Genomic DNA, 84,527 nt, shown 5'->3' with positions numbered 1-84,527 from the left:
GGCGGCCGCTGGGCCCCGCGGCCGCCGGCCGCCCGCGCTGCGCACCGCCGCCCGCGACACGTTGGTGCCCGGTCGCGAGCGAGCCGGAGCCCAGTGCCGTGCTGTCGCCACCGCTGGCGTCTGCCCCGTAGCCGACGGCCGTGTCGAAGCTGCCCGAGGCATTCGCGAACCCGCCGACCGCCACCGTGGCAATGCCGGTCGCCGTGCTGGTGTGGCCTGCCGCCAGCGACTGGGTGCCCGTCGCCGTGGACGCACTGCCGAAGGCGCCGGCGTATGCGCCGGTCGCGCTGCTTCCCGTGCCCACCGCACTCGCGCCTGCGCCGGTCGCGTTGGCCTGCGTGCCCACGGCCGTGGCGTTCGCTCCCGTGGCGGTGCTCTGGCTGCCCAGTGCCGTCGCGCCCTGCGCGGTCGCGCTGCTGTCGTAGCCCACGGCGGTCGCATTCACGCCCTTGGCTTCCGCGTAACCGCCGACGGCGGTGGCGCCGGCCTTGCTGGCGATGCTCTTGTAGCCCACCGCCACCGCATGCCGGCCGGAGGCATCGACATCATCGCCGCAGGCCACCGCGTTCTCGCCCGGCCGACCGTCCTTGATCGGATTGCCGCGCGCATCCACACAGTAGGCAGGTCCCGTTCCGATCTGCGGCTTGTCGTTCTGCGGCGGGCCCTTCTGCTTGTCGTGCGCGAATGCCGCGCCGAAGGGAATGCCCGCGAGCAGGGCCGAGGCCAGCAGCGTCACGCCCAGGCGTGCACGCACGCGCGCACCGGACGACATCACGCCGTGCGCGCGTCGCGCGAGCTCCGAGGCCACCACCAGCATGCCAAGGGAAGGGTTCCACACCTTGCTGTAAATCCTGTTCATGGATCACGTCCTTCTTTCTGTGTTTTCGGGGGAATACGACAGCCTCCGGGCCTGGCGGCACGGAGATGCGAGGCGGACTGCGTCAGCGAAACGGACTGCGCGGCATGCGACAGGGGAGGCGCATGGCCGGCGCGCACGGAGCAATGGAATCGGGAAATCGGAGCAGGGAGCGTGGCGCGGAATGCGACGCAGGGGCGCGCAGCAGTGCATGCGAAAGACGCAGCATCACGATGCTGCAGAAAAGACGTGCAAGCGGAACCGCAATGCGCGATACCGCGAAGGAAAACACTTCCCGCATTCCCCATCCCCTTGGCCCGAGATGATGCAAAAACCACTCCGTGTCATCGAACACTACCCGTGCGTTGTGCAATTTGCGAGAGATTTGCTACGTTCGATGCAACGCGACGAAAAACGCTGAAAACAAGGCGTTAATGGCGTGTGTTCATCGCGTGAAGAGTGTCGTGGCAGGTAAACAGGGGTACCTGCACGATCCGCTTGAAAGGGAAGTCGCAAGTCGTTGAGTAAGCAGTTGGTAAACGGGTTACCCAGTTCGTTCATCCTTGTAGACATGGAGCAGGTCAAGTGAATCCCTATTCTTCTTTCCGCAATTCGCGTCGCCGTCCGTTGGTTGCTGCACTCGCCGCAATGTTCGCGCTGGGCGCCGTCGCAGGCTCCGCCTCGGCGGGCGATGTCAGTACCGCCGGTCTGCGCGACGGCGAGACCTACGACCGTTTCATCGTGAAGTACCGCGACGGCAGCACGGCGCGCACCAGCAGTGCAACGCTGCAGCGTTCGTTGGTAGGCGCTGTCTCGCGTGCCGCGCTGGGTCCGGCGAACGGCAAGCCGGTGAGCGCCGCGAAGCTGCGCCGCCTCGGCATCGGCGCGGATTTGGTGAAGACCTCGCGCAAGCTGGATCGCGTGGAGGCCGAAAGCCTGCTGCGCCAGCTGGCAACGGATCCCGATGTCGAATTCGTCGAAGTGGACGCGCGCCGTTACGCGCGCCTGGTGCCCAACGACACCTACTACAACCAGTATCAATGGCACTTCAAGGATCCGGTCGGTGGCATCAACCTGCCGACGGCCTGGGACAGTGCGACCGGCGCGGGCGTCGTGGTCGCGGTGCTGGACACGGGCATCACCGCGCACAGCGACCTGGATGCGAACATCCTGCCCGGCTACGACTTCATCAGCGACACCTTCGTGTCCCGCGATGGCGACCTGCGCGATGCCGATCCGCGCGACGAGGGCGACTGGAATCCGGTGGCGGGCGAATGCTACGCGGGCTCGCCGGTGCAGGACAGCAGCTGGCATGGCACCCATGTGGCGGGCACCGTGGCGGAAGTGACCAACAACGCCAAGGGCATGGCCGGAGGCGCGTTCGATGCGAAGGTCGTGCCGGCGCGCGTACTGGGTCGTTGTGGCGGCTACACGTCCGACATCTCCGATGCCGTGATCTGGGCCTCGGGCGGTACGGTCGCGGGCGTTCCGGCCAACGCCAACCCTGCGGAAGTCATCAACCTCAGCCTGGGCGGTTCCGGCGCGTGCAGCGCGGTGGAGCAGAACGCCTTCAACATCGCCATCGCCAACGGCAGCACCGTCGTGGTGGCGGCGGGCAACGACGCCGGCAACGTCAGCGGCTATTCGCCGGGCAACTGCGCCGGCGTCATCACCGTGGGCGCGACGCGCATCACCGGCGGCATCGCCTCGTATTCGAACTACGGCACGCGCGTCGACATCTCCGCGCCGGGCGGTGGCGGCAGCGTGGACGGCAACCCGGGCGGCTACGTGTGGTCCACGGGCAATGCGGGCACCACCGTTCCCACCACCGAGACCTACTTCGGCATGGGCGGTACGTCGATGTCGGCCCCGCACGTCGCGGCGGTGGTCGCGTTGATGCAGAGCGTGGCGGAGACGCCGCTCACGCCGGCGCAGGTACTGGCCACGCTGAAGTCCACCGCGCGTCCGTTTCCGGTAGCGCCGCCGGCGAACCGTCCCATCGGCGCGGGCATCGTCAATGCGGCCGCGGCGGTCCAGGCCGTCATCGGCGGCGGCGAGCCGCCTGCGGCGACCGTCCTGACCAACAATGTCGCGGTGGGCGGCAACACCGGTGCCAAGGACGCGGTGGTGCAGTACGCGCTGGTCGTCCCGGCCGGGGCCACCCAACTCTCGTTCATCAGCTACGGCGGCAGCGGCAATGCCGATGTGTACGTGAAGTTCGGAAGTCCGGCCACCGCGTCGAACTACGATCTGCGTTCGGCGCGTCCCGGCAACAACGAGATGGTCAACATCGCCAGTCCGCAGGCGGGCACGTACTACGTGTCGCTGGTCGGCAAGACGAAGTTCGCCAACGTCAGCGTGCGCGGCAGCTACACCGCGCCCTGAGCGGGCGTGCGGCTCCTCGGTCCCGGAATGCCCGGGCCGAGGCGCCTGCAGGGTCCGCGCATGACGATGCCCCGGTGAATGCGGTAAGTTGGCGCATTCTCCCCGTTCCCATCGGCATGCCGCTCTATCGTTACAAGGCCCTCAACGCGCATGGCGAGATGCTGGAAGGCCAGATGGAGGCCGCCAGCGACGCCGATGTCGTGACGCGGCTGCAGGAGCAGGGACACCTGCCGGTGGAAGCGGTGCCTGCGGTGGCCGGTGCCGGTCGCAGCTGGACGCAGTTGTGGCGTCCCCATGCGTTCGGCGGTGACCGCCTGGTGCAGTTCCCCCAGCAGCTGGCCACGCTGCTGGGCGCGGGCCAGCCGCTGGACCGCGCGCTGGGCATCCTGCTGGACCTGCCCGAGGACGAGAAGGCGCGGCGCGTGATCGCCGACATCCGCGATGCCGGGCGCGGCGGCGCGCCGCTGTCGGCGGCGCTCGACCGCCAGCATGGCCTGTTCTCGCGGCTGTACATCAACATGGTGCGTGCGGGCGAAGCCGGTGGCAGCCTGCACGACACGCTGCAGCGGCTGGGCGACTACCTGGAGCGCAGCCGCGCGCTGAAGGGACGCGTGGTGAATGCCCTGGTCTATCCGGCGATCCTGCTGGTGGTGGTGGGGCTGGCGCTGCTGTTCCTGCTGGGATACGTGGTACCGCAGTTCGCGGTGATGTACGAAAGCCTGGACGTCACGCTGCCGTGGTTCACGCGCGGGGTGTTGTGGCTGGGCGCCTTCGTCCGCGATTTCTGGTTCGTGCTGATCGCCGTGCCCGCGCTGGCGGTGCTGTGGTTCGACCGGCGCCGCCGCGACCCGGCTTTCCGCGCGCGACTGGACGCCTGGCTGCTGGAACGGCCGCTGGCCGGCCCGCTGCTGGCGCGGCTGGAGACCGCCCGCCTCGCGCGCACCCTGGGCACGCTGCTGAAGAACGGCGTGCCGCTGCTGACCGCGCTGGGCATCGCCCGCAACGTGCTGGGCAACCGCGCACTGGCCGCCGATGTCGATGCCGCCGCCGACGACGTCAAGAACGGCCACGGCCTGTCGGCGTCGCTGGGCAAGGGCAAGCGTTTCCCGCGGCTGGCCCTGCAGATGATCCAGGTGGGCGAGGAGTCGGGCGCGCTGGACGGCATGCTGCTGAAGACGGCCGAGACCTTCGAGCAGGAAACCGCTCAGGTGCTGGACCGTATGCTGGCCGCCCTGGTCCCCGCCATCACGCTGGTCCTGGCGGCGGTGGTGGGCGTGGTCATCATCGCCGTGCTGGTCCCGCTGTACGATCTGACCGGCGCCATCAACTGAATTCCGGAGAATCCGCACCATGTCCCATCCGCGCCCGCAGACCGCATTCCGCTCGCCGCGCTCGCAGCAGGGTTTCAGCCTGCTGGAGATCATCATCGTGCTGGTGCTGATCGGCGGCATCCTGGTGCTGGTGGGCAGCCGCGTGATGGGCGGTGCGGACAGCGGCAAGGTGAAGCTGGCGCAGTCGCAGCTGCAGACGCTGTCCGGCAAGATCGAGACCTACCAGCTGGACACCGGCAGCTATCCCGCGCAGCTGTCCGACCTGGTGACGCAGCCCGGCAACGTGGCCGGCTGGCTGGGGCCGTATGCGAAGGAAAGCGAACTGCTGGACCCCTGGAAGAATCCTATCGAGTACCGCATCCCCGGTGAATCGCAGCGGTTCGACCTGATCAGCCTGGGCGCGGACGGCAAGGCCGGCGGCGACAGCGTCGACGCGGACCTGCGGAACGAGTAAGCGCCGGCGCCCACCGTCGTGGCCTGCCGCAGCGCCCCCTCGCATGCCCACGCGCCCGGCGGGCGGCCTGCCGGTGCCCGGCAGGACGGATTCACCCTGCTCGAAACCCTGCTGGTGGTGGCCCTGATGGCCGCCGCCGCGGTGCTGGCGGCGATGGTCTTTACCGGCGGCATGGAAGGCATGCGCCTGCGCTCCGAATCCAAGGAGATCGCCGCGCAGCTGCGCTATACGCGGGCGCGTGCCATCGCCACCGGGCAGGCGCAGCGCTTCCGCATCGATCCGCGCGCGCACCAGTGGGAAGCCGCCGGCGACCGCCGCGGTGCCATCGACGCATCGCTGGCGGTGCGCTTCACCGGCGCGCGGGAAGCGCAGGCGCGTGCGGGCGAGGGGGCCATCCTGTTCTTCCCGGACGGCGGCTCGACCGGAGGCCGGGTCTCGCTGGCGAGCGGGCGCGCGGCATGGAGCGTGGACGTCGGCTGGCTGACCGGCGAGGTGCGCCTGCTGCGCGACGAGGTGCGTGCGCCATGAATACGCCGTCGTCCGTGCGGCAGCAGGGGTTCACCCTGCTGGAGGTCATCGTGGCGTTCGCGCTGCTGGCGCTGGCCCTGACCCTGCTGCTGGGCTCGCTGTCGGGGGCGACGCGGCAGGTGCGCGAGTCCGCCGATGCCAGCCGCGCCACCCTGCATGCGCAGTCGCTGCTGGCGCAGCTGGGTGCGGGCGAAGCCTTGCAGCCGGGATGGCAGGAGGGCGGTTTCGAACGCGACCGCTACCGCTGGCAACTGGACGTGGCGCCGTTCGCCGATCCGCTGGCGGCGCGTGCGCAGCGCGATCCGGGCGCCCCGCAGCTGCTCGACGTGCGCCTGCAGGTGCGCTGGGGCGAGGGCCGCGGACAGGCGCTGCAGTGGCGCACGCTGCGCCTGGCGCCGCGCGACATCAACCAGGCGGTATCGCCATGACATCGCGCCGCGCCCAGGGCTTCACCCTGATCGAAGTGCTGCTGGCGCTGGTCCTGCTGGCGGCCGGGCTGGCGCTGGCCTTCGCCACGCTGCGCTCGTCCACCGCGGTGGTCACCCGCGGCGAGGACATGGCGCAGGCCAGCGAGCGCATGCGCGCCGTGCACGGCTATCTGCGCGCACGGCTGGCCTCGGCGCAGCCGATCGTGTTCGCGACCGACCGCGGCACGCTGCGGCAGGCGCGCTTCCTGGGGTCGCCACAGCGCATGCGTTTCGTGGCCGACCTGCCCGACTATCTGGGTTACGGCGGCCCCTACCTGCATGACGTGGTCGCCGACGAGACGGGACAGCTGCGGGTCGCCTTCGCGGTGGCGCAGCCGGAGGCGTCGCTGGAGGACGTGGACCTGGCGGCGCGCGGCCTGCGCGCCGAGCGGCTGGCCGATGGCCTGCGCGTGGTGCGCTTCCACTACCGCGGATTGGATGCGGACAACCGCCTGGGGCCGTGGCAGGACCGGTGGGAGACCTCGGAGATGCTGCCATTGCAGGTCAAGATGGAAGTGGAAGCCGTCCGGGGTGGGCGCTGGCCCGACCTGGTGGTGACGCTGGCACGCAGTGAGGGCGGCGCCGGCGGCGGCGCGCTGTCCGGCGGGAACGCCCCGGTGCTGCCATGACCGGCATGCGCGGTGCCGCGCTGTTGCTGGTGCTGTGGCTGGTGGCCCTGCTCACCGCGCTGGTGGGCGCGTACGCGCTGACGGCACGTATCGAGGCCCTGCAGGGCCGGGTGGGAAGCCGCGGTGCGATGGTGCAGGAGATCGCGCGGGCTGGCATGGAGTACGCGCTGGTGCGCGTGGCGGACCGCAATCCGGAAACGCACTGGCAACCGAACGGCCGCGCTTACGCGTGGCGGTTCGATGGGCACGACGTGCAGGTCCGCATCATCGACGAGACCGGCAAGGTCGACCTGAACCAGGCCGACGTGCCGCTGCTGTCCCGCCTGATGCAGGCATTGGGCGAGCCGCCCGATGCCTGCGACGCGCTGGCGGCGGCCATCGTGGACTGGCGCGATGCCGACGACCTCAGCCAGCCGGTCGGCGGCGCGGAAGACGGCGACTATGCGGCGGCCGGGCGCCCTTACGGCGCCAAGGACGCGCCTTTCGAGACCATCGCCGAGCTGGAACAGGTGCTGGGCATGACGCCCGATCTGTACGCGCGGCTGGAACCGTTCCTCACCCTGTACTCGGGACGCGGGCAACCCGATGCCACCTATGCGCAGGGGCCGGTGCTGGTGGCGATGGGCATGGATGCCACGGCGTGGCTGGCGCAGCGCGAAGCGGCCGGCGCCGCGGGCGCCCTGCAACTCGTCGGCACCGGCAGCGGCACGTATAGTATCGAGAGCCGTGCGCGGCTGGCCGATGGCCGCGAGACGTCGTTGCGGACGGTGGTGCGCGCGGGGGCCAGCCCGGTACCGGGTTCGGCCTACACCTTGTTGCGCTGGGAGGAGGGCGCGTCACCACAATGAGCGGCGTACGCGACACCTTGCAGCGGTTCCGCGCCCGACTTGGCACGGGGCCCGGCGGCTTCCTGGTCTGGTGGGGACAGGCACTGGCGACCTGGCTGCCGGCACGCTGGCGCGTGCTGCTGGGCCTGACCGGCGACCGCCTGCTCTTCCAGCGCCACGAAGACGAGGTGGCCATGGCCTGGCAGCAGGCCGCGCACCGGCATGCACTGGCGCGGTTGCCTGCCACGGTGACGCCGGGCGAACTGCGCGCACTGCTGGGCACCCGCCTGGCGGATCTGCCCCGCTGGTGGCTGATGCCCGCCGACAAAGTGCTGCGGCGCAGGCTGCTGCTGCCGTCCGCCGCGGCTGATCGGCTGCGCGATGTCGTCCGTTTCGAGATCGACCGGCAGACCCCGTTCGCCGCCCATGAGGCGTGCTTCGATGCGCGGGGGCTGGGTGTGCGCGGGGACGGGCAGCTGGAGGGGGAACTGGTCGCCGTGCCGAAGGCGACCTTTGCCGCCGGCCTGTCCGGACTGGGTGCGCTGGCCAGCGACCTGGCCGGCGCCGATGTCGAGGATGCCGCCGGCCTGCCGCTGGGGGTCAACCTGCTGCCGGAAGAGGCGCGCGCGACGCGCCAGGCCCCCCAGCGTCGCCTGCACCTGGTGTTCGCGGGCATCGCCCTGTGCGCGCTGGTGTTCGCAGCGTGGCGGGTGCTCGACAACCGGCAGGCCGGGGCCGAGGCATTCGCCGCGCAGGTCGAGGCCAACGCCGACGCCGCGCGCCGGGTGGCCGCGCAACGCCAGCAACTGGTCGACCTGGTCGCCGGCACCACCACCCTGAACCAGACCAGCGCCCGGCGCCCGACGGCGCTGGAAGTGATGGATGAGATCACCCGCCGGCTGCCCGATACCACGTATCTCGAGAAGCTGGCGATCGAAGGCGATCGCCTGACGCTGATCGGCTTCAGCCCCGAGGCCTCGGGGCTGGTCGCACGCCTGCAGGGGTCTCCACTGTGGCGCAACCCCGCGCTGAGCGGTGCCCTGCAGCCGGATCCGCGTACGCGCATGGACCGCTTCACCCTGACCGCCGAACTGCTGGGCAAGCAGGATCCGTCCGCCGCCACATCTGCGGGAGGCGCCGATGCCGCCGGCCATCACTGACCGCGACCGCTGGCTGGCGCTGGCCCTGCTGCTGGGCGCCCTGTTGCTGGGATACCTGCTTTTGGTGCACCCGTGGTGGACCGTGCCCATGCAGGAGACCGGCCGTCGCGTGGCGGAACTGCGCGAACGCGAACTGCGCATCCGCACCCAGCTGCAGCAGGCGCCGCAGGTGCAGCGCGAACTGGCCGCGGCGCTGGAACAGCAGGCGCAGCGTCCCGGTTTCCTTCCGGAAGCGACGGTCGAGCTGGCCACCGCCGGCCTGGTCCAGCGGCTGGAAGCCATCGTCAAGCAGGCCAGTCCGGGCAACCGCAGCTGCGCCATCGCCAACCAGTCGCCGCTGGCCCTCACCGGCCGCGAGGTCTATCCGCGCGTGGTGGTGCAGGTGCGCCTGCGGTGCGGAGCGCCGGAACTGGCCTCGGTGCTGCACCAGATCGAATCCGGCAGTCCGCGCCTGTTCGTGGAGAACCTCAACATCCTGGCGCAGCGCTACGCCTTCCAGGCCAGCGAAACCGGGGCCGGTGGCCTGGACGTGAACTTCGACCTGTACGGATACCTCAAGCCGTCGCCGGCCGCGCCACGGGAGCCTGCACGTGCGCCGTGACGCCTGGAACGCCCGCACCTGGATCCTCGCAGTGGTCGCGGGGTGGTCGTTGCTGGTCGCCGTGCTGGCGATGTTCGGGCTGGGCGGGTGGATCACGCCGCTGCCCGCCGACCCGGACCTGGTGCAGCCCCTGCCGCGACTGCCCGCGGCGCCGCCGGAACGGCTGGGTCCGTTGCCGCAGTACGCGATGGTGGGCGAACGGCCTTTGTTCTCGGAAGACCGGCGTCCCAAGCCGTTCTTCCTGTCGGGTGAGGAAGCGGCCGCGCCGGCCTTCGACCTGGTGCTGAGCAGCGTCCTGATCACGCCACGCCTGGAGCTGGCCATCGTGCAGCCGGCGCAGGGCGGCGAGGGCCTGCGGGTGAAGCTGGGCGAATCGCCGGCCGGCTTCCCGGGCTGGCGACTGACCGAACTGGCGCCGCGCCGGGCCGTGTTCGACGGGCCGGAAGGGCGTCGCGAAATCGAACTGCGGGTGTTCGACGGGGCCGGCGGACAGCCGCCCACCGTGATCACCGGGACCGGAACCGTGCCGCCGGCCGCCGCCCCCATGCCGGGTGCACGCCCGACCGGCGGCAACAGTGCGCCGGTTGCGATCCCCGCAGGACCGGCCCCGGTCCCGGTACCGCCTCCGGCCGCCACGGCGGACGCGGTGGCGCCCGCCTCCGCGACGGAGGCGCCTGCCGCTCCTGCGACCACCACCGACCAGCAGATGGAAGCCATCCGCCAGCGCATCGAGCAGCGCCGCGCGCAGCTGCGACAGCAGCAGGCGCAACCCACCCCGCCGCCGGCAACGCCCGGCAAGACACAGTAGAGTGCCGGCATGACGTTACGCGTGATCCTGTTTTCCCTCTGCCTGGGCCTGCTGGCCGGCTGCGCCAGCACCCCCGTGCCCGACGTGCGCCGGACCGCGCCCGCGGCGACGGGCGAGGTCGTGCCGGGCGCGGCGCAGACCACGGCCATGAAGGAGGATGAGGCGCCCGTCACCGGTCCGCAGGCGCAGATCCGCCGCGGCAACGGGCAGATGATCAACCGCAGTGCGGCCAGCGCGCCGCTGCCCTCGCTGGGCGGGGCCAGCAGCGGTTCGGCCACCTTCAATTTCGAAGGCGAGTCCGTGCACGCCGTGGTCAAGGCCATCCTCGGCGACATGCTGGGGCAGAACTACGTGATCGCGCCGGGCGTGCAGGGCACGGTGAGGCTGGGCACGCCCAAGCCGGTGTCGCCTGCTGAGGCGTACAACCTGCTGGAGATGGTGCTGGGCTGGAACAACGCGCGCCTGGTCTACAGCGGTGGCCGCTACAACATCATCCCTGCCGACCAGGCCCTGGCCGGCAGCGTGGCGCCGCGCACGGGCCCGGCCTCGAATGCGCGCGGCTACGAAGTGCGCGTGGTGCCGCTGCGCTTCATTTCGGCCAGCGAGATGAAGAAGGTGCTGGAGCCGTACGCGCGGCCGAACGCCATCGTCAACGTCGACGGCACGCGCAACGTGATCACCCTGGCCGGGACGCGCAGCGAGCTGGAAAACTACCTGCGCACCGTCGAGATCTTCGACGTGGACTGGCTGTCGGGCATGTCGGTGGGCGTGTTCCCGCTGCAGTCCGGGCGCGCCACCCGCGTGGTGGCCGACCTGGAAAAGGTGTTCGGCAACGACAGCAAGACGCCCAGCGCCGGCATGTTCCGTTTCATGCCGCTGGAAGGCGCCAACGCGGTGCTGGTGATCACCCCGCAGCCGGCCTACCTGGACCAGATCCAGCAATGGTTGGAGCGCATCGACGGCGCGGGCGAGGGTAGCCGCCTTTTCTCCTACGAGCTGAAATACATCAAGGCGCGCGAACTCGCCCAGCGCCTGGCCGAAGTCTTCGGCGCCTCGGGTGGCGGCGCCTCCGGCGATGCCCGTTCCACCGGCGGCGCGGGCAACGTGTCGCTGATGCCGGGCACCGAGCCCGTGCAGATCAACGATGGTGGCATGAACGGCACCGGGGGTTCGGTCGATTTCGGTGGCAGCGGCAGCGGCGGTTCGGGCGGAGGACTGGGCGGCGGCTCGCTCTCGCTCAACCAGCGCGACAGCGGCAACGGCGCGGTGACGCTGGAGGTCGACGGCGCACGCGTGGGCGTGGCGGCGGTCGAGGAAACCAACACGCTGCTGGTGCGCGCCAGCGCCAGCGCTTGGCAATCGATCCGCGAAGTGGTCGAGAAGCTGGACGTGATGCCGCTGCAGGTCCACATCGAAGCGCAGATCGCGGAAGTGTCGCTGACCGGCGACCTGAGCTACGGCGTGAACTGGTACCTGGAACGCGCGATGACCGACAACGGCCTGGGCCCCTTCGCCGCGCCCGGCGCGGGCGGGCCCAGCAAGTGGAGCACCCTCGCCGGCAGCATCGGCGGCGTGAGCGGTGCGGGCGCGGTCTGGACCCTGGTGAAGAACGACGCGGCGGCCGTCATCACCGCGCTGGATGAGGTGTCCGACGTGCGCCTGCTGCAGACGCCGTCCATCTTCGTGCGCAACAACGCCGAAGCCACGCTCAACGTGGGCAGCCGCATCCCGATCTCGTCGGTCACCGTCAACCCCGGACTGGGCACCGACAACACCTACAGCCAGGTGCAGTACCTGGACACGGGCGTGATCCTGAAGGTGCGCCCGCGCGTGACCAAGGACGGCATGGTGTTCCTGGACATCGTGCAGGAAGTCAGTTCACCGGGCAGCGAGCCGGACGCCAACGGCAACGTGCGCATCAACACGCGCCGCTTCAAGACCGAAGGCGCCGGGCAGGCCGGCAACACGGTGATGCTGGCTGGGCTGATCAGCGATACGGCGACCCAGGGCTCCTCCGGCATCCCGGGCCTGAGCCGCCTGCCGATCATCGGCGGCCTGTTCGGCAAGAAGACCACCGGCACCGAGCGCAGCGAGGTCATCGTGCTGCTGACGCCGACCATCGTCAGCAACCCGCAGGAAGCCAACGACCTGACCGACGAGTACGGCAAGCGCTTCCGTGCGCTTGAGCCGCTGAACACGCCGCGTTCCAAGTGACGCCGCCGCCCGCATCGTCCCTGCCCATCGTCCTGCTGCCGATCGGCACCGACGACGATGCGCTCGATGCCTGCCTGGGGGCGCTGGATGCCGGCACGCCCGCAGGCACGCGGCTGTGGCTGGCCGACGATGCGCAGGCCGGTCCGCGCGCGCTGGCCATCATCGAGCGCTGGCTGACACGTACCTCCCTGCAGGCCGACTACACGCGGCGCCCGCGCATGCTGGGCGAAGTGGCGCACATGGACCAGATGCTGGCGGCCTGCGGCGATGTCGACGTGGTCGTGCTGTCGCCCGATGCGCAGCCTCTGCCCGGCTGGCTGCAGCAGCTGGCCGCCTGCCTGGCCCGCGATGCCGCCATCGCCACCGCCACGCCCTGGTGCAACGCCGGCGAGACCGCGGCCTGGCCGCGGCTGGGGGAGGTGAGTCCGCCGCCGGACGACGTCGAACGCACCGCGCAGGCCTGCGTGGCGATGCCGCCCCTGCACCCGGAACTGCCCGCTGCGGTCGCGCATGCCGTCGCGTTGCGTGGCAGTGCCCGCAAGCGCGTCGGTGGGCTGGACTCGGCCAGCTACGCCTCGTGGTACGCGGCCCTGGTGGATCTGTCCCTGCGGCTGTCCGGCCTGGGCTGGCGCAACGTGCTGTGCGAGACCGCGTTCGTCGCGCGCGGGGGCGAGGGTGGGCCGGCCGATGGCGACATGGATGCCTTGAACGCGCGCTGGCCGACCTTCACGCCGCGGTTGGCGACCTTCCTGATGGACGACCCGCTGCGCGGACCGCGCGAGCGTCTCGCCGCCCTGTATGCCGACATCGGATCGCCGGAGCGCCAGCGTGACCTCTTCGGTTGAGGTGGATGCCATCGCCGTGGTGGTGGTGACCCACGAGAGCGCGGACACCATCGACGATTGCCTGATGCGCCTGCGCCTGGCGCACGGCGTCGAGCAGATCCGCGTGGTCGACAATGCCTCCACCGATGCCACCCTGGCCATCGTGCAGCGGCATGCACTGCACGACGGCCGCGTACGTTTCATCGCCAATCCCGACAATCCGGGTTTCGCGGTCGGGTGCAACCAGGGCGCGCGCGATTCACATGCGCCGTGGCTGGCCTTCGTCAATCCTGACCTGATGGTGGAAGCCGACACGCTGTCGCGGCTGCGCGCGCATGCGTCGGGTTCCGCCGGCGAGGTCCTGCTGGGCGTCGACCTGGTCGACGAAGCGGGCGTGCGCGACACCGCCGCACGTCGTCGCGACCCGGTCTTCGCCCAGATGCTGCGCGCACCCGGTCGCGCGTCGAAACTCGGCGTGCCGCCGGACGATACGCAGGTGCTGCAGCCGGTGGACGCCGTATCCGGCGCGCTGATGCTGTTGTCCCGCCCGCTGTTCGATCGCCTGGACGGTCTGGACGAAGGTTATCGGCTGCACGCCGAGGACATGGACCTGTGCCGGCGCGCCCGCCAGGCCGGGGCGGTGGTCGCGGTCGCCAACGACATCCGCGTGCTGCACATCCGCGGTGTGTCCAGCCGCGCGCGTCCCGTGTTCGTGGAATGGCACAAGCACCGCGGGTTGTGGCGCTATTTCCGCAAGTTCGAAGCGGCGCAGTGCGGGCTTCCCACGCAGCTAGGCGTGTTCGCGGCGATATGGCTGCATTTCGGTGCGGTGCTGACGCGGGTCGCCTTGCGGCGTCGCTAGGGCGTCAATCGCTCTGGTCGGCGCCCGCACGGGGCGTCGAGCGAGCCATTAGTTGCAAGAGCGATTCGATCATCATCTGCACCTTCGTGGCACCCAGCACCAAGGCGACACCTCCTGCCACGATCATGGCCGCGGATACCGATGCGATGCCGGGCGGGAGTGGCAGGAAGAATCCGCCAATGACCAAGCTGAGTCCCGCAAGCAACCATGCGGCCGGGCGCCAAGCGCCGGACATCAGCTCGCTTCCCGCATCACGTGTCCGTCTCCGCGCAACGCGCTCAGTGCCGCGTCCAGCTGATACGCCTGCACGAGGACGTAGTCCGTATCGAACGTGGAGATGGCGAAGATCCCGACATCCGCTGCTACCAGCGGATCCAGCACCGCTTTCAGGATGCCGGTCAGCGCGAAATCGAAGGGGCCTTGCAGCTTGAACATGCGCCAGCCGCGCTGGCAGCGTACGTCCTCGGGAACATGCTGCTCTTCGCAGACGAGCGAGAGTTCGTCGTCGGTCCAGCTCGCGTGGCGCATGCCGCCGGTGGGCCACCAGGCGGGCAGGGCGGCGCCGGCCGGCAGCTGCGCGACGGCGTAGCGCCCCGGCAGCAACGTGAGTGCCAGCGATGGGGTCGTCATCCGGCGCGACCGTTCCACCAGAACAGCACATTGACCGCGAGCACGACGACCATCGTGTAGATCAGCGACAGCGGCCCGCCCACGCGCCACAGCTGGCGCGAGGTGTAGTTGGCCGGGCCGACCACCATGGAGATCACGGGATTCGAGGCCGTCATCAGGTTGTTGGACGCCGACAGCGCCACGATCAGCGCGAAGGCAGTGGGGTTGCCGCCCGCGGCCAGCGCCAGGTTGATCGCCATCGGCACCATCACGATGGTCGCGCCCACGTGGCTGATGACCAGCGAGAACGCGGTAGTCAGCAGTGCGACCGCGATTTCCAGCGCCCACACCGGAATGCCCTCCGGCAAGCGCTCCACCGTGTGTCCGGCCACCCACGCCGCCGCACCGCTGCTGTCCATTGCCCAGCCCAGCGGGATCAGGCCGGCCATCAGGAACACGGTCTTCCAGTTGATCGCGCCGTAGGCCTCGTCCATGCGCAGCACGCCGGTCAGCAGCATGCCGGCCACGCCGGTCATCAGGGTCAGGGCCACCGGCAGCTTGGAGGTCAGCGCGATGACGATGGTGATGGCGAAGATGGCCATGGCGATCTTGAACTTGTGCGGTCGCTGCTCGCCCTTCGGGTAGTCGGTCACCACCACGAAGTCGCGGCTCTCCGCGGCCTGGCCCAGGTCCTGCCAGATGCTGTGGAATACCAGCATGTCGCCGGCGCGCAGCTTCTCTTCCCGCACGTTGTCGCGGATGACCTTCTTGTCGCGGTTGATCGCCAGCAGGCTGATGCCGTTCTGCTTGCGCAGGCGCAGCTCGCGCGCGGTCTTGCCGATGAACTTCGACGTCGGCGGCACCACCGCCTCGGAAATGCCGGCGCGGCTGGGGTTGAACAGGTCGCCGAAGTGGCGCAGCCGCGAGGACATGCGCAGGAAGTGGTTCTGCGCGAAATCGCCCACCTCCTGACGCGCGCCCATCACGCCCAGCACGCTGCCCACCCAGATGCGCATGTCGGCCGGCGGGGCCAGGCGCGTGTCGTTGCCGGTCTGCAGCGCCAGCATCAGCGGCGCGTCGTGCAGTGCTTCGGCCTCGCCCAGCGACATTCCCACCAGCGGGCTTTCCGCGGTGACGATCAGCTCGAACACGTCGCCTTCGATGCCGTAGGTGTTGGCGAAGTAGCTTTCGGTGCGTGCGGGCGTCACGCTGGTTTCGGTTTCGTCCTTGAGCTTCCTGTCGCCGTAGTAGCGGAAGTACAGCAGCGAGGCGGCGACCAGCAGCACGCCGATGGGCGCGGGCGCGAACATGCGTAGCGGTTCCAGCGTGGCCATGCCGGAGGGCAGGTTGTTGTTGGCCGAAACCAGCAGGTCGTTGAGCAGGATCAGCGGCGAGTTGCCGACCATGGTGAAGGCGCCACCCATGACGATGGCGGCGGCGATGGGCAGCAGCAGCCGCTGCAGCGACAGCCCGGTGCGCGAGGACAGGCGCGAGGCCACCGGCATGAACAGCGCCATCACCGACGGGTTCTGCATGAAGGACGAATTGAGGCTGGCGATGGCCGTGGTCATCAGCAGCAGCCGCTGCTCGATGCCGTGGCCGCGCCGCAGCAGCCACGACGCCAGGCGGTTCAGTGCGCCGGTGCGGTCCAGCCCCGCGCCCAGGATCATCGTGGCGATGATGCTCATCACCGCGTTGCCGGAGAAGCCGCCGAAGATCTCCTCCGGCGCGATCAGGCCGGTGATGCCCAGCACCACCAGCACCACCAGCGCGACCAGGTCGGCGCGGATGCGTTCGAACAGGAACATCGCCATCGTGAAGCCGACCAGCCCGAGGACGAGCTTCATGTCGTTGGTCAGCGTCAGCGCGTTGTCCATTACGGCAGGCGGGAATCGGGAATGGGGAATCGGGAATCGGCGGGGGGGCCCCGGCTCAGGGGCCCATTACAAGCAGGAGGACGTGGACGGGTCATCGCATCCATTCCCTATTCCCCGGTCCCCATTTCCGTCTTGTCGTAGACAAGATCCCACACCCCGTGTCCAAGCTTCTGGCCGCGGGTCTCGAAATGCGTCTGCGGGCGCCAGGCGGGGCGCGGCACGCTGCCGCGCGGGCCGGCGCGGTTGACCAGCCCCGGGGTGGCATCCAGCACGTCCCACATGTGCTCGGCATAGGCCTCCCAGTCGGTGGCGCAGTGCAGGCGCCCGCCCGGGCGCAGCTTGCGCGCGACGAGCGCGGCGAATTCCGGCTGCACCAGGCGGCGCTTGTTGTGGCGCTTCTTGTGCCAGGGATCGGGGAAGTAGATGCGCACCTCGTCCAGCGACCCATCGGCGACTTCGTGCTGCAGCACCTCCACCGCGTCGTGGTGGTAGACGCGCACATGGTCGCTGCCGTCTTCGGCCAGTGCGTTCAGCAGGCGGCCCACGCCCGGGGCGTGCACTTCCAGGCCGATGTAGTCGCGGTCCTTGTCGTGGCGGGCCGCAAAGCGCAGGGCTTCGCCGTTGCCGAAGCCTATTTCCAGCACGCGGGGCGCGCTGCGGCCGAAGACCGCGTCGTAATCGCGCGGTTCGCCCGTGTAGTCCAGCCCGAAGCGCGGCCACTGGGTATCGAAGGCACGCTGCTGCGCCTCCGTGAAACGGCCCTGGCGCAGTACGAAGCTGCGCACCTCGCGTCGCCCCTCGGTCAGGGTGAAGGGCTTGGGCGGTGTTTTCGCGCCGGGGCTGGAGAACGGATCGGTCATCAGCCGATCAGTCCGTCGATGGGGCTCGATGCGGAGGCGTTGCGCTTGCGCGGGATGCGGCCTGCGAGGAAGGCTTCGCGACCGGCCTCCACGGCCTTCTTCATGGCGCTGGCCATCAGCACGGGATGCTTCGCACCGGCGATGGCGGTATTCATCAGCACGCCGTCGCAGCCCAGTTCCATGGCGATGGCGGCATCGGAGGCGGTGCCGACGCCGGCGTCGACCAGCACCGGGACCTTCGCGTTCTCGATGATCTCCAGCAGGTTGTACTTATTCGGCCCGCCCAGGCCAGAGCCGATCGGCGCGGCCAGCGGCATCACCGCCACGCAGCCGATCTCCTCCAGGCGGCGGGCCAGGATGGGGTCGTCGCTGGTGTAGACCATCACGTCGAAGCCGTCGGCCACCAGCTTCTCGGCGGCGGCCAGGGTCTGCACCACATCGGGGTACAGCGTCTTCTGGTCGCCCAGCACTTCCAGTTTCACCAGCGTGTGGCCGTCGAGCAGTTCGCGGGCCAGCCGACAGGTACGCACGGCGTCGTCGGCGGTGTAGCAGCCGGCGGTGTTGGGGAGGATGGTGTAGCGGTCCGGCGGCAGCACGTCGAGCAGGTTGGGCTCGTTGGGCGACTGGCCCAGGTTGGTGCGGCGGATGGCGACGGTGACGATTTCGGCGCCCGCGGCTTCGGTGGCCAGGCGGGTTTCCTCGAAATCCTTGAACTTGCCGGTGCCGGTCAGCAGGCGGGAACGGTAGGTCTTGCCCGCGATCACCAGCGGGTCATGGGGGGCGGTGTTGGACATGCGGCGATTATCGCCGATGTTGGACGCAGGGTGGCAGCGCGCGGGCCGGCGCGGCCGGTGGGCTCAGCCGCCGCCCAGCGCGTGCACGATCTCGACCCGATCGCCGTCCTTCAGCGTGGTCTGCGCATGGCGGCTGCGCGGGATGATTTCGCCGTTGAGCTCGACCGCGACGCGGCGCTCGGCCAGGCCCTGTTGCTGGAGCAGGGCGAGAAGGGTGCCGGGGTGGGGCAGGGCATGGGGCTGCCCGTTCAACTGGATGTCCATGGCGGCATTGTCGCCCATGGCGGATGTCATTGCCGCATTGCAGCGTGTGCGCCGGCCGCGTTTGGTGGAACGATGCGCGCCATGCGCAGCCGTACGGCAGAGCCGGCGCGCAGTCCATCATCCATTGCCCCGGGAGATTCCATGAAGCGTTCCATCTCGCCCGTCCGTTCGTTGCTGGCCGTCGCGCTGGCGATGGCGGCAGCCCCCGCCCTGGCCCAGGACGGCCCGTATACGCAGACCGTGTTCTTCGGCGACAGCCTGACCGACGCCGGTTACTTCCGCCCGCTGCTGCCGGCATCCGTCCGACCGGTGACCGGCCAGTTCACCACCAATCCCGGCTTCGTCTGGTCCCAGTATCTGGCCGAGTACTACGGCACCAGCGCCTACGCCAACGGCAATGGCCAGGTGGGCACCAACTACGCGGCGGGCGGCGCGCGCGTGGGTACCAACACCACCGGCGCGCTGGGCCCGATTCCTTCGCTCGCCACCCAGGTCAACACCTACCTGGCCTCGACGGGCGGCCGTGCGGACCCCAACGCGCTCTACACGGTCTGGGGCGGCGCGAACGACCTGTTCGCCATCACCAGCGGTGGCGCGGATCCCACCACGACGATCGGCGGCGCGGTGACCGCGCAGGTGGGCATCATCGGCACGCTGCAGAACGCAGGCGCGCGCTACATCCTGGTGCCCACCATCCCCGATCTGGGCGTGACGCCGGGTTTCCGCGCGCAGGGTGCGGCCGCGGCCGCGGCGGGCACGCAACTCTCCGCCACCTACAACACCGCGCTGTTCAACGCGATCGATACGGCCGGCCTGCGGGTCATTCCGCTTGACACGTTCTCCCTGCTGCGCGAAATCGTCGCCAGCCCGGCCGAGTACGGCTTCGCCAATGTCACGGGTACGGCCTGCCAGCCGCAGATCACCGCCAACTCGCTGACCTGCAACCCGACCTCGTACGTCAGCCCGAATGCGCCGGATACCTACGCCTTCGCCGACGGCGTGCACCCCACCTCGAAGGCGCACAGCATCCTGTCGCAGTACGCCGTGGCGATGCTGGAAGGCCCGCGCCAGATCGCGCTGCTGCCGAACACCGCGTCCGTGCATGGGCGTGCGCGCGCCGACCGCGTGGCCGCGCACGTGGCCGGCAAGCCCGAGGCCGACGGCATGCGCTGGTGGGGCGACCTGCGCGGGGACTTCCTGCGCTATGACGACGGCGACCTGTACGACGGTGCCGGTCCGATGGGCACGTTCGGCGTGGACTGGTCGCGGGGTTCGATGGTCTATGGTGCGTTCGCCGGCTATGGCCGGGCGAAGTACGACTTCGGCAAGCGCAGTGGCAGTTTCGACGAAGCCGACGCCACGCTGGGCGGTTTCGCCGGCTGGTACGGCGACCGCCTGTGGGCCAACGCGCAGGTGAGCTACAGCTGGATCTCCTACGACGTGGACCGCGAAGTCCAGCTGGGCAACGTGACCCGCCGCCACAGCGGCTCGCCGGACGGCACCAACCTGAGCCTGGGCCTGAGCGCCGGCTACCAGTGGGGCGAGGGCGCGTTCCGTCATGGCCCGGTGATCAGCGTGCTGTCGCAGACCATCGAGATGGACGGCTACAGCGAGAGCAACGTCAACTCCAGCGCGCTGGCGTATCCGGACCAGGATTTCGATTCGCTGATCGGCAGCGCGGGCTATGAGTTCAGCTACGCGATCAACGACCACCTGCAGCCTTACGCCCGCCTGACCGTGGACAAGGAGTTCGAGGATCCGGCCGAGGAGGTGTTCGCGCAGGCGCTGTCGCTGCCGGGCACCAGCGCCTACGCCGTTCCGGGACTGGATACGGACGACGGCTACGGCACCCTGCTGATGGGCGCACGCACCAAGCTGTTCGGCTTCGATGCCAACTTGGGCGTCACCACGACGGTCAACCAGGGAGGCGGCACCAATACCACCGCCTTCATGACGCTGGGCGGAAGCTTCTGAAGTGACTGAACGATGCGGCGCCGGTCGCCGGCGCCGCATTGCCTTGTCCCCCGGCCCGGCATAGACTTCGGTCGTCCGCGCGGGTGTAGTTCAATGGTAGAACTGCAGCTTCCCAAGCTGCTAGCGTGGGTTCGATTCCCATCACCCGCTCCATCCCCCGTCTCGCTTCCGTCGTCATCGCCCGGCCTTCCGGGCGTGCGATGCTGTACGCGGCCCAGGTGATCCCGCGTCCATGAAGCTCGCCATCCTGTCGCGCAACAGCAAGCTGTACTCGACCCGCCGGCTGGTGGAAGCCGCACGCCAGCGCGGCCACACGGTCCGGGTGCTGGACCCGCTGCGCTGCTACATGCGCATCGCCTCGTCCGGCTTCCAGCTGCATTACAAGGGCCGCTCGCTGGCCGGCTACGACGCCGTCATTCCCCGTATCGGCGCGTCCATCACCCGCTATGGCCCGGCGGTGCTGCGGCAGTTCGGACTGATGGGCGCCCACAGCCCGAATCCGTCGGGCGCCATCCTGCGCGCCCGCGACAAGCTGCGCGCGCACCAGCTGCTCGCCGCGCAAGGCATCGACCTGCCGGTGACCGTGTTCGGCGACAACCCCGACGACACCTCCGACCTGCTGTCCATGCTCGGCCCGCCCCCCCATGTGATCAAGTTGAACGAAGGCGCCCAAGGGGCGGGCGTGATGCTCACCGAGAAGCCCTCGGCATCGCGCAGCGTGGTGGAGGCCCTGCGTGGCCTGTATGCCAGCTTCGTGGTCCAGGAGTTCATCGGTGAGGCGGACGGGGCCGACCTGCGCTGCTTCGTCGTGGGCGATGATGTGGTGGCGTCCATGCGCCGGCAGGCGCCGGAAGGGGACTTCCGCTCGAACCTGCACCGGGGCGGCACGGCCCTGCACGGGGCGGCCACCGACGAGGGGCGGGCGGTGGCCATCCGCGCCGCTCGCGTGCTGGGGCTGGGGGTCGCGGGCGTGGACCTGATCCGGGCCAAGCGCGGCCCGCTGGGGCTGGAGGCCAATTCCACGCCCGGCCTGGAGGGCATCGAGGCGGTATGTGGCGTGGACGTGGCCGGCAGGATCGTGGAGCACCTGGCGATGCATGCTGAACAGGGTGGCTGATCAATTTTCACATGGACTTAACGCCCCTTTTAACGGGTGTTTAATCGAGTCCCGCGTAGCCTCTCCCGGACCGCAGCTCTGCGTTCCTCCCGGTGGATTCATCTGGAAAGCACAGGATTACGGTAATCGGGGCATTACTTTTGGCCCAAGCGGGCGTCCACCCGCTTGGGCCTTGTTTTTTGCATGCCGCCATCGCTGCGTGCTATGACAAATACCGCGTATTCTAACGGTCGTTCAGCAATGAACGGCTGCGTCCTATTCCGACAAATTGAGGTGATGCATGTACAAGGTGGTACTGGGCTCCGTGATGATGGTCGTGGCTGTCGCCGCAAATGCCAAAATCGATTCTGAAGCCAACGCTGGGAAGGCAACCAACATCAGCTTGAATGGTTCATTCGAAGAGCAGCGTGCGACCATCCTCAAGGATCTGGATGGAGGCAAGGTCTATTCGGAAATCTCTTCGAAGGAGCGTGGGCAGGTCAAAGATGCGCTGAACCGTCTTTCCGGAGCACTCCAATCGCCAATGGGTGTGCAGGGCTTGAGCGAGGAAGAAAAGGCGCGCGTCTTCAATGACCAAGAGCTCGTCAATACCATCCTTACGCGTGCCGGGGAGGATAGTCGGGTCGTATGCACTCGGGAAAAGACCGTAGGATCGCATCGCCCGACGACGCGGTGCCTTACGGTCGCCGAGCGGCGCCGCATGACTGAAAACGGCCAGAATGCATTGCGCCAACATCAGAAAGTGCCCCTGCGGGGCAACAACTAAGGCTTCCGGATGCGCATCCTCGTCATCGAAGACAACAGCGATATCGCCGCCAACCTCGGCGACTATCTGGAAGAGCGTGGTCACACCGTCGACTTCGCGGCCGACGGTGTGACCGGGCTGCACTTGGCGGTCGTGCACGAGTTCGACGCGATCGTGCTCGACCTCAACCTGCCGGGAATGGACGGGCTGGAGGTCTGTCGCAAGCTGCGCAACGAGGCGCGCAAGCAGACGCCGGTGCTGATGCTGACCGCGCGCGATTCGCTGGACAACAAGTTGGCCGGCTTCGATTCCGGTGCTGACGACTATCTGATCAAGCCGTTTGCGCTGCAGGAAGTGGAAGTGCGCCTCAACGCGCTGTCCCGTCGTGGCAAAGGTGTGCAGACGCGCGTGCTGGAAGTGGGCGAACTGGAGTACAACCTGGATACGCTGGAAGTCCGCCGCCAGGGCAAGCTGTTGCAACTCAATCCCACCGCGCTGAAGATCCTGCAGGCGCTGATGGAGGCCTCGCCCGCGGTGGTGACGCGCCAGGAACTGGAGACCCGCGTCTGGGGCGAGGAACTGCCCGATTCGGATTCCCTGCGCGTGCACATCCACGGTCTGCGTGCCGTGGTGGACAAACCGTTCGACTCGCCGTACATCCAGACCCGCCATGGCATCGGATACCGCATCGCCGCACCCGATGCCAGCAGCTGAATCGTCGAAACCCCGCCGCCACCGCCGCTTCCGGCGGCGGCTGCGCACCCGCATCATCTTGTCGTTCGTCCTGCTGGGGTCCCTGCTGTCCGCGTTCATCGCGGCGGCCACGTTCTATATCCAGAACCGCGTAGAAAATCGGGTCATCTCCGATACACTGGTCAAGAACAACAACATCTATGCCGATGGCTTCTATCGCGACCCGAATGCCGTCGGGGTTGCGTTCGAAAAGATTCAAGGTCGGATGTTCAGCGCCGACAAGCTCGACCGCGTTCCCGATGAGTGGAGGGACCTGGCCAACGGAGTCCACGAGCTCAAGCTGAAAGAAGGGGAAGAGGAACGGGTTTACAAGCTGGCGGTCCGCAAGGACCCGCAGTACTGGTTCTTCCTCGCCTACGACATTGCAGAAGAGCGTGAGAGCCAGAACCGTTTGAAGACCGCGCTCGTGGTGCTGGTGATGATCCTCAGCGGCCTGTCATTGTTTGTCGGATGGTGGTCCGCATCCAAAGTCATGAGCCCGGTGTCCGAACTGGCGACCAGGCTGCGCGCTTATCGCGGCAGCAGCAATCCGCGCCCGCTGGCGCCCCATTTCCCGCAGGACGAGGTGGGTGAGCTCGCCAAGGCGCTCGACGACTACTCCGAGCGCCTCACCGAAGTCGTCCAGCGCGACCGCGAGTTCAACGCCGACGTCAGCCATGAGCTGCGCACGCCGCTGGCCATCATCCGAGGCTCGGTGGAACTGATGCTGTCGCGGCCGGACATGGACGAGAAGACGCGCACCCGCATCCAGCGCATCCAGCGTGCCGAACAGCAGTGCACCGACCTGATCAGCGCGCTGCTGCTGCTGTCGCGCAACGAGCGCGGTCACGGCAACACCGACGTGGCGCGCGTGGTAGACCAGTTGCTGGACGCCCATCGCGCCACGCTGGGCGGCAAGCCGCTCACGCTGCGTGTGGAGGGCGAGGAAGGCGCACGCGTCGATTCTCCCGAAGCTGCGCTGTCCGTCGCATTGGGCAACCTGATCGGCAATGCGGTGAAGTACACCAAGGAGGGCGAGGTCGTCGTCCGCCTGCTGCCGGATGCGGTGGAAGTCGTCGACTCCGGGCCTGGCCTCAGCAAGGAGGACGCCGCGCGCCTGTTCGAGCGCGGCTATCGCGGCACGCATGCCGGCCACTCGCAGGGCGGTGGCATTGGACTGTCTATCGTCAGCCGGCTGTGTGCGCTGTACGGCTGGGAGGTCGGTGTACGGCCGGGCGAATCGAAAGGCGTTGTGGCGACGCTTCGTTTCTCGCCGACGCGCGAGGCGTCGGCAGCCAATCCGGCGCGTGCCTGAAGCGCCCACGGCGACGCGGTTACAGCGTGATCCAGAAGCAGTTGTAGGCGCGTCGCAGTCCGAACGTGGTGTTCGAGGGCGTGGTGCCGTTCTTCAGCGTCTGCACGATGCGCAGGCCCACGGGTCGTGAGCGCTGCGCGGTGGCGGGATAGTAGCCATCCTGGTTCGGATCGACGATGGCACCTTCGGCATCGAGGATCGGCGCGGGGGCGGGGCGCACCGGCACGATGTCCACGAGTGGGCGCTGCACGACCGCATCCAACTGGTCGAGGATCCGCAAGGCGGAGGCATCGGACACGCCGCTCCAGTGGTAGACGCCCGCCAGCCGGTTGACGTCGCCCGCCGTGATCGCCATCGACACCTGCGCCACCAGATCACTCAGCGTGCGGGAACAGCCACCGCGATAGAGCGCGCCCGTCGCCGAGGGCCCGGTGGTACCGGCTGGCAGCCGATCCATTGCGCCGATGTCTTCGCAGTTCTTGTCGGTGTAGACGGTGTCGCCGTCCATCGTCGTACAGCGCTGTACGCCCTGCTGCTGCGCCTCGGCGGGTGCTGCAGGGAATCCGGCCCACAGGCACAGGCTGGCGAGAAGGAGAAGCGGGAGGCGCATGCCTGCAGCGTAATCCGGGCATGGCATCCGGTCACCGAGCGCATGCCCGGAGGGCGACGGCCGTTCACCTGCGGGTGGGGCGCATGGCGCGCCCCGGCGTTCAGGCCGCCCAGCCCAGACGGGACAGGACGGTCTGGGTCGGCTTGGCGAGGTTCAGGGTGTAGAAGTGCAGCGACGGCGCGCCACCGGCGATCAGCCGCTCGCAGAGGCTGGCCACCACGTCGGCGCCGAAGTCGCGGATCGCATCGGCATCGTCGCCCAGTGCCTGCATGCGCTTGCCGATCCAGCGCGGGATCTCCGCGCCGCAGGCCTCGGAGAAGCGGCGTAGCTGGGTGAAGTTGGAGATCGGCATGATGCCCGGGATGATCGGGATGTCTACGCCCAGCCTGCGCACCGCGTCGACGAAGTGGAAATACGCATCCGGGTTGTAGAAATACTGGGTGATCGCGCCGTTGGCGCCGGCTTCGACCTTGGCCTTGAAGTGGCGCAGGTCGGTGAGGGCATCCTCGGCCTGCGGGTGCGTTTCGGGGTAGGCGCCGACTTCGATGTGGAAGGTGTCGCCATGTTCGGCACGGATGAACTCGATCAGCTCCGACGCATAGCGCAGGTCTCCCGGGTGGCCCATGCCGGAAGGCAGGTCGCCGCGCAGCGCGACGATGCGCTTGCACCCAAGCGCCCGGTACAGCCGCAGCAGTTCGCGGATTTCCTCGCGGCTCCCGCCCACGCAGGACAGGTGCGGCGCGGCATCGAATCCATGGTGCTGGTTGAGATGGCGCACCGTCTCGGACGTGTAGCTCAACGTGGAACCGCCGGCGCCAAACGTACACGACACATATTCGGGCGCGTGCGCCTTCAGCTTGTGCGCAGTGCGGTCGAGCTGCGCGCGCTGCTCATCGGTCTTGGGCGGATAGAACTCGAACGAAACCGGGATCGGCATGGAGAGGCCCCGAGGGGCAGGCGCATACCCGCGCCTGCCGTGGATCGAGAGGGCAGCGCGGACGCTGCCCCGTGCACTGCGTCGATCAGTAGCGGTAGTGGTCCGGCTTGTACGGGCCTTCGACCGCCACGCCCAGGTAGTCGGCCTGGTCCTGGGTGAGCGTGGTCAGCTTCACGCCGATCTTCTCCAGGTGCAGGCGCGCGACCTCCTCGTCCAGGTGCTTCGGCAGGCGGTAGACGGTCTTCTCGTACACGTCCTTGTTCGCCCACAGGTCGATCTGCGCCAGCGTCTGGTTGGCGAAGGAGTTCGACATGACGAAGCTCGGGTGGCCGGTGGCGCAGCCCAGATTCACCAGGCGGCCTTCGGCCAGCAGGAAGATCGCGTTGCCGTTCGGGAAAACGAACTTGTCGACCTGCGGCTTGATGTTGATGCGCTTGGCGTCCGAAGCGTATAGCGCGTCCACCTGGATCTCGTTGTCGAAGTGGCCGATGTTGCAGACGATGGCCTGGTCCTTCATCGCCCGCATGTGCTCGAGGGTGATGATGTCCTTGTTGCCGGTCGTGGTGACGTAGATGTCGGCCTGGCCCAGGCTGGCCTCGACGGTGTTCACCTCGAAGCCTTCCATCGCCGCCTGCAGGGCGCAGATCGGGTCGATCTCGGTGACGATGACCCGGGCGCCGTACGCGCGCAGCGAATGCGCCGAGCCCTTGCCCACGTCGCCGTAGCCGCAGACCACGGCCACCTTGCCGGCCAGCATCACGTCCATCGCGCGCTTCAGGCCGTCGGCCAGCGACTCGCGGCAGCCGTACAGGTTGTCGAACTTGGACTTGGTGACCGAGTCGTTGACGTTGATCGCCGGCACCAGCAGCTTGCCCTGTTCGGCGATCTGGTAGAGGCGGTGCACGCCGGTGGTGGTCTCTTCGGACACGCCCTTCCAGTCCTTGACCACGCGGGTCCAGTAGCCGGGGCGTTCCTTGGCGACGCGCTTCAGCAGGTCCTTGATCACCTGCTCTTCGTGGTTGCCCGAGGCGGTATTGACCCAGTCGCTGCCGTTCTCGAGCTCATAGCCCTTGTGGATCAGCAGGGTGACGTCGCCGCCGTCGTCCACCACCAGCTCGGGGCCGGTCAGGGGGCCGTCGACCAGGGTGAAGGTCAGGGCGTCCAGCGTGCAGTCCCAATACTCTTCCAGCGTCTCGCCCTTCCAGGCGAACACCGGCGTGCCGCTGGCGGCGATCGCGGCGGCGGCGTGGTCCTGCGTGGAGAAGATGTTGCACGACGCCCAGCGCACGTCGGCGCCGATGTCCTTCAGCGTCTCGATCAGCACGGCGGTCTGGATGGTCATGTGCAGCGAGCCGGTCACGCGCACGCCCTTCAGCGGCTTGGTGGCGGCGTGCTTGCGGCGGATGGACATCAGGCCGGGCATCTCGTGCTCGGCGATGTCGAGTTCCTTGCGGCCCCAATCGGCCAGGGAAATGTCGGCGACCTTGTAGTCGCCCTCGGTGGAAAACTTGCGTACGGCGTTCATCGTGTTGGCTCCGGGAAGGTGGCGAGCAGGGCTCGCATGCTTGACCGGGCGCCGTTGCGGTTTCCTGCCGAGCCTGGCCGTGCTTGCCTGTCGAACAGACATCACGGTCGCAGCGCCCCTCGGCGGACACATTATATCGCTTGTTCCGGATGAAACGATGACGCACGGCCTGGCCTGATCGGGTAGGCTTCGGATGCTGCCCTGCAGCAGACCACTTGTCCTCAGGGACAATACCAATCCTGGCCCAAGACGACCCACGCCGCACATGAACAGCCCCCGCAGCCTCGAATTCGCTCCGCCCGACGTCCCGCTGCGCGAGGACGTGCGCCGCCTGGGGACACTGGTGGGGGAAATGCTGGCCGAACAGGTCTCGCCGGAGTTCCTGGCCCATGTCGAACGGGTACGCACCACCGCGATCGCGCGCCGCCAGTCGGGCGAGCCGCCGCAGTCGCTGGCCGGCTTGCTGGACGGGCAGTCGCCCGCGCAGGCGGAGTCGCTGATCCGCGCCTTCAGCACCTACTTCCAGGTGGTGAACATCGCCGAACGCGTCCATCGCATCCGTCGCCGGCGGGATTACCAGCGGGCCGGCAGCGCGCGGCCGCAGCCGGATGGGCTGCACGACGCGCTGGCCCGCCTCAAGGCGCAGGGCGTCTCCCTTGAGGAATTGGCCGGCTGGCTGCCGCGCATCGACGTAGAGCCGGTCTTCACCGCGCACCCAACCGAGGCGGTGCGCCGTGCGCTGCTGGAGAAGGAGCAGCTGATGGTGGCCAGCCTGATCAACGGACTGGACGGCACGCGCACGCCCGGCGAACTGGCCACCGACACCGCCCGCTTCCGCATGGCCCTGACCTCGGCCTGGCAGACGGCCGACTCCTCGCCGGTGCGCCCGGGCGTGGAAGACGAGCGCGAGCATGTCGGGTTCTACCTGATCGAAGTGCTGTACCGGGTCATCCCGGTGCTGTACGAAACGCTGGAAAGCGCCATCACCGAGGTCTACGGCGCCGTGCCCGAGGTCACCGCGCGGCTGCCGCGCGTGTTGCGCTTCGGCACCTGGGTCGGCGGCGACATGGACGGCAATCCGAATGTCGATGCACGCACCGTCACGGCCACACTGGACGCGCAGCGACGCGCCATCCTCACGCGCTACCTGAAGGAGCTGCGTCAGCTCACCACGCTGCTCAGCCAGTCGAGCTCGATCATCGGCGTCTCGAGCGAGGTGTCGGCGCGGGTGGAGCAGTACCGCGCGCTGCTGCCCGATGCGGCGAAGAAGTCGCGTCCGCGCCACGGCGACATGCCCTATCGCCTGCTCAACGACCTCATGCGCGCGCGCCTGCATGCCACGCTGGAAGACCGGCCCGAGGGCTACGCCTCGCCGGAGGAACTGGCGCACGACATCGAACTGATCCTGCGCAGCCTGGAAGCCAACCGCGGCATCCACGCAGGGTGGTTTGCGGTGCGCAGGCTGGCCTGGCGCGTGCGTACATTCGGCTTCCATCTCGCCCGGCTGGACGTGCGGCAGGAATCCAGCGTGCATGCGCGCGCGGTGGCCGCCGCACTGGGCGATGCCGACTGGGAGCAGCGCGGGGCGGTCGAGCGCGCGGCATTGCTGGGGCCGTATGCCAGCGGCGATGCGGTCCTGCCGGCGTCGGCCGAGGAAGGCAACGAACGGCTGGATGCGGTGTTCAAGGCCCTGGCCGATGCGCGCGCGCGGCACGGTACCGATGCGCTGGGCACCTACATCATCAGCATGGCGCACAGCCGCGCCGACGTGCTGACCGTGCTGGCGCTGGCGCGCCGGGGCGGCCTGATCGACGACGCGGGGCAGGTGCCGCTCGACATCGCGCCGCTGTTCGAGACCATCGACGACCTGGGACATGGCACCGACGTGCTGCGCGACCTGCTCGCCGATCCGGTCTATCGGACCCATCTGGCCGCACGCGGCAACGTGCAGATGGTGATGCTGGGGGATTCCGACAGCGGCAGGGACGGCGGCATCGCCGCCTCGCGCTGGGGCCTGCAGCGGGCACAGGTGGACCTGGTCGAGGCGGCCCAGGAACTGGGCATCAGGCTGACGTTCTTCCATGGGCGCGGCGGTTCGATCATCCGCGGTGGCGGCAAGACCACACGCGCGCTGGAAGCGGCGCCGCGCGGCAGCGTGGACGGGCGCCTGCGCGTGACCGAGCAGGGCGAGGTGATCCACCGCAAGTACGGCATCCGCGCGCTGGCGCTGCGTTCGCTGGAGCAGTCGGTCGGGGCGGTGCTGCTGTCCAGCCTGCGTCCGCGTCCACCGGAGCCGCGCGAGGCGCGCTGGCGCGAGATCATGGCGCTCGTGGCGGAGGAAAGTACGCAGGCCTACCGCGCGTTCGTGCAGTCGCCGCGCTTCATGGATTATTTCCGCAGCGCCACGCCGATCGACGTGATCGAGCGGATGACGCTGGGCTCGCGGCCCTCGCGCCGGCTGGGCCAGGATGCGGCACTGGGCAACCTGCGTGCGATCCCGTGGGTATTCGCCTGGAGCCAGGCGCGCGCGGTGATCCCCGGCTGGTACGGCGTGGGCACAGGCCTGCAGGCCGCGGTGGATGCCCATGGCGAAGACGCGCTGCGCGAGATGGCGCGCGACTGGCCGTTCTTCAAGACCTTCCTCGACGATGTTTCCATGGTGCTGGCCAAGGGCGACCTGAGCATCGCCGAGATGTATTCGAAGATGGCGGGCGAGCTGCACGGGGCGTTCTTCCCGAAGGTGCAGCAGGAGCATGCGGCCGCGGTGCGCTGGGTGCTGGCGCTCAATGGCAACGACTGGCTGCTGCAGCACGACCAGCGCCTCGCGCTGTCGATCCGGTTGCGCAATCCCTACATCGATCCGATCAGCGTGATGCAGGCGGACCTGCTGAAGCGCTGGCGCGACAGCGACCGCCAGGACGACGCGTTGCTGCATGCGCTGGTCGCCAGCATCAACGGCGTGTCGCAAGGCGTGCAGAACACCGGGTGAGGCGAGCCTGCTTTTGTAGGAGCGCCCTCGGGCGCGATGCCTTTCATTCCGATCATTCCCCGCGCAGGAGCATCGCGCCCGAGGGCGCTCCTACACGGGGTCGAGGATTTCAACCATCCAGTTCCGACCAGCGCTGGTAGGCGTGGTCCAGTTCCGCCTGCTTCGCGGCGAGCTCTTCGTTCGCGCGCTGCAGGTCGGCAGGCGACTGCTGGTAGTAGGCCGGGTCGTTCATCGCTTCGGTGCGCCTTGCGACCTCGGCTTCCAGCGCTTCGATGCGTGCCGGCAGCTGTTCCAGTTCGCGCGCTTCCTTGAAGCCCAGCTTGCGCTTGGCGGCGACGGGTTCGGGTTGCTTCGACAGCGCGGGCTTGGCGGGCGAAGAGGAGGGCGGCGCAGCGGGCGCGCGACGTTGCCGCAGCCAGTCCGTGGAGCCGCCCACATAGGCGCCCAGCCGTCCTTCGCCTTCCAGCACCAAGGTGCTGGTGACCACGTTGTCCAGGAAGTCGCGGTCGTGGCTGACCAGCAGCAGCGTGCCCTTGTAGTCCAGCAGCAGTTCTTCCAGCAGCTCCAGCGTCTCGACGTCCAGGTCGTTGGTCGGTTCGTCCATCACCAGCAGGTTCGAGGGCTGGGCGAACAGCTTGGCCAGCAGCAGGCGGTTGCGCCCGCCGCCGGACAAGCGGGTGATCGGCGCGCGGGCGCGCTCGGGCGAGAACAGGAAGTCCTGCAGGTAGCCGATGATGTGCTTGCGGCTGCCGTTGATCTCGACGAAATCGCTGCCTTCGGCAACGTTCTCCAGTGCGGTGCGCGACTCGTCCAGCTGGCTGCGGTGCTGGTCGAAGTAGGCGATCTGCAGGCCGGTGCCCAGCTTCACTTCGCCTTGCTGGGGTGCCAGCTCGCCCAGGAGGATCTTCAGCAGCGTGGACTTGCCGGCGCCGTTGGGGCCGACGATGCCGACCCGGTCGCCGCGCATGATCGTCGCCGACACGTCGTCCAGCAGCACGCGGCCGTCGTAGGCCTGGGTGATGTGGGTGGCCTCGATGACCTTCTTGCCCGAGGACTGCGCGGCGGCGGCCTCCATCCTGACGTTTCCGGACAGCTCGCGACGCTGCGCACGCTCGCGACGCATCGCCTTCAGCGCGGTGACGCGACCTTCGTTGCGGGTGCGTCGGGCCTTGATGCCCTGGCGGATCCAGACTTCTTCCTGCGCCAGCAGCTTGTCGAAGCGGGCGTTCTCCTGCGCTTCGGCATGCAGGCGCTCCTCGCGGCGGCGCAGGTAATTGTCGTAGTCGCCGGGCCAGCTGGTTAGCTGGCCGCGGTCGATCTCGAGGATGCGCGTGGCCAGCGAGCGCAGGAAGCTGCGGTCGTGGGTGACGAAGACGATGCTGCCGGAAAACGACTTCAGGAAACCTTCCAGCCAGGCGATCGCTTCGATGTCGAGATGGTTGGTGGGCTCGTCCAGCAGCAGGATGTCGGGGTTCCGGACCAGCGCCTGCGCCAGCAGCACGCGCCGCTTCATGCCGCCGGACAGCGCGGCGAAATCGGTCTCTTCCGGCAGTTCGAGCCGCTCGAGCACCTGCTGTACGCGGCGGTCCAGGTCCCAGCCGTGCTGGGCTTCGATCTGCGCCTGCGCTTCGCCCATCGCGTCCATGTCGCCGTCGTGCACGGCATGGTGGTAGCGCGCGAGCAGCTGGCCCAGGTCGCCCAGGCCTTCGGCGACCACATCGAACACCGTGCCCTGCGTGTCCTGAGGCACCTCCTGCGCCATGCGCGCGACGACCACGCCGTTCTGCACGCGGATCTCGCCGTCGTCGGGCCTGAGTTCGCCGGCCATCAGCCGCATCAGCGTGGACTTGCCCATGCCGTTGCGGCCGACGATGCAGACGCGTTCGCCGGGTTCGATGGACAGGTCGACGTGTTCGAGGAGAAGCGGACCGCCGACACTGAAGTCGACCCGCTGGAATTGCATCAGGGACATGCGCGTATTGTAGCCGGCGCGCCCTGCCGGCGGCCGCTGATCAGGCGTTTTCGATGGCCCGGCTGCCCAGTTCGGCATGCCGCCGTTCCATCTCCTCGCGCAGCTGGCGGCGCAGGCGCGCGGCGGCGCAGCGGCGGATCTCGTCGGGCGTGGACGGTTGCAGCGGCGGGACCGGGGTGGTCCGGCCGTCCTCGTCCACCGCCACCATGGTGAAGAAGCAGCTGTTGGCGTGGCGCACGCTCTGCTTGCGGATGTCCTCGGCCACCACCTTGATGCCGATCTCCATCGACGACGTGCCGGTGTAGTTGACGGACGCCAGGAAGGTCACCAGTTCGCCAACGTTGATGGCCTGGCGGAACATCACCTGGTCCACCGACAGGGTGACGACGTACTTGCCGGCATAGCGGCTGCCGCAGGCGTAGGCCACCTGGTCGAGCAGCTTGAGGATCGCGCCGCCGTGGACCTTGCCGGAGAAGTTGGCCATGTCCGGCGTCATCAGCACCGTCATGGTGAGCTGGTGGCTCTTCAGCGATTCCATGGCATGCCTCCGCAAGGTGAGGCGCGCAGGCTAACCGATCCCGGTGCGGCGCGCGCAGTGCCGCTTTCCAAAAGAAAACGGGCCGCTGGTGCGGCCCGTTCCCGTCGTCGCGGAGTTCGCGGCGATTACTTCAGCTTGGCGTCCTTGCGCAGCGCCTCGGCGCGGTCGGTCTTCTCCCAGGAGAAGGCGGTCGCGGTGTGCTTCTTGCCGGCGCCGTCCACGTAGCTGATGTCCTTCGGCTTGCGGCCGAAGTGGCCGTAGCTGGCGGTCGGCTGGTAGATCGGGTGCTCCAGGTCCAGCATCCGGGTGATGCCGTACGGGCGCAGGTCGAAGTGCTTGCGGATCAGCTTCTCGATCACGTCGTCGCCCACCTTGCCGGTGCCGAACGTGGTCACCGAGATCGAGGTCGGTTCGGCCACGCCGATCGCGTAGGAGACCTGCACTTCGCACTTGTCGGCCAGGCCGGCGGCCACGATGTTCTTGGCCACGTAGCGCGCGGCGTAGGCGGCCGAACGGTCCACCTTCGACGGATCCTTGCCCGAGAACGCGCCGCCGCCATGGCGGGCCATGCCGCCGTAGCTGTCGACGATGATCTTGCGGCCGGTCAGGCCGCAGTCGCCCACCGGGCCGCCGATGACGAACTTGCCGGTCGGGTTGATGTGCACCTTGTTCTTCGGCAGCGCGTCCAGCCACTTCTTCGGCAGCACGGGCACCAGGATCTCGGCACGCACGGCTTCGATCAGGTCCTTCTGCTTGATGTCCGGATCGTGCTGGGTCGACAGCACCACGGCGTCGAGGCCGAGGATGCTGTTGCCATCGTAGCGCAGGGTGACCTGCGACTTGGCGTCCGGGCGCAGCCACTTCAGCTTGCCCTTCTTGCGCACCTTGGCCTGCTGTTCCACCAGGCGGTGGCTGTAGTACAGCGGGGCGGGCATGAATTCCGGCGCCTCGTTGCAGGCGTAGCCGAACATCAGGCCCTGGTCGCCCGCGCCCTGTTCTTCCGGCTTCTTGCGGTCCACGCCCTGGTTGATGTCGGGCGACTGCTTGCCGAGCATGTTGATGATGGCGCAGGTGTGGCCGTCGAAGCCGACGTCCGAATTGTCGTAGCCGATGTCGTTGATGACCTTGCGCGCCAGCGCCTCGATGTCGACCCACGCGGTGGTGGTGACTTCGCCGGCCACGATGGCCGCGCCCGTCTTCACCAGCGTCTCGCAGGCCACGCGCGCGCGCTTGTCCTGGGCCAGGATCGCGTCCAGCACGGCATCGGAAATCTGGTCGGCGATCTTGTCCGGATGGCCTTCGGAGACCGATTCGGAGGTGAACAGGTAGCTGGACATCAGGCTTATATCCTTTGATTCGGATGAAAAGATGGGCGCGCATGATACACGCCGGCGGCAGCGCGTGCATTCTGCCCCGTTCAGGGTTGCCCGGGGTTAAGCGGGAATCAAGCGCCCTGCTGTCACCGGACTGCCAGAAAACGGAAACCGTGCTGTCGCCGGCCAGGCGCAGGCTGCGCGGCGAAACCCCGCCGCCAGCCCCTGCCATGCACCCGCTGGAACGCCAGATCGCAGAACGTTACCCCCACTGGTTCCGTGGCCACCGCGCGCGGCTGACCGGTCCGCTGCTGCGTACCCTGGGCCGCTGGTCCCGACTGGACCAGGCCTACGCTTTCCTGGCCGACCACGGCCACCTGCAGGGCCTGGACTTCATCGACGCGGCCATCGACCACCTCAACCTGCGGCCGGCCGTCGATGAGGATGACGCACGCCGGATCCCGGCGCAGGGACGGTTGCTGATCGTGGCCAATCATCCGTCCGGCGCGCTGGATGCACTGGCGCTGCTGCAGATGGTGGGCCGCGTGCGCCGCGACGTCCGCATCGTCGCCAACGACATGCTGGCCGGCATCGCGCCGATCGCCCCGCTGTTGCTGCCCGTGCGCATCCTGGGCGGCAAGCCGAGCGCGGACAGCGTGCGGGCGGTCGAGCAGGCGCTGGAAGCCGAGCAGTGCGTGATCGTGTTCCCCGCCGGCGAAGTGTCGCGTCTGGGGCCACGCGGCGTGCGCGATACGCGCTGGCGCCGCGGCTTCCTGCGCTTCGCCCGGGCCACCGGCGCGCCGGTGCTGCCGGTGCGCGTGGTGGCGCGCAACTCGGCGTTCTTCTATGGGGCGTCCGCGCTGTTCAAGCCGGCGGGCACGGCACTGCTGGCGCGCGAGATGTTCCGCCGCAGCCAGCGTCGCCTGCAGCTGCACGTGGGCCAGCCGCTGCGGCTGGATCCGGCCATCGCTCCCGCCACGCTGATCCGCCAGGTGCGCGAGGCGCTGTACGCACTCGGTCGCCGTGAGCCCAGGCGCGTCGAGCCGCCGGCCGACGTGCAGGAGCCGCTGGTCGATGCGCTGACGCCGGACGCGCTCGCGGCCTGCATCGATGCGCTGGATGTGCTGGGGGAGACCACCGACGGCAAGCGGATCTGCGTGGGGCGGCTGGCCGGCGGTTCGCCGCTGCTGCGCGAAATCGGCCGCCTGCGCGAGCTGACCTTCCGCGCGGGGGGCGAGGGAACGGGCAAGCGCATGGACGTGGACGCGTTCGACACCTGGTACGAACACATCGTGCTGTGGGATGCGGCGCAGAAGAAGATCGCCGGTGCCTACCGGCTGGCGCGCGGCGCCCCGGTGCTCGCGGCGCAGGGCCTGAAAGGCCTCTATACCGCTTCGCTGTTCGACTACGCGGACGACGCGCTGCCGCGCCTGGCCGCAGGCATGGAGCTGGGCCGCAGTTTCGTGGTGCCCGACTACTGGGGCAGCCGCAGCATCGACTACCTGTGGCAAGGCATCGGCGCCTACCTGCGCCGGCATCCGCGGGTTCGCTATCTGTTCGGTGCGGTGTCGATGAGCGCGGCGCTGCCGCTGCACGCGCGCGAACAGATCGTGGCGTACTACGCCCACTACTACGGCGATCCGAACGGCGAGGCGCGCTCTCGCCATCCGTTCCGCTACACCGCCACACCTCCGTGCTTCGATGCGCTCGAGGCCGATACCGCCTTCCGCGTGCTGAAGACCAACCTGGACACGCTGGGCGCCACCGTGCCCATGCTCTACAAGCAGTACACCGAGCTCTGCGAGCCGGGCGGGGCGCGCTTCCTCGCGTTCGGCGTGGACCCGGATTTCAGCGATTCCATCGATGGGCTGATCGAAGTGGACCTGCACCGCATCCGGCCGAAGAAGCGCGAACGCTACCTGGGCGAGGCATGGCGCCCGACGGAGGCGGTGGCATGAGTCCGCCGGCCGTGCCACGCTCGATGCGGCGCGCGGTCTTCGTTTCCGACGTCCATCTGGGTTCCAAGCACTGCCATGCGGCTGAGTTCGCCGATTTCCTCGCCGGGCTGCAGTGCCGGCGGCTGTACCTGGTCGGCGACATCGTCGACCTATGGTGGATGGCACAGCGCCGGGCGTCGTGGGATGCTGCCCACAACCGGGTGGTGGAGGCGCTGCACGCGCTGGCACGCAACGGCACGGAACTCATTTACGTACCGGGCAACCACGACAGGCCGATCCGTCGCTTCTGCGGCCTGATGCTGCCCGCCATGCAGGTGCGCCGCCGTGCGATCCACACCACGCTGGACGGGCGTCGGCTGCTGGTCACCCACGGCGACGACTACGACGGCGTCACCCACTTCGGCGGCCTGCAGGAAAAGTTCGGCGACTGGCTCTACTACCGCATCCTCACCGGCAACCGGCTGACCAACCGGCTGCGTCGCCGCCTGGGCCTGCGCTACTGGTCGCTGGCGGAATACCTGAAGCGCCAGAGCGATGCGGCCGAGCGCTACATCGCGCGTTTCGTCCATGCGGGCCTGGAGGATGCGCGGCGGCGCGGCCTGGATGGCATCGTCTGCGGGCACATCCATCGCGCCGCGCTGCTCCAGCACGAGGGCCTGCTGTATGCGAACGACGGCGACTGGGTGGAAAGCCTGACCGCGCTGAGCGAAGAGGCGGACGGGACGCTGTGCCTGCTGTCCCACACCGGCCAGATCCTGGCCGACGTCGCGCCGCGGCTGCGCCTGGTTCCGCAGGACGTGCCGTGCGCGGCGTGAGGACGGCCGGCGGCTGCTAGGATCGCCGCATGGATTCCCTCAGCCAGATCGTCCTCGGCGGCGCCGTCGCCGCCGCCATCGCCCCCGCCGCCCATCGTCGTGCCGCGCTGCTCGCGGGCGCGGCCCTCGGTACGCTGCCTGACCTGGACAGCCTCCCCATCGCGCTGTTCTCCGACAATCCGGTCACCCTGATGACCGTGCACCGCAGCTTCAGCCATTCGCTGTTCGTGCTGCCGCTGGTGGGCTGGCTGGTGTGGTGGCTGTTCAAGCGGTTCGGCCAGGGGCGTGTCGCGTCCGCGCCAGCGCGCTGGTTCTGGGCCATCCAGCTGGCACTGGTGACGCATCCCCTGCTGGATGCCTTTACCGTCTACGGCACGCAGCTGTGGTGGCCACTGTCTCCGCCACCGACGATGTGGTCCAGCGTGTTCATCATCGATCCCCTGTACACCGTCTGGCTGCTGGTCGCCTGCGTGGCCGCGTGGTTCCTGCGCGAACGCGCCGCCGCCCGGCGTGCACTGACGGTGGGCCTGGTGCTCAGCAGCGCCTACCTGGGCTGGTCGTTAGTGGCCAAGGCGATGGTGGACCGCGAAGCCGAACGCACGCTGGCCTCGATGGGCCTGGGCGATGCGCCGTACTTCTCGGTGCCCATGCCGTTCAACACGCTGCTGTGGCGTGTAGTGGCAATGACGCCGTCGGGCTATGTGGAAGCCGAACGTTCGGTGCTGGTCGATGAGGGCCCGCTGAGGTTCCGAGGCTACCCGTCGAACGTGCAAGCGCTGCGCGAAGCGGCGGACGTGCCTGCGGTGCAACGGTTGTCGTGGTTCAACCATGGCTTCATGCGCGCGCAGGTCCGGCAGGGTCGCCTGGTCCTGTCCGACCTGCGCATGGGCGTGGAGCCGGACTACAACTTCCGTTTCCAGGTGGCGGAATGGCGCGACGGACGCTGGCAGGCCATGGCGCCCGTGCAGGAGCCATGGTCCATCCCGGTCAGGGGTGGCGACGGTCTGGGCCGTCTGTTGGCGGCCATGTGGCATCGCACGTGGCATCCCTCACCGATTCCTGTGCGCGCCAGGCTTGACGACGCGCACGCGCCTCCAGCGCCGCAGGCGGGCGGGGATCATGCGCAATAGGCCGGTCGGTCAATAGACCGTTGCGCGCGCCTGCACGAAGGCATAGAAGAACACCGCGTCCGGATCGTTCTGCACGTCGTGCATCTCGCGGCGCATGCCATCGACCACGTCCTGGGTGACCCGGCCCGCCTCGACCATCGAGTCCGCGGCGGACAGCAGCAGTTCCTCCCAGAACGCGATCATGTCCTTCCGCCTTGCCGGCTCGCGGTTGTCGAAGTGCACGGTCTTGATTTCCGTGACCACGTCGCGGTAACCGCCGGCCAGCAGCAGGTTGCCCAGCTTGGCGCCGATGAACGGGTCGCCGCCACTGTCGTACTGGAAGTCGTTGAACGCCATCCAGTAGCGCCAGGTGTTGGGTGAGTACGGATGCAGCAGGAACGAGGAATTCATCACCTCGGTGACGTAGATCGGCGAACCCGGCGCCAGCACGCGCCGTACTTCGCTGAGCACGCGCGCCGGGTTGGGTACGTGCTCCAGGATCCAGCAAAGAAACGCCGCATCGAAGTCGCGTGCGCCGAAGGGCAGGCGGCTGGCGTCGGCCTGCTGCAGGGTGTAGCGGTCGCGGCACCAGGGCATCTTCGCCAGGTTGTCCCGCGCGGCGTCCAGCTGCACCTGGTTGAGGTCCACGCAGGTGGCGTGCAGGTCGGGAAAACGGCGCAGCAGGATCTCGGTCTGCGCGCCCACGCCGCTGCCCACTTCCAGCAGGCGGCGCACCCCGGTGTAGTCGACATGGTTGAACAGCGTGCTTTCCAGCAGGCGGGCCTGCTTGATCAGGCGGGCCTGCTCCACCGGCGAGAAGCCATGCAGGTAGGGAGAACTGGATTCGGTCACGAAAGCCTCCGTCAGAGAATCAGGCCGCCGTCGGCAGCGCATCGCCGGCGATCAGGGCATCGAAGTAGTCGCGCGTGCGCCGCAGCTGTTCCCCGGCAGTCTCCGCGCGATTCACCACGGCGCGGAAGGCGGCCTGTTCCGGCCGGTCCTTCGCGTACCAGCCCAGGTGCTTGCGGGCGATGCGCACGCCCTGCGGTTCGCCGTAGAAGGCGTGCAATGCCTGCAGGTGGCCCAGCAGGATGTCCCGCACTTCATGTAGCGTCGGTGGGGGAAGGTGGTCGCCGGGGGAGAGGAAGTGCGCGATCTCGCGGAAGATCCACGGACGCCCCTGCGCGGCGCGGCCGACCATCACCGCGTCGGCGCCGGTCTTCGCCAGCACCTGCGCGGCCTTGGCCGGCGAATCGATGTCGCCATTGGCGACCACGGGAATACGCAGCGCGGCCTTGATCGCGGCGATGGTCTCGTACTCGGCCACGCCGGTGTAGTGCTGGTCGCGCGTGCGGCCGTGCACGGCCAGCGAGGCGATGCCGCTCTCCTGCGCGATGCGCGCGATGATCGGCCCGTTGCGGTGGTCGCAGTCCCAGCCCGTGCGGATCTTCAGCGTGACCGGCACGTCCACGGCTTTCACTACGGCCTCCAGGATGCGGCCCCCCAGCGCCTCGTCGCGCATCAGCGCCGAGCCTGCCCAGGCGTTGCAGACCTTCTTGGCCGGGCAACCCATGTTGATGTCGATGATCTGCGCGCCGTGGTCGGCGTTGTAGCGCGCGGCATGGGCCAGTTGTTGCGGCTCGGTGCCGGCGATCTGGACGCTGACGGGGCTGGGTTCGCCGTCATGGTCCATCCGGCGCAGCGCCTTGTTCGTGCTCCCGAAGCGCGGGTCGCTGATGGTCATTTCCGACACCGCCAGGCCCGCCCCCAGCCGTTTGCACAGCAGCCGGAACGGCTTGTCGGTGACGCCGGCCATGGGGGCCAGCATCACCGGCGGGTCGATGCGGTAAGGGCCGATCTGCATGGCGGCATTGTACCGCCGGCCCCGGAGGGTCAGCGCCTGCGGCGTCGCGCGCGCCAGAACAGGAAGCCGGTCGCCAGAAGGAAGGCGGGCAACAATCCTGCAGCGGCGACGGCCCATTGCCAGGCGCGTCCGCCCACGAAGCCGCCATGCAGCGGATACATCGTCTCGCTGATGCGGGCGCCGGTACCCTGCGCGGTCGCGTCGTGCACCTGCACCGCGCGTGCGCGGTAAGGGTCCAGCCAGATCACGCTGCGGCCGTTGGGGTGCCACTCGCCGGGCGCGCGGAAACGGATCGACACCAGGGCGTTGTCGCCCTCCGGCATGCTGACGCGGCGGAGTTCGCTGCCCCGCGGAGCCGCGTCTGCCGCGGCCAGCAGCACGGCCGGCCAATCGATGGCGATGGTCCTCCGTTCGATCGGCAAGGGCGGTACGACCTCGGGGCCATCGGCGAAGGTCCAGCGGAGCGCGCTCCGGAACGGCTGGCTGTACACCATCGCCACGCCGGTGGAGGTCACCACCAGCAACAAGGGCAGCAGGAGAACCCCCAGGCTGCGATGCCAGCTGAGCCAGCGCCGGGCGGGAGGCGCCGCATGCCAGCGCAGGCTCGCCGCCAACGCGGCCAGGCGCGGCCACCACAGGTAAAGTCCGGACAACAGCAGGAACAGTGAGACGATGCCGGATGCGCCCAGCACCTGTTCGCCCGCCTCGCCGGCGAGCAGGTGCGTATGCAGGTCGCGCATCCACATCACCGCGTCGTTGCCCGTATTCCGCACCAGCAGAAGCTCGCCATTGGCGGGATCGAAGTAGTGGCGTTCACCCTTGGCGGCGAACGCCTGCCAGGCAGGCAGCCGCGGCGAGGGCAGATCGACGGAACGGATGCCGCTGTCCTCCGCCCCTGCCACGATCCGCGCCAACGCGTGACCCTGAAGCGCGAGCGGCGGGAGCCGTTCGCGCTCCAGTTCGGGGTGCGCAGCCAGCAGCAGCTCGGGTTGGAACGCCAGCACCGTGCCGGTCAACGACACCACGGCGAACACCAGGCCCACGGACAGTCCCAGCCACAGGTGCAACCACTTCAGCACGGGGCGGAAGCGCCATGCGGAGGAGGTGGACATGGCCTGGCGGCGGAGCATGCGGTGCGTTGGCGAGGCGCGTCAGAAGCGGTGGGACCAGCCCACCGTGAGCACGCGCCCGCGTCCGGCGGTGTAGGTGTCGTTGCGTGGCGTGCTCTGCGAGTAGTAGGTGACGTACTGCTCCGAGAAGAGGTTCTCCACGCCCACGCTCAGCGTGCCGACGGGCAGCTTGACGCGGGTGAGCAGATCCACCGTGGTGTAACCGTCGAAGTCGGCCACCGGGGTGCCGCGCAGGTCGAATTCGCGATCCAGCGCCTTGCTCGCCTGCAGGCGCACGTCCACCGAGGGCGTGAACGACGCCTCCCAGAACGCGGTGACCCGGTCCGGACTGATATTGATGCCGGGCAGATCGCTGTCGACGCGGCCATCGGCATTGCTGTCGTAGCGCCCTTCGCTGCGCGCGTAGGCCAGGCCCGCGCGCATGCCGTCGCTGAAGCGGTACGACAGGCTGCCATCGAAGCCCTTGATCTCGGTCCGCTCACGGACCACGGCATAGGTCTGTGTCGCGGTATCGAAGGCCAGGCGCGAGCCCAGGTCCGAGTCGGAGCGGTACAGGGCCAGATGCACCAGCCAGCGGCCGTCGTCGTAATCCAGGCCGATCTCCTGGTTGTCGGCGATGACCGGCTGCAGGTCGACCAGGTTGTCCACCCGCTGGCCGACCGCGGTGATGCCGCGCAGCACGCGACCGATGTCGGCCACGGTGTAGCCTTCGGCGTAGGACGCGTACAGCTTGAGCGCGTCGGTGGCTTCCCACACCATGCCCAGGTTCGGCAGGGTCTCGGTGGTTTTGGTGGTGCCGCCGGTGACCAGGTAGCGCGTGCCCTTCACACCGGCCGGCACGGTGCGCTGGTCGGGGATGGTCAGGTAGTCGTCCACCTGCAGTTCGCCGCGCTCATGCCGAAGGCCGCCCGTCAGCAGCCAGGCGTCGGCGAACCGCCATTCCGCCTGCACGAAGGGCGAAACCGATTCGTAGGTCGTTTCCGGCACCCAGTCGATCTGCGCGTAGACCAGCTCCTGGTAGGTGCTGTCGCGGGCCAGGTCGAGCCCGAACGTGGCCCGCAGGTCCATTCCGAACAGGTCGCCGCGCGACCAGCTGAACTTGCCGCCGAGTTTCTCCGACGCATTCTGCGACTGGTCGTACCAGTCCGGGTCGCGCCCGTCGCCCCAGAAGTCGCCCCAGTAGCTGCCGCCGTAGAGGGCCTTGAAATCCACCCAGTACAGCTGCGTCTGCAGGAAGCCGCCGGCCAGGTCATGATCGGTGTAATCCAGCACCACCGATGTCGAGCGGTTGCGGGCGCCTTCGCCTTCGCTGCCGCCCGGCGCGGACGTGGCCAGCTGGCCGGTGGCGATGTTGCCCGGCACGGTGCGGTAGTCGTTGTTGCCCTGCAGTTCGTAGTGGTTGGCGCTGACCTGCAGCCGGCGCTGGTCGTCGAGGTTCCAGCCGACCTTGGCGAAGAGGTTGTGGCTGCGCGCGTCCATCAGGTCGCCCTGGACGTCGTTGACGGCGATCGCCCGGCCATCGCCGTCGTAATAGAGTCCTTCGCTGGCCAGGGATGCGCCGCCGACGAAGTCCACGTCGCCGCGTCGCGTGCCGAAAACGTAGGACGCCTTGTAGCCCGCGCTGTCGTCTTCGCGGGGGACCGCCACGCTTGCGCTGACGCTGACATCGTGGAACGTCTCGCCGTCCTTGCGGGGCGCGCGCTTGGTGATGATGTTGATGATGCCGCCGGAGGCGCCCAGGCCCTGCAACGCATTGGCGCCGTGGATCACTTCGATCCGCTCGATCATCGCCGGGTCGATGGTGTGGCCGTCGCGTCCGCCTTCGCGCAATGGCGTCGACTGCGGTACGCCGTCGACCAGATACAGCGGCTTGCGGCCGCGCAGGTTCTCACCGGCGTTGGTCAGCTTCTGGCGGGAAGGCGTGAAGGCGGGAATCAGGTTGGCCAGGACCTGGGACAGGTCCTGTGTCAGCGCCAGCTGCTGATCCAGCTGCTGGCGATCGATGATGGTGATGGTGTTCGGCAGGGCCGCGGCCGAATCCGGAATGCGGCTGGTACTGGCCGAGACCGTCACGCGGTCGAGCTGGACGGCATCGTTGGACTGCGCAATCGCAGCCGGGCTCAGAATGGATGAGAGGGCGAGCGAAAGCAGGCTCAGGCGGAGCGGAGAGGTCATGGAGAAGGATCGGGCGTGTCGGACCCGATCATTCTAAATGAGAATGGTTATCAGTAGCTAGAGGTGTCCGCTGGCATGTGCCTGCGGGTCCTCGACCGGAAGCCTTGTTCAGCCCGCCACGGTGTCGAAGCGCGCCCGCAGTTCGCTCAGCAGCGGCATGGCCAGCGCGGCTCCGGCCCGTTCGGTGGACAGCGCGGCGTAACGGTTGGCGAAGCGCACATGGTCGGCGAATGACGCCTGCGAAGCTTCCGCCAGCGATGCGGCCAGCGCACCGTTGAAGGCGTCGCCCGCGCCCGTCGTATCGACGACCGTCGCCGCTTCGGCAGCCATGCGGTAGTGCGGCCGCGCATCGCCGCGCAACGCCTCCTCGGGGTGGGAGACGTACACGCCGGTGGCGCCCAGCGTCACCACCACCGTGCCGTGCGGGAACAGCTGCCGGCAGTGCTGGTGCAGGGTGACGCCATCGAGGGTGGCGACATCGTCGGCGGTGATGCGTTCGCCCAGATGGCGGGCGAGCAGGGCGGCGAACTCGGTTTCGTTGGGCGTGATGACGTCGGCATGCGCCAGCAGTTCGGTGGTCGTCGCGGCGTTCGCCGGCGCGGGGTTCAGCAGGGTGGTGGCGCCCTTCTGCCGTGCGGCCTGCAGCGCGGCCAGCACCGCGTCGGCAGGCGATTCCAGCTGGACCAGCACCACGCCGGCTGTCGTCAGCACGTCCGTCTGGCTGGCGACGAAATCGGCCGACAGCATCGCGTTGGCGCCGGCACCGATGACGATGGTGTTGCGCCCGTGCGCGTCCACGTAGATGCCGGCGGTGCCGGGGGGCTCGTCGCTCGCCTGCACGCGCAGGGCCAGGCCGTCGGCGGCCGCCAGATCGCGTGCCAGCCGGCCACCGGCGTCATCGCCCAGCGCGCACACGAACGTCGTGTCCGCGCCCGCCCGCACCGCCGCGATGGCCTGGTTGAAGCCCTTGCCGCCCGGGCCGTTCGCGTAGCGGCCGGCGATGGTCGCGCCGGCGACCGGCAGGGCGTCGCAGCGCCACACGTGGTCGACGTTGAAGGAGCCCACGACGACGACGTGGGACGGAGTGGGGGATGGCGTGTTCATGCGGGGATACCTGGAGTCCGGACCACGGCAATGCCGTGGTCACGGGAGGTAAACGTAAGCAGGAGGAAGGAAGCGGCCGGCGGCCGCTCCCTCCGGATCAGCCGAAGTGCGACAGCACCCCGGCGATGGTGGCCGTCATCAGCGTGGCGATGGTGCCGCCCAGCACGGCGCGCAGGCCGAAGCGCGCCAGGTCCGAGCGCCGTTCCGGCGCCAGACCGCCGATGCCGCCGATCTGGATGGCGATCGAGCTGAAGTTGGCGAAGCCGCACAGGGCGTATGTGGCGATCAGCCGGCCTTCGTCGGTCAGGGTCACGCCGGGCGTCTGCCCGTTCACGATGCCGGCCAGCTGCAGGTAGGCGACGAATTCGTTGATGACCACCTTCTGGCCGATCAGCGAGCCCACGGTGGTGGCGTCCTGCCACGGCACGCCGATGACCCAGGCGATCGGGGCCAGCAGTAGCCGAAGATCGTGGCCAGGTCGGTCGGCTTGCCGATGGCGGCCGCCAGGCCGGTGACGTCGCCGAACCAGGTCAGCGGCGCATTGATCAGCGCGATCAGGGCAATGAAGGCCAACAGCATCGCGCCGATGTTCAGCGCCAGCTTCAGGCCGTCGCCGGCGCCGGCCGCCGCGGCGTCGATGATGTTGCTGGAGGTTTTCTCCACTTCCATCTTCACCGTGCCGCGGGTCAGCGGCGTGCCGGTTTCCGGGATAAGCAGCTTCGCCACCACCAGCGTGGCGGGAGCGGCCATGATCGACGCGGCCAGCAGGTGCTTGGCATAGAAGGCCTGCTGCTCCGGATCGCCGCCGCCCAGCATGCCCACGTAGGCCGCCAGCACGCCGCCGGCGATATGGGCCATGCCGCCGATCATCATGGTGATCAGCTCGGACTCGGTCATCTTCGGAATGTACGGGCGCACCGTCAGCGGCGCTTCGGTCTGGCCGATGAATACGCTGGCGCAGACGCTGGTGGTCTCGGCGCCGGACACGCGCATCACCTTGGTGATGGCCAGCGCCATCATCCGCACGATGAACTGCATCACGCCCAGGTGGTACATCACGCCCATCAGTGCGGCGAAGAAGATGATGGTGGGCAGCACCTGGAAGGCGAAGATGAAGCCGAACTTCTCGGTGTCCATCAGGCTGCCGAAAATGAAGCCGGAGCCCGCCTTCACGAACTCCAGGATCTTCACGAAGCCGTGGCCCAGCCAGTCGAACACCTCGCGCCCGCCCGGTACCAGCAGCACCAGGGCGGCGAAGGCGATCTGCAGCGTGATGCCCGTGGCGACCAGCTTCCAGTCGATGGCCCGTCGGTTGTTGGAAAACAGCCAGACGATGCCGATCAGCACCGCCAGACCGAACAGGCCGAAGCCGATCCGCCCCAAGACTTCCAGCATGTATTCCCCCAGACCTTGCGTGTTGTTCTGACCCGGCAGTCTAGCAGCGCACCGGCTCCATCAGTCCGTTCAGCCAACCCCGCGCCAGGCAACCCAGAGGGCCAGGGCGAAGAACACCAGCGCGGCCAGGCTGCGGGCCAGCTTCAACGGCAGCCTGTCGGCGAAACGGTGGCCCAGCCAGACCACCGGCAGGTTGGCCAGCAGCATGCCGATCGTGGTGCCTGCGATCACCTGCCACAGCGGCTCGTACCGGGTCGCCAGCAGCACGGTCGCCACCTGGGTCTTGTCGCCGATCTCGGCCAGGAAGAACGCCACCGTGGTCGCCAGGAAGGCGCCATGGGCCGGCAGCTTCTCGTTCTCGTCCAGCGTGTCCGGCTTCAGCGTCCAAAGCGCCACCGCCAGGAAACTGGCCGCCACGACCCAGCGCAGCACCTCGGGCGACAGCCAATCGGTCAATTCCGCGCCCAGCCAGGCCGAGATCGCATGGTTGACCAGCGTGGCGGCGAGTATGCCCAGCGCGATCGGCCACGGTTTGCGGTAACGCGCGGCCAGCAGCAGGGCTAGCAGCTGGGTCTTGTCGCCGATCTCGGCCAGGGTGACTGTGCCGGTGGACACCAGCAGGGCTTGCAGGGACAACATCTACGACTCCGGGGCCAGGCATTCGCGTGTGGACGCGAAGGCAAACGACGCACTGCCCGGCCCGGGTTAGCGCGACGCCTGCCTTCGGTCTTGCCCGGCGAAGCGGATCGCTTCGTCCCGCGCACCATGGTCGGTCGACCAAGTGTGTTGACGCGCGGACCCCGTGTGGACGGGTGGGCTACTCCCCGGAGGAGGAAAGTGCGCGCATTGTAGGAGGTGTGCGGCGTGCGGGGCGGAGCCATTCTCATTTGGCCGCGTGCCGGGCGTCCGGACGGGCGCTACGATGGACACGGTCGTTACCGGAGCCTGCCATGCAATATCGCCGCCTGGGCACGTCGGGCCTCCAGGTCTCAGCCCTGTCCTTCGGTGCCTGGCTGACGTTCGGGCAGCAGGTGGGCCCGCGCGAGGCGGGCGAACTGATCGCGCTGGCCTGGGACCACGGGATCAACTTCTTCGACAACGCCGAGGTCTATGGCCATGGCGAAGCCGAGCGCGTGATGGGTGAAGCGCTGCGCGCGCTGGGGTTGCCGCGGGATGGTTTCTGCGTGTCCAGCAAGGTGTGTTTCGGGTCGGTGGAGAACCCGCGCCCCACCCAGCGCGGCCTGTCGCGCAAGCACGTGTTCGATGCCTGTCACGCGGCCCTGCGCCGGCTGCAGGTGGACTACGTGGATCTCTACTACTGTCACAGGCCGGATCCGGATACGCCGGTCGAGGAGACCGTCTGGGCGATGGACAGCCTGATCCGGCAGGGAAAGGTGCTGTACTGGGGCACGTCGGAGTGGCCGGCCGCCCGCATCCGCGAAGCCGCCGCGATCGCGCGCAAGCATCATCTGCACGGGCCCACCATGGAGCAGCCGCAGTACAACCTGCTGCATCGCCAGCGGGTGGAGCTGGAGTACGCGCCGCTCTACGCCGAGCTGGGCCTGGGCACCACCACCTGGTCGCCGCTCGCCTCCGGACTGCTGACCGGCAAGTACGGGAAGGACATCGCCGGCGACACCCGGCTGGGCCGGGCCGGGCACGAGGAACTGCGCCGTATGGTGTTGGGTGCGGAGGGCGCCCGGCGGCCGGAGCGCGCAGCCCGCTATGCCGCCGCGGCGGCCGAACTGGGCGAGAAGCCTGCGCCGCTCGCCATCGCCTGGTGCCTGCAGAACCCGCATGTCTCCAGCGTCATCCTGGGCGCCAGCCGCCCCGGGCAACTGCGCGAGAACCTCACGGCGCTGGAGCTTGCGGGGCGATACGACGAGCCGGTCTGGGCCCGGCTGACCGCCGCCGCGGACTGAGGCGGGAGCCCCATCCGGGGTGTTGACTCGCAAATAAGAATCATTATCATCATTGGCGTTCCGTCCTGGAGCTTCCCGATGATCTCGAACGTCACCGCATTGCCCACGTCCGATTCGCTGGCGCTGCGCGAGCGCCTTTCCCTGTCGCACGCCCGGCCGCAGGCCGAGGACGCCCTGGACAGCACCGCCCTGCTGAAAGGGCAGCGCGAAGTCCTCATCCGCCACGGCGACCGCGTGTTTCGCCTGCGCCACACCAGCAACGACAAGCTGATCCTCACCAAGTAGGCCGAACCCTCGTCGCGACGGTGCATCGTCGCGCCGCGCCGCTGCATAACACCTTCTCTCTCCACCGGGCGCCAGCCAAGGATTCTCCGGCCGCCAGCCTTCCGGGTCTTCATCCCCCACAGGAATGCTGTACGCCATGAAGCGCCCCACGCTGCTCACCGCGGCCGTGTGGCTGGCCCTTGCCGGCCATGCCCGTGCCGAAACATCCGCCGACACCGCCACGCGGGAGTTCGAGCGCATCCAGGTCACCGCCACGCGCAGCGAGCGCGCCGTCGCCGACGTACCCAATACAGTCAGTGTCATCGATCGCGAGGAACTGGACGACCGCCTGGTGCGCGACATCAAGGGCCTGGTGCGCTACGAGCCCGGCGTCACGGTGACCTCGAGCTTCGGCCGCTTCGGTCTGGGCGGTTTCCGCATCCGCGGCCTGGAGGGCAACCGCGTGCGCATCCAGACCGATGGCATCCCGGTGCCGGATGCGTTCTCGATCGGCAGCTTCTCGAATGCGAACCGCAACTTCGTTGACCTCGATACGCTGAAGCAGGTCGAGATCGTGCGTGGACCGTCCAGTTCGCTGTACGGCTCGGACGCGCTCGGCGGCGTGGTCTCCTTCATCACCAGGGACCCGTCGGACTATCTCGACGACGAGAAGGATGCGTACTTCGGCTTCCGCCTTGGCTATGACGGCAGCTGGAATGGCCTGTTCGGCAACGCCACCGCGGCGTTCGGCGGCGAGCGCTGGAGCGGCCTGGTCAGCGTGGGCCATCGACAGGGTCAGGAAACCGAAAATCAGGGCGATGTCGCCGGCGTCGGCGGCGCGCGCACGCTGCCCAATCCGCAGGAGCGGGACGGCCGTAGCCTGCTGACGAAGCTGGTCTTCTCGCCGACTGAAGGGCAGCGCTTCCGCCTGACGGTGGAGGGCAACGAAGACAGTGCCGACACCGATCTGTTGACCCAGCAGGGCTACCAGTCGCTGACGCGCGCCAACAATGATCGCGTGATCGCGCGCGACCACCAGTCGCGTGCGCGCGTCGCCTTCGCGCACGAATGGGACGACCTGTCGGCCGGTTTCGCCGACAGCCTGGACTGGCAGGTTTACCGCCAGGACAGCGAGACCACCCAGTACACGCGCGAGGAACGGACGCTGCCGGCGGCGACGCTGCGCGACATCCGCGAGCGCGCGTTCAATTTCGACCAGCGGACCTACGGTCTGCAGGCGAATTTCCGCAAGGCGTTCGGTGCATCGGTCCGGCATGACCTGATCTACGGCCTGGACATCGCGGGCACCGAGACGCGGCAGAAGCGCGATGGTCTGCGCACGTTCCCGCTGACCGGCGTGAGCACGCCGGTGATGTCGCCTGATACGTTCCCCGTGCGCGACTTCCCCATCAGCAGGACCACGACCGCCGCACTGTATGTGCAGGACGAGATCGGTTTCGCCGACGGCACGTTCCGGCTGGTGCCGGGCCTGCGCGTGGATCACTACCGGCTCGATCCCCGGCACGATGCCATCTTCGACACCGACAACCCGGGCCTGGCGCTGGCGGACATCCGCGAGACCGCCGTGTCGCCCAAGCTGGGCGTGGTGTGGAGGTTCGCACCCGCATGGTCGCTGTTCGGCGGCTATGCGCACGGCTTCCGCTCGCCGCCGTACAACGACGTCAACATCGGCTTCACCAACGTGCAGTTCGGCTACACGGCGATCGCCAACCCGAACCTGAAGCCGGAAACCAGCGATGGCGTGGAACTGGGCGTCCGCTACGCCGGGAAGGCGGCGTACGCCAGCCTGTCGGGCTACTACAACCGCTACGACGACTTCATCGAGTCGATGCGCTTCATCGGCTACAACGATGACGGGTTGATGGTCTACCAGTCGCAGAACATTTCCGAAGCGCAGATCCATGGCGTGGAGTTCAAGGCGGGCTTGGACATCGGTGCGCTGTCCGATGCGTGGGACGGCTGGTCGCTGCGCGGCGCGGCCGCGTGGTCGCGCGGCGAGGATCGCAGCGCCGATACACCGCTGGCCAGCGTGGACCCGCTGACCGCGACGCTGGGTCTGGCGTACGACGCGCCGTCATGGGGTGCGGAGCTGGCGGGTCGGTTTGTCGACCGCAAGCGCCGCGTCTCCGATCCGGCCTACTACCGCCAGCCAGGCTATGGCGTGCTCGACCTGTATGCGCACTGGAACTTCGCGCCCGGGGCCCGGTTCAACGTCGGTGTGTTCAACCTGGGGGACCGCACCTATATCGAGGCCGGCGACATCGCGCTGGTGCTGGACACCAGTACGACGCTGGCCCGCTATACCGCGCCGGGTCGCAGCCTGTCGGCCAGCCTTGCCGTGAGCTGGTAACCGCCATGGCGACGCTGCGCGTGATGCCAGGTCCCGTGTTCGGCGACGTGAGCGATGCGTTCCCCACCGCCACGCAGCTGGCGGCGCTGGGTCCGGTGCTGTGCCTGTACCGCACGCAGCAGGGCAGCGAGCTCGCCGGTTGGCAGCAGGCCGTGCGGGTGGAAGTCCACACTGGCGTGGGCAGCGACGGACTCGACGAACGCTTGCTGTTCTTCGATGCACAGGGCCGCTGCTGCTGGCGCCTGTGCCTGTTGCCGGACAGCGACTTCGTCGCGTGGGATCGGTTGGCGGCGTCGTTGCCGACCGGCCGGGATGCCGACGCGGGCGGGCTGGCGGACCGCCTGTGGCGTCGCCTTGCCGGCCGCCTGCTCGGCGGGCAATGGCGGGCCTGCGTACTGCACCTGCACGCGTTACCGCAGCCCGGGGCGCTGCCGGTGCTGGCCGCCAGCCTGCCATTGATGTCGATGCTGAGCGCCACCACCGCGCAGCGCCTCGCGCAGGCGGAAGGGGCCGATCTGGAGGGCGGGCCCCGCACCGACATCGGCCTGCCGTTTTCATCCCATCAGCCTTCCGATGCCTCCCCTGCGGAGGAAGCCCGTGAGGCGGGCGACAACGTCATTCCGCTGGTCAGAAGAACATGAGAGGAAACCCCATGAAAAAACCGGTCGCCACCGTGGTGTGCACCACGCTGCTGCTGTCCGTCGGCCAGGCCTGGGCCGCCGATCCCGTCCGCGACCGCCAGGCCATCCTGGCGATGCAGGGCGACTACGCCGTCGACTTCGCCTTCGACGAAACCGTCCTGCTGCAGCCGGGCTACGAGCGCCAGCCCGCCATGCGCAGTGGCGGCGATGAGACCGTCATCGTCGTCGAGGACACGCCCACCCGGATCGTCCTGCAACACCTCCTGGTCGATCCCAAGAGCGGCCACGTCACCAAGCACTGGCGCCAGGACTGGACCTACGAGGCGCCGACGCGCTTCGAGTTCAGCGACGACCAGACATGGCGCGTGCGCGCGATGGCGCCCGACGCGACACGGGGCGCCTGGACGCAGTGCGTGTACGAGGTCAGCGATGCGCCGCGCTACTGCGGGACGGGGCGCTGGGACTACCGAAACGGCGTGGCCACCTGGACCAGCGACCTGAGCTGGCGCCCGCTGCCGCGCCGCGAGTACACCCGGCGCAGCGATTACAACGCGCTCTCCGTGGTCAACCGCCACACCCTGACGCCGAACGGCTGGACCCATGAGCAGTTCAACACCAAGGTGCTGCGCAGGCCAGACGGAACGCAGGTGGAACTGGCGCGCGAATTCGGCTTCAACGATTACCTGAAGACTACCGAGGTCGACTTCACGCCCGCGCGCGACTACTGGCAGGCGACCGCCGGCTACTGGGCCAGGGTGCGCGCGCGCTGGGACCGCTTCCTGTCCGTCGCCCCGGGCGTCCACCTGAAGACCAAGGTGGACGGCATGGCAATGATCATTCCGTTGTTCACGCAGGCGGGTGAGATCCAGGCAGGCAAAACGGGGGCGGACGCGGACATCGCCCGGGTGTTCGCCGACTGGGTGGAGCCGGCGCCGGTGGAACGCGCTGCCGCGGCGTCGCGCTGAAGCTTCTCTCCGGCACAGGGACGGGCCGGTCTTTGCAAAAAAGACCCCCGCGGTCGCGGGGGTAGGGGATTCACGCGCTTCTCTTCTAATGATGCGTATCAGATGAGGGTGCCGCCGCCCTTGCCGGCGGGCGGCGCCTGAGGTGCGGGCGGCGGAGAGGGCAGGGGCGTGTCCTCGCCGTCGTCTTCGAAGGTCTGCACCTTGCCGTCCTGATCGACGATCATCACGCGACGGCGCTCTACCACGGCCGGTGTCTTGCCGACGGTCGCGGCCACCCGCGGCTTGACGACGATGCGCGATGTCGCGGGCAAGCGGAGCGTGGCGGCCTTCGGTACGGTCACCGTGCCGGTCCGTACCTGCCGGTCACGCAGGTATTCGATCGCGACCTTGGCCTCTTCCGGCTTGCCGCGCAGTGCCTGGGTGACGTCGCGGGGCGACGTCACCGGTGCGCCGTCCACCTTGCGGATCACGTCGCCCGGCTGCAGGCCTTCGAGTTCCTCGCCGACGGACAGGACGAGCACGCCGGCATCGGTGCCGAAGTAGCGGCCCAGCGAGGCATCGACCGTCGCCAGGTTGAGATTGCTCCAGCGGAAGGCCGGCGCCAGCGCCGGAAGATGGCAATCCTCGCGCTTGCAGTCGCCCAGCCTGCCGAGTTGGCGGAGTTCGCGCTGGACCTCAGGCGAGATGACGTTCGTGATCTGATCCATCGGCACCGGCACGCCTTCGATCCAGGGCATGCCGTCTTCGCCGCCGAGGAAGAAGGCACGGCCCGGTCCCTGCCCGTCGAAGGCGAAGCGCGGCGATACCGGCGTGGGCGTGATGCTGGCCTCGTGCGTCCCGCCATCGCGCTGGTAGGTGATCCGAACGGGCGTATCGACGCGGAGGTCGGCCAGCAGTGCGCGCGCATGCGCCACGCGCGCGTCGGCGCCGTCGCCCGTGATGGCGGCGTCGCCCACGCGCACCAGGCGATCGCCGGCCTTGAGTCCGGCCCTGGCCGCGCCGCTGTCCGGCGTGACGCCGGCGATGCGCACGCCTTCGTCGTCGCCCGCCAACAGCACGCCCAGTCGCGGCCGGCCCGCGACGACGCGGTCGATCCGTATCGGGGCCTGGAGCGTGTCGGCTCCTCGCGAGAGTTCGGCCACGCGTTGTGCGGCGCGTCGCAGCTCGGTGCGCGCGGCTTCCAGTTCCTTCTGTCGGGCCGCATCGTCCTGCTGCGCCTGGACCGTCAGCGGCGACAGCAGCGCAAGGGCCAGCAGTGTGCGGGAAAAGGGCTTGAGCATGGTGGGACTCCTCGTTGCGTGTTCGGGTCAGTAGATGGCGGTATCGGCGGAGGTGTCGTTGAGGGCGACCTGCCAGCGTTGGGTGGCTTCCACGCCGGTGAGCTGGCGCAGCGTGTCGACGCGCTGCTGCCACAGCGCGGCACGCGCGGATTCCTGCAGGGCCGGCTGCGAGAGGGCGAGATCGATGTGCGCGACCTGATCCTGCAGATCGGCGCTGACGGCGAGCATCGCCACGTTGCCGACCGTGGTGTCGGGCAATTGGGCCAGCACGGCCTCCAGGCGTGCGGATTCGGTGTAGAGCGCGTCCAGTCGGGCGGGATCGTGCTGTCGCGCCTGCAGGGCGCGCGCAGGTGTCTGCCGTGCGCGGGAAGCGGGGGCGGACCATGCCGACGTGGACGCGTCCTGCGCTTCCGCGACGGTCGAAGTCCGGGCGAGCGGCTCCGGCGTCGCCACGAGGGGCGCGCTCGTTGCGATCTCGGGCAGGGGGGCGGGCTGCGATGGCAGCGGTGAGTGCACCGTGGTCCGCCAGTGCAGCAGCGGGACCACCGCGGCGAAGAAGGCTGTCGCCGCCAGCGCCAGCGCGGGACGACGCCATCGCGTGCGATGGGGCGCGGGCGGCAGGGCGATGGCGACACGCTGCCAGGCGCCCTCCGGCGGGGTTTCCAGCGGCAGGCCGCCGAAGGCATCGCCCCAGTCGCGCGGCAGGGGTTCGCGGGCGCGGGAATCAGGCATGGACGGTGTCCTCGATGTTCAACAGTGCCCGCAGGCGACGCGTGCCGCGGGAGACCTGCGATTTGGAGAAGCTGGGCGTGCGCTGCATCAGCTCGGCGATCTCGTCGTGGGTGTAGCCCTCGGCGTGGTAAAGCCACAGCACGCTGCGCGTTGCCGCGGGCAGCGCTTCGAGCGCGCGTTGCAGCAGCGCAGCATCCGCTGCCGCCGCAGGCGGCAGACCCTGGTCCTGCGGCAGGTCGTCTTCCTCCACTGTGATTTCGGCGACCAAGCGCTTCTGCCGTCGCAGCCGCAGCAGCGCCTCGTTGACCGCGATCTGCCGTAGCCAGCCCCAGAAGGGGCAGTCGCCCCGGTAATCGGACAGATGGTGGAAGAGCTTCAGCATGGTGTCCTGCAATACATCGCCCGCGGCCTCCCGGTCTCCGCAGATCCGCAGCGCCAGGGTGAAGACCGGGCGCTCGAAGCGCCGGTAGATCTGCTCGAACGCCTCCCGGCAGCCGGTACGCGCACGCGCGACCAGGTTGTCGGGGACATCGATGGCGAACTGCGATCGGCTCAAGCGGAGGGATTCCCGGGCTGTCGGACATAGGGATGCCGCAGCGGGCAATACCGTCGCAGGGTCGCCGAAGTTCCCGCGCACGGCGCCGGGACCGCCCAGGCCTATAATCGGACCATCGTCACAGGAAGGGGGTCAGCAATGGAGTTCGGTCTTTCCACACTGGTGGTTGCGGCGGTGGTGCTGTTCATCGTGGTCACCTTCTTCAAGGGTGTCCGCGTGGTGCCGCAGGGGTACGAGTTCACGGTGGAGCATTTCGGCAGGTACACCCACACGATGTCCCCCGGCCTGCACTTCCTGATCCCGTACATGCAGAGCATCGGCCGCAAGGTCAACATGATGGAGCAGGTGTTCGAAGTGCCTTCGCAGGACGTCATCACCAAGGACAACGCGGTGGTGAAGGTGGACGGCGTGGTCTTCTTCCAGGTGCTGGATGCGGCCAAGGCCGCGTATGAGGTGTCCAGCCTGGACCAGGCGATGATCGCGCTGGTGCAGACCAATATCCGCACCGTGATCGGCTCGATGGACCTGGACGAGTCGCTCAGCCAGCGCGAGACCATCAATGCCAAGCTGCTGGGCGTGGTGGACCATGCGACCAGCCCGTGGGGCGTGAAGGTCAACCGCATCGAGATCAAGGACATCCAGCCGCCGCGCGACCTGGTGGATGCGATGGCCCGGCAGATGAAGGCCGAGCGCGACAAGCGCGCTTCCATCCTCGAGGCCGAGGGCGCGCGGGCGTCGGAAATCCTGCGCGCGGAAGGCGAAAAGCAGGGTGCGATCCTGGAAGCCGAAGGCAAGCGCGAGGCTGCCTACCGCGAGGCCGAGGCGCGCGAGCGCCTGGCCGAGGCGGAGGCCAAGGCGACGGAGCTGGTGTCCAATGCCATCGCCCAGGGCGACGGGCAGGCGATCAACTACTTCATCGCGCAGAAGTACGTGGAGGCCTTCAAGGAACTGGCCATGGCGCCGAACCAGAAGTTCGTGCTGATGCCGATGGAGGCCAGCGGCGTGATCGGCTCCATCGCCGGCATCGCCGAACTGGCCAAGGAGGCGCTGAACAAGCAGCAGGTGGCGGCGCCATCGCGTCCGCCCCGCGTTCCGGGAGCCTGACATGAGCTTCAAGTTCGCGTTCTGGGCGATCGGAGCGCTGGTGCTGTTCGCCGCCGAGGCGATGGCGCCGGGCGCGTTCATGCTGTGGTTCGGCTTCGCCGCGGTGGCGATGGCGCTCGTGGTGCTGGTGGCGCCCGGGCTCGGCTGGCTGGCGCAGGCGGTGCTGTTCTCGGTGCTGGCGCTGATCTCGGTGGCGGTCTATCGCCGGTGGTTCCGCGGCAAGGGTCGGCAGAGCGACAAGCCGCTGTTGAACCGACGCGCGGAACAGCTGGTGGGCAGCGTCGCCGTGCTCGACCAGGCCATCGAAGGGGGGCGCGGCCGGGTGAAGATCGACGATGCGTTCTGGACGGGGGAAGGCCCGGACTTGCCGGTGGGCATGCGGGTCCGCGTGGTCGCCGTGAACGGCATGACATTGAAGGTGCAGGAGGCCTGAGGTGGGATCAAGCACGCTGGCGTGGTCGATGTCGGTGCTGGCGCCACTGTCGGTGACGGCGGCCGACCTGGTCGGCCGTGTCATGCCGCCGTATCCCGCCGGCCTGGACGAACTGGGCGGGAGCTGTGTCTCCGATTCGGTCGAGCCTGCCCGCGTCTGCGATTACTCGGTGGGCGTGCTGGCCTCGCCCGCCGCCGCGGACGGCGGCGAACCCGTCCCGCGTTTCGTCATTGCCGGCCAACTGGCCGGCCGCGACGGCGCCCGGGCGCAGTGGCGCATCACCGACGCGCTGCCCTATCCCACCGGTCGTCCCGGCTATTACCTGCAGTTCGGCACCTGCCGGGTGAACGGCCGCGACGATGCGCGGGTGGCGGCCATCGTGCGGCAGCACGACACGTCGACCGAATGGTTGAAGGACATCGCCTGGGCCGGACGCCTGCGCCTGCCCGATGCGCGCTTCGACGTGCTGGATGCGCGCACGGTCGACTGCATCAATGAGGCCTATTACGGCCTGTGATGGCGGCGCACCGCCCTGGTGCGTTCTGGGATAATGCGCTTCTTTGCCCGCCCCGGAAGCCGCCATGACCCAGAAGACCCTCCTCAACGACACCCATCGTGCGCTCGGCGCCAAGATGGTCGACTTCGGCGGCTGGGACATGCCGATCCACTACGGTTCGCAGATCGAAGAACACCACCAGGTGCGTCGCGATGCCGGCATGTTCGACGTCAGCCACATGACCGTGGTCGACCTGCGCGGGCCGCGCACCCGTGAGTTCCTGCGCCAGCTGGTGGCCAACTCGGTGGACAAGCTGCAGAAGCCGGGCAAGGCGCTGTACACGACCATGCTCAACGAGGAAGGCGGGGTGATCGACGACCTGATCATCTACTTCATGGACGACGCCTTCTTCCGCCTAGTCGTCAACGCCGCCACCCGTGAGAAGGACCTGGCGTGGATCGGTGCCCGTGCCGCGGCGTTCGATGTGGAGGTCAGCGAGCGTCCCGACTTCGCCATGATCGCCGTGCAGGGCCCCGCCGCGCGCGAACGCGTGCACGGCCTGCTGCGCGAAGAGGACCGGGCCAAGGTCGGCAAGCTGACCCGCTTCTCCGCCGCCGATGCTTCCACTGCGGACGGCGTGCCGCTGTTCGTCGCCCGCACCGGCTACACCGGCGAGGATGGCTACGAGATCGTGTTGCCCGGAAGCGAGGCGGTCGCGTTCTGGAACGCCCTGCTCGCAGCGGGGGTGAAACCGGCCGGTCTGGGCGCACGCGACACGCTGCGCCTGGAGGCGGGGATGAACCTCTACGGACAGGACATGGACGAATCCGTCTCGCCCTACGAAGCGGCGCTGGCCTGGACGGTGGCGCTGGACGAAGGACGTCCCTTCATCGGCCGCGCGAAGCTGGAGGCGCAGAAAGCCGCCGGTGCGCCGCGGCAGATGATCGGCCTGGTGATGGACGAGAAGGGCGTGCTGCGCCATGGGCAGAAGGTGCTCACCGCGCATGGCGAGGGCGAGATCCTGTCGGGCACCTTCTCGCCGACGCTGGGCAAGGCCATCGCGTTCGCGCGGGTGCCTGCGGGCGACATCGCGCTGGGTGCGGTCGGCGGCGTGCGTGTGGACATCCGGGGCAGGGAAGTGCCGGTGCGCGTGGTCAGGTTCCCGTTCGTGCGCGACGGCCAGGCCCAGCCCGGCGTGCTGGAATGAATCGCAGGCCGCCACCTACACGTGCGGCGTACTCCGCTAAACTATCGTCTCCATCCCGACCTACCGCACCGATCCGGAGTACCCCATGAGTGAGATTCCTGGCGATCTGAAGTTCCTCAAGTCCCACGAATGGGCCCGCCTGGAGAGCGACGGTCGCGTCACCGTCGGCATCTCCGACCATGCGCAGGGCCTGTTGGGCGACCTGGTCTACGTCGAACTGCCGAACGTCGGCGACCGCATCGAAGCCGGCAACGCCAGCGCGGTGGTCGAGTCGGTCAAGGCCGCCTCCGACGTGTACAGCCCGGTCACCGGCAAGGTCGTGGAAGTCAACGCGGCGCTGTCGGACAAGCCGGAAACCATCAACGAGGACGCCTACGGCGAAGGCTGGATCTTCGTGATCGAAGCCGAGGAGCCGGACCAGCTCAACGAGCTGCTGTCGCCCGACGACTACGCCGAGCTGATCGAAGACGAAGACCACTGAGGCAGCCCACAGGCTGTCCCCTGACGGGGAACCGGCGGCGAAGGAGCATGGCTCCCTCGTCGTCGGTTCCCCGCTTCGTTTCCGCCGTCGTGGGCGCCGGCGCCACGGTGGATCCGCGCGTGGCGCAGGAAGCATCCGGCGCGCATGCAACACCCGGGCCAGCGCGGACGACGGACGCATGCGGCCGGTGGACGGCAAGGCGGAATCGCCGGTACGCACGGACGGCGGACGTGCGATGTCGCCACCCATCCGCTGCCGCGCGATCGCACTTCAGCCGCGATGCGGAGGCGTCGAACGCGGCGACGCATCGGTCGCGGGAGGGAAAAAAGTTTGCGCAGTTCGGCGCATTCGGGCTTGTGCGACGCGAAATCGGATGCCTTTCCGGAAAAATTTTTTAGCTCGCGTTCAAGCCGCCGGAGCGGTCGTGGCCGAGGTCGCAAGGCGCTCGTGTCAACCTCGCAATATCATCGGCGCGCCTAACCCCGATGAAGAAAAAGCGCGTTTTCCCGATGTTTTTTTTCTTGCGTGCGTCGAAGCGCCGCAAACCTCGCCTGACAGGGAGCAGCGGTGCGGGTGCGCCAAGTGTTCGCCGTCGCGATCAGGTCCGGACGGGAGAACGAAAAAAGTTGCGGACAGGTGTTGACACCTTGAAAAACCGTGATTAGGTTTCGCCCCAAGCAGAGCATGCTGCGGAAGCGAGTGAGTCGAATCAACACGACAGCGCGAGAGACAACACAGTCCATCGTCACCCGGATCGGGGTGGACGCAGGCCTCGCTTCCCCCGCAGAAACGCAACGCCTCCATTCCATGACACCCGCGTCGCCTGGCGACGCGGGTGTTTTCTTATTTGTAGGGAGCCGGGTTTCGCACGCCTGGCACCCTGGGGAATCCGCATCGCCGCGCGTGTCGCGGCAGCGGCTGCCGACGGGTCCGACTCCCGCGGCGTTTCTTGCAGCTGGGCCTGCCTTCGGGCAGATGTGCTGTAGCCAGACGTAAAACACCATAGTTCACTGACGAGGAGCCATCACATGGCAATGAAGAAAGCTGCGAAGAAGAAACCGGCCGCCAAGAAGGCCGCCAAGAAGGCCACCAAGAAGTCGGCTGCCAAGAAGACCGTGAAGAAGGCCGCCAAGAAGGTCGCCAAGAAGGTCGCCAAGGCCAAGAAGGCGGTGAAGAAGGTCGCCAAGAAGGCCGCCAAGAAGGTCGCCAAGAAGCCGGCGAAGAAGGCCGCCAAGAAGACCACCAAGAAGGCTGCCAAGAAGGTCGCCAAGAAGCCGGCGAAGAAGGTTGCCAAGAAGGCTGCCAAGAAGCCCGCCAAGAAGGCTGCCAAGAAGCCGGCCAAGAAGGCCGCCAAGAAGGCTGCGAAGAAGGCTGCCAAGAAGTCCAAGAAGAAAGCGGCCCCGGTCGCGCTGCCGGCCACCCCGGCTCCGCTGATCTAAGCCAACCCCGATTAGCCGTAACACCATGGACTCTCTCCCTGTGCCCAGCGGGGGGAGAGTTTTTTTATGGGCGAGCGGCTAGGCTACCGCCTTGGATCCACGCGGGAGCATGGTCATGAAGTTGTTCAGATGGACGCTGGCGACGATCGTCGCGGTGGGGCTGGTCTTCGTTGCCGGTGGATTGCTGCTGCCGTCCACGACGTACGTCGAGCGCAGCGTCGTGATCGAGCGCAGTCCGGAGCAGGTCTTCGCCACCCTGGATTCGTTCGAACGTTTCAACGCCTGGTCGCCATGGGCCGAGTACGACCCGCAGGCCAGGTACACCTTCGAAGGCCCGGTGCGGGGCGTAGGCGCGCGCATGCGCTGGGTGGGGAACCGGGCCGTGGGCAGCGGCAGCCAGGAGATCATCGCCAGCGAACCGCACAGCAGGATCGTGGTGGCGCTGGATTTCGACGGAAGCCAGGCGCAGGCGACGTATCTGCTGGTGCCGGAAGCCGGCGGAACACGGGTGACCTGGGCATTCGACAGCACGCATGGCCTGAATCCTTTCAGGCGTTGGCTCGGTCTGCTGTTCGACCGGATGATTGGTGCGGACTACGAGAAGGGATTGGCCCGACTCAAGGCGCTGATGGAAGCCTCGGACGCATAGCCCGCCGGCGCGCTGCGCGGTGATGCAGCGCGCACGTGCGCTCAGCGGGGCGACGCGGTGCTGCGTTGCGAGGAGGTGCCCGCGTCGTTGCGCTCCCGTGCCGGAGCGCCCTCGGGCGACTCGGCCAGCAGCAGGTCGTAGTCGGCGGGCGTCTCGACCCACGGCTCGCCCGGCAGGCCCATGGCCCGGTCGAGGATGGTGGGCAGGAGACCCGAGGGCAGCGAGCTGTCGCTGTTCCAGACCATGGCCACGCCCAGGTCCTGTCCCGGCACCAGTGCCATCAGGCCGCGATAGCCCTGCACCGCACCGGCATGGAAGATCACCTGCTGGCCGGCGTAGTCGAACACGCGCCAGCCCAGGGCATAGCTCGCCGAGTGGATGCGCTCGCGACGCCAGCCACCGCGCATTTCGCCCGGTGTGGTCACCACCGGGGCGTGCAGGGTGGCCAGCAGCGGCGCCGGCAGTACGTCGGGACGATGACCCGTCTGCGCGATCAGCCACTGCGCCAGGTCGCTGGCGCTGGCGTTGACGCCGGCGGCGGGCGGCAGGCGGTAGTAGGTCGGCTTGGGGATCAGTGAAACCCAGCCGTTGCGGCTGCGCACGTGCGGTCGCGCCCAGCGCGTACTGCCCTGGATGCCGGACAGGCCCAGGCTGGCGTCGTTCATTCCCAGAGGCTTGAAGATGCGGCGATCCACCGCCTGGTCGTAGAACGTGCCGGACGCCGCGAACACCACGTCGCCGATCAGGCTGAAGGCCACGTTCTGGTAGGCATAGCACTCGCCGGGCGCGCACTTCAGCGGCGCGTAGGCGAGCTTGCGCGCAACATCGTAGTACTCGGCATTGGCTTCGATGTCGCGGTCGAAGGCATTGTGGGCCTGCAGGCCCACGCTGTGGCTCAGCACGTCCGCCACGGTGACACGCGAGGTCGCGACGGGATCGATCAGCTGGAAGCCGGGCACGTACTGGTTGACCTTGCTGTCCCAGCGCAGCGAGCCGTCCTGCACCATCAGGCCGGCCAGGGTGCTGGCGAAGGACTTGGACAGCGACGCCAGGCGGAACACGGTGTGCGCGTCGACCTGCTGCGGGTTGACCACATCGGTCACGCCATAACCGCGCGCGCTCAGCACGCGCCCGTTGTGGACGATGGCCATGGCCAGACCCGGTACGCGCTGGCCCACCGTCAGGTGCTCGGCCATTGTCTCGAAGGCGCGCACATCGAAGCCGGCAGCCAGCGGGCGGATGTCCTGGCCTGTCAGCGCGGACCGGTAGGGACGCGGCTGGGTGGGGGAGACATGCGGTGCGGTGCTGGCGGTGGCCGCGCCGGAAACCCCGGCATCGGATGCGGCGCCGGACGATGTCCAGCGCAGCGGTGTCTGCGCCGTGGACGACAACGTCAGCGGAAGCATCATGCCGACCAGGGCGATCCGCAGGGAATGCGGCGACCGCCGGCTCTTCTTCGGTTTCATGGTGCGAGACGCCCTGCGAAAGCTGGTGCTGTCCGGGATCATAACGCCGCTGTTTTCCATTGCACAAACCGCGGGAACTTCGATGGCCATGTCGTTCATCCTGCTGAAGATTGCAGATGTGCCGAGCGTCCCATTTCTCCGTTCGGTGCGCGCCGCCTGAATACGTACAGGCGCTTGGCTGCATGCCGGACGCTTCGTGCGTCGACATGCAAATTCCGGGCCATCGGTGCGAACGCGCGCCACGCGTTCAGCTCTTCGGCATCAAGAACGGCCGAGCCGGGCCGGAGTGCGGCGGTCCTTGGCGGGTACCGCGATCAGCCGGCGGTGGCCAGCGGAATCGCCTCAGGCACGGGTCTCGCCGACGGGAGGGGTGCGGCGGTCAGTACCGGCCGGTTGCGGATCAGGTCCGACGCCCGCTCCGCGATCATGATGGTCGGCGCATTGGTGTTCCCGCCGATCAGCGTGGGCATCACGGACGCATCGATCACGCGCAGGCCGTCCAGACCCCGGACGCGCAGCGCGGGATCCACCACGGCATCGTCATCGAACCCCATCCGGCAGCTGCCGACCGGGTGGTAGACGGTCTCGGCCTTGGCGCGGATGAAGGCGACCAGCTCCGCATCGGTCAGGTCGTCGCGGGGCGGATGGATGGGCGCGCCGCGGTAGGCGTCGAACGCGGGCTGGGCGAACAGTTCGCGCGCGAGCTTCGCGCACTCGACCATCATCTTCAGGTCGAAGCCGTCGGGGTCGCCGAGGTAGTTCGCCTCGATGCGCGCGTCCGCGCGCGGGTCCGCACTGGCCAGCAGGATGCGGCCGCGGCTGCGCGGGCGCAGGAAGCAGGCATGGGCCGTGTAGCCGTCGCCGGAAAGGCGGAGGCGGCCGTGATCGGCCAGCATCGCGGGCACGAAATGCATCTGGATGGCCGGGCGGTCGTCCGGCGCCAGCGGCGAACGCACGAACGCGCCCGCCTCGGCGATGTTGCTGCTGCCCGGGCCGCGATGCCCGCGCAGGAAGTAGTCGAAGGCGGTCTTGAGCTCGCTGGTGCGGTCGTAGGTGACGCGCTGCGTACTGTGCTGCAGCGTGCAGATGTCCAGGTGGTCCTGCAGGTTCCTGCCCACCCCGGGCAGAACATGCCGGGGTGTGATGCCGTGCGATGCCAGATGTTCGGCGGGGCCGATGCCCGACAGCATCAGCAGCTGCGGCGAGTTGATCGCACCGCCGCTGAGCAGGACCTCGCCCTCGCAGCGCACGACGACCTCGTGGCCGCCACGAGCGTAGGCCACGCCGATCGCGCGGTTCTTTTCCAGCAGGATGCGCCGTACCAGTGCGCCGGTGACGATGTCCAGGTTCTGGCGATCGCGTGCCGGGTCCAGGTACGCCACCGCGGAGGAACACCGGGCCCCCTCCTTCTGGGTGACCTGGTAGAGGCCGAAGCCTTCCTGGGTCCTGCCGTTGAAGTCGGGATTGCGGGCGTAGCCGGCCTGCACGCCGGCCTCGATGAAGGCGGCCGACAGTTCGTTGGTGTAGCGCAGGTCGGAGACGTGCAGCGGGCCGTCGGCGCCGTGGAGGGCGTCGGCGCCGCGGCTGTTCCGCTCCGAACGGCGGAAGTAGGGCAGCACGCTGTTCCAGTCCCAGCCCTCCGCGCCGGCATCGGCCCAGTCGTCGTAATCCTGCGGTACGCCGCGGATGTAGCACATCGCGTTGATCGAACTGGAGCCGCCGAGCACCTTGCCGCGCGGCCACCACAGGCGCCGGTTGTCCAGGTGCGGCTCGGGCGCGGTGTCGTAGTTCCAGTTCACGCCTTTCTGTCCGACCAGCTTGGCCAGGCCGGCCGGCATGTGGATGAAGGGGTGCCAGTCGCGCGGACCGGCTTCCAGCAGCAGCACGCGACAGGCCGGGTCTTCGCTCAGGCGGTGAGCGAGCACGCAGCCGGCCGAGCCGGCGCCCACGATGATGTAGTCGTACACATGCTGCCCGATTGCGAAGACGGACCGAACCTAGCGGGGGGGGATAGAGCAATTGCTCTGCCGGGATGCGCGGCTGCCGCACGCGTGATGGGGCCTTGATCCGGCGAGTCGATGCGTGGCGAAAAGGCTGGCGATGTTGCAGTGCATCGGATACCTTGCGCGCCACAGGCGGGCGGTGCCCGCGTCCCGATGATGCGATCGCAGGCCGCGCCCCATGGCCCCGTCTCCCCCAGCGACCACCCGGTTCGGCCGATTCCGCGCGGCGCTGTCCGAGTCCCCGCCGCTGCTGTGGGCGTTCGTCTACTTCTTCTGCCTGCTGAGCGGCTATTACGTGCTGCGGCCGGTGCGCGAGGCGATGGCGGCGTCCAGCGATGTGCAGGCGGTCTTCCCGCCCGCCATGATCGAGTTCTTCGCCGTGCGCGGCCTGGCGCTGAAGGATTTCACCCTGCAGGTGCTGTTCACCTGCACCTTCATCATCATGCTGCTGTTGCAGCCGGCCTACGGCTGGCTGGTCAGCCGGTATCCGCGTCGCGTGTTCCTGCCGGCGGTCTACGGCTTCTTCATCGGCACGTTGCTGCTGTTCTACATGCTGTTCGACAGCGGGATGCCGGGACGCGGGATGGCCTTCTTCCTGTGGATCGCGGTGTTCAACCTGTTCGCGGTCGCGGTGTTCTGGAGCTTCATGGCGGATGTCTTCAGCAATGCCGAAGCGCGCAAGTTCTACGGCTACATCGGCGCGGCCGGCACGGTCGGCGCGATCCTCGGCCCCGTCCTCACCCGCACCTTCGTCGAGCGCATCGGCATCGCCAACCTGATGCTGGTGTCGGCCGGTTTCCTGGTGGTGTGCGTGGTATGCCAGCTGCGCCTGCGCCTGTGGGCGGTGGCGCGCGAGCAGGAACGCAGGGCGACCAGCGGCGAGACGCCGATGGGGGGCGAAGTGTTGGCCGGACTGAAGCTGATCGCCCGGGAGCCGCTGCTGCGCTGGCTGGCGTCGCTGGTGGTGATGGGCGTGGGCGTGGGCACGCTGCTGTACAACGAACAGGCCGCGATCGTGCGGAAGTTCTACACCGACCCGGCCGCCAGTACCGCGTACTACGCCGGCATCGACATGGCGGTGAACGCGCTGACCCTGTTCATCCAACTGCTGGTCACCCGCTGGTTGCTGCGCAGCTTCGGGGTCGGCCCCGCGCTGCTCATCCCGGGCGGCGCGATCATCCTGGGCTACTCGCTGCTGGCCGCATCGCCGCTGCCGATGATGGTGGCCATCGTGCAGGTGGTCACGCGGGCCAGCGAGTTCTCGCTGACCAAGCCGGCACGCGAGACCATCTACACCCGCGTCGATCGCGAGTGGCGCTACAAGGCCGGTGCCGCGATCGACACGGTCATCTATCGCGGGGGCGACCTGAGCTTCGTGTGGCTGCACAAGTTCGTGTCCGCATTCGGCTCCAGCGCGGTGTTCGGCGTCGGCCTGCTGGCGGCCAGCGCCTTCACGTTCAGCGGATGGAAGCTGCTGCGCGAGGAAAGGAGACTTCCGTCCGAGCGCGACGCGGCCTCCGGGCAGCCTGGGTCGTCAAGGGCTGACGCGGCCGTGTGACGCCGTTATGCTGCGCACGGGCAAGGAGAGAAGCGGGAATGAGCGTGATCGCGGCGGTGCTGGTGGTGCTGGTGGCGGTGCTTCACGCCTGGTTCCTGGTCCTGGAAATGTTCTTGTGGACCCGGCCCGCCGGCCTGAAGACCTTCCGCAACACGCCGGAGAAGGCCGAGACCACCCGCGTGCTGGCCGCCAACCAGGGCCTGTACAACGGCTTCCTTGCCGCTGGCTTGCTGTGGGGGCTGGTGACGGCGCAGTGGAACGTGGTCGTGTTCTTCCTGCTATGCGTGGTCGTCGCCGCGCTTTACGGCGCGTGGAGTGTCAGTCGGCGGATCTTCTACGTGCAGGGCGTGCCGGCGATCGCGGCGTTGGCGGCGATCTGGCTGCTTTGAGGAATGTCACTGCAGGAGCGACGTGAGTCGCGACTGCATGGCATCCGTTCTCGCACCAACCAAGAACGCCGGCACCCTGGAACGTGCGGTCGCGACTTACGTCGCTCCTACAACGGCGACGCCTCGCGAGGCGGTTTCGGCGACACCCACATGCCGATCCGCGCACGGAACACCGCTTCTCCCTTCGGGTCGCTGACCACCACGTCCATCGGCAGGTCGTAGCCCTCGGCCGATTCATGCGGTTCGAACGCCGGCGTGGCGACGGCGTGCATGGTGCCCACGGCCTTCTTCAGGTACTCGACGGTCATGCCCTTGGGGATCCAGCGCATCGAGCGCGGGATGCTGACGTCGGTGGTCAATCCGCCGACGAATTCGGCCAGGTTGCACAGCGCGATCGCATGCACGGTACCCAGGTGGTTGGTGACCGAACGCCGGTGCCGGATGGTCGCCTCGCCGCGGCCGGGCTCCAGCCGCACCATGCGCGGGCCGATGCTGCCGAAGTAGGGCGCCTTGAAGCAGATCAGGCGCGAGAACAGCCAATGTCCCAGGGGCTTGCGGCTCAGGCTGCGGTAGATCTTCAGGACGTCGGCGCTCATCGTGGGCTCCTGGTGCGACGACGGCGGGACATGCCCGCCGTCGTCGTGTCTTGCGGTAGTGGCGTCAGGCCGCTTCGCGCGGCTGGCGCTTGTGCTGCGGCAGGTCGTAGTAGCTCGCGGCGCGCAGCTCGTGCCCGTCGAAGTCGTCCACGGTGATCGTGTCCAGCGTGATCGCACGCAGTTCTTCCAGCTGCTTGCGCTCTTCCACGGTGATCCAGCCCTCGCGCACGCCTTCGTCCAGCTGCGCGCTGTAGTCCAGCGCCTCGATGTCCTTGGTCTTCAGCGCCTTCAGGAACTTGCGCTCCACCGGTTCGGCGGCCACGGCGGCGGCCAGGTAGCTGTCGATGCGGCCACCGGGGTTGTTCTCGCACGGGGTCAGGAACACGCCCTGGCCCAGGCGGTCGCGCGCCTCGTTCGGCGCCATCAGCAGCATGGCGACGCGATGGCTCAGGCGGTCGCCCGGTGCCACGGCGCGGCGGCCGAACGGGAACACCACCGGCCACAGCAGCCAGCCCAGCGGCTTGATCGGGAAATTGCGCAGCGCCTGCGACAGCGCCAGTTCGATCTCGTACGCGCTGTTGTGGAAGGCCCAGGCCAGCAGCGGCTTGTCGGCTTCCGGCGCGCCTTCGTCGTGGTGGCGCTTCAGCACCGCGCCCATCATGTACAGGTGGCTGAGCACGTCGCCCAGGCGGCCGGACAGCGATTCCTTGAACTTCAGCTTGCCGCCCAGCGCGCCCAGCGAGATGTCGGTCAGCAGCGCCAGGTTGGCCGCGTAGCGGTCCAGCTTGCGGAAGAACTTCTTGGTGTAGGCATCGCCCGGCGCGGCGCCGATCTTCGAGCCGGTAATGCCGAACCAGAACGAGCGCACCGCGTTGGAGATGGCGCCGCCGATGTGCGGATACAGCACCGCATCCAGTTGCTGGATGCCCGCCTTGGTATCCGGATCCTGCGCCGCGCGCATTTCCTTGATGATGTAGGGATGGCACAGGATCGAGCCCTGGCCGAAGATCAGCAGGCTGCGCGTCATGATGTTGGCGCCTTCCACCGTGATGGCGATCGGCGAGGCCTGCCATGCACGGCCGGCGAAGTTGCGCGGGCCCAGGATGATGCCCTTGCCGCCCACCACGTCCATCACGTCCTTGGCGATGTCGCGGGCCATGTTCGTGCAGTGGTACTTGGCGATGGCCGACGGCACCGATGGCACGTCGCCGCGGTCCACGGCGGCGGCAGTGGCCTGCGACAGCGCGCTGATCGCGTACGCCTTGCCGCCGATGCGGGCCAGCGCTTCCTCCACGCCCTCGAAGCGGCCGACCGACAGGCCGAACTGCTTGCGGATGCGCGCATAGCTGCCGGTGACGCGCGCGCCGAACTTGGCGCCGCCGCTGGCGGTGGACGGGAGGGGGATCGAGCGGCCCACGGCCAGGCACTCGTTGAGCATGTTCCAGCCCTTGCCGGCCATTTCCACGCCGCCGATCAGCTGGCTGAGCGGGATGAACACGTCACGGCCGTGGATGGGGCCGTTCTGGAACGGCGAGTTCAGCGGGAAGTGGCGACGGCCCACGTCGACACCGGGAGTGTCGCGCGGCAGCAGCGCCAGGGTGATGCCGATGTCGCGGGTGTCGCCGATCAGTCCGTCCGGGTCGTACATGCGGAAGGCCAGGCCGATGAGCGTGGCGACCGGCGCCAGGGTGATGTAGCGCTTGTCGAAGGTCAGGCGCAGGCCGAGCACGTTGGCGCCGTTCCACTCGCCCTTGCAGACGATGCCGTAGTCGGGGATCGAGGTCGCGTCGGAGCCGGCGAACGGGCCGGTCAGGCCGAAGCAGGGCACTTCCTGGCCGATCGCCAGGCGCGGCAGGTAGTAGTCCTTCTGTTCCTGCGTGCCGTAGTGGTTGAGCAGTTCACCCGGGCCCAGCGAGTTGGGCACGCCGACAGTGGAGCTGACCACGCTGCTGACCGAGGCGATCTTCTGGATCACCTTGTGGTGCGCCAGCGCAGAGAAGCCCAGGCCGCCGTACTGCTTGGGGATGATCATGCCGAAGAACTTGTTCTTCTTGATGTAGTCCCACAGTTCCGGCGGCAGATCGGCGTGGACATGGGTGATTTCCCAGTCGTTGATCATCTTGCACAGCTCTTCCACCGGGCCGTCGAGGAAGGCCTGCTCTTCGGCGGTGAGTTGCGGCTTGGGATAGGCCAGGAGCTTGTTCCAGTCCGGGTCGCCGGTGAACAGGTCGCCCTCGAAGCCCACCGAACCGGTTTCCAGCGCGATGCGCTCGGTCTGCGACAACGGCGGCAGCGCGCGGCGCAGGAAGCCCAGCGCGGGTGCGGTGATCAGCGGCTTGCGGATCGCCGGGATCAGCAGCGGTACCGCGATCGCCAGCACCACCAGCGCGGCCACCAGTGTGGCGGTGGGATTGGCGCCCAGCAGCCAGCAGGCCACCAGCAGGCTGGCGGTGATGGCGGCCCAGTAGGCGAGCCGGAGCCGATGGTAGGCGGCGAACGCACCCGCCAGCAGGAAGGCGAGGAAGGGGATGACGATGCTCATGGGGTTGCTCCGGACACGGATTCGGTTACATCGGATTCGGCGTTGCCCGACGCGGCCGGCAGGCCTGCCAGGTATTCCAGCACGGTGGCGGTAAACGCGTCGTTGTCGTCGCCGGCCACCATGTGGGTGGCCTGCGGCAGGTGCACATGGCGCGCGTGCGGCACCAGCGTCTTGAACTCTTCGACGGTCTTTTCCGACACCAGGTCGCTGCGCCCGCCACTGATAAGCAGCACGGGACACTGTACGCGGCGGGCAGCGTCGGCGATGGCGTCCTGGTGCTGCGCGCTGTCGCGAGCCAGCTCGTCCACCAGGCGCGGATCCCAGTGCCAGCGCCAGCGGCCGTCGCCGCCTTCGCGCAGCAGCCCGCGCAGGTCGTCGGCGGATTTGCGCGTGCGGCGCTGCGGCTGGTAGGCCGCGATGGCGTCGGCTGCATGCTCGAGCGAGGCGAAGCCGTCAGGGAACGCCGGCATGAACGCCAGGATGCGCTGCAGGCCGGCGTGCTCCCAGCGCGGGGTGATGTCCACCAGCACCATGGCCCGGAACAGGCCCGGCCAGCGCGATTCGGCGATCAGGCCGAACAGCCCGCCCATCGAGGCGCCGACCAGCACCGGCGGTTCGGGCTGCTCGCCGGCCATCACGATCAGGTCGTCGGCGAACTGGTCGCCGGTGTAGGGCAGCCCGGCGGCATTGCGGTCCGACTCGCCATGACCGCGCGCATCGTAGGCCAACCCCGCATAGCCGGGCGCGGCCATCGCCAGGCCGGTGCGGTTCCACGCGCCACGCGTCTGGCCGAAGCCGTGTGCATACACCAGGGCAGGGTGCCCCTGCAGTGCGCGCGGGGAGGGAAAGCGGCGGATCGCCAGTGAGAAGCCCTCTTGCCCGACCGGCACGCGGTCCGTTCCGGCGGCGGAGCCGGACACGGCGGAGAAGGAAAGGGAGGCAGGCTGCACCATACGGGCTAGTATGGGTTGTCGCATTTAGAGCAGTCAATCGGTTTGTGATACGTGTTTCCGATGCAACTGATTGATTTGTCTTTATTTTGTTGTGCGCCGCAACATACATACCGCTACACACCTCGCCGTATGGTTAAATGCGGACATGAGCACACCCAGCCCCGACAGCAGTCCGCCCGCTCCCACGCGCAACGCCCGCCTGAGCGCGGACGATTGGGCCCAGGCGGCCCTCGATCTCATCGCGGAGCAGGGTGTCTCGGCCGTGGCGGTGGAACCGCTGGCCCGCCGGCTGGGTGTCACAAAAGGCAGCTTCTACTGGCACTTCCCGTCGCGCGATGCCCTGCTGCAGGCGGCGCTGGAACGCTGGGAAGCCGTGGAACAGGAAAGCATCTTCGGCAGCCTGGAGCAGGTGGCGGACCCCCGCGAACGCCTGCGCGCGCTGTTCCAGCTGGTCGGCCATGAAGTGAAGCCGCACATCATCTATAGCGAGTTGCTGAAGGCGCTGGATCATCCCTCCGTGCAGCCGGTCATCGACCGCATCTCACAGCGCCGCCTGGAGTACCTGGTCGCCATGTTCCGCCAGGCCGGCCTGCAGCGTACCGACGCCACCCACCGTGCGCGCCTGACCTACGCCGCGTACGTCGGCTTCCTGCAGCTGTCGCTGCAGCTGCAGCAGCCGCGCATGACCTCGGAAGAATTCGAGACCTATCTCGAACACGTCATCTCGACGCTGATTCCGACCTGATGCGTCGTAGGGCGGGCCTTGGCCCGCCGCGCACCGCCTTGTGAATGACGGATCGCGTCACGCCCCGCGTCAGTGGCTTGGCTCGAGGTTCTCGATGGTCTGCATGTGCGAAGACAGCAGGCCTAGACCAGCATGTACTTCCAGATCGTCGAACTGCGTGGTCGACGTCACGCGTACGGTCGCGCGCATGCGCGGTTCGGTATCCAGGTAGCAATCCTTGCATCGCTGGATCGTCAGGATCTTCAGCGTGGATCCCGCTGGAAAGCGCGTCCTGGAGATCACCTCGGGGCCATCGAATCCCGGCGGCTGGACGATCGTGTAGATGCTGGGCGAAGGACCGTAGTTCCGGTCCATGCTTACCCGATACACCGTCATGTCCGATGTGGTGCGGTACTCGGTCCCGACATACATCGAGTACTTCGGATCATTGCTGACGTCTTCGTAGCTGACCATGTAGCAGCCTGCCAACAAGCACGTTGCCAGTAAGGCAATGAATCGATTTCTCATGGATACCCTGTAGTCGTAGAGTTCGGGTCGGTGCGTCGCACCAGTGACGCGCGTCATGTCGATGGCGGGCCAGGGCCCGCCCTACGGCATGGGTGAGGTCGCCCGCTCCAGCTCCGACAAGCGCACCACCACATACGCCAGCAGCGCCACGGCGAAGCCCTGCAGTGTTTCGATGATGGTGCGGTAGACCTCCAGCACCCAGCGCTCGGTGGTCAGCGCGATGATCCTTGCCTTGTCCTTGTCCATCCGCGCCCACTGGAGCCATCCAGGACAATGGCGTCGAACGCGCCGCAACGCGCCCGTGTGGTGAACAGCTACAGCTCACGCCGGCCCCATCGCCCGCCGCCGCACGCCGCTCCGCCATTCCCGCTGCTCGCGGACATAGCCGCTGCGTTCCAGCCAACGGAAGATCGAACGCACGGTGACGACGGGATAGTCGCCGGAGAGCCGGGTGGCGACCGAGTGGTCGGTGAAGTCGGTGTTCGCCGAGAACAACCCGCCCAGCACGCGCTTGGAGTAGGCGATGTGCACCGTGTCCGCCACGAAGCCATCGCCGCGGGCGAAGGCGTAGGCGCTGCGGCGATCGTAGATCCCGCGGTCGGCGAGCGCGGCGGCCATCACTTCCACGATCCAGGCGGTCGAGTTCTGGTAGTCCTCGCTGCCGGGCCGGGCGATCAGGTTGTAGCGCGGGTGGTGCAGGCTGTGGCGCGGCATCTGCTGCAAGCGCACCGCCAGCCGGTCGGCGACCTCGGGAGCGAACCACACGATGCGCAGGTCCTGGTTCACCAGGTCGTCGGCGAAGAAATTCACCAGCCCCTGCGCGTACAGGCCGGAGCGGTCGCTGCCGCATTCGTTGAGCAGGTGCACGACCGTCCAGCGTCCGTGCGCGTGGTCGCGCACTGCGAACCCGGCATGGCTGTAGACCAGGCCCTGCTTCGACAGGTCGTTCCCCACGCGCGCGATCAGGGCGACCGGTGCGTCCACCTCGTCCAACTGCTGCGCGGCCAGCAGCGCGGTACGCGCGGCCTCGGCCACCTTGTACGGGGGCATCTCCATCTGCTTGCAGGCATCGCCCGCGCGTGCCGTCCCCGGCAGCGCGAGGATGAAGATGAAGAACACCGCGAGTGCGCGCATCGCCCGCTCACCAGCCGTAGCGATGGCTGTGGATGTGCGGTCGGGCGGCGTCGTTGGCGATGAAGCACAGCGCTTCACCGGCCGCACTGAGGATCCAGCCCGTCGACACGGCCGCGACACTGATCGCCGTGCCCACCGCGATGCCGAGCCGCTTGATCGCTTCCGCGCTCAGATAGACCACGAACGAGGCCGCGCCCACCACACCCGCCGCCGCGACGGAGACCGTCACCGCCACGCTGCCGGCCACCACCGCCACACCGGTGACCACCGCCGAGGCGCCATGGCCTAGGGCATGGATCCCCGCCACCGGCACTTCGATGGACGCCTCCAGGCTGGCCTGCGACATCCGGCTGGCGCCTTCGGACTGCGGCGCGGCATGCGCGGGGAGGGTCACGCCCCCGAGAAGACGGTGGCCAGGGCGAGGGTCAGCGAGCGGACGATCAGGCGGGGCATGCGGGTTCCTCCAGGGTGTCGCAGCCTTGTCGCGGCACGCCGGGCGGTTCAACCGGCATCGACGAGGTAAGCTCCCGCGCAACACCCGGTATAGGAATGCGCTACCGATGGCCGTCTCGGTGGACCTGATCGATGCCCTGAAGCGCTGCCTGCGCGCGCAGGAACTGACCTATCGTGAACTCGCCGCCCGCATCCGCATGAGCGAGGCGGCGGTCAAGCGCATGTTCTCCCGGCGGGCGATGAGCCTGCAGCGGCTGGAGCAGATCTGCGAGGTGCTGGATGTCGGTCTGGCCGAACTCAGCGCCGAGGCCTCGCGCGGGCGCAAGGCGATGGCGCAGCTGAGCGAGGCGCAGGAACAGGCGTTGGTGGACGACCCGCGGCTGCTGATGGCGCTGTTCCTCACGCTGAACCGCTGGCGCGAGGACGACGTGATGGGCCACTTCGGCTTCACGACGGCGCAGTGGACCGGGCTGCTGGTGAAGCTGGACCGGCTGGGCATCATCGAACTGATGCCGGGCAACCGCGGTCGCGCGCTGACCGCCCGCAACTTCCGCTGGCGCGCCGACGGGCCCATGGAGCGCTACTTCCGCCACACCCTGCTGACCGACTACTTCGCCGACCCCTTCGACGGCGAGCAGGACGCGCTGCTGCTGCTCAGCGGCAGCCTGAGCATCGACGGGGTGAAGCAGCTGCGCCAGCGGCTGGAGGAAGTGGCGCGCGAGTTCGACGCCCTGCTGGCCCGGGACGCCACGCTGCCGGCGGAAGACCGGGTGGGCGTCAGCCTGGTGCTGGCGCAGAAACCCTGGCTGCTGCAGCTGTTCAATCCCTACCGGCGCTCGCGCGAGGCGTAGGCGCCGGGGCGGAGATCGGGCTCGGAAGGTGATCGACGGCCCTGTTTGCTCCATCGATCGCCCGGCGCGCCCCATCGATCGCGCTCTGAGCCCCATCGATCGCCTTCCGAGCCCGATCGATGGGGCTCCCACAGTGATCGATGGAGCTCCAAGGGCGATCCATGGCTTTCGGAGCCCCATCGATGGCGCTTTTCGCTCCATCGACCACCCGTCGCGCCGCATCGATCGCGCTCCGAGCCCGATCGATCGCCCTCGGAGCTCCATCCTTTGCGCCCGGAACCCCGTCCACGCCTCGCAAAGCCTTGTAGGGCGGTCGTTCTCTGGTCGCGCTGAGAAAGAAGCGTCCCTGCGCCAGCGTCAGTGATGACCGCCCGTCGACGTTCTCCTCGTCTGAGGGACAAGACATTGGTATCATTTTGGTCTCACTTTTCGAGGGTGGCGCATGAACGCAGCGGTCGATGTTTTCAAACGCAACGAATTCCAGGGCAGTTCGCTGGACGCATTGAACGCCTGGGTTGCGGAAGTCGCCGCGCTCGCCCAGCCGGACCACATCCACTGGTGCGACGGCAGCGACGCCGAGAACGCGCGGCTGACCCAGCAGATGCTGGCCGACGGCACGCTGCTGCCGTTGAACCCGGAAACCCACCCCCACAGCTGGCTGCACCGCTCCAGCCCGAGCGACGTGGCGCGGGTGGAGCACCTGACCTTCGTCTGCACCCCGCAGCAGGAAGACGCCGGCCCCAACAACCACTGGATGGCCCCGGCCGAGGCGCACGCGAAGATGGATGCGCTGTTCGCCGGCTGCATGCGCGGACGCACGCTGTACGTGATCCCCTCCTGCATGGGCCCGATCGACTCGCCGCTCTCGCGCTGCGGCGTGGAGATCACCGATTCGCCGTACGTGGTGGCGAACATGCGCATCATGACCCGCATGGGCGCGGCCGCGTTGGCGCGCATCGAGCGGGAAGGGACCTTCGTGAAGGGGCTGCACTCCACCGGCGAGCTGGACCCGGACCGCCGCTTCATCATGCACTTCCCCGAGGAGCTGACCATCAAGAGCTTCGGCTCGGGCTACGGCGGCAATGCGCTGCTGGGCAAGAAGTGCCACGCCCTGCGCATCGCCTCGCACCAGGCGCGGCAGGAAGGCTGGCTGGCCGAGCACATGCTGATCGTCGGCATCGAGAACCCGCAGGGCGAAACGCACTACATCGCCGCCGCGTTCCCGTCCGCCTGCGGCAAAACCAACCTGGCCATGCTGATCCCGCCGGAGGGCTACCGCCAGGCCGGCTGGAAGGTGTGGACGATCGGCGACGACATCTGCTGGATGCGTCCCGGCGCCGATGGGCGCCTGTATGCGATCAACCCGGAAGCCGGCTTCTTCGGCGTGGCGCCCGGCACCTCGGACAGCTCCAACCCGAATGCGCTGGCCACCATCAGCCACCACACCATCTTCACCAACGTCGCCGTCACCGACGACCAGGAGCCGTGGTGGGAAGGGCTGGACTCGCGCACGCCCGCGCTGGACTGGCAGGGCCGCAAGTACGACCCGGCCAATGGCCCGGCCGCACACCCGAACTCCCGCTTCACCGTCTCCGCGCGGCAGTGCCCGAGCTATTCGGCCAAGGCCGAGGATCCGCAGGGCGTGCCGATCAGCGCGATCGTTTTCGGCGGACGCCGCGCCTCGCTGGTGCCGCTGGTGTTCGAGGCGCGCGACTGGACGCATGGCGTGCTGGTCGGCGCAGCGATGGGCTCGGAAACCACCGCGGCCGCGACCGGCGCGGTCGGCGTGATGCGCCGCGACCCGATGGCGATGAAGCCGTTCTGCGGCTACAACTTCGCCGACTACTTCGCCCACTGGCTGTCGTTCGACCGGGCTGGCGCGAAGCTGCCCAAGAGTTTCCACGTGAACTGGTTCCGCAAGGGTGGCGACGGCAAGTTCCTGTGGCCGGGCTTCGGCGAGAACCTGCGCGTGCTGGAGTGGATGATCCGGCGCGTCGAGGGCAAGGCCGACGCGGTGGAAACGCCCATCGGCCACCTGCCGCGCGCGGAGGACATCAACCTGGACGGCGTGGCGCTGAGCGACGAGGCCCATGAGCTGCTGTTCGGCTTCGATCGCGCCGGCTGGCAGGCCGAGTTCGCCAGCCTGGGCGAGTACCTGCAGGAATTCGGCGCCCGCACCCCGCAGGCGCTGAAGGACGAGCAGCAGCGTATCGCCGCCCGCCTGGCCGGCTGATTCCCCGCCTCGCGCATCGCTTCCTGCGCTGCCCCGCGTGCGTCCCGGACGCCGCGGGGCTTTTTTCGCGCGGCGTCGGGTGCGGGGTCTGGGATAATGCCGGCGTTCGTTCCCATCGAAGGCCGACATGACCCAGATCCTCCGCATCGCGATGGCGCAGTTCGACTTTCCGGTCGGCGCGGTGGCGCAGAACAGCGACAACATCCGCCGCATGATCGCCGAGGCGCGCGACGAGTACGGGGCCGACGTGGTGCTGTTCCCCGAACTGGCAGTCAGCGGCTATCCGCCGGAAGACCTGTTGCTGCGGCCGCGCTTCCTGGCCGACTGCGAGACCGCACTGTCGGAGATCGCGGCCACCACGCACGGCATCGTCGCCGTGGTGGGCGGGCCGCAGAGCGCGGGCAGCGTGGTCTACAACGCGGCCAGCGTGCTGCGTGACGGGGTGGTCGAGACCACCTACCGCAAGCGCGAGCTGCCCAACTACGCGGTATTCGACGAGCGCCGCTACTTCGACGTGGACCCGGACGGGGGCGCCTGCACGTTCGAGGTGAAGGGCGTGCCGCTGGGCCTGGTGATCTGCGAGGACCTGTGGTTCCCCGAGCCGCTGGCCGACACCGCCAGCGCGGGTGCCGTGATGACGCTGGTGCCCAATGCCTCACCGTTCGACCGCGACAAGCACGCGCAGCGCGATGCGCTGATCGCCGAACGTACGCGCGAGACCGGCATGGCGCTGGCCTACCTCAACATGGTGGGCGGTCAGGACGCGGTGGTGTTCGACGGCGCATCGGTGGTGGCGGACGGTGATGGCGTCGTGCACCCGGCGGCGGCGGCGTTCACCGACCAGTGGCTGGGGGTGGATTTCGACGCGGCCGCGCGGAAGTTCAGTCCCGTGGTGTGGATGGACGACGGCGACGAGAGCCGCGACGCGCTGGCCTGGCGCGCCATCGTGCGCGGCATTCGCGACTACTGCGGGAAGAACGGCTTCTCGAAGGTGTGGCTGGGCTTGTCCGGTGGTATCGATTCGGCGCTGGTGCTGGCGCTGGCGGTGGACGCGCTGGGCGCGGAGAACGTCACCGCGGTGCGGCTGCCGTCGCGCTATACCGCGGGGCTGTCCAACGACCTGGCCGCCGAGCAGTGCGCGGCACTGGGCGTGAAGCTGGAAGCCATCTCGATCGAGGCGCCGTTCAAGGGTTTCCTCGAAGCGCTCGGTCCGGTGTTCGGCGACACGCCCGCCGACACCACCGAGGAGAACCTGCAGTCGCGCAGCCGCGGCGTGATCCTGATGGCGCTGAGCAACAAGTTCGGCGGCCTGCTGCTGACCACCGGCAACAAGAGCGAGTACGCGGTGGGCTACGCCACCATCTATGGCGACATGTGCGGCGGCTACGCACGATCAAGGATCTGTACAAGACGGAGGTGTTCGCGCTGGCGCGCTGGCGCAACACCGTGGGCGGCGCGCCGGTGATCCCGCCGGCCGTGATCGAGCGCCCGCCGTCGGCCGAACTGCGCGAGAACCAGAAGGACCAGGACTCGCTGCCGCCGTACGACGTGCTGGACGCCATCCTGTTCCGCTACGTGGACCTGGAGCAGTCGCGCGACGAGATCGTCGCCGCCGGCTTCGACGCCGCCACCGTGGACCGCATGCTGCGGCTGGTGCGCATCAACGAGTGGAAGCGCCACCAGGCCGCGCCCGGACCGAAGGTCTCGCGTCGCGCGTTCGGCCGCGAGCGCCGCTACCCGATCACCAACAAGTACGCGCTGTGAGCGCCGCCGGGCGCTGGAGACCGGAATGACAAGGAAGAAAAAGCGTTCACCGCATCGCGACCGCCCTGCGGCGCCCACGCCGCGTCCGGCCACGCCACCGGACAAGGTGATGCTGGCGCTGGCGGCGCTGGGGCTGCTGATCACCGGCTACCTGGCCTGGACGGCGGGGAGCGGGTCGCCCTCTGCGTTCTGCGGCGCCGATGGGGGGTGCGATGCGATCCAGCGCAGCGGCTGGTCCACGCTGCTGGGCCTGCCGATGGCATTATGGGGCTTCGGCCTGTATGCGGTGGTCGCGTGGGTGTCGCTGTCGCGCAAGGCGTCACCGCTGCTGCGGTGGCAGCGGCAGTGGCGGCTGGTGCTGCTGGGGCTGGCGATCAGCGTGTACCTCACCGCGGTGGGGGCTGTGGCGCTCGACGCCTTCTGCATCGGCTGCCTGGCTTCGCTGGCGGTACTGGCGGCGATGTTCGGCTGGCTGCAGCTGCGCCACCCCGTGTCCGCGCCCGGCCAGCCCTGGAAGCGGTGGTGGGTGGTGCAGGCGTTGCCGGTACTGCTTGTCGTGGCTGTCCTTCACGTGCACCAGAGCGGACTGCTGCACCAGCGTCCGGAAAGCCGTCGTGCGGCGGCACTGGCCCAGCACCTGTCCGATTACGGCGCCAAGTTCTATGGCGCGTCATGGTGCGTGGAGTGCCGGCAACAGAAGCGCCGCTTCGGCCATGCGGCGGACCGGCTGCCCTATGTGGAGTGCTCGCCCGGCGGGCGCAGCACGCCGATGACGTCGACATGCGCGGCGGCCGGGGTGACCGTGTTCCCCACCTGGGGGATCGACGGCATCCAGCACAACGGCGTGCTCGAACCGCAGCAGCTGGCGGTACTGACGCGCTTCGACTGGGACAGGGCCGGCGCGGCCGAATGACCCCGCCCCGAAACGAAGAAAGGGCCCGAAGGCCCTTTCTTCCGGACGACCGCGCTGGGCTCAGTCGTCGTTGCGGCGTTCGGCGGTGTTGATGGACTTCTCGCCGGCGAACGGGTTCAGGCGACGCACCATCCACGGATAGTCCGGCCACTTGCCGGCCAGCCAGGGGTGCTGCGGGTCGTTCAACTCCAGCACGCGCCGGGCATCCGCGGCCAGGGCTTCGTTGCCCAGGCGGGTGTAGGCCTCGGCCAGCACGGCGACGGCGTCGTTCTGGTGCGCGCTCTGCGGATAGGTTTCCAGCAGGTACTTGGCGCGGCTGGCGGCCGACACGTAGGCGTCGCGGCGCAGGTAGTAGATGGCGGTGTCCAGTTCGTGCAGGGCGAACTGGTTGCGCAGGGCCAGCATGCGCTGGCGGGCATCGGCGGCGTAGCGGCTGTTGGGGTAGTTCTCGGCCACGCGGTTGAAGTCGTTGTAGCCCTGCATCGGCGTGGCCAGGTCGCGGCGGCTGGCATCCAGGCGCCACACCTTCTGCAGGAACACCGTGTCGCGGTTGGAGTTGGCCAGCCCGCGCAGGTAGTACATGTACGGGATGTTGCGATGCGTGGGGTAGGTGCGGATGAAGCGGTCGATGGTGGTCACCGCGTCGTCCAGCTTGCCGGCCTTGTACTCGGCATAGGCCGTTTCCATCAGCGCCTGCTCGGTGTAGGGGCCGTAGGGATACTGGGCGATCAGGCGGCGGAAGCTGGTCAGGCCGCGGTCCCAGTTGTTGTTGGCCATGGCCTGGTGCGCTTCCTGGTACATCACCTCGACCGGCTGGTTCTCAGGTGCTTCCTTCTTCTTGAAGATCTTGCCGCAGCCGGTCCCGGCGAAGGCGATCGCCAGTGCCAGCAGGACCAGACGGGCGGACGCGGAGGGGCGGGTAAGGCGGGGAAGGGCACGCTGGGTCATGGGCTGGCGGCAGGCCGCGGCAGGGAAACAGGCTGTCGATGATAGCCTAGGCGCCGCCTTCGCCATGAACAATCGGCCAATACGGACCGGCGGCATGGCCTTCCTGGACGTTTTTCCGCATGACCGAACCCGATTCCCCCGATTCCTCCGACACCCCGCGCACGGCCGTCGTGCCCGCCAGCGCCGCCGGCCGGCGCTTCGCCGCCGCGCTGGCGGAGCTGTTCCCCGAGTTCTCCCGCTCGCGCCTGACCGAGTGGATCAAGTCGGGCAATGCGCTGCTGGATGGCCAGGTGGTGCGCCCGCGCGACCCCGTGCGCGGCGGCGAGACCGCCAGCCTGGACGTGGTGCTGGATACCCAGACCCACGCCGAGCCGGAAGACATCCCGCTGGACATCCTGTACGAGGACGAGCACGTCTTCGTGCTGGACAAGCCCGCCGGACTGGTGGTCCATCCCGGTGCCGGCAATCCCACCGGCACGCTGGTCAATGCGTTGCTGTTCCGCGACCCGTCGCTGTCGGCCCTGCCGCGCGCGGGCATCGTGCACCGGCTGGACAAGGACACCTCGGGCGTGATGGTGGTGGCGCGCACGCTGCCGGCGCACACCTCGCTGGTGGCGCAGCTGGCCTCGCGCGACGTGCATCGCCAGTACCTGGCGATCGTGGTGGGCGCGATGGTCTCCGGTGGCACCGCCAATGCGCCGATCGACCGCCACCCGCGCGACCGGCTGAAGATGGCCGTGCGCGAGGATGGCCGCGACGCCGTCACCCACTACCGCCTGCGCGAGCGCTTCCGCGCGCACACCGCGCTGGAGTGCAGGCTGGAGACCGGGCGCACGCACCAGATCCGCGTGCACATGGCGCACATCAAGTACCCGATCGTCGGCGATCCGCTGTACGGCGGCCCGCTGCGCCTGCCGAAGGGCGCCACCGACGAACTGATCGCGGTGCTGCGCGGCTTCCGCCGTCAGGCCCTGCATGCCGAGACGCTGGAGTTCGCCCATCCGGTCAGCGGTGAACCGGTGCGCGTTACGGCGCCGGTGCCGGCCGACATGCTGGCGCTGCTGGCGGCCCTGCGCGCGGACACGCAGGCGCAGCGCAAGTGAATCGTGCGCCCGTCGTGCAGGCCGCCTGGCCCGCGCCGCGGGGCGTGCACGCGTTCACCACGTTGCGCCATGGCGCGGGCGTGTCGCAGGCGCCGTTCGACCACTTCAACCTGGGCAACAAGTACGCGGCCGACGGCGATGATCCGGCCACGGTGGCGCGCAACAGCGCGCAACTGGCCGAACTGGCCGGCCTGCCGTCGGCGCCGCACTGGCTGAAGCAGGTGCATGGCACCGATGTCGTGCGCGTGGACGGACGCCCGGACCGCGATGCGCCCGAGCCCGTCGCCGACGCGCTGGTCACGACGACGCCGGGCGTGGTGCTGGCCATCCTCACCGCCGACTGCCTGCCGGTGGTGTTCGCGGCGAAGAACGGCCGCGAGATCGCCGCCGCGCACGCCGGCTGGCCGGGGCTGTCGAAGGGCATGCTGGAGGCGACGCTGGCGGCCATGCGCACACCGGCCGCGGACCTGGTCGCGTGGATCGGACCGGCGGCCGGGCCCCGGCGCTACGAAGTCGGCAAGAACGTCTTCGACGCCTTCGTCTCGCACGATGCGGGCGCGGCTGCGGCGTTCGTGGCGACGCGTCCGGGCCATTGGCTGGCCGACCTGCCTGCGCTCGCGCGTCGCCGCCTCGTCGCGCGCGGCATGCGGCCGGAGGACATCCATGGCGGCGATCTCTGCACGATCAGCGAACCCGACCGTTTCTTCTCCCATCGCCGCGACGGCCGCAGCGGCCGCATCGCCACGCTGGCGTGGATGCAGCCGTAAGCCCGTTGTTCGCAGCATTACTGGGGCCGGCGTTCGCCACGCTGCCGGAACCGGTGCGCGCGCTGCATGTCGCGCAGGGACTGAAGCGGTACGTCGGCGAGGTGCAGGTCGAACGCGGATCGGGCCTGCTGTCGCGACTGGTCGCCGCGGCCACGCACCTGCCACCCGCGGGCGCAGGCCCACTGTGCGTCGAGATCGACGCATCGCCGGACCACGAACGCTGGATTCGCTACATCGGCGGCCGCGCCATGCCCTCGCGGTTGTGGCGCGGGGGTGACGTGCTGTGCGAAAGCTTGGGCGTGGCGACGTTCGGGTTCCACCTGGAGGTCGTCAACGAGGCGATAGTCTGGCGCGTCGTCCGAGTCGGCGTGTTCGGCGTGTCGCTGCCGCCCCGCTGGTTCACCGGCGTCGGCGCGCGCGAATTCGCCGAGGACGCGCGCTACCGGTTCGAAGTCTGGGCGTCGTTGCCGCGGGCGGGTTTGCTGGTGCGCTACCGGGGATGGCTGGATGCCGGATGAGCTGCCACGTCCTGATGGCTCCGTCATCGTCTTCGACGGCATCTGCGTGCTGTGCAACGGCTGGGTGCGTTTCCTGCTGAAGCACGACCGTGAGGGCCGCTACCGTTTCGCGGCGATGCAGACGGACGCGGGTCGCGCGTTGCTGGCGGGGCATGGACTGGATCCTGACGACCCCGCGTCGTTCCTGCTGGTCGACGGCGAGCGCGCGTGGACCGACAGCGACGCCATCCAGCGCGTGCTGACCGGCCTGGGCGGAGCATGGTGCTTGGCGGGCGTGATCGCGTGGGTGCCGCGTTTCGTGCGCGATCCGGTATACCGGTGGATCGCGCGCAATCGCTATCGCCTGTTCGGCACCACCGCGTGCCATGTGCCGACGGAGGAGGAGCGCGCGCGGTTCCTGTAGCGTGCGCCACGCGCACGACGCCGTGCGTCCGCAATACCGGGGCCGTGCGCATGGCGCACGCGACACAACCGTCATCCCGGCCTGCGCCGGGACGACGTCTGTCCAACTCAGAACGTGTAGCGCACCCGCGTGTAGTAGTACGCGCCGTTGCTGCCGATGGGTGACAGCACGTCGTAGGGCAGGTTGCCGAAGTAGGAGATGTCCGCGCTCGACAGGTCCGGGTACTCGTCGGTCAGGTTCAGGCCGCCGAGGGCGACGCTCCACTTCGGCGACACGCGGTACTCGACTTCCGCATCCAGTTGCCACTCGGCGCCATAGGTCTGCTCCGGCTCGAAGCCGCCTCCGAAGTTGAACACGCGCTTGGCGCTGCCGTGGCGGCTCACGCGGCCCAGCAGCGACCACTGCGTGGTATCCCAGCTGGCGGTGAAGGTGCCGCGCGTGCGCGGGGCGGCGTCGGTCAGCGTGTTGCTTTCCTCCACGCCGAACAGCACGTAGCCGGGGTCGATGGCGAGCAGTTCGGCCGGCGTGGTCGCGATGTTCTTCAATTCCGTCTTGGCGTAGCTGTACGCGCCGGTCAGCAGCAGGTCGCCGTCGCCCAGCGGTTGCCGCCAGTTGGCGACCAGTTCGGCGCCCTCGGTGCGGGTGTCGGCGGCGTTGATGAAGAAGTTGGCGCTCTGCGCGCCGGGCACGCCGAAGGTGTCCAGCACGAAGTCGGTCAGTGCATCACCACCGATGCGTTCGGTGAGGGCCACGCGGTCGTCGATGTCGATGCGGAACACGTCCAGCGACACGTCGAAGTGCTCGCCGATGCGGCTGGTGAAGCCGAGGCTGAGGTTCAGCGATTTCTCGGGGTCCAGGTCCTGCGCGCCGAGCGCCCGGGCGATGGGATTGTTCACCGACAGCAGGCGGCCCTGGGTGAGCTGGCCGGACGCGTCGTAGCCGGTGGAGGTGGATTCGAAACCGATCTGGCTCAGCGACGGGGCGCGGAAGTTGTTCGACACCGAACCGCGCAGGGCGAAGGCAGGCGCGAACTCGTAGCGCGCGGCGAGCTTGCCGGTCAGTTCGCCGCCAAAGTCGTCGTAGTGCTCGTAGCGCGCGGCGATGTCGGTGGTGAACTTCTCGCCCCACTGGCTGCTGAGGCTGGCGTAGACGCTGGACACGGCGCGGTCCAGGTCGGCGGGGTCCTGCGGCGTCAGTCCGCCCCCGGCCTGCGAGCCGGTCGGGCGGTCGGTATAGGGACCGGCTGCGTACGCAGCAGGATCGCCGGCACCCGTTTCGAAAGTCTCGTGCCGGAACTCGACGCCGGTGGCGAAGGTGTGCGCGCCGAACACGCGGCTGATGTCCAGGTTCACCAGGGTCTGGCCGGATTCGTAATCGCCGGTCTTGAAGCGCGTCGGGCTGCTCGGGCCGAGCGAGGCGTTGAGCGAGTTGCGCAGGCGGTAGGTGAATGCGTTGCGGCCGTGGTTGAGGCTGGCGTCGTAGTTCCAGTCGCCCCACTGTCCGCGCACGCCGGCCACACCGGCCAGGTCCAGGTTGTCGCCTTCCGAGATCGGGCGGTAGCCGTTCGGGTAGACCTCCTTCCAGTTCGCCACGCCATCGGGGTAGCGGAAATAGTTGGCGCCTTCGGTATCGCTCTGGTGGTACGTGCCGAACGCATAGAACTCGGCGGATTCGCCCAGCGGCACGGCCGCGTTGAGCCATGCGTTGATGTCGCGCGAGCTGCCGTCCCCCAGCACGTAGTTGCGCTGGCCGGCCAGGGCCAGGTTGTCGGGCGTCTGCTCCTCGAAGAACGGGATCTGGTCGAAGCCGGCGCGATTGGTGCCTTCGCGCTGCTTGTATTCCAGGCCCACGCGGAAGAAGCCGCCGTTGCCGATGCGGTCGCCGACCTGCGCGCTGAAGAAGCCGCTCTGGCCGTCGGTGACGGTCCGGTCGATCGGCTCCACCTTCGTGTGGTGTGCGCCGTAGCTGGCTTCGAAGGCCCCGCCTTCCGGCGCGTCGTTGAGGATCACGTTGATGACCCCGGCCACGGCATCGGAGCCGTACTGCGCGCCGGCGCCGTCGCGCAGCACTTCGATGCGCTTGATCGCGCTGACCGGGATGGCATCGAAGTCCACCGGCGTATTGCCCTTGCCGATCTTGCTGTCGGTGTTGACCAGCGCGCTGGTGTGGCGGCGCTTGCCATTGACCAGCACCAGCACCTGGTTGGGGCTCAGGCCGCGCAGCTGCGCGGCGCGGACATGGTCGGCGCCGCCGGAATTGGACTGGCGCGGGAAGTTCAGCGAGGGCAGCAGCGCCTGCAGCGCGCTGCCGAGCTCGCCGTTGAGCACGCCGGCCTTGCGGATGTCCTCGGCGGTCAGCACGTCGATGGGCGAGGTGGATTCCAGCGCGGTGCGGTCGGTGGCGCGCGTGCCGGTGACGATCACCGCGTCCAGGTCGGTGGCGCCGGCAGGGGCGGTCTGGGCATGGGCGGGGAG

The 84,527-nt window shown here is 68.5% G+C and carries 78 protein-coding genes, 1 tRNA gene, 2 pseudogenes and 2 riboswitches; of the genes and pseudogenes, 47 read left to right on the top strand and 34 right to left on the bottom strand.

The genetic code is table 11. The features are described from left to right. On the bottom strand, positions 1-859 hold an 859-nt coding region (locus CSC76_RS05485), incomplete at its 3' end, for an ESPR-type extended signal peptide-containing protein (RefSeq protein WP_274382084.1). Between the two features lie 645 nt (positions 860-1,504). Here CSC76_RS05485 and CSC76_RS05480 point away from each other — a divergent pair. From CSC76_RS05480 to CSC76_RS05420, 13 genes are all read left to right on the top strand, one after another. Continuing rightward, complete coding sequence (locus CSC76_RS05480; RefSeq protein ID WP_162109029.1) at positions 1,505-3,241, top strand: S8 family peptidase; 1,737 nt, start codon at positions 1,505-1,507, stop codon at positions 3,239-3,241. Positions 3,242-3,357: 116 nt separating this feature from the next. Beyond that, positions 3,358-4,572, top strand: coding sequence for a type II secretion system protein XpsF (gene xpsF / locus CSC76_RS05475; RefSeq protein WP_162109024.1), 1,215 nt, complete (start codon positions 3,358-3,360; stop codon positions 4,570-4,572). 19 nt (positions 4,573-4,591) lie between these two features. After that, positions 4,592-5,026 carry a type II secretion system major pseudopilin GspG gene (gene gspG / locus CSC76_RS05470; RefSeq protein ID WP_162109023.1) on the top strand — a complete coding sequence of 145 codons (435 nt, stop codon included), beginning with the start codon at positions 4,592-4,594 and terminating at the stop codon, positions 5,024-5,026. Between the two features lie 18 nt (positions 5,027-5,044). Then, complete coding sequence (gene xpsH / locus CSC76_RS05465; protein ID WP_162109022.1) at positions 5,045-5,554, top strand: type II secretion system protein XpsH; 510 nt, start codon at positions 5,045-5,047, stop codon at positions 5,552-5,554. Next, entirely contained in the window at positions 5,551-5,982 is a 432-nt protein-coding gene (gene xpsI, locus CSC76_RS05460) for a type II secretion system protein XpsI (protein WP_162109021.1), read from the top strand. The genes xpsH and xpsI overlap by 4 nt, the downstream gene beginning before the upstream one ends. Continuing rightward, positions 5,979-6,650, top strand: a complete 672-nt coding sequence (locus CSC76_RS05455) for a prepilin-type N-terminal cleavage/methylation domain-containing protein (protein ID WP_162109020.1) — start codon at positions 5,979-5,981, stop codon at positions 6,648-6,650. The genes xpsI and CSC76_RS05455 overlap by 4 nt, the downstream gene beginning before the upstream one ends. Beyond that, positions 6,647-7,498 (top strand): type II secretion system minor pseudopilin, encoded by an 852-nt coding sequence (locus CSC76_RS05450; protein ID WP_162109019.1) that lies wholly within the window; start codon positions 6,647-6,649, stop codon positions 7,496-7,498. The genes CSC76_RS05455 and CSC76_RS05450 overlap by 4 nt, the downstream gene beginning before the upstream one ends. Then, entirely contained in the window at positions 7,495-8,637 is a 1,143-nt protein-coding gene (locus CSC76_RS05445) for a PilN domain-containing protein (protein ID WP_162109018.1), read from the top strand. Before CSC76_RS05450 ends, CSC76_RS05445 begins: the two co-directional genes overlap by 4 nt. Continuing rightward, on the top strand, positions 8,618-9,238 hold the full coding sequence (gene gspM / locus CSC76_RS05440; RefSeq protein ID WP_162109017.1) for a type II secretion system protein GspM: 621 nt from the start codon (positions 8,618-8,620) through the stop codon (positions 9,236-9,238). The genes CSC76_RS05445 and gspM overlap by 20 nt, the downstream gene beginning before the upstream one ends. Further along, entirely contained in the window at positions 9,228-10,046 is an 819-nt protein-coding gene (locus CSC76_RS05435; RefSeq protein ID WP_162109016.1) for a general secretion pathway protein GspN, read from the top strand. Before gspM ends, CSC76_RS05435 begins: the two co-directional genes overlap by 11 nt. 9 nt (positions 10,047-10,055) lie before the next feature. Continuing rightward, the gene (gene gspD / locus CSC76_RS05430) at positions 10,056-12,260 is read left to right on the top strand and encodes a type II secretion system secretin GspD (protein ID WP_162109015.1); all 2,205 of its coding nucleotides are present in this window, start codon (positions 10,056-10,058) and stop codon (positions 12,258-12,260) included. After that, on the top strand, positions 12,257-13,105 hold the full coding sequence (locus tag CSC76_RS05425) for a glycosyltransferase family 2 protein (RefSeq protein ID WP_162109014.1): 849 nt from the start codon (positions 12,257-12,259) through the stop codon (positions 13,103-13,105). Before gspD ends, CSC76_RS05425 begins: the two co-directional genes overlap by 4 nt. Further along, positions 13,089-13,946 (top strand): glycosyltransferase family 2 protein, encoded by an 858-nt coding sequence (locus CSC76_RS05420; RefSeq protein ID WP_238394882.1) that lies wholly within the window; start codon positions 13,089-13,091, stop codon positions 13,944-13,946. Before CSC76_RS05425 ends, CSC76_RS05420 begins: the two co-directional genes overlap by 17 nt. A gap of 4 nt (positions 13,947-13,950) precedes the next feature. On the opposite strand, the gene CSC76_RS05415 is transcribed toward CSC76_RS05420, so the two are convergent. From CSC76_RS05415 to thiS, 6 genes are all read right to left on the bottom strand, one after another. After that, positions 13,951-14,181 (bottom strand): hypothetical protein, encoded by a 231-nt coding sequence (locus CSC76_RS05415; RefSeq protein WP_162109012.1) that lies wholly within the window; start codon positions 14,179-14,181, stop codon positions 13,951-13,953. After that, positions 14,181-14,576 carry an ACT domain-containing protein gene (locus CSC76_RS05410; protein ID WP_162109011.1) on the bottom strand — a complete coding sequence of 132 codons (396 nt, stop codon included), beginning with the start codon at positions 14,574-14,576 and terminating at the stop codon, positions 14,181-14,183. Before CSC76_RS05410 ends, CSC76_RS05415 begins: the two co-directional genes overlap by 1 nt. Then, the gene (locus tag CSC76_RS05405; protein WP_162109010.1) at positions 14,573-16,432 is read right to left on the bottom strand and encodes an SLC13 family permease; all 1,860 of its coding nucleotides are present in this window, start codon (positions 16,430-16,432) and stop codon (positions 14,573-14,575) included. The genes CSC76_RS05410 and CSC76_RS05405 overlap by 4 nt, the downstream gene beginning before the upstream one ends. Positions 16,433-16,539: 107 nt before the next feature. After that, the gene (gene trmB, locus CSC76_RS05400) at positions 16,540-17,292 is read right to left on the bottom strand and encodes a tRNA (guanosine(46)-N7)-methyltransferase TrmB (protein ID WP_162109009.1); all 753 of its coding nucleotides are present in this window, start codon (positions 17,290-17,292) and stop codon (positions 16,540-16,542) included. Continuing rightward, positions 17,292-18,086: a thiazole synthase gene (locus CSC76_RS05395; protein ID WP_162109008.1), complete on the bottom strand. Its 795-nt coding sequence runs from the start codon at positions 18,084-18,086 to the stop codon at positions 17,292-17,294. Before CSC76_RS05395 ends, trmB begins: the two co-directional genes overlap by 1 nt. A gap of 63 nt (positions 18,087-18,149) precedes the next feature. After that, positions 18,150-18,350 carry a sulfur carrier protein ThiS gene (thiS, locus tag CSC76_RS05390; RefSeq protein ID WP_162109028.1) on the bottom strand — a complete coding sequence of 67 codons (201 nt, stop codon included), beginning with the start codon at positions 18,348-18,350 and terminating at the stop codon, positions 18,150-18,152. 174 nt (positions 18,351-18,524) lie between these two features. On the opposite strand from thiS, the gene CSC76_RS05385 reads away from it, so the two are divergent. From CSC76_RS05385 to CSC76_RS05360, 6 genes are all read left to right on the top strand, one after another. Then, entirely contained in the window at positions 18,525-20,324 is a 1,800-nt protein-coding gene (locus CSC76_RS05385; protein WP_202923491.1) for an autotransporter domain-containing protein, read from the top strand. Between the two features lie 79 nt (positions 20,325-20,403). Beyond that, positions 20,404-20,477 (top strand) — tRNA-Gly (locus CSC76_RS05380). Between the two features lie 79 nt (positions 20,478-20,556). Next, positions 20,557-21,441 (top strand): 30S ribosomal protein S6--L-glutamate ligase, encoded by an 885-nt coding sequence (rimK, locus tag CSC76_RS05375; protein ID WP_162109006.1) that lies wholly within the window; start codon positions 20,557-20,559, stop codon positions 21,439-21,441. 280 nt (positions 21,442-21,721) lie between these two features. After that, entirely contained in the window at positions 21,722-22,207 is a 486-nt protein-coding gene (locus CSC76_RS05370; RefSeq protein WP_162109005.1) for a hypothetical protein, read from the top strand. A gap of 9 nt (positions 22,208-22,216) precedes the next feature. Further along, positions 22,217-22,900, top strand: coding sequence for a response regulator transcription factor (locus CSC76_RS05365; RefSeq protein ID WP_055936695.1), 684 nt, complete (start codon positions 22,217-22,219; stop codon positions 22,898-22,900). Beyond that, positions 22,887-24,233 carry a sensor histidine kinase gene (locus CSC76_RS05360; RefSeq protein ID WP_162109004.1) on the top strand — a complete coding sequence of 449 codons (1,347 nt, stop codon included), beginning with the start codon at positions 22,887-22,889 and terminating at the stop codon, positions 24,231-24,233. The genes CSC76_RS05365 and CSC76_RS05360 overlap by 14 nt, the downstream gene beginning before the upstream one ends. 19 nt (positions 24,234-24,252) lie before the next feature. On the opposite strand, the gene CSC76_RS05355 is transcribed toward CSC76_RS05360, so the two are convergent. From CSC76_RS05355 to ahcY, 3 genes are all read right to left on the bottom strand, one after another. Then, complete coding sequence (locus CSC76_RS05355; protein ID WP_162109003.1) at positions 24,253-24,843, bottom strand: hypothetical protein; 591 nt, start codon at positions 24,841-24,843, stop codon at positions 24,253-24,255. 100 nt (positions 24,844-24,943) lie between these two features. Continuing rightward, positions 24,944-25,780, bottom strand: coding sequence for a methylenetetrahydrofolate reductase [NAD(P)H] (gene metF, locus CSC76_RS05350; protein ID WP_162109002.1), 837 nt, complete (start codon positions 25,778-25,780; stop codon positions 24,944-24,946). Between the two features lie 85 nt (positions 25,781-25,865). Then, positions 25,866-27,305, bottom strand: a complete 1,440-nt coding sequence (gene ahcY, locus CSC76_RS05345) for an adenosylhomocysteinase (protein ID WP_162109001.1) — start codon at positions 27,303-27,305, stop codon at positions 25,866-25,868. A 39-nt stretch (positions 27,306-27,344) separates the two neighbouring features. Next, a riboswitch (S-adenosyl-L-homocysteine riboswitch) is annotated at positions 27,345-27,432 on the bottom strand. 138 nt (positions 27,433-27,570) lie between these two features. Here ahcY and ppc point away from each other — a divergent pair. Further along, positions 27,571-30,294: a phosphoenolpyruvate carboxylase gene (ppc, locus tag CSC76_RS05340; RefSeq protein WP_162109000.1), complete on the top strand. Its 2,724-nt coding sequence runs from the start codon at positions 27,571-27,573 to the stop codon at positions 30,292-30,294. A 109-nt stretch (positions 30,295-30,403) separates the two neighbouring features. Here the strand turns inward: ppc and CSC76_RS05335 are convergent, their stop codons facing one another. The 3 genes from CSC76_RS05335 to metK form a co-directional block, all read right to left on the bottom strand. Next, positions 30,404-32,266 carry an ATP-binding cassette domain-containing protein gene (locus CSC76_RS05335; RefSeq protein ID WP_162108999.1) on the bottom strand — a complete coding sequence of 621 codons (1,863 nt, stop codon included), beginning with the start codon at positions 32,264-32,266 and terminating at the stop codon, positions 30,404-30,406. A 40-nt stretch (positions 32,267-32,306) separates the two neighbouring features. Beyond that, positions 32,307-32,804: an acyl-CoA thioesterase gene (locus tag CSC76_RS05330; protein WP_162108998.1), complete on the bottom strand. Its 498-nt coding sequence runs from the start codon at positions 32,802-32,804 to the stop codon at positions 32,307-32,309. A gap of 125 nt (positions 32,805-32,929) precedes the next feature. Then, positions 32,930-34,141, bottom strand: a complete 1,212-nt coding sequence (gene metK, locus CSC76_RS05325; RefSeq protein ID WP_162108997.1) for a methionine adenosyltransferase — start codon at positions 34,139-34,141, stop codon at positions 32,930-32,932. A 206-nt stretch (positions 34,142-34,347) separates the two neighbouring features. Between metK and olsF the strand changes: the two genes are divergently transcribed. From olsF to CSC76_RS05310, 3 genes are read left to right on the top strand one after another with little or no spacing between them, the layout of a single operon-like run. Beyond that, positions 34,348-36,075, top strand: a complete 1,728-nt coding sequence (gene olsF / locus CSC76_RS05320) for a bifunctional ornithine lipid synthase OlsF (protein ID WP_202923490.1) — start codon at positions 34,348-34,350, stop codon at positions 36,073-36,075. Further along, positions 36,072-36,890 carry a UDP-2,3-diacylglucosamine diphosphatase gene (locus CSC76_RS05315; protein WP_162108996.1) on the top strand — a complete coding sequence of 273 codons (819 nt, stop codon included), beginning with the start codon at positions 36,072-36,074 and terminating at the stop codon, positions 36,888-36,890. The genes olsF and CSC76_RS05315 overlap by 4 nt, the downstream gene beginning before the upstream one ends. A gap of 29 nt (positions 36,891-36,919) precedes the next feature. Next, positions 36,920-38,020 (top strand): metal-dependent hydrolase, encoded by a 1,101-nt coding sequence (locus CSC76_RS05310; protein WP_162108995.1) that lies wholly within the window; start codon positions 36,920-36,922, stop codon positions 38,018-38,020. 9 nt (positions 38,021-38,029) lie between these two features. Here CSC76_RS05310 and CSC76_RS05305 read toward each other — a convergent pair whose 3' ends face one another. From CSC76_RS05305 to CSC76_RS05275, 7 genes and pseudogenes are all read right to left on the bottom strand, one after another. Next, the gene (locus CSC76_RS05305; RefSeq protein WP_238394881.1) at positions 38,030-38,851 is read right to left on the bottom strand and encodes a class I SAM-dependent methyltransferase; all 822 of its coding nucleotides are present in this window, start codon (positions 38,849-38,851) and stop codon (positions 38,030-38,032) included. A 19-nt stretch (positions 38,852-38,870) separates the two neighbouring features. Beyond that, the gene (gene dusB, locus CSC76_RS05300) at positions 38,871-39,863 is read right to left on the bottom strand and encodes a tRNA dihydrouridine synthase DusB (protein ID WP_162108993.1); all 993 of its coding nucleotides are present in this window, start codon (positions 39,861-39,863) and stop codon (positions 38,871-38,873) included. A 29-nt stretch (positions 39,864-39,892) separates the two neighbouring features. Further along, positions 39,893-40,975, bottom strand: a complete 1,083-nt coding sequence (locus tag CSC76_RS05295) for a PepSY-associated TM helix domain-containing protein (RefSeq protein ID WP_238394880.1) — start codon at positions 40,973-40,975, stop codon at positions 39,893-39,895. Between the two features lie 39 nt (positions 40,976-41,014). Continuing rightward, positions 41,015-43,168 (bottom strand): TonB-dependent receptor, encoded by a 2,154-nt coding sequence (locus tag CSC76_RS05290; protein WP_162108991.1) that lies wholly within the window; start codon positions 43,166-43,168, stop codon positions 41,015-41,017. Positions 43,169-43,276: 108 nt separating this feature from the next. Beyond that, a complete protein-coding gene (locus CSC76_RS05285) occupies positions 43,277-44,272 on the bottom strand; it encodes a ribokinase (protein ID WP_162108990.1) in 996 nt (331 codons plus the stop codon). A 97-nt stretch (positions 44,273-44,369) separates the two neighbouring features. Beyond that, a pseudogene (locus CSC76_RS05280) lies at positions 44,370-45,667 on the bottom strand (NupC/NupG family nucleoside CNT transporter). Positions 45,668-45,736: 69 nt separating this feature from the next. After that, positions 45,737-46,306: a TMEM165/GDT1 family protein gene (locus tag CSC76_RS05275; protein WP_222937217.1), complete on the bottom strand. Its 570-nt coding sequence runs from the start codon at positions 46,304-46,306 to the stop codon at positions 45,737-45,739. A 96-nt stretch (positions 46,307-46,402) separates the two neighbouring features. Beyond that, positions 46,403-46,498, bottom strand: a riboswitch (yybP-ykoY riboswitch). A 119-nt stretch (positions 46,499-46,617) separates the two neighbouring features. Between CSC76_RS05275 and CSC76_RS05270 the strand changes: the two genes are divergently transcribed. The 5 genes from CSC76_RS05270 (at position 46,618) to CSC76_RS05250 (ending at position 51,830) form a co-directional block, all read left to right on the top strand. Continuing rightward, positions 46,618-47,589, top strand: coding sequence for an aldo/keto reductase (locus CSC76_RS05270; RefSeq protein WP_162108989.1), 972 nt, complete (start codon positions 46,618-46,620; stop codon positions 47,587-47,589). A gap of 78 nt (positions 47,590-47,667) precedes the next feature. Continuing rightward, positions 47,668-47,874, top strand: a complete 207-nt coding sequence (hemP, locus tag CSC76_RS05265; protein ID WP_162108988.1) for a hemin uptake protein HemP — start codon at positions 47,668-47,670, stop codon at positions 47,872-47,874. Between the two features lie 136 nt (positions 47,875-48,010). Next, positions 48,011-50,224 carry a TonB-dependent hemoglobin/transferrin/lactoferrin family receptor gene (locus CSC76_RS05260; RefSeq protein WP_162108987.1) on the top strand — a complete coding sequence of 738 codons (2,214 nt, stop codon included), beginning with the start codon at positions 48,011-48,013 and terminating at the stop codon, positions 50,222-50,224. A 5-nt stretch (positions 50,225-50,229) separates the two neighbouring features. Further along, positions 50,230-50,865, top strand: coding sequence for a Hemin transport protein (locus CSC76_RS05255; RefSeq protein WP_162108986.1), 636 nt, complete (start codon positions 50,230-50,232; stop codon positions 50,863-50,865). Between the two features lie 11 nt (positions 50,866-50,876). Then, entirely contained in the window at positions 50,877-51,830 is a 954-nt protein-coding gene (locus CSC76_RS05250) for a DUF6607 family protein (RefSeq protein WP_162108985.1), read from the top strand. Between the two features lie 98 nt (positions 51,831-51,928). On the opposite strand, the gene CSC76_RS05245 is transcribed toward CSC76_RS05250, so the two are convergent. From CSC76_RS05245 to CSC76_RS05235, 3 genes are read right to left on the bottom strand one after another with little or no spacing between them, the layout of a single operon-like run. Beyond that, the gene (locus CSC76_RS05245; RefSeq protein WP_162108984.1) at positions 51,929-53,110 is read right to left on the bottom strand and encodes a PDZ domain-containing protein; all 1,182 of its coding nucleotides are present in this window, start codon (positions 53,108-53,110) and stop codon (positions 51,929-51,931) included. 27 nt (positions 53,111-53,137) lie between these two features. After that, positions 53,138-53,842, bottom strand: coding sequence for a hypothetical protein (locus tag CSC76_RS05240; protein ID WP_162108983.1), 705 nt, complete (start codon positions 53,840-53,842; stop codon positions 53,138-53,140). Beyond that, positions 53,835-54,398, bottom strand: coding sequence for an RNA polymerase sigma factor (locus CSC76_RS05235; RefSeq protein ID WP_162108982.1), 564 nt, complete (start codon positions 54,396-54,398; stop codon positions 53,835-53,837). Before CSC76_RS05235 ends, CSC76_RS05240 begins: the two co-directional genes overlap by 8 nt. A gap of 138 nt (positions 54,399-54,536) precedes the next feature. Here CSC76_RS05235 and CSC76_RS05230 point away from each other — a divergent pair, with 138 nt between their 5' ends. The 7 genes from CSC76_RS05230 (at position 54,537) to CSC76_RS05200 (ending at position 60,207) form a co-directional block, all read left to right on the top strand. Beyond that, complete coding sequence (locus CSC76_RS05230; protein WP_162108981.1) at positions 54,537-55,502, top strand: SPFH domain-containing protein; 966 nt, start codon at positions 54,537-54,539, stop codon at positions 55,500-55,502. Between the two features lies 1 nt (position 55,503). After that, positions 55,504-55,935, top strand: a complete 432-nt coding sequence (locus CSC76_RS05225; RefSeq protein ID WP_162108980.1) for an NfeD family protein — start codon at positions 55,504-55,506, stop codon at positions 55,933-55,935. 1 nt (position 55,936) lies between these two features. After that, positions 55,937-56,452 carry a hypothetical protein gene (locus tag CSC76_RS05220; RefSeq protein WP_162108979.1) on the top strand — a complete coding sequence of 172 codons (516 nt, stop codon included), beginning with the start codon at positions 55,937-55,939 and terminating at the stop codon, positions 56,450-56,452. Between the two features lie 64 nt (positions 56,453-56,516). Next, on the top strand, positions 56,517-57,638 hold the full coding sequence (gene gcvT / locus CSC76_RS05215) for a glycine cleavage system aminomethyltransferase GcvT (protein WP_162108978.1): 1,122 nt from the start codon (positions 56,517-56,519) through the stop codon (positions 57,636-57,638). A gap of 85 nt (positions 57,639-57,723) precedes the next feature. Then, entirely contained in the window at positions 57,724-58,119 is a 396-nt protein-coding gene (gene gcvH / locus CSC76_RS05210) for a glycine cleavage system protein GcvH (RefSeq protein ID WP_162108977.1), read from the top strand. A gap of 1,028 nt (positions 58,120-59,147) precedes the next feature. After that, positions 59,148-59,558, top strand: coding sequence for a hypothetical protein (locus CSC76_RS05205; protein WP_162108976.1), 411 nt, complete (start codon positions 59,148-59,150; stop codon positions 59,556-59,558). 115 nt (positions 59,559-59,673) lie between these two features. Next, a complete protein-coding gene (locus tag CSC76_RS05200) occupies positions 59,674-60,207 on the top strand; it encodes an SRPBCC family protein (RefSeq protein WP_162108975.1) in 534 nt (177 codons plus the stop codon). A gap of 41 nt (positions 60,208-60,248) precedes the next feature. Here the strand turns inward: CSC76_RS05200 and CSC76_RS05195 are convergent, their stop codons facing one another. Beyond that, on the bottom strand, positions 60,249-61,673 hold the full coding sequence (locus tag CSC76_RS05195) for a serine hydrolase domain-containing protein (RefSeq protein ID WP_238394879.1): 1,425 nt from the start codon (positions 61,671-61,673) through the stop codon (positions 60,249-60,251). Here CSC76_RS05195 and CSC76_RS18990 point away from each other — a divergent pair. Then, positions 61,588-61,833 (top strand): hypothetical protein, encoded by a 246-nt coding sequence (locus tag CSC76_RS18990; protein ID WP_238394885.1) that lies wholly within the window; start codon positions 61,588-61,590, stop codon positions 61,831-61,833. The two genes, CSC76_RS05195 and CSC76_RS18990, sit on opposite strands and share 86 nt — an antisense overlap. Before the next feature lie 154 nt (positions 61,834-61,987). Here CSC76_RS18990 and CSC76_RS05190 read toward each other — a convergent pair whose 3' ends face one another. Beyond that, positions 61,988-63,640, bottom strand: coding sequence for a GMC family oxidoreductase (locus CSC76_RS05190; RefSeq protein ID WP_162108973.1), 1,653 nt, complete (start codon positions 63,638-63,640; stop codon positions 61,988-61,990). A 214-nt stretch (positions 63,641-63,854) separates the two neighbouring features. Between CSC76_RS05190 and CSC76_RS05185 the strand changes: the two genes are divergently transcribed. Together CSC76_RS05185 and CSC76_RS05180 are read left to right on the top strand one after the other, a co-directional pair. Further along, positions 63,855-65,234, top strand: a complete 1,380-nt coding sequence (locus CSC76_RS05185; RefSeq protein ID WP_162108972.1) for an NTP/NDP exchange transporter — start codon at positions 63,855-63,857, stop codon at positions 65,232-65,234. A 38-nt stretch (positions 65,235-65,272) separates the two neighbouring features. Further along, complete coding sequence (locus CSC76_RS05180) at positions 65,273-65,623, top strand: DUF1304 domain-containing protein (protein WP_162108971.1); 351 nt, start codon at positions 65,273-65,275, stop codon at positions 65,621-65,623. A 107-nt stretch (positions 65,624-65,730) separates the two neighbouring features. On the opposite strand, the gene CSC76_RS05175 is transcribed toward CSC76_RS05180, so the two are convergent. The 3 genes from CSC76_RS05175 to CSC76_RS05165 form a co-directional block, all read right to left on the bottom strand. Then, positions 65,731-66,219, bottom strand: coding sequence for a hotdog fold domain-containing protein (locus CSC76_RS05175; RefSeq protein WP_162108970.1), 489 nt, complete (start codon positions 66,217-66,219; stop codon positions 65,731-65,733). 64 nt (positions 66,220-66,283) lie between these two features. Further along, entirely contained in the window at positions 66,284-68,761 is a 2,478-nt protein-coding gene (locus tag CSC76_RS05170; RefSeq protein WP_162108969.1) for an acyl-CoA dehydrogenase, read from the bottom strand. Continuing rightward, positions 68,758-69,738: an alpha/beta fold hydrolase gene (locus CSC76_RS05165; protein ID WP_425500837.1), complete on the bottom strand. Its 981-nt coding sequence runs from the start codon at positions 69,736-69,738 to the stop codon at positions 68,758-68,760. The genes CSC76_RS05170 and CSC76_RS05165 overlap by 4 nt, the downstream gene beginning before the upstream one ends. A 121-nt stretch (positions 69,739-69,859) precedes the next feature. Between CSC76_RS05165 and CSC76_RS05160 the strand changes: the two genes are divergently transcribed. Continuing rightward, positions 69,860-70,459, top strand: a complete 600-nt coding sequence (locus CSC76_RS05160) for a TetR/AcrR family transcriptional regulator (RefSeq protein ID WP_162108967.1) — start codon at positions 69,860-69,862, stop codon at positions 70,457-70,459. A 69-nt stretch (positions 70,460-70,528) separates the two neighbouring features. On the opposite strand, the gene CSC76_RS05155 is transcribed toward CSC76_RS05160, so the two are convergent. The 4 genes from CSC76_RS05155 to CSC76_RS05140 form a co-directional block, all read right to left on the bottom strand. After that, the gene (locus tag CSC76_RS05155; protein WP_162108966.1) at positions 70,529-70,912 is read right to left on the bottom strand and encodes a hypothetical protein; all 384 of its coding nucleotides are present in this window, start codon (positions 70,910-70,912) and stop codon (positions 70,529-70,531) included. 135 nt (positions 70,913-71,047) lie between these two features. Continuing rightward, on the bottom strand, positions 71,048-71,212 hold the full coding sequence (locus CSC76_RS05150) for a hypothetical protein (protein WP_162108955.1): 165 nt from the start codon (positions 71,210-71,212) through the stop codon (positions 71,048-71,050). A gap of 75 nt (positions 71,213-71,287) precedes the next feature. Then, complete coding sequence (locus tag CSC76_RS05145) at positions 71,288-72,100, bottom strand: DUF2145 domain-containing protein (RefSeq protein WP_162108965.1); 813 nt, start codon at positions 72,098-72,100, stop codon at positions 71,288-71,290. 7 nt (positions 72,101-72,107) lie between these two features. Further along, the gene (locus CSC76_RS05140) at positions 72,108-72,494 is read right to left on the bottom strand and encodes a hypothetical protein (protein ID WP_162108964.1); all 387 of its coding nucleotides are present in this window, start codon (positions 72,492-72,494) and stop codon (positions 72,108-72,110) included. A 166-nt stretch (positions 72,495-72,660) separates the two neighbouring features. Between CSC76_RS05140 and CSC76_RS05135 the strand changes: the two genes are divergently transcribed. The 4 genes and pseudogenes from CSC76_RS05135 to CSC76_RS05120 all read left to right on the top strand — a co-directional run bounded on the left by CSC76_RS05135 (position 72,661) and on the right by CSC76_RS05120 (position 78,314). Continuing rightward, complete coding sequence (locus tag CSC76_RS05135) at positions 72,661-73,404, top strand: helix-turn-helix domain-containing protein (protein WP_162108963.1); 744 nt, start codon at positions 72,661-72,663, stop codon at positions 73,402-73,404. A 442-nt stretch (positions 73,405-73,846) separates the two neighbouring features. Beyond that, a complete protein-coding gene (locus CSC76_RS05130) occupies positions 73,847-75,637 on the top strand; it encodes a phosphoenolpyruvate carboxykinase (GTP) (protein WP_162108962.1) in 1,791 nt (596 codons plus the stop codon). Between the two features lie 127 nt (positions 75,638-75,764). Continuing rightward, positions 75,765-77,401, top strand: a pseudogene (locus tag CSC76_RS05125) (NAD+ synthase). Between the two features lie 25 nt (positions 77,402-77,426). Then, positions 77,427-78,314, top strand: coding sequence for a vitamin K epoxide reductase family protein (locus CSC76_RS05120; RefSeq protein WP_202923488.1), 888 nt, complete (start codon positions 77,427-77,429; stop codon positions 78,312-78,314). A gap of 60 nt (positions 78,315-78,374) precedes the next feature. Here the strand turns inward: CSC76_RS05120 and CSC76_RS05115 are convergent, their stop codons facing one another. Further along, positions 78,375-79,262, bottom strand: a complete 888-nt coding sequence (locus CSC76_RS05115; RefSeq protein WP_162108961.1) for an outer membrane protein assembly factor BamD — start codon at positions 79,260-79,262, stop codon at positions 78,375-78,377. A 119-nt stretch (positions 79,263-79,381) separates the two neighbouring features. On the opposite strand from CSC76_RS05115, the gene rluD reads away from it, so the two are divergent. Genes rluD through CSC76_RS05095 form a run of 4 tightly spaced genes read left to right on the top strand, consistent with a single transcriptional unit; the run spans position 79,382 to position 82,053 of the window. Further along, the gene (rluD, locus tag CSC76_RS05110; protein ID WP_162108960.1) at positions 79,382-80,365 is read left to right on the top strand and encodes a 23S rRNA pseudouridine(1911/1915/1917) synthase RluD; all 984 of its coding nucleotides are present in this window, start codon (positions 79,382-79,384) and stop codon (positions 80,363-80,365) included. Beyond that, positions 80,362-81,132: a peptidoglycan editing factor PgeF gene (gene pgeF, locus CSC76_RS05105; protein WP_162108959.1), complete on the top strand. Its 771-nt coding sequence runs from the start codon at positions 80,362-80,364 to the stop codon at positions 81,130-81,132. The genes rluD and pgeF overlap by 4 nt, the downstream gene beginning before the upstream one ends. Before the next feature lie 5 nt (positions 81,133-81,137). Continuing rightward, on the top strand, positions 81,138-81,650 hold the full coding sequence (locus tag CSC76_RS05100) for a DUF4166 domain-containing protein (RefSeq protein WP_162108958.1): 513 nt from the start codon (positions 81,138-81,140) through the stop codon (positions 81,648-81,650). Next, the gene (locus tag CSC76_RS05095; protein WP_162108957.1) at positions 81,640-82,053 is read left to right on the top strand and encodes a thiol-disulfide oxidoreductase DCC family protein; all 414 of its coding nucleotides are present in this window, start codon (positions 81,640-81,642) and stop codon (positions 82,051-82,053) included. Before CSC76_RS05100 ends, CSC76_RS05095 begins: the two co-directional genes overlap by 11 nt. A 107-nt stretch (positions 82,054-82,160) precedes the next feature. On the opposite strand, the gene CSC76_RS05090 is transcribed toward CSC76_RS05095, so the two are convergent. Then, the coding region (locus tag CSC76_RS05090) for a TonB-dependent receptor plug domain-containing protein (RefSeq protein WP_162108956.1) at positions 82,161-84,527 on the bottom strand (2,367 nt) is incomplete at its 5' end.

Origin of the sequence: Pseudoxanthomonas mexicana (assembly GCF_010093385.1) — a bacterium.
Lineage (GTDB): Bacteria > Pseudomonadota > Gammaproteobacteria > Xanthomonadales > Xanthomonadaceae > Pseudoxanthomonas_A > Pseudoxanthomonas_A mexicana.
The sequence above is the reverse complement of the archived record's forward strand: the minus strand, read 5'-3'. Positions and strand labels throughout refer to the sequence as shown.

Coding starts and splice junctions, on each gene's coding strand:
- CSC76_RS05480 (WP_162109029.1), top strand. CDS start 1,505: ATGTTCGCGCTGGGCGCCGTCGCAGGCTCCGCCTCGGCGGGCGATGTC.
- xpsF (WP_162109024.1), top strand. CDS start 3,358: ATGCCGCTCTATCGTTACAAGGCCCTCAACGCGCATGGCGAGATGCTG.
- gspG (WP_162109023.1), top strand. CDS start 4,592: ATGTCCCATCCGCGCCCGCAGACCGCATTCCGCTCGCCGCGCTCGCAG.
- xpsI (WP_162109021.1), top strand. CDS start 5,551: ATGAATACGCCGTCGTCCGTGCGGCAGCAGGGGTTCACCCTGCTGGAG.
- CSC76_RS05455 (WP_162109020.1), top strand. CDS start 5,979: ATGACATCGCGCCGCGCCCAGGGCTTCACCCTGATCGAAGTGCTGCTG.
- CSC76_RS05450 (WP_162109019.1), top strand. CDS start 6,647: ATGACCGGCATGCGCGGTGCCGCGCTGTTGCTGGTGCTGTGGCTGGTG.
- CSC76_RS05445 (WP_162109018.1), top strand. CDS start 7,495: ATGAGCGGCGTACGCGACACCTTGCAGCGGTTCCGCGCCCGACTTGGC.
- gspM (WP_162109017.1), top strand. CDS start 8,618: ATGCCGCCGGCCATCACTGACCGCGACCGCTGGCTGGCGCTGGCCCTG.
- gspD (WP_162109015.1), top strand. CDS start 10,056: ATGACGTTACGCGTGATCCTGTTTTCCCTCTGCCTGGGCCTGCTGGCC.
- CSC76_RS05415 (WP_162109012.1), bottom strand. CDS start 14,181: ATGTCCGGCGCTTGGCGCCCGGCCGCATGGTTGCTTGCGGGACTCAGC.
- CSC76_RS05410 (WP_162109011.1), bottom strand. CDS start 14,576: ATGACGACCCCATCGCTGGCACTCACGTTGCTGCCGGGGCGCTACGCC.
- CSC76_RS05405 (WP_162109010.1), bottom strand. CDS start 16,432: ATGGACAACGCGCTGACGCTGACCAACGACATGAAGCTCGTCCTCGGG.
- trmB (WP_162109009.1), bottom strand. CDS start 17,292: ATGACCGATCCGTTCTCCAGCCCCGGCGCGAAAACACCGCCCAAGCCC.
- CSC76_RS05395 (WP_162109008.1), bottom strand. CDS start 18,086: ATGTCCAACACCGCCCCCCATGACCCGCTGGTGATCGCGGGCAAGACC.
- thiS (WP_162109028.1), bottom strand. CDS start 18,350: ATGGACATCCAGTTGAACGGGCAGCCCCATGCCCTGCCCCACCCCGGC.
- rimK (WP_162109006.1), top strand. CDS start 20,557: ATGAAGCTCGCCATCCTGTCGCGCAACAGCAAGCTGTACTCGACCCGC.
- CSC76_RS05370 (WP_162109005.1), top strand. CDS start 21,722: ATGTACAAGGTGGTACTGGGCTCCGTGATGATGGTCGTGGCTGTCGCC.
- CSC76_RS05365 (WP_055936695.1), top strand. CDS start 22,217: ATGCGCATCCTCGTCATCGAAGACAACAGCGATATCGCCGCCAACCTC.
- CSC76_RS05360 (WP_162109004.1), top strand. CDS start 22,887: ATGCCAGCAGCTGAATCGTCGAAACCCCGCCGCCACCGCCGCTTCCGG.
- CSC76_RS05355 (WP_162109003.1), bottom strand. CDS start 24,843: ATGCGCCTCCCGCTTCTCCTTCTCGCCAGCCTGTGCCTGTGGGCCGGA.
- metF (WP_162109002.1), bottom strand. CDS start 25,780: ATGCCGATCCCGGTTTCGTTCGAGTTCTATCCGCCCAAGACCGATGAG.
- ahcY (WP_162109001.1), bottom strand. CDS start 27,305: ATGAACGCCGTACGCAAGTTTTCCACCGAGGGCGACTACAAGGTCGCC.
- ppc (WP_162109000.1), top strand. CDS start 27,571: ATGAACAGCCCCCGCAGCCTCGAATTCGCTCCGCCCGACGTCCCGCTG.
- CSC76_RS05335 (WP_162108999.1), bottom strand. CDS start 32,266: ATGTCCCTGATGCAATTCCAGCGGGTCGACTTCAGTGTCGGCGGTCCG.
- CSC76_RS05330 (WP_162108998.1), bottom strand. CDS start 32,804: ATGGAATCGCTGAAGAGCCACCAGCTCACCATGACGGTGCTGATGACG.
- metK (WP_162108997.1), bottom strand. CDS start 34,141: ATGTCCAGCTACCTGTTCACCTCCGAATCGGTCTCCGAAGGCCATCCG.
- olsF (WP_202923490.1), top strand. CDS start 34,348: ATGCACCCGCTGGAACGCCAGATCGCAGAACGTTACCCCCACTGGTTC.
- CSC76_RS05315 (WP_162108996.1), top strand. CDS start 36,072: ATGAGTCCGCCGGCCGTGCCACGCTCGATGCGGCGCGCGGTCTTCGTT.
- CSC76_RS05310 (WP_162108995.1), top strand. CDS start 36,920: ATGGATTCCCTCAGCCAGATCGTCCTCGGCGGCGCCGTCGCCGCCGCC.
- dusB (WP_162108993.1), bottom strand. CDS start 39,863: ATGCAGATCGGCCCTTACCGCATCGACCCGCCGGTGATGCTGGCCCCC.
- CSC76_RS05295 (WP_238394880.1), bottom strand. CDS start 40,975: ATGTCCACCTCCTCCGCATGGCGCTTCCGCCCCGTGCTGAAGTGGTTG.
- CSC76_RS05290 (WP_162108991.1), bottom strand. CDS start 43,168: ATGACCTCTCCGCTCCGCCTGAGCCTGCTTTCGCTCGCCCTCTCATCC.
- CSC76_RS05285 (WP_162108990.1), bottom strand. CDS start 44,272: ATGAACACGCCATCCCCCACTCCGTCCCACGTCGTCGTCGTGGGCTCC.
- CSC76_RS05275 (WP_222937217.1), bottom strand. CDS start 46,306: ATGTTGTCCCTGCAAGCCCTGCTGGTGTCCACCGGCACAGTCACCCTG.
- CSC76_RS05270 (WP_162108989.1), top strand. CDS start 46,618: ATGCAATATCGCCGCCTGGGCACGTCGGGCCTCCAGGTCTCAGCCCTG.
- hemP (WP_162108988.1), top strand. CDS start 47,668: ATGATCTCGAACGTCACCGCATTGCCCACGTCCGATTCGCTGGCGCTG.
- CSC76_RS05260 (WP_162108987.1), top strand. CDS start 48,011: ATGAAGCGCCCCACGCTGCTCACCGCGGCCGTGTGGCTGGCCCTTGCC.
- CSC76_RS05255 (WP_162108986.1), top strand. CDS start 50,230: ATGGCGACGCTGCGCGTGATGCCAGGTCCCGTGTTCGGCGACGTGAGC.
- CSC76_RS05250 (WP_162108985.1), top strand. CDS start 50,877: ATGAAAAAACCGGTCGCCACCGTGGTGTGCACCACGCTGCTGCTGTCC.
- CSC76_RS05245 (WP_162108984.1), bottom strand. CDS start 53,110: ATGCTCAAGCCCTTTTCCCGCACACTGCTGGCCCTTGCGCTGCTGTCG.
- CSC76_RS05240 (WP_162108983.1), bottom strand. CDS start 53,842: ATGCCTGATTCCCGCGCCCGCGAACCCCTGCCGCGCGACTGGGGCGAT.
- CSC76_RS05230 (WP_162108981.1), top strand. CDS start 54,537: ATGGAGTTCGGTCTTTCCACACTGGTGGTTGCGGCGGTGGTGCTGTTC.
- CSC76_RS05225 (WP_162108980.1), top strand. CDS start 55,504: ATGAGCTTCAAGTTCGCGTTCTGGGCGATCGGAGCGCTGGTGCTGTTC.
- gcvT (WP_162108978.1), top strand. CDS start 56,517: ATGACCCAGAAGACCCTCCTCAACGACACCCATCGTGCGCTCGGCGCC.
- gcvH (WP_162108977.1), top strand. CDS start 57,724: ATGAGTGAGATTCCTGGCGATCTGAAGTTCCTCAAGTCCCACGAATGG.
- CSC76_RS05205 (WP_162108976.1), top strand. CDS start 59,148: ATGGCAATGAAGAAAGCTGCGAAGAAGAAACCGGCCGCCAAGAAGGCC.
- CSC76_RS05200 (WP_162108975.1), top strand. CDS start 59,674: ATGAAGTTGTTCAGATGGACGCTGGCGACGATCGTCGCGGTGGGGCTG.
- CSC76_RS05195 (WP_238394879.1), bottom strand. CDS start 61,673: ATGAAACCGAAGAAGAGCCGGCGGTCGCCGCATTCCCTGCGGATCGCC.
- CSC76_RS05185 (WP_162108972.1), top strand. CDS start 63,855: ATGGCCCCGTCTCCCCCAGCGACCACCCGGTTCGGCCGATTCCGCGCG.
- CSC76_RS05180 (WP_162108971.1), top strand. CDS start 65,273: ATGAGCGTGATCGCGGCGGTGCTGGTGGTGCTGGTGGCGGTGCTTCAC.
- CSC76_RS05175 (WP_162108970.1), bottom strand. CDS start 66,219: ATGAGCGCCGACGTCCTGAAGATCTACCGCAGCCTGAGCCGCAAGCCC.
- CSC76_RS05170 (WP_162108969.1), bottom strand. CDS start 68,761: ATGAGCATCGTCATCCCCTTCCTCGCCTTCCTGCTGGCGGGTGCGTTC.
- CSC76_RS05165 (WP_425500837.1), bottom strand. CDS start 69,738: ATGCGACAACCCATACTAGCCCGTATGGTGCAGCCTGCCTCCCTTTCC.
- CSC76_RS05160 (WP_162108967.1), top strand. CDS start 69,860: ATGAGCACACCCAGCCCCGACAGCAGTCCGCCCGCTCCCACGCGCAAC.
- CSC76_RS05155 (WP_162108966.1), bottom strand. CDS start 70,912: ATGGTCAGCTACGAAGACGTCAGCAATGATCCGAAGTACTCGATGTAT.
- CSC76_RS05150 (WP_162108955.1), bottom strand. CDS start 71,212: ATGGACAAGGACAAGGCAAGGATCATCGCGCTGACCACCGAGCGCTGG.
- CSC76_RS05145 (WP_162108965.1), bottom strand. CDS start 72,100: ATGCGCGCACTCGCGGTGTTCTTCATCTTCATCCTCGCGCTGCCGGGG.
- CSC76_RS05135 (WP_162108963.1), top strand. CDS start 72,661: ATGGCCGTCTCGGTGGACCTGATCGATGCCCTGAAGCGCTGCCTGCGC.
- CSC76_RS05130 (WP_162108962.1), top strand. CDS start 73,847: ATGAACGCAGCGGTCGATGTTTTCAAACGCAACGAATTCCAGGGCAGT.
- CSC76_RS05120 (WP_202923488.1), top strand. CDS start 77,427: ATGACAAGGAAGAAAAAGCGTTCACCGCATCGCGACCGCCCTGCGGCG.
- CSC76_RS05115 (WP_162108961.1), bottom strand. CDS start 79,262: ATGACCCAGCGTGCCCTTCCCCGCCTTACCCGCCCCTCCGCGTCCGCC.
- rluD (WP_162108960.1), top strand. CDS start 79,382: ATGACCGAACCCGATTCCCCCGATTCCTCCGACACCCCGCGCACGGCC.
- CSC76_RS05095 (WP_162108957.1), top strand. CDS start 81,640: ATGCCGGATGAGCTGCCACGTCCTGATGGCTCCGTCATCGTCTTCGAC.